The organism is Paenibacillus hamazuiensis, assembly GCF_023276405.1.
Lineage (GTDB): Bacteria > Bacillota > Bacilli > Paenibacillales > NBRC-103111 > Paenibacillus_AF > Paenibacillus_AF hamazuiensis.
In genome coordinates this window covers 7,115,762-7,231,104 of the sequence record NZ_JALRMO010000001.1, presented here as the reverse complement: position 1 = coordinate 7,231,104, position 115,343 = coordinate 7,115,762, and the positions used below count along the sequence as shown (strand labels likewise).

Annotated in this window: 101 protein-coding genes, 1 tRNA gene, 1 other RNA gene and 3 pseudogenes (2 of these 106 running past the window's edge); 34 read left to right on the top strand and 72 right to left on the bottom strand. The window is 52.7% G+C overall.

Annotated elements, in window-relative coordinates; all coding sequences use genetic code 11:
• Positions 1-773, top strand: the 3' portion of a protein-coding gene (locus tag MYS68_RS31740; RefSeq protein ID WP_248929623.1) for a glycoside hydrolase family 18 protein. Its footprint begins 511 nt before the window's first position; 773 of the gene's 1,284 nt are visible here — the last part of the coding sequence; its start codon lies off the left edge, out of view; it ends in the stop codon at positions 771-773.
• A gap of 165 nt (positions 774-938) precedes the next feature.
• Positions 939-2,591, top strand: a complete 1,653-nt coding sequence (locus MYS68_RS31735; protein ID WP_248929622.1) for a stalk domain-containing protein — start codon at positions 939-941, stop codon at positions 2,589-2,591.
• A gap of 310 nt (positions 2,592-2,901) precedes the next feature.
• Here MYS68_RS31735 and pyrH read toward each other — a convergent pair whose 3' ends face one another.
• Complete coding sequence (gene pyrH / locus MYS68_RS31730; RefSeq protein WP_248929621.1) at positions 2,902-3,633, bottom strand: UMP kinase; 732 nt, start codon at positions 3,631-3,633, stop codon at positions 2,902-2,904.
• Positions 3,634-3,925: 292 nt separating this feature from the next.
• Between pyrH and MYS68_RS31725 the strand changes: the two genes are divergently transcribed.
• Positions 3,926-4,330, top strand: coding sequence for a VOC family protein (locus MYS68_RS31725; protein WP_248929620.1), 405 nt, complete (start codon positions 3,926-3,928; stop codon positions 4,328-4,330).
• 130 nt (positions 4,331-4,460) lie between these two features.
• Here MYS68_RS31725 and MYS68_RS31720 read toward each other — a convergent pair whose 3' ends face one another.
• A complete protein-coding gene (locus tag MYS68_RS31720; RefSeq protein ID WP_338043635.1) occupies positions 4,461-5,222 on the bottom strand; it encodes an SDR family NAD(P)-dependent oxidoreductase in 762 nt (253 codons plus the stop codon).
• Positions 5,223-5,336: 114 nt separating this feature from the next.
• Between MYS68_RS31720 and MYS68_RS31715 the strand changes: the two genes are divergently transcribed.
• Positions 5,337-5,930, top strand: coding sequence for a TetR/AcrR family transcriptional regulator (locus MYS68_RS31715; RefSeq protein WP_248929619.1), 594 nt, complete (start codon positions 5,337-5,339; stop codon positions 5,928-5,930).
• 8 nt (positions 5,931-5,938) lie between these two features.
• Here the strand turns inward: MYS68_RS31715 and MYS68_RS31710 are convergent, their stop codons facing one another.
• Both MYS68_RS31710 and MYS68_RS31705 read right to left on the bottom strand, forming a co-directional pair.
• Entirely contained in the window at positions 5,939-6,514 is a 576-nt protein-coding gene (locus MYS68_RS31710; protein WP_248929618.1) for a xanthine phosphoribosyltransferase, read from the bottom strand.
• 19 nt (positions 6,515-6,533) lie between these two features.
• Positions 6,534-6,935 (bottom strand): SRPBCC family protein, encoded by a 402-nt coding sequence (locus MYS68_RS31705; protein ID WP_248929617.1) that lies wholly within the window; start codon positions 6,933-6,935, stop codon positions 6,534-6,536.
• 480 nt (positions 6,936-7,415) lie between these two features.
• Here MYS68_RS31705 and MYS68_RS31700 point away from each other — a divergent pair, with 480 nt between their 5' ends.
• The gene (locus MYS68_RS31700) at positions 7,416-7,832 is read left to right on the top strand and encodes a VOC family protein (protein ID WP_248929616.1); all 417 of its coding nucleotides are present in this window, start codon (positions 7,416-7,418) and stop codon (positions 7,830-7,832) included.
• A 162-nt stretch (positions 7,833-7,994) separates the two neighbouring features.
• Here the strand turns inward: MYS68_RS31700 and MYS68_RS31695 are convergent, their stop codons facing one another.
• The 4 genes from MYS68_RS31695 to MYS68_RS31680 all read right to left on the bottom strand — a co-directional run bounded on the left by MYS68_RS31695 (position 7,995) and on the right by MYS68_RS31680 (position 11,512).
• On the bottom strand, positions 7,995-8,951 hold the full coding sequence (locus tag MYS68_RS31695; protein WP_248929615.1) for a sigma-70 family RNA polymerase sigma factor: 957 nt from the start codon (positions 8,949-8,951) through the stop codon (positions 7,995-7,997).
• Positions 8,952-9,016: 65 nt separating this feature from the next.
• Positions 9,017-9,565 carry a glutathione peroxidase gene (locus tag MYS68_RS31690; RefSeq protein WP_248929614.1) on the bottom strand — a complete coding sequence of 183 codons (549 nt, stop codon included), beginning with the start codon at positions 9,563-9,565 and terminating at the stop codon, positions 9,017-9,019.
• Positions 9,566-9,668: 103 nt separating this feature from the next.
• The gene (locus MYS68_RS31685; protein ID WP_248929613.1) at positions 9,669-10,529 is read right to left on the bottom strand and encodes a carbohydrate ABC transporter permease; all 861 of its coding nucleotides are present in this window, start codon (positions 10,527-10,529) and stop codon (positions 9,669-9,671) included.
• Between the two features lie 20 nt (positions 10,530-10,549).
• Complete coding sequence (locus MYS68_RS31680; protein ID WP_248929612.1) at positions 10,550-11,512, bottom strand: ABC transporter permease; 963 nt, start codon at positions 11,510-11,512, stop codon at positions 10,550-10,552.
• A 228-nt stretch (positions 11,513-11,740) separates the two neighbouring features.
• Between MYS68_RS31680 and MYS68_RS31675 the strand changes: the two genes are divergently transcribed.
• The 5 genes from MYS68_RS31675 (at position 11,741) to MYS68_RS31655 (ending at position 20,774) form a co-directional block, all read left to right on the top strand.
• On the top strand, positions 11,741-13,891 hold the full coding sequence (locus MYS68_RS31675; protein ID WP_248929611.1) for a helix-turn-helix domain-containing protein: 2,151 nt from the start codon (positions 11,741-11,743) through the stop codon (positions 13,889-13,891).
• A gap of 180 nt (positions 13,892-14,071) precedes the next feature.
• Positions 14,072-15,610, top strand: coding sequence for an extracellular solute-binding protein (locus MYS68_RS31670; RefSeq protein WP_248929610.1), 1,539 nt, complete (start codon positions 14,072-14,074; stop codon positions 15,608-15,610).
• Between the two features lie 113 nt (positions 15,611-15,723).
• Positions 15,724-17,109: a hypothetical protein gene (locus tag MYS68_RS31665; RefSeq protein WP_248929609.1), complete on the top strand. Its 1,386-nt coding sequence runs from the start codon at positions 15,724-15,726 to the stop codon at positions 17,107-17,109.
• 107 nt (positions 17,110-17,216) lie between these two features.
• Positions 17,217-19,199 (top strand): rhamnogalacturonan lyase family protein, encoded by a 1,983-nt coding sequence (locus tag MYS68_RS31660; protein ID WP_248929608.1) that lies wholly within the window; start codon positions 17,217-17,219, stop codon positions 19,197-19,199.
• A 96-nt stretch (positions 19,200-19,295) separates the two neighbouring features.
• On the top strand, positions 19,296-20,774 hold the full coding sequence (locus tag MYS68_RS31655) for a copper amine oxidase N-terminal domain-containing protein (RefSeq protein ID WP_248929607.1): 1,479 nt from the start codon (positions 19,296-19,298) through the stop codon (positions 20,772-20,774).
• Between the two features lie 347 nt (positions 20,775-21,121).
• On the opposite strand, the gene ptsP (MYS68_RS31650) is transcribed toward MYS68_RS31655, so the two are convergent.
• From ptsP (MYS68_RS31650) to MYS68_RS31625, 6 genes are all read right to left on the bottom strand, one after another.
• Positions 21,122-22,855: a phosphoenolpyruvate--protein phosphotransferase gene (gene ptsP / locus MYS68_RS31650; protein WP_248929606.1), complete on the bottom strand. Its 1,734-nt coding sequence runs from the start codon at positions 22,853-22,855 to the stop codon at positions 21,122-21,124.
• Between the two features lie 47 nt (positions 22,856-22,902).
• Positions 22,903-23,181 carry an HPr family phosphocarrier protein gene (locus MYS68_RS31645; RefSeq protein WP_248929605.1) on the bottom strand — a complete coding sequence of 93 codons (279 nt, stop codon included), beginning with the start codon at positions 23,179-23,181 and terminating at the stop codon, positions 22,903-22,905.
• Between the two features lie 25 nt (positions 23,182-23,206).
• Positions 23,207-23,659, bottom strand: coding sequence for a PTS sugar transporter subunit IIA (locus tag MYS68_RS31640; RefSeq protein WP_248929604.1), 453 nt, complete (start codon positions 23,657-23,659; stop codon positions 23,207-23,209).
• Positions 23,660-23,725: 66 nt separating this feature from the next.
• Positions 23,726-25,111, bottom strand: coding sequence for a PTS fructose transporter subunit IIC (locus MYS68_RS31635; protein ID WP_248929603.1), 1,386 nt, complete (start codon positions 25,109-25,111; stop codon positions 23,726-23,728).
• A gap of 33 nt (positions 25,112-25,144) precedes the next feature.
• Positions 25,145-26,086 (bottom strand): 1-phosphofructokinase, encoded by a 942-nt coding sequence (gene pfkB, locus MYS68_RS31630; RefSeq protein WP_248929602.1) that lies wholly within the window; start codon positions 26,084-26,086, stop codon positions 25,145-25,147.
• Positions 26,083-26,868: a DeoR/GlpR family DNA-binding transcription regulator gene (locus MYS68_RS31625; protein ID WP_248929601.1), complete on the bottom strand. Its 786-nt coding sequence runs from the start codon at positions 26,866-26,868 to the stop codon at positions 26,083-26,085. Before MYS68_RS31625 ends, pfkB begins: the two co-directional genes overlap by 4 nt.
• Positions 26,869-27,203: 335 nt before the next feature.
• Here MYS68_RS31625 and MYS68_RS31620 point away from each other — a divergent pair, with 335 nt between their 5' ends.
• Genes MYS68_RS31620 through MYS68_RS31610 form a run of 3 tightly spaced genes read left to right on the top strand, consistent with a single transcriptional unit; the run spans position 27,204 to position 28,529 of the window.
• Positions 27,204-27,533 carry an ArsR/SmtB family transcription factor gene (locus MYS68_RS31620; RefSeq protein WP_248929600.1) on the top strand — a complete coding sequence of 110 codons (330 nt, stop codon included), beginning with the start codon at positions 27,204-27,206 and terminating at the stop codon, positions 27,531-27,533.
• A complete protein-coding gene (locus MYS68_RS31615) occupies positions 27,530-28,051 on the top strand; it encodes an SRPBCC domain-containing protein (protein ID WP_248929599.1) in 522 nt (173 codons plus the stop codon). Before MYS68_RS31620 ends, MYS68_RS31615 begins: the two co-directional genes overlap by 4 nt.
• 43 nt (positions 28,052-28,094) lie before the next feature.
• Complete coding sequence (locus MYS68_RS31610) at positions 28,095-28,529, top strand: SRPBCC family protein (protein ID WP_248929598.1); 435 nt, start codon at positions 28,095-28,097, stop codon at positions 28,527-28,529.
• Positions 28,530-29,045: 516 nt separating this feature from the next.
• Here the strand turns inward: MYS68_RS31610 and MYS68_RS31605 are convergent.
• From MYS68_RS31605 to MYS68_RS31590, 4 genes are all read right to left on the bottom strand, one after another.
• Complete coding sequence (locus MYS68_RS31605; RefSeq protein ID WP_248929597.1) at positions 29,046-30,449, bottom strand: YfcC family protein; 1,404 nt, start codon at positions 30,447-30,449, stop codon at positions 29,046-29,048.
• 1 nt (position 30,450) lies between these two features.
• The gene (locus MYS68_RS31600) at positions 30,451-31,659 is read right to left on the bottom strand and encodes a M20 family metallopeptidase (protein WP_248929596.1); all 1,209 of its coding nucleotides are present in this window, start codon (positions 31,657-31,659) and stop codon (positions 30,451-30,453) included.
• A gap of 299 nt (positions 31,660-31,958) precedes the next feature.
• Entirely contained in the window at positions 31,959-32,849 is an 891-nt protein-coding gene (locus tag MYS68_RS31595) for a LysR family transcriptional regulator (RefSeq protein WP_248929595.1), read from the bottom strand.
• A gap of 263 nt (positions 32,850-33,112) precedes the next feature.
• Complete coding sequence (locus tag MYS68_RS31590) at positions 33,113-33,532, bottom strand: cupin domain-containing protein (RefSeq protein WP_248929594.1); 420 nt, start codon at positions 33,530-33,532, stop codon at positions 33,113-33,115.
• A 110-nt stretch (positions 33,533-33,642) separates the two neighbouring features.
• On the opposite strand from MYS68_RS31590, the gene MYS68_RS31585 reads away from it, so the two are divergent.
• From MYS68_RS31585 to MYS68_RS31575, 3 genes are all read left to right on the top strand, one after another.
• Positions 33,643-34,053: a winged helix-turn-helix transcriptional regulator gene (locus tag MYS68_RS31585; RefSeq protein ID WP_248929593.1), complete on the top strand. Its 411-nt coding sequence runs from the start codon at positions 33,643-33,645 to the stop codon at positions 34,051-34,053.
• A gap of 220 nt (positions 34,054-34,273) precedes the next feature.
• Positions 34,274-35,059 (top strand): class I SAM-dependent methyltransferase, encoded by a 786-nt coding sequence (locus MYS68_RS31580; protein ID WP_248929592.1) that lies wholly within the window; start codon positions 34,274-34,276, stop codon positions 35,057-35,059.
• A gap of 114 nt (positions 35,060-35,173) precedes the next feature.
• Complete coding sequence (locus tag MYS68_RS31575) at positions 35,174-35,635, top strand: CBO0543 family protein (RefSeq protein WP_248929591.1); 462 nt, start codon at positions 35,174-35,176, stop codon at positions 35,633-35,635.
• 144 nt (positions 35,636-35,779) lie between these two features.
• Here the strand turns inward: MYS68_RS31575 and MYS68_RS31570 are convergent, their stop codons facing one another.
• The 3 genes from MYS68_RS31570 to desA form a co-directional block, all read right to left on the bottom strand.
• Complete coding sequence (locus MYS68_RS31570) at positions 35,780-36,295, bottom strand: hypothetical protein (RefSeq protein WP_248929590.1); 516 nt, start codon at positions 36,293-36,295, stop codon at positions 35,780-35,782.
• Positions 36,292-36,765 (bottom strand): hypothetical protein, encoded by a 474-nt coding sequence (locus tag MYS68_RS31565; RefSeq protein ID WP_248929589.1) that lies wholly within the window; start codon positions 36,763-36,765, stop codon positions 36,292-36,294. The genes MYS68_RS31570 and MYS68_RS31565 overlap by 4 nt, the downstream gene beginning before the upstream one ends.
• Positions 36,766-36,932: 167 nt before the next feature.
• Entirely contained in the window at positions 36,933-37,931 is a 999-nt protein-coding gene (desA, locus tag MYS68_RS31560; RefSeq protein WP_248929588.1) for a Delta(5) desaturase DesA, read from the bottom strand.
• Positions 37,932-38,211: 280 nt separating this feature from the next.
• On the opposite strand from desA, the gene MYS68_RS31555 reads away from it, so the two are divergent.
• The 4 genes from MYS68_RS31555 to MYS68_RS31540 all read left to right on the top strand — a co-directional run bounded on the left by MYS68_RS31555 (position 38,212) and on the right by MYS68_RS31540 (position 41,320).
• Positions 38,212-38,634 carry a hypothetical protein gene (locus MYS68_RS31555; protein ID WP_248929587.1) on the top strand — a complete coding sequence of 141 codons (423 nt, stop codon included), beginning with the start codon at positions 38,212-38,214 and terminating at the stop codon, positions 38,632-38,634.
• Between the two features lie 195 nt (positions 38,635-38,829).
• On the top strand, positions 38,830-39,642 hold the full coding sequence (locus MYS68_RS31550; RefSeq protein ID WP_248929586.1) for a coiled-coil domain-containing protein: 813 nt from the start codon (positions 38,830-38,832) through the stop codon (positions 39,640-39,642).
• Positions 39,643-39,809: 167 nt separating this feature from the next.
• Entirely contained in the window at positions 39,810-40,121 is a 312-nt protein-coding gene (locus MYS68_RS31545; RefSeq protein ID WP_248929585.1) for an antibiotic biosynthesis monooxygenase, read from the top strand.
• Positions 40,118-41,320: an iron-containing alcohol dehydrogenase gene (locus tag MYS68_RS31540; protein ID WP_248929584.1), complete on the top strand. Its 1,203-nt coding sequence runs from the start codon at positions 40,118-40,120 to the stop codon at positions 41,318-41,320. The genes MYS68_RS31545 and MYS68_RS31540 overlap by 4 nt, the downstream gene beginning before the upstream one ends.
• A 133-nt stretch (positions 41,321-41,453) precedes the next feature.
• Here the strand turns inward: MYS68_RS31540 and MYS68_RS31535 are convergent, their stop codons facing one another.
• The 5 genes from MYS68_RS31535 to MYS68_RS31515 form a co-directional block, all read right to left on the bottom strand.
• Positions 41,454-42,425 carry a DUF4097 family beta strand repeat-containing protein gene (locus MYS68_RS31535; protein WP_248929583.1) on the bottom strand — a complete coding sequence of 324 codons (972 nt, stop codon included), beginning with the start codon at positions 42,423-42,425 and terminating at the stop codon, positions 41,454-41,456.
• Between the two features lie 216 nt (positions 42,426-42,641).
• Positions 42,642-43,169 carry a DUF3231 family protein gene (locus MYS68_RS31530; RefSeq protein WP_248929582.1) on the bottom strand — a complete coding sequence of 176 codons (528 nt, stop codon included), beginning with the start codon at positions 43,167-43,169 and terminating at the stop codon, positions 42,642-42,644.
• Positions 43,170-43,217: 48 nt separating this feature from the next.
• Entirely contained in the window at positions 43,218-44,924 is a 1,707-nt protein-coding gene (locus tag MYS68_RS31525; protein WP_248929581.1) for a GMC family oxidoreductase N-terminal domain-containing protein, read from the bottom strand.
• Entirely contained in the window at positions 44,917-45,582 is a 666-nt protein-coding gene (locus tag MYS68_RS31520) for a hypothetical protein (RefSeq protein WP_248929580.1), read from the bottom strand. The genes MYS68_RS31525 and MYS68_RS31520 overlap by 8 nt, the downstream gene beginning before the upstream one ends.
• A 258-nt stretch (positions 45,583-45,840) precedes the next feature.
• Positions 45,841-47,361 carry an SWIM zinc finger family protein gene (locus tag MYS68_RS31515; RefSeq protein ID WP_248929579.1) on the bottom strand — a complete coding sequence of 507 codons (1,521 nt, stop codon included), beginning with the start codon at positions 47,359-47,361 and terminating at the stop codon, positions 45,841-45,843.
• A 263-nt stretch (positions 47,362-47,624) separates the two neighbouring features.
• On the opposite strand from MYS68_RS31515, the gene MYS68_RS31510 reads away from it, so the two are divergent.
• On the top strand, positions 47,625-48,029 hold the full coding sequence (locus MYS68_RS31510; RefSeq protein ID WP_248929578.1) for a hypothetical protein: 405 nt from the start codon (positions 47,625-47,627) through the stop codon (positions 48,027-48,029).
• A 105-nt stretch (positions 48,030-48,134) separates the two neighbouring features.
• Here the strand turns inward: MYS68_RS31510 and MYS68_RS31505 are convergent, their stop codons facing one another.
• From MYS68_RS31505 to MYS68_RS39200, 6 genes and pseudogenes are all read right to left on the bottom strand, one after another.
• Positions 48,135-48,653: a hypothetical protein gene (locus MYS68_RS31505; RefSeq protein WP_248929577.1), complete on the bottom strand. Its 519-nt coding sequence runs from the start codon at positions 48,651-48,653 to the stop codon at positions 48,135-48,137.
• A 214-nt stretch (positions 48,654-48,867) separates the two neighbouring features.
• Positions 48,868-50,175 carry a CitMHS family transporter gene (locus MYS68_RS31500; RefSeq protein WP_248929576.1) on the bottom strand — a complete coding sequence of 436 codons (1,308 nt, stop codon included), beginning with the start codon at positions 50,173-50,175 and terminating at the stop codon, positions 48,868-48,870.
• Between the two features lie 264 nt (positions 50,176-50,439).
• Positions 50,440-50,805 carry a group I truncated hemoglobin gene (locus MYS68_RS31495; protein WP_248929575.1) on the bottom strand — a complete coding sequence of 122 codons (366 nt, stop codon included), beginning with the start codon at positions 50,803-50,805 and terminating at the stop codon, positions 50,440-50,442.
• Between the two features lie 107 nt (positions 50,806-50,912).
• The gene (locus MYS68_RS31490; RefSeq protein WP_248929574.1) at positions 50,913-57,761 is read right to left on the bottom strand and encodes an S-layer homology domain-containing protein; all 6,849 of its coding nucleotides are present in this window, start codon (positions 57,759-57,761) and stop codon (positions 50,913-50,915) included.
• Positions 57,762-57,791: 30 nt separating this feature from the next.
• Positions 57,792-57,989: a HupE/UreJ family protein gene (locus MYS68_RS39205; RefSeq protein WP_420852172.1), complete on the bottom strand. Its 198-nt coding sequence runs from the start codon at positions 57,987-57,989 to the stop codon at positions 57,792-57,794.
• A 98-nt stretch (positions 57,990-58,087) separates the two neighbouring features.
• Positions 58,088-58,321 (bottom strand): annotated as a pseudogene (locus MYS68_RS39200) (HupE/UreJ family protein); the annotation flags it as partial.
• 940 nt (positions 58,322-59,261) lie between these two features.
• Between MYS68_RS39200 and MYS68_RS31480 the strand changes: the two are divergent.
• Entirely contained in the window at positions 59,262-59,741 is a 480-nt protein-coding gene (locus MYS68_RS31480; RefSeq protein WP_248929572.1) for a hypothetical protein, read from the top strand.
• A 67-nt stretch (positions 59,742-59,808) separates the two neighbouring features.
• Positions 59,809-60,864 carry a DUF3231 family protein gene (locus MYS68_RS31475; protein ID WP_248929571.1) on the top strand — a complete coding sequence of 352 codons (1,056 nt, stop codon included), beginning with the start codon at positions 59,809-59,811 and terminating at the stop codon, positions 60,862-60,864.
• Between the two features lie 61 nt (positions 60,865-60,925).
• On the opposite strand, the gene MYS68_RS31470 is transcribed toward MYS68_RS31475, so the two are convergent.
• From MYS68_RS31470 to MYS68_RS31430, 9 genes are all read right to left on the bottom strand, one after another.
• Complete coding sequence (locus MYS68_RS31470; RefSeq protein ID WP_248929570.1) at positions 60,926-61,960, bottom strand: hypothetical protein; 1,035 nt, start codon at positions 61,958-61,960, stop codon at positions 60,926-60,928.
• Between the two features lie 101 nt (positions 61,961-62,061).
• Positions 62,062-63,123: a sulfite oxidase gene (locus MYS68_RS31465; RefSeq protein ID WP_248929569.1), complete on the bottom strand. Its 1,062-nt coding sequence runs from the start codon at positions 63,121-63,123 to the stop codon at positions 62,062-62,064.
• A gap of 132 nt (positions 63,124-63,255) precedes the next feature.
• On the bottom strand, positions 63,256-63,519 hold the full coding sequence (locus MYS68_RS31460; RefSeq protein ID WP_248929568.1) for an HPr family phosphocarrier protein: 264 nt from the start codon (positions 63,517-63,519) through the stop codon (positions 63,256-63,258).
• Positions 63,516-65,255, bottom strand: coding sequence for a phosphoenolpyruvate--protein phosphotransferase (gene ptsP / locus MYS68_RS31455; protein ID WP_248929567.1), 1,740 nt, complete (start codon positions 65,253-65,255; stop codon positions 63,516-63,518). Before ptsP (MYS68_RS31455) ends, MYS68_RS31460 begins: the two co-directional genes overlap by 4 nt.
• A gap of 11 nt (positions 65,256-65,266) precedes the next feature.
• Positions 65,267-66,412 carry a mannitol-1-phosphate 5-dehydrogenase gene (locus MYS68_RS31450; RefSeq protein ID WP_248929566.1) on the bottom strand — a complete coding sequence of 382 codons (1,146 nt, stop codon included), beginning with the start codon at positions 66,410-66,412 and terminating at the stop codon, positions 65,267-65,269.
• Complete coding sequence (locus MYS68_RS31445; RefSeq protein ID WP_248929565.1) at positions 66,409-66,846, bottom strand: PTS mannitol transporter subunit IIA; 438 nt, start codon at positions 66,844-66,846, stop codon at positions 66,409-66,411. The genes MYS68_RS31450 and MYS68_RS31445 overlap by 4 nt, the downstream gene beginning before the upstream one ends.
• Before the next feature lie 25 nt (positions 66,847-66,871).
• Positions 66,872-68,911, bottom strand: coding sequence for a BglG family transcription antiterminator (locus MYS68_RS31440; RefSeq protein WP_248929564.1), 2,040 nt, complete (start codon positions 68,909-68,911; stop codon positions 66,872-66,874).
• A 67-nt stretch (positions 68,912-68,978) separates the two neighbouring features.
• The gene (locus MYS68_RS31435) at positions 68,979-70,415 is read right to left on the bottom strand and encodes a PTS mannitol transporter subunit IIBC (protein ID WP_338043682.1); all 1,437 of its coding nucleotides are present in this window, start codon (positions 70,413-70,415) and stop codon (positions 68,979-68,981) included.
• A 319-nt stretch (positions 70,416-70,734) separates the two neighbouring features.
• Complete coding sequence (locus MYS68_RS31430) at positions 70,735-73,695, bottom strand: S-layer homology domain-containing protein (protein WP_248929563.1); 2,961 nt, start codon at positions 73,693-73,695, stop codon at positions 70,735-70,737.
• A 275-nt stretch (positions 73,696-73,970) separates the two neighbouring features.
• On the opposite strand from MYS68_RS31430, the gene MYS68_RS31425 reads away from it, so the two are divergent.
• Together MYS68_RS31425 and MYS68_RS31420 are read left to right on the top strand one after the other, a co-directional pair.
• Positions 73,971-75,026 carry a hypothetical protein gene (locus MYS68_RS31425; RefSeq protein ID WP_248929562.1) on the top strand — a complete coding sequence of 352 codons (1,056 nt, stop codon included), beginning with the start codon at positions 73,971-73,973 and terminating at the stop codon, positions 75,024-75,026.
• Between the two features lie 121 nt (positions 75,027-75,147).
• Positions 75,148-76,104, top strand: a complete 957-nt coding sequence (locus MYS68_RS31420; RefSeq protein WP_248929561.1) for a bile acid:sodium symporter family protein — start codon at positions 75,148-75,150, stop codon at positions 76,102-76,104.
• Between the two features lie 85 nt (positions 76,105-76,189).
• On the opposite strand, the gene MYS68_RS31415 is transcribed toward MYS68_RS31420, so the two are convergent.
• The 10 genes from MYS68_RS31415 to MYS68_RS31370 form a co-directional block, all read right to left on the bottom strand.
• Positions 76,190-77,449 (bottom strand): enolase C-terminal domain-like protein, encoded by a 1,260-nt coding sequence (locus MYS68_RS31415; RefSeq protein ID WP_248929560.1) that lies wholly within the window; start codon positions 77,447-77,449, stop codon positions 76,190-76,192.
• A 14-nt stretch (positions 77,450-77,463) separates the two neighbouring features.
• Positions 77,464-78,717, bottom strand: coding sequence for an enolase C-terminal domain-like protein (locus tag MYS68_RS31410; RefSeq protein WP_248929559.1), 1,254 nt, complete (start codon positions 78,715-78,717; stop codon positions 77,464-77,466).
• Between the two features lie 46 nt (positions 78,718-78,763).
• Positions 78,764-79,543, bottom strand: coding sequence for an NAD-dependent epimerase/dehydratase family protein (locus tag MYS68_RS31405; RefSeq protein ID WP_248929558.1), 780 nt, complete (start codon positions 79,541-79,543; stop codon positions 78,764-78,766).
• Between the two features lie 30 nt (positions 79,544-79,573).
• Complete coding sequence (gene yiaK / locus MYS68_RS31400; RefSeq protein ID WP_248929557.1) at positions 79,574-80,572, bottom strand: 3-dehydro-L-gulonate 2-dehydrogenase; 999 nt, start codon at positions 80,570-80,572, stop codon at positions 79,574-79,576.
• A 95-nt stretch (positions 80,573-80,667) separates the two neighbouring features.
• Entirely contained in the window at positions 80,668-82,026 is a 1,359-nt protein-coding gene (locus MYS68_RS31395) for an ABC transporter substrate-binding protein (RefSeq protein ID WP_248929556.1), read from the bottom strand.
• Between the two features lie 13 nt (positions 82,027-82,039).
• Entirely contained in the window at positions 82,040-83,101 is a 1,062-nt protein-coding gene (locus MYS68_RS31390; protein WP_248929555.1) for an Ldh family oxidoreductase, read from the bottom strand.
• 129 nt (positions 83,102-83,230) lie between these two features.
• Positions 83,231-83,974 (bottom strand): response regulator transcription factor, encoded by a 744-nt coding sequence (locus tag MYS68_RS31385; RefSeq protein WP_248929554.1) that lies wholly within the window; start codon positions 83,972-83,974, stop codon positions 83,231-83,233.
• A 25-nt stretch (positions 83,975-83,999) separates the two neighbouring features.
• Entirely contained in the window at positions 84,000-84,851 is an 852-nt protein-coding gene (locus tag MYS68_RS31380) for a carbohydrate ABC transporter permease (protein ID WP_248929553.1), read from the bottom strand.
• Positions 84,848-85,741, bottom strand: a complete 894-nt coding sequence (locus tag MYS68_RS31375; RefSeq protein ID WP_248929552.1) for a carbohydrate ABC transporter permease — start codon at positions 85,739-85,741, stop codon at positions 84,848-84,850. Before MYS68_RS31375 ends, MYS68_RS31380 begins: the two co-directional genes overlap by 4 nt.
• A 157-nt stretch (positions 85,742-85,898) precedes the next feature.
• A complete protein-coding gene (locus tag MYS68_RS31370; protein ID WP_248929551.1) occupies positions 85,899-87,614 on the bottom strand; it encodes a cache domain-containing sensor histidine kinase in 1,716 nt (571 codons plus the stop codon).
• 190 nt (positions 87,615-87,804) lie between these two features.
• Here MYS68_RS31370 and MYS68_RS31365 point away from each other — a divergent pair, with 190 nt between their 5' ends.
• The 5 genes and pseudogenes from MYS68_RS31365 (at position 87,805) to MYS68_RS31345 (ending at position 90,401) form a co-directional block, all read left to right on the top strand.
• Positions 87,805-88,131 carry a PadR family transcriptional regulator gene (locus MYS68_RS31365; RefSeq protein WP_275983575.1) on the top strand — a complete coding sequence of 109 codons (327 nt, stop codon included), beginning with the start codon at positions 87,805-87,807 and terminating at the stop codon, positions 88,129-88,131.
• A complete protein-coding gene (locus MYS68_RS31360) occupies positions 88,131-88,478 on the top strand; it encodes a DUF1048 domain-containing protein (protein ID WP_248929550.1) in 348 nt (115 codons plus the stop codon). Before MYS68_RS31365 ends, MYS68_RS31360 begins: the two co-directional genes overlap by 1 nt.
• A 30-nt stretch (positions 88,479-88,508) precedes the next feature.
• Positions 88,509-88,859: a DUF1048 domain-containing protein gene (locus MYS68_RS31355; protein ID WP_248931069.1), complete on the top strand. Its 351-nt coding sequence runs from the start codon at positions 88,509-88,511 to the stop codon at positions 88,857-88,859.
• A gap of 14 nt (positions 88,860-88,873) precedes the next feature.
• Entirely contained in the window at positions 88,874-89,632 is a 759-nt protein-coding gene (locus MYS68_RS31350; RefSeq protein WP_248929549.1) for an ABC transporter ATP-binding protein, read from the top strand.
• Positions 89,633-90,401 (top strand): annotated as a pseudogene (locus MYS68_RS31345) (ABC transporter permease).
• A gap of 295 nt (positions 90,402-90,696) precedes the next feature.
• On the opposite strand, the gene MYS68_RS31340 reads toward MYS68_RS31345, so the two are convergent.
• The gene (locus MYS68_RS31340) at positions 90,697-91,923 is read right to left on the bottom strand and encodes a hypothetical protein (RefSeq protein WP_248929548.1); all 1,227 of its coding nucleotides are present in this window, start codon (positions 91,921-91,923) and stop codon (positions 90,697-90,699) included.
• 257 nt (positions 91,924-92,180) lie between these two features.
• Here MYS68_RS31340 and MYS68_RS31335 point away from each other — a divergent pair, with 257 nt between their 5' ends.
• Positions 92,181-92,444 carry an AbrB/MazE/SpoVT family DNA-binding domain-containing protein gene (locus tag MYS68_RS31335; protein WP_248929547.1) on the top strand — a complete coding sequence of 88 codons (264 nt, stop codon included), beginning with the start codon at positions 92,181-92,183 and terminating at the stop codon, positions 92,442-92,444.
• A gap of 56 nt (positions 92,445-92,500) precedes the next feature.
• Positions 92,501-92,848 (top strand): type II toxin-antitoxin system death-on-curing family toxin, encoded by a 348-nt coding sequence (locus MYS68_RS31330; protein WP_275984086.1) that lies wholly within the window; start codon positions 92,501-92,503, stop codon positions 92,846-92,848.
• Between the two features lie 35 nt (positions 92,849-92,883).
• On the opposite strand, the gene ssrA is transcribed toward MYS68_RS31330, so the two are convergent.
• From ssrA to MYS68_RS31275, 11 genes and pseudogenes are all read right to left on the bottom strand, one after another.
• Positions 92,884-93,248, bottom strand: a transfer-messenger RNA (tmRNA) gene (gene ssrA / locus MYS68_RS31325).
• A gap of 124 nt (positions 93,249-93,372) precedes the next feature.
• Positions 93,373-93,852 carry an SsrA-binding protein SmpB gene (gene smpB, locus MYS68_RS31320; protein ID WP_248929545.1) on the bottom strand — a complete coding sequence of 160 codons (480 nt, stop codon included), beginning with the start codon at positions 93,850-93,852 and terminating at the stop codon, positions 93,373-93,375.
• Between the two features lie 83 nt (positions 93,853-93,935).
• Positions 93,936-96,362: a ribonuclease R gene (rnr, locus tag MYS68_RS31315; RefSeq protein WP_248931068.1), complete on the bottom strand. Its 2,427-nt coding sequence runs from the start codon at positions 96,360-96,362 to the stop codon at positions 93,936-93,938.
• Between the two features lie 476 nt (positions 96,363-96,838).
• Positions 96,839-97,066: pseudogene (gene secG, locus MYS68_RS31310) on the bottom strand (preprotein translocase subunit SecG); the annotation flags it as partial.
• Between the two features lie 128 nt (positions 97,067-97,194).
• Complete coding sequence (locus tag MYS68_RS31305) at positions 97,195-97,902, bottom strand: M50 family metallopeptidase (RefSeq protein ID WP_248929544.1); 708 nt, start codon at positions 97,900-97,902, stop codon at positions 97,195-97,197.
• An 89-nt stretch (positions 97,903-97,991) separates the two neighbouring features.
• A complete protein-coding gene (eno, locus tag MYS68_RS31300; RefSeq protein ID WP_248929543.1) occupies positions 97,992-99,284 on the bottom strand; it encodes a phosphopyruvate hydratase in 1,293 nt (430 codons plus the stop codon).
• A gap of 34 nt (positions 99,285-99,318) precedes the next feature.
• Complete coding sequence (gpmI, locus tag MYS68_RS31295; protein WP_248929542.1) at positions 99,319-100,857, bottom strand: 2,3-bisphosphoglycerate-independent phosphoglycerate mutase; 1,539 nt, start codon at positions 100,855-100,857, stop codon at positions 99,319-99,321.
• A 1-nt stretch (position 100,858) separates the two neighbouring features.
• The gene (gene tpiA, locus MYS68_RS31290; RefSeq protein ID WP_248929541.1) at positions 100,859-101,611 is read right to left on the bottom strand and encodes a triose-phosphate isomerase; all 753 of its coding nucleotides are present in this window, start codon (positions 101,609-101,611) and stop codon (positions 100,859-100,861) included.
• A 24-nt stretch (positions 101,612-101,635) separates the two neighbouring features.
• Positions 101,636-102,817, bottom strand: a complete 1,182-nt coding sequence (locus MYS68_RS31285; RefSeq protein ID WP_248929540.1) for a phosphoglycerate kinase — start codon at positions 102,815-102,817, stop codon at positions 101,636-101,638.
• Between the two features lie 114 nt (positions 102,818-102,931).
• The gene (gene gap, locus MYS68_RS31280) at positions 102,932-103,939 is read right to left on the bottom strand and encodes a type I glyceraldehyde-3-phosphate dehydrogenase (protein WP_248929539.1); all 1,008 of its coding nucleotides are present in this window, start codon (positions 103,937-103,939) and stop codon (positions 102,932-102,934) included.
• Between the two features lie 50 nt (positions 103,940-103,989).
• Positions 103,990-105,018 carry a sugar-binding transcriptional regulator gene (locus MYS68_RS31275; protein WP_248929538.1) on the bottom strand — a complete coding sequence of 343 codons (1,029 nt, stop codon included), beginning with the start codon at positions 105,016-105,018 and terminating at the stop codon, positions 103,990-103,992.
• A gap of 267 nt (positions 105,019-105,285) precedes the next feature.
• On the opposite strand from MYS68_RS31275, the gene MYS68_RS31270 reads away from it, so the two are divergent.
• Both MYS68_RS31270 and clpP read left to right on the top strand, forming a co-directional pair.
• Positions 105,286-105,360 (top strand) — tRNA-Arg (locus MYS68_RS31270).
• Between the two features lie 100 nt (positions 105,361-105,460).
• Positions 105,461-106,069, top strand: coding sequence for an ATP-dependent Clp endopeptidase proteolytic subunit ClpP (gene clpP / locus MYS68_RS31265; protein ID WP_338043681.1), 609 nt, complete (start codon positions 105,461-105,463; stop codon positions 106,067-106,069).
• A 120-nt stretch (positions 106,070-106,189) separates the two neighbouring features.
• Here the strand turns inward: clpP and MYS68_RS31260 are convergent, their stop codons facing one another.
• From MYS68_RS31260 to MYS68_RS31220, 9 genes are all read right to left on the bottom strand, one after another.
• Positions 106,190-107,689 carry a flotillin family protein gene (locus tag MYS68_RS31260; RefSeq protein ID WP_275983573.1) on the bottom strand — a complete coding sequence of 500 codons (1,500 nt, stop codon included), beginning with the start codon at positions 107,687-107,689 and terminating at the stop codon, positions 106,190-106,192.
• Positions 107,690-107,702: 13 nt separating this feature from the next.
• On the bottom strand, positions 107,703-108,239 hold the full coding sequence (locus tag MYS68_RS31255; protein ID WP_248929536.1) for an NfeD family membrane protein: 537 nt from the start codon (positions 108,237-108,239) through the stop codon (positions 107,703-107,705).
• A gap of 125 nt (positions 108,240-108,364) precedes the next feature.
• A complete protein-coding gene (locus tag MYS68_RS31250) occupies positions 108,365-109,162 on the bottom strand; it encodes a phytanoyl-CoA dioxygenase family protein (protein WP_248929535.1) in 798 nt (265 codons plus the stop codon).
• Positions 109,159-109,446: a hypothetical protein gene (locus MYS68_RS31245; RefSeq protein WP_248929534.1), complete on the bottom strand. Its 288-nt coding sequence runs from the start codon at positions 109,444-109,446 to the stop codon at positions 109,159-109,161. Before MYS68_RS31245 ends, MYS68_RS31250 begins: the two co-directional genes overlap by 4 nt.
• A gap of 127 nt (positions 109,447-109,573) precedes the next feature.
• Positions 109,574-111,739 carry an MMPL family transporter gene (locus tag MYS68_RS31240; RefSeq protein WP_248929533.1) on the bottom strand — a complete coding sequence of 722 codons (2,166 nt, stop codon included), beginning with the start codon at positions 111,737-111,739 and terminating at the stop codon, positions 109,574-109,576.
• Between the two features lie 196 nt (positions 111,740-111,935).
• Positions 111,936-112,622, bottom strand: coding sequence for a hypothetical protein (locus tag MYS68_RS31235; protein WP_248929532.1), 687 nt, complete (start codon positions 112,620-112,622; stop codon positions 111,936-111,938).
• Positions 112,615-113,427, bottom strand: coding sequence for an ATP-binding cassette domain-containing protein (locus MYS68_RS31230; RefSeq protein WP_248929531.1), 813 nt, complete (start codon positions 113,425-113,427; stop codon positions 112,615-112,617). The genes MYS68_RS31235 and MYS68_RS31230 overlap by 8 nt, the downstream gene beginning before the upstream one ends.
• 72 nt (positions 113,428-113,499) lie before the next feature.
• A complete protein-coding gene (locus tag MYS68_RS31225) occupies positions 113,500-113,868 on the bottom strand; it encodes a GntR family transcriptional regulator (protein ID WP_248929530.1) in 369 nt (122 codons plus the stop codon).
• A gap of 180 nt (positions 113,869-114,048) precedes the next feature.
• Positions 114,049-115,343, bottom strand: partial view of a stalk domain-containing protein gene (locus MYS68_RS31220; RefSeq protein ID WP_248929529.1) — the 3' portion only. The gene runs 466 nt beyond the window's last position; 1,295 of the gene's 1,761 nt are visible here — the last part of the coding sequence; its start codon lies off the right edge, out of view; the stop codon is at positions 114,049-114,051.

Here is a 115,343-nt window from a genome sequence, read left to right as displayed (position 1 = left end):
CGAATATCGAAAACGAGCAGTTCAGCGCCGACCTCGGCGCCGCCATCCTGGGCAGCGATCAACTGCAAAACACGCTGCTGAACCATATAATCCGCACGGCCAGGGAGCTTGGATTCCGCGACATTCATTTCGACATCGAGCACCTCCGCCCACAGGACCGGGAGGAGTATAACGGCTTTCTGCGCAAAGCGGCTGACCGCCTTCATCGCGAAGGTTTCCTGATGTCCACCGCCCTGGCCCCCAAAACGAGCGCGGCGCAAACCGGCGAATGGTACACCGCGCACGATTACAAAACCCACGGCGAGGTCGCCGATTTCGTCGTGATCATGACGTACGAATGGGGCTACAGCGGCGGTCCGGCGATGCCGGTGTCCCCGATCGGCCCGGTGCGGCGGGTGCTGGAATACGCGCGGACGGAAATTCCCGCAAACAAAATCATGATGGGGCAAAATTTGTACGGCTACGATTGGACGCTGCCTTTCGTCAAAGGCACAGTGGCGAGGGCGATCAGCCCGCAAGCGGCTATAAATCTCGCCCGCCGCTACAATCAGGAAATCCTGTACGACTATACGGCACAGGCGCCGCATTTTGGCTATAGGGATGAGGAAGGGAGGGAACATACCGTCTGGTTCGAGGACGCCCGCTCCATCCAGGCCAAATTCAACCTGGTCAAGGAGCTTGATCTGCGCGGCGTCAGCTACTGGAAGCTGGGGCTTTCGTTCCCGCAAAACTGGCTGCTGATCGAGAACGATTTCACCGTTGCGAAAAGATAAAGAACGATTCGCGGGCATACGGCCCGCTTTATTTTTCCGCACATCCGGTCCAGGAAATAGATTCCTATGCGGCGAACGAAACAATCCGGAGATTTCGGACGTCTAATTTTTTTGGGGGACAACCTCTCCGCAAAAAAAGCTGCAATCTACGAAGGAGGACATCCGATGCAACGAACGAACCGACCGGGTAAAATATGGACGCTGCTTTTATTGGCGTTTCTTATAGGATCTGCCAATCTGGTATTCCCCGTCAATTACGCGCATGCGTTCTCCTACGGCTACAGGACCGCTCCGGAGAATACGGTAGGTGTCGCGAAGCCAACCATTGCGTTTTATCTCAGCACCGATGTGGTGACCGATCCGTCGAACTATGCCATGTATGTGAATGGCGAGAGCGTCCCGGTAACCTATGACCGGGAAAAAGGATTGTTCACGTACGTCCCGGCGAAAAGTCTCGCGCCAGGCTCGTACACGGTGCGAATGACGATCAATTATGCCGGCTACGTGCCGCTCGAAAAGACATGGACGTTTACCATCGCCAAGGATGCGCTGCAGCAGTTTGCACCGCCATCCTCCGACCAGACGGCCGGTCTTGCTGCAGTAAACGACTATCGGACCGTTTACGGGCTTCCTCCCGTTCAATTGAACGACCGTCTAAGCGCCAGCGCGACGGCCCATGCCCAATATTTGAACAACAATAAAATTCAGCAGGACGGCAAAAGTCAGGACAGCCTGCATGACCAAGACCCTGGCAAAGCCGGCTTCTTCGGCAAAACTCCGCTCGAACGCGCCGCTTATTTCGGCTATACGGACAACGTGGGTGAAGACGCCGCTTATTTTTCCGGGACGGTCAGCGAAGTGACCGACGCTTTATTCGATGCTCCGTATCACCGCAGCCCGCTGCTTGATCCGTACATTCGCGAAGTCGGGATCGCCAAAATCGGCGACTACACGATTATCGAATTCGGCACCGGCTCGGATGGGGAGCCGAAGCTGGTCGTGTCGCCGGCGGAAGGCGAACGTTACGTGCCGACATCGTTTGAAGGCAACGAGGAACCGGACCCGCTGCGCATCCACACCGGCTCCGTCTATCCGGTCGGGTACCCGATCATGGCGGAATTTTACGGCACCGGCATCGATAAGGTGAAGCTGGTCAGCGCCGAGCTGACGGACGGCGCTAAGCGGCCGGTCGATCTGCTCGTCAACACACCGGATACGGACGATAAGCTGAGCAAGGCCGTCATTTTAACGCCGAGCAAGCCGCTGCAGCCGGACACGGGCTACCACGCGAAGGTGAGCGTACAGGCCGTCAAGAAGGACGGCAGCACCGTCACGCAGACGAAAGAATGGGACTTCACCACCGAGCCCGCCCCGACCGTCGGCAAGCAGCTTATGCATAAAAATGCGGCCGACTACAAAAAATATTACGTCACCGTTTATCCGACCCAGCGCGTAGCAACGTTTGGTCTCGATGCCACGAGCTACCAGATCGACGGCATCAGCTTCCCGATGAAGCGCACTCCGGTTATCGTGGACGGCTTCTCGTATTTGTATATCCGCGATCTGGCCGCCGCGCTCGGAGCAAACGTCGATTGGGACGAGCAGCAGCGCGCCGCCATCTATACGAAGGGCAGCCTGAAGGTGACCCTGTTTACGACGACCAACCAGATCGCCGTAAACGGAACCATCCGGCAGACCGACACTCCCGCCAGACTGATCGGCGAGAACACGATGGTGCCGGTTCGCCTGCTCGCCGAAGTGCTCGGCGCCAAGGTCGATTACATCGACGCTACGCGTACAGTAAAAATCACTTATTAATGCTTTGAATTTTTAACGTTATTTACTATTACTATAGGAAAAACCAGCCCGGAAAGTTTTCGAGAAATTGGTGAAAAGTGAGCGAAAGCGAGACGGAATCGTGCTGGAGAAGCGTTAGCGGTCGCCTTTGTGATCGGATTTCAACGCCTTTAGAGAAATGTTTATGGTTATGGGGTCCCCACAAAGTACTAGGACTAAACTTCGAAGGTTCTCTTCACTTTGTGGGGCGGGGGACCGATCGGAAGCACGATCCGGACGCGAAGCGGACCATCTTTCACCATGCTCCAGCGCTCCGAGCTGGTTTTTCCCCTCACCCCCACTCCATGACCGAATCGCTGCTAATCACCGTACCGACGTTCTTCCCTTCGCATACTTCCTTCATCGAACCCGGTTGGTCGAAGTTAAACACATGAATCGGCAGGTTGTAATCGCGGGCCAAAATAAACGCGGACTGGTCCATGATCTTAAGGTCGCGCTGAATCACATCGTTGTAATGAAGCGACTTGAACTTCCTCGCGTCGCTCCGGTACTTCGGATCGGCATCAAGTACGCCGTCCACGCCTTGCTTGGCCACGAGCAGCGCCTGGCAGCCTACCTCGATCGCCCTTTGCACGGACGGGTAATCCGTCGTCACAAACGGCTGTCCGTTCCCTCCCGCGAAAATAACGATGTATCCTTTTTCCAAATGATGAATCGCCCTCAATCGGATGTACGGCTCGGCAACGGAAGCGATCGGAATGGCGGTCATCACACGGACTTCTTTGTCCGTTTTCGATTTCAGAACGCCTCGCAGCATCAAGCTGTTGATGACGGTGGCGAGAGTGCCGATGCTGTCCGCCTCCGCCCGTTCGATTCCCCAGCTCTCGCCCATATTGCCGCGAAAAATATTGCCGCCGCCGATGACCAGCGACACCTCCACTCCCATGTTGACAACAGACATAATCTCACCCGCGATGTGCTCCAGTCTCTCCGGATCGAATCCGAAATCGCTTTTTCCCGCCACGGCCCCGCCGCTCAGCTTGATGAGAATTCTTTTGTACATAGTCCACCGCCTCCTGACAAAAATAAAACACTAAAGCCGCAAACGCTTTAGTGTCATCGGTAAAAAGGAAATATGCAGACAAATAACCGAAACGAACCTTCCTTCCGTCCTCTCCGCATATTCCCACTCCTTCCAGTTTCTATTCAACAAATTATTGTATACCCGAACCGGCAGAAACGCAAGCGGGGTTGTTTCGCCCGGCAAATCAGCAATTTATGAGAAACCCCGGCACATTCCGAGTGCTACAATGAGATTCAATAAATCCCATTCCAAGATGAAAGGATGATGAACGGTGGCAAAATTGACGCCTTACATTGTATCGGAGAATGCGAAAGCCCAGAGCGAGTTTTACACGCAAGCGCTCGGCGGCGAGATCGTGTCCGTGATGACTCACGGGCAGCTTCCGGATGCAAAGGAAGAGCTGAAAGATAAAATCATGCATCTGAGCTTCGTTGCCGCCGGCGTGACCTTCTTCGTGACCGATTGTGTGTTTGAGCCGCTTAGCCGGGGAAACGCCGTCAATTTAAGCTTGGAATTCGCAACGGAAGCCGAAGCCCGCGAAGCGTTCGACAAACTGGCCGTAGGCGGCAAAGTGAAATACCCGCTGGCTCCGGCGTTTTGGGGCACTTTGTTCGGTCAGCTCGAGGATAAATTCGGAGTATCATGGATGATCAGCACCGAAGCGAGGGCAAGCTAGTCCGCCCCGCAAAAATGAGAAGACCGCCCGGGAGTTGTATTTCCCGACGGTCTTCAATTTGATGCAGCATTTGGGTGAGTGAACACTCATATTAAGCCGTGCCAAACTGCCGCAAGCGGCTCCTTAACGGTTACTCCATCATCATCCCGCCGTTGACCGGCGTATAAGCCCCTGTAACGAACCGGCTGGCATCGCTGGCGAAAAAGGCGATCACATCCGCAATATCTTCCGGCTGGGCAACCCGGCCGAGCGGAGTGATGCCGACGATGGCCTTCTTGATATGCTCTATCCCCTGGGTATTGGCGCTTGCCTCCGTTTCGGTCAGTCCCGGCGCTACCACGTTGGCCGTGATGCCGTGAGGACCGTATTCGCTTGCTATGAATCTCACAAATGAGTCCAACCCCGCCTTGGCAGTTCCATGAGCGATGAAATTCGGCGTCGGATGTTTGCCCGAACCGCTCGACGTATAAATAATTCGTCCGTATTTTTGTTCGGTCATCGTCGGTATGATCGCCTTCGTAGTTACGAATGCCGCCTTCAATTCATCGTTCAGCTTCTGCGCAAACTCATCCCAGGACATCTCGGCGAACGGCTTGGTGACAAAGTGCATATTGGCGTTGCAGACCAGGATATCGATGCGTCCTCCGAATGCCGACTTGGTTTGCTCCACCAGATTCGCCATCTGCCCTTCATCGCGTACGTCCGCCCGGACCGCCACCGCTTCACCGCCTGCAGATCGGATATCGGCGACAACTTGTTCGGCAGCCTCTTGATTGCTGACATAGTTAACAACGACTTTGGCGCCCTGCCGGGCCAGCGACTTTGCGGCGGCTCTGCCTATTCCTCGCGCAGCGCCCGTGACTATGGCGATTTTTCCTTGAAGCGTCATCATATCATCTCCAATTCGGTTTACTGAACATGCCTATTGACAATGAGTGTGCACTCACCCATACTAGTAAGTATAGATACAGTTCCAAATAATGTCAACGACAGTGAGGGATACACCATGGAACTTCGCGACAGAATCATGGAAGCCGCCGAACAAGCGATCCGCACGTATGGACTTTCCCGGACGACAACCAAGGAAATCGCCCGCATCGCCGATTGCTCCGAAGGGTCGCTATATAATCATTTTCAAAGCAAAGAAGATCTGTTCCTGCAAATTATGCAAAAGCATGTGGCGGGTTTTTCAGCCGTCATACTGAAGCTTCCCGAGCTCGCAGGGGCCCGAACCGTCGAGGAAAATTTGGAGGAGGTGGCGCTCGCGGCGCTGAATTACTTTTACTCCTCCATCATTATGACGGCCTCGATGTTCACCGAGCCCGGTTTTTTGACCCGCCACCGGCAAGGATTCCAGCAGCGCAACGCTGGGCCCCACCGCGCCAACGAAGTGGTTTCTTCCTATCTGCTCGCGGAGCAAAAGCTGGGCCGGGCAGATGCCGGCATAAATCCCCGAAGCGCTGCGGATATGCTGCTTGGAGCTTGCTTTCAGCATGTTTTTCATCAGAAATTTCTGGGCGCGGAGGAATCGGCCCAGGACAGACAGCAATACGTCAGGCACTTGCTGCAAGCGCTGCTGAAGGGACTGCAGCCCGGGTAACGGGCCGCTTACTCCTCGGCGAAACGCACTTCTCCACCGGTCAGAGAGGAGATCCGGGCGAGCGAATCGACGCGGTATCCCGCTTCCTTCAGCTTGGCGGCGCCGGACTGAAACGATTTTTCGATGACGATGCCGATCCCCGCCACCGCAGCGCCCGCCGCCTCGACGATCCGCGCCATCCCGAGTGCGGCTTCGCCGTGAGCGAGGAAATCGTCGATGATCAGCACCTTATCTCCGGGGGACAAAAATTTCCGCGAAACGGCGACCTCGTTCATCTGCTGCTTGGTAAACGAATGCACGGTCTCGACATAAAGATCGTCCTTCAGCGTCACCGACTTTTGCTTGCGCGCGAAGACAAGCGGCACCTTCAAGGCCAGCGCGGCCATGACGGCCGGCGCGATGCCGGACGACTCCAGCGTGAGCACCTTCGTCACCCCCGCTTCCGCATACCGTGCGGCAAATTCCTGCCCGATGAGCAACATCAGCTCCGCGTCCACCTGATGATTCAGGAACGAATCCACCTTCAGCACCTGGTCGCTTAATACGATGCCTTCGGCCCTGATTTTGTCCTCCAACGCTTTCATCGACTTTCCTCCGTTCTGCTTACGTTTCCAGCATTTTTTTCAATGAGTGCAGGTCCCTCTCCACCATCCCTGCATCTTCCGCAAATCTGTCATCCGACATCCCCGGCTGCTGATACAGCGTGAACATCAATTCGCTGCCGGAGCCGTTCGCAACGACACGCACGGGATTGTAAATCTCCTGCCCCGGAACAAGGCTTACATAATGATCGAGCACCCCGAATGCCCGGTTCTCCGCAAACCGGAAGCTCATCGGCCCATCCGGCGTTTCGACGATCCAGCCCTCATCGGTTTTCCGAACCGATTGGCTGAAGGAGGTCGCCCACTTCGGAAATTGGGTCATGTCCAAGAAATATTCGTACACTTCTTCCGGTCTGCGTTCAATCGTCACACTTAACGTTTTCGCTTTCATGACGGCTGTCATCCTGTTTGCTCCCTTCGGTTTCACAAGTATAAAATCACGCCATCATTATACCCGCGCGAGCGGTACGAGGGATTGGATAAATCGGACATGCTTTGGATGCGGCAGCCGCCAGATCGGGAAGGTTGCTTCCCGGTAAGTATAACATAAAACCATACATTTTTGCCGCGGGTTTAAAGCGCCCCGGCATTCCGTATAAGCAAAAACCGCCCCAAGAGGGCGGTCATTGGCGTTCCGAAAATCAATCAAAATTTAAACGTCTGCTTATTAAATATCGGCAAGATATTTCTCAAGGTTCTTCTCGACCTCGCGAGTCTGTATACCACGTGTATAGAACCATAATTTGCATAATGCATATCTAAGTTATTTTTCAAAATTTACGCTTCCGAATCCATGAGACCGATGAATTCCCGGATCGGCTGTCGTCTATATATACGAAGGCATAAAGAACACAAACTAATTTGACGAAGAGGTGTTTTGAAAATGGCATTAACGTCCGTATTCACGAGCTTCAACCTGCCTGTAAAAAACGTAGAACAATCGAAAGCGTTCTTCACCGGACTCGGATTCGAGCTCAACCCGCAATTCCCCGATAACGAGAATTCGGTAGCCATCGTGATCGGAGACAACCTGCAGGTCATGCTGATCAATCAAGCATTCTTTAATACGCTCACGGAGAAGGAATCCGTCGATACGAGCAAGTATGCGCAGATGACGATCGCATTGGCCTTCGAGAGCCGGGAAAAGGTCGATGAAATCGTGAATACCGCGGTCTCCTTGGGCGGGAAATTGCACGCTGAACCTGAAGATCATGGGTTCATGTATCATTGGGGCTTCGTGGACTTGGACGGCCATCTGTGGGCCATTAACTACATGAACATGGATGCGGCACAAGGTTAAGGCTAACGGAGAGCGCGTTCGTAGTAGGGTTCAAAAAGAAGACGCCGGGCATCTTCCCCGGCGTCTTCTTCGCGATGATTAGTTTTGTTCGGTATAGGCTTTGAAATTGTCCATGATCGCTTGGTTATTCTCAATGATATAGACGTAAGCCAATGGCGAAATTCATTGGTCAATTCGCTCAGGCAGCCCAAATCGCGAAAATAATGGCGTATGAATGAAGTTTTGAACGTGCAGGATTTGATTTTCTTTGGTTTCGATGACGTGGATGCCCCAGGGTACCAGGCCAGAGCCCTCTTTGCCCGGCATATACTGGGCCAACGCCGGATAACCGCCATTCACCGTAATGGGCACAAATCGCGAACCTTCGCAATGCCAGCGAGTAAGCGAATAGAAGGCGGACAAATCTTCCTTGCCGCGGATCCACATCTCGAAGGGCGGCATTGACATGCAGCCTTCCTCGTGGAACAACGCGACGAGCGCAGCAATATCGAATTGCTCGAAAGCCTCCACATACCGGGACAGCAGCTGCTGTTCCGGTTGAACGTCCATGCTGCTGAGCTCATCCGAGCGAAGCTGCGCCCGGTTCATCGTCTCTCGGGCTCTTTGCAAGGCACTGTTCACCGCTGCCGGCGACATCGCCAACGTTTCCGCGATCTGCTTGGAGGACCATTCAAATACATCCTTCAAAATGAGCACCGCGCGCTGCCGCAGAGGCAAGGTTTGCAGGAGAGCGATGAAGCACAGCTGAAGGGTATCTCTGCGGACGAGCCGATCCTCCGGATTGCCCCCAAAGTCGGGAGACGGCCAGATCCAGGCAGAGTCCGGCAGCGTGTCGCGCGGCTCGACGATGGCGACGGCCGGGTCGAACAGGTCAACGGGAAGCGCGCGGCGTTTGGATTGTCTCAGCTTGTCCAAGCACAGGTTGGAGGCAATCCGATAGACCCAAGTTTTGAACGAGGAATCCTGTCTGAACGTGCTCCAGCTCTGCCAGACCCGAATACTCGTCTCCTGAACGGCATCGTCCGCATCGTCCATGGAGCCTAGCATTCGGTAACAGAACGAGGTTAAGCCCGGCTTCAAGCTTGCAAATAATGGTTCGTCAAATGCGGTCTCGTTCATCGCGGCCTCCCTTAACGATCTCCCCGAAGGGCGGTACCTTCATCCAGGTTCATTGTTGACGGAAATCAATGAAGCTGATCTTCCAATTGCTGCCGGAGTGCGTCCAATTCATCGGCCGGCTCGAATCTCGCGATAACTTGCCCCTGCTTGCCGATAAGGAACTTGGTAAAATTCCACTTTATGGAATCCCCGACCAGCCATTCGGGATTTTTTTCGGCGATCATCATTTTGAGCAGCTTTTCGTTGATGTTCGTTTCGTCGAATCCCCGGAATGGAGCAGATTTCTTTAAGTAGTCGAATAAAGGATGAGCGTTCTCCCCGTTCACTTCGATCTTCCCAAAAATTTGAAACTTAACCCCGTAATTGATTTGGCAGAACGATTCCGCTTCCTCATCGCTGCCGGGCTCCTGCTCCCCGAATTGGTTGCATGGAAATCCGATAAACTCCACACCTTGCGGATGATACTCCTCGTAAAGGCGCTGCAGGTCGGAAAATTGCGGGGTAAATTTACATTTGCTGGCGGTATTGATGATGACAACCGGTTTTCCTTCAAATTCATATAACGGCAGACGTGTGCCGTTCGGCTTGCGTACGGTAAAATCGTAAATTGTCATACTATCACCCTTTTAATGTATTGGAAATAGTATAGACAGAATGTAGCGGTATGTAAATATGGAACAGAAAAGCGGCGCCCAGCGGCACCGCCCCTTCATATTCTTACCCCTTGACCGCCCCCACCATCATGCCCTTCACGAAAAACCGCTGAATAAACGGATACACCGCCAAAATCGGCAGCGACGCCAGGAAAATCGATGCCGTGCGGATCGATAGCGACGATACCTCGCTCATCGCCGACATATCGCCCATCAGCGCAGCCATCTCCATCTTGATCACCATATCCCGCAAAAACAGCTGCAGCACCTTCAAATCGGCCGAATTCGTATAGATCACCGCATCCATAAAGGCATTCCAATGATGCACCGCCACGAACAGCCCGATCGTCATGATCGCCGGCAGCGACAGAGGCAGGAAAATTTTTATGAAAATGGCGATGTCGTTTGCCCCATCCATTTTTGCCGATTCCTCCAGGCTGGAAGGTACATTTTCGAAAAAGGTACGCAGCAAAATGACGTTCCACGTGCTGATCGCCGACGGAATGACGAGCGCCCATATCGTATCGATCAGCCCCGTCCCCTTGACGATAAGGAACGTCGGCACGATGCCGCCGTTAAACATCATCGTGATGATGATGTAGATCATGAACATTTTGCGGCCGGGCAGGTAGGTGCGGGACAGTGCATACGCGATCGTCAGCTGCAGCAGCAGGTTGACCGCGAGGCCCAGCACGGTGCGCGTCACGGTCACCGCAAACGAATGCAAAAACTGCGCATTATCGAAAATAAGCCCGTACGCTTTCAGGTTAAAGCCCTTCGGCCAAAGCATCAGCTCGCCTTCACGGATCAGGTTCGAGTCGCTGACGGAAGCGAGCATCACGTAATAGAAAGGCAGAAAGGTCAGTATCGCAAACATGACCAGCAGCGCGCCGATCCAGACGTTGGCGGATAGTTTCACGGACATGCGTCAGTCGCTCCTTTCGGTTACCACAGCGAAACTTCGCTGAATTTTTTGGCCAGACGGTTTGTGCTCCAGATCAGGAAGAAGCCGATGACCGACTGGAACAGGCCGATCGCTGCGGTCACGCTGAACTGCGCGCTCTGCAGGCCGATCCGGTAAATGTACGTGCTGAGCACATCCCCCACGTCGTACACCGACGGGTTGTACAGGATGTAGATTTGCTCGAAGCCGACATCGAGCAGGTAGCCGACTTTGAGGATCATCATGATGACCACCGTATTGCTGATCCCCGGCAGCGTAATGTAAGCAAGCTTGTGCCAGCGGTTCGCACCATCGATCGTCGCGGCCTCGTACTGCTCCGGATCGATCGAGCTGAGCGCAGCCAAATAGATGATCGCTCCCCAGCCCGATTCCTTCAGAATCGAGGAGATCACGACGATCGGCCGAAAATATTCGGATTTGCTCATGAAAAACACCGGCTCCATCCCGAAATAGCGAAGCACGTTGTTCACGAGCCCTTCGTTCGGAGACAGCAGCTGGATGACGATGCCGCCGAAAACAACCCACGACAGGAAATGTGGGAAATAGATGACGGTTTGAATCGAACGCTTGAACAGCACGTTTTTCATTTCGTTAAGCAGCAGCGCCAAGATGACCGGCACCGGAAACGCAAAGATCAGCTCGTACAGGTTGATCAACAGCGTATTGCGGACGATGAGGAAGAAATCCTGATTGCGAAACAGAAACTCGAAATGCTTCAGCCCGACCCACGGACTGCCCCAAATCCCTTTGGAAAAATTATAGTCCTTAAACGCAATGATCACGCCGTACATCGGCAAATACCGGAAGATGAAATACCACACGATGCCCGGAAGCAGCAGCGCGTACAAATATTTGTGCTTGCCTGCCGCAGACCACGCGGCCGCAAGAGACTTCCGGCGCACCCGCTGCCCAGCGGCGCTTTGCAAATTCGTCGTCGATTCCAAAATGTTCGCCTCCCCTGCGGATGTTGAGACTAATTATAGGAGACGCCCCCGCCGCCGGAAATTTACATTATCCCGGATCGTGTACATATTTTTGACTGCGCGCTTTTCATTTTTTGGACCAAAGAAATATACCTTAACGGACATGTACAAAATGTTTATAATGGCCTTGAGAGCGCTTACCGCGGCTTCCGGGCGGAATGCGACGATAATTGCAGGGGGGAAACAAGATTGAAGCTCTGGAGAAACCGTCTTTCGATCGCAAACCTCGTGCTGACGATGTTGATTTTTTTGTTTATTGCGGCGCTGGCGTTTGCCGTCCATCTGCTCAAAACGCAATCCGACACGTCAGAGCGGTTCACGGAGTCGTTCCGGCAGACGCACGACGGCTTGTCCTCGATCTCCATGATGCTGGAGAAGCAGATTAACTCCGTCTACTTTCAGCTGACTCTGGATTACACGCTGCGGGAATGGCTCGTTCAGCCGAAACCGACCGTCTCCAATATGGCAATGCTCGGTGAAATTCAGGCGAATTCGCTGAAAATTATCAACAGCAATCCGCTTGTGCTCTCCGTTTACATTTACAGCAAAGGCAGCGGCACGGTGCTCGCCACGAACCATGAGTTTACTTCATTGGAAGAGTTCCCCGACAAGGAGCTCTTTACCGACTTTAATGAAAAAAACGGCCATTGGGTCGGCAAACGTCCGGAAAAAGCCGGCTACGGCAACAAAAAGGATATTCTTACGTTCGTCGGGCCGCTTGGCAATAACAACGGGCTCGTGGCGATCAACATCGACGAACGAAAGCTGTTCGCCGCCACGCCCGAGGCGAATTACGGCATGATGCTGCTCGGCGAGGACGGTCGCGTGCTAACGACCCGCCAAGGCACCGAGGTGAAGCTGGGCGCGGTGCAGCCGGAGCAGCTGCCGAAGGCGGCCGCACCCGCGGGCGCGGGCAAGCCACCGGCCGTAAACGGCCAGTACGTGCTCGCCTCCGGCCCCTCCGGCGGGGAATGGCAGCTCATCTCCGTCACGCCGATGATCGAGCTGAGCGCCGCATGGCGGATGCGCCAAACCGCGCTGATCGCGCTCGCCGTCCTGCTCGCCGCGATGGCGGCGGCGATTTACGCGCTTGTGCGGCGGGTTTATTTTCAGCCGATCCGCCGGTTCGAAACGCATTACAACAACAATCTCGAGGAGCTGCGGCACCACTTCACCTTAAACGTGCTGACCGGCAAGCTGAAGGAAGCCGACTTGCGCGACAAAGCCGCCGAACTCGCCTTCCGCTTCCCCGCCGACCGGTGGGCGGTCGTCGTGTTCCAGATCGACAACTTCTACAATTATTTGCTGAGCATGAAGCAGGACGAGCGTTTCTTCATGGACAAAACGATTTATAACGCGATCAAGTGGACGTTTATGACCGCCTACCCGTGTTATCCCGCGAAAGCGGAGCTGGAGAAAATCGCCATCCTCCTGTCGGTGCCGGCGGATACGGACGAGAGCTCGCTGCAGCAGCGGCTTACGGAGACGATCGTCTATTTGCAAAAGGAAATCGAAGACAACTGCGGGCTGACCGTTTGCGCCGGCATCAGCCGCATTCACGACGGCCTCGGCAGCGCGCACGCCGGCTATCATGAAGCGCTGCAGGCGCTCGGCTTCAAGGCGATTTTCGGCAAACGCAGCATCATCCGCTACACCGATATCGCCGCCCAAAAATCCGACGAGCTGATGTATCGCAGCTCCGACATCGACAAGCTGTGCAATCTCGTCAAAGACGGCAAGCAAGCTGAATTCGAGACGCAGCTTCGCTCGATGCTGCAAGGGATGCTGGGCGAGGAGCGTTTTTCGCTCGACCGGGTGAACGCCTTTTTCTCCAACGTGCTGTACGGCATCGTCAAGGTGACGCTGGAGCATCGGCTCGAGATCGCGGATATTTTGCAGGAAGACGTATTTATGAACATGTACAGCCGCGAGTTTGTGCAGGACAAAACGGACTTTGTCGTTCAGGCGGCGGGAAAAGTCGCCTCCCATATCGCGATGACCCGGCAATCGCAAAATAAAACCGTCCAGCTCATTCTCGATTACATCGAAGCCCACTACGACAAGCCGATTTCGCTGACCACGATTTCAGAATCCTTGGGCGTCAACTCTTCTTATATCAGCACGCTGATGAAACACGAGCTCGGACACGGCTTCGTCGAACACTTAAACCAGCTGCGCATCAAAAAGGCGCTGCAGCTGCTGGAAGATCCGAATCTCGCGATCAAGACGGTGTCCGAAATGTGCGGCTACGATACGGTCCATTCGTTCATTCGCAACTTCAAGAAGCTGCACCTGTTCACGCCCAGCGAATACCGCAGCAAACTGCTCGCCAAACGGTAATGTACAAAAAAATGAACACCGCGTTTTTCAAAAGTTTTTACATGAACGGAAATTTTATAAATTGCCTGAAGCGGCCTCCCCAGCCACAATGGACGTAACCGCCCGCTTGATCGGCACGGCTTCGCAGAAGATGTCCGGCGGCGGCTGGCCACAGCTTACCTACTAAAGGAGGAACGCCATATGAAAAGGGGCTATCGAACGCTGAAGTCGCTTACTGTCGTCACTGCGGCCGCCGTAACGGTTTTGGCCGGCTGCAGCGGGGGCTCCACGTCCGGCGGCGGCAGCGGTTCGGGCGCAGGCGCAGGCAATTCGGGAAAAAGCGCCGCACCGGCGAAGTTCAAGGTCATGTTCGATTACAACGTCGACCCGAAGGGCATGTCGTTGACGGACAACGAGTACATCCGTTATTTGAAGGAAAAAACCGGAGTCGAGGTCGTGCTCGATTCGCCCGGCACCGCCGGTTATATCGACAGACTGAACGTGCTGATGGCTTCCGGCAGCTACCCGGATGCATTTGCCGTCAGCGACCGCGATTTGATCATGAAATACGCCAAGGACGATCTGCTTGCCGACCTGACTCCGTACATTAACGACACGGCGAAATACCCGAACATCAAGAAGGTGATGCCGCCCGACTCCTGGCTGCCGGTAACCGAGAAAGGCAAGGTGTTCGCGTTCCCGTACAGCCGTCCGGACGGTCTCAGCCAGGTGGTGTACGTGAACAAGGTATGGCTCGACAAGCTGAATTTGCCGATTCCGAAGACGATCGACGATTTTTACAACGTCATGAAAGCGTTCACCTTCAACGATCCCGACGGCAACGGGAAAAACGACACGTTCGGCCTGCTGACGACAAACAACGTCGACAACGGCGCGCGCACGTTCAAAGCCGCGTTTAATGCGGAGGCTTACTCGATTCGCGACGGCAAAGTGACGCCGCCCGAGATTACTCCGGAGTACAAGGCGTTTTTGAAATTCATGAACAAGCTGGTCAGCGATAAAATTCTCGATCCGGAGTTTCCGACCGTCACCTCGCCGATTTTTCAGCAAAAGTTCAAATCGCTCAAATACGGCGTCATCTCCGGCTTCTGGCATTATCCGTCCGGGCTGGAAATACCGAAGGAGGTCATGAGCCAGTACATCGCGCTCCCGGTCCCGACGCAGCCGGACGGCAAACCCGCCTTTTTCTCGTATCCAAGCCTCAACCGGCATTATGTAGCGATTCCGAAGACGACGAAAAACATCGATCAGCTGATGAAGTTTCTTGATTGGGCCGTCTCACCGGAAGGGATGAAGTTTTCGTTCCTCGGCGTTCCGGATTTCAACTACAAGGAAAGCGGCGGTAAAATCGAACTCGCCCAGCAGCTCGCACCGATCCACTGGTCGTTCTCGCTGGCCCGCACGGGACAGCTTACCGACGACGTCAAAAAATATATCGGCGTTGTCTATCCGAAGGAAGCCGTGGACAATCTCGAACTTGCGGCGAAAATCGGCAAACCCGACGTGCTGCGCGCAGCGCTGCCGTATTATCCGGAACTGGCCGGCTTTAACCTCAGCAAGATCACGAGCGAATACACGACCAAAGCGATTCTCGGCAATGCCGATGTGGACAAGACGTGGGACGACTACGTCAGCCGCTACATGTCCGCCGGCGGAGAGAAAGCGATTCAGTTCTGGACCAATTGGTACAACGCGGAAGGAAAAAATATCGTGAAGTGATGGCGACTGGAGACTGCCCATTCCGCTCCGGGCCGGGATGTCCGTGCGCATGTACCAAGACTGCCCGGTTCTAACCGTCGGCAGTCTCCGTTCACACTAAGGAGGCACGTCTTATGGGAAATTCGGTTCGATCGATTCAATTGGAGAAAGTGATGGAGCTTTCGCTCGGGCAAAAGCTCGGGCAGCTGCGGGCGATTCCAGTACGGACGGGAGGCAGCGAGCGTACGTTTCTGGCGGTGTATGCCGCCGATTTTGACGTCGATCCTTCGGTGAACATGTTCTTTTACCCGACGGATACGCTGAAAATGGCCCTGTTCACCGCCGCCGGCGAAATCCTGTGGAAACGCGAGCTGGGCCGTACGGTAGTCCCCGGCATTTGGTTTTGCCCGGTGTATGCATTTGATCTGGACGGGGACGGCATCGACGAAATTTGGTACGTCAACAATTTGAACGAGCAGCACCCGTTTGCGCTGCCGTTTTACCGGCTGGAGCGGCTTGATGCGCGCACGGGCGAGACGACCGGCCAGTGGCCGTGGCCGCACGACGGCGGCAAGGAAGAGCCGCTCAGCTGCACGTTCCGCCATTTCATTATGGGCGGTTACGCGCACGGAGAGCCGGTGCTCGTCACCGCGCAGGGCACGTATTGGAGCATGCGGCTGCAGGGCTGGAAGCCGGACATGACGCCGCGCTGGGAGCGGAACATCGCGAAGGACGATCCTGGAGCCCGCGGCAGCCATATTACGCCGGTCATCGATTTGAACGGCGACGGCGTCGACGAGCTGCTGTGGGGCGAGCGGTGCATCGAGCTGGATACGGGCAAGGAGCTGTTTTGCGCCGACCGCGACGTCTACAGCGGGCACTCCGACGTGATCCAGCCGATTTTGGACAGCCGCACGGGGAAGTGGTCGATTTTCACGGTTCGCGAATCCGACCCGGCGGCCACGCCGCGCGTCGTCATGTTCGACGATCAGGGGCAGCGGCTCTGGGGTGATGTCGACCACGGGCATATGGACATCGGCTGGGCGGCCCGGCTGCAGGACGACCGGAGCCACGTGACGATGGCGATCCGCATCGGCGCGAAGACGTGCGGGCCCGACGGACGGTTCCATCAAAACATGGACGAGTTCGTGTATGACGCCGCCACCGGAAAGACCTACACGCTCCCGTTCAGCGTGTATAGGACGATTCCCGTCGATCTGAACGGCGACGGCTATCACGAGCTCGTGCGCGGGATGCCGGCCGGGGACGGCGAGGTGTTCGACCGCCGCGGCGTCTCCTTCGGCAATGTCGGCGGCACCGTCGCCATGGCGTCGAAGCTGCTCGACCTGCCGGGCGAGCAAATCCTTTCGTTCCGTCCGGACGGCACGGTGACGATGTGGGCGGATCGGAATGCCGAGGATTCGGCGGAAGCGCTGGCCCGGTACAGCCATCCGTATTACAAAGCTTGCCAGCGGCTGTATGCGATAGGGTATAATTTGTATATCGTGGCCGGATTGTAAATTTTTTCACGGGGTGGTTGATCACAGGGGAGTGCTCGTTATGGCCTTCCGCCGATCGATCACCTCCTCGTTTTTCCATTTCATCGACCATTGGAGGAGAAGCGCACATGATTCCCGTCATGCAGGACAATTTCAGCCAGTTTTCGATCGGACCTTTCCCTTACGATCCGAAGCATTCCGCCATCGGCGAATATCATTATTACCCGTCCGAAGGCCATCACGGCGGCTGGTACGATCCTGTCGTCTACTACGGCTGGATGGGACCGACCTGGATTATTACGGAGGACGCCGGCGTCAAATATATGGAGCAGACGCGCCCGCAGGCGGCGATTACCGCCCATTGGCCGCTGCTCGTCAAAGGCGACGACAGCTGGCGCGACTATACGCTGGAGGCGACGGTCCGTCCGCTGTCGACGCGCTCGCACACAGGCATCCTGTTTCGCTACCAGCACGGGCGGCGGTATTATTTTCTCGGCTTCGAAGGCGGGAAACTCGTGCTGCTGAAGCGCGATCAAACGGTCGTAGCCGAGCTCGCCTCCGTACGATTCCCGTACGATTGCGACACCTATTATCGTTTAAAGGTTGTTTGCGACGGCCCCTTCATCCGCGCTTCCGTGGATGGCGCTGAGTTCCTTCAGGTAGAGGACTCCTCTTATTCTCACGGCAAAATCGGCCTGTCTTCGCGTATGCCCGCCCAATATGCCGATGTCCGCGTGACGATGACCGAGGAGCAGCATGCGCAGTGGATCGCCTTGGTTCGCACCGCTGCGTTGGAGCTGGCGCAGCAGCGCGGCGAGTATCCGCAGCCTCGCCTGTGGAAGTCGATCGACCTGAAAAATTTCGGCACGGCGCGGCAAATCCGCTTCGGCCATCTGACCGGCGGCAGCGAGCTGCAGATCGTGCTCGCCCAGCACCAGAAGCGCGGCCATAAGGACGCTTATGCCCACATCAGCTGCCTGACCGCCATCACGATGGACGGCGACGTGCTGTGGCAGCTCGGCGAGCCTAGCACGCTTGCCGACCATGCGCTGCTCTCGGCCGACCTGCCGTTTCAAGTGTGCGATGTCGACGGCGACGGTTATGACGAAGTGGTCGTGGCGCGCAACTTCAAACTGATGATTTTGGACGGCCGCACCGGCGAGGTGAAAAAGTCGGTGCCGACGCCGCTTTCCTCGTCGTCGCCCGAGCCGCTGTACAGCGTGCCGTTCCGCGAGTACGCGTTCGACCGGATCAATGTCGATGCGATCCGGATTTGCAATTTTTCCGGCAAACCGGCACCCAGCGACATCTTGATCAAAGACCGGTACAGCCGCGTCTGGGTGTACGATAACGAGCTTAGGTTGCTCTGGTCTTTTCACGAGGGAATCACCGGGCATTTCCCCTATACGGCGGATGTGGACGGCGACGGCAAAGAGGAGATGTTCATCGGCTACCATCTCGTCGATCACGATGGCCGCTTGCTCTGGACGCTGCCGGTGGAAACCGACCATACCGACGAGATTTTAATCGGCCGCTGGGACCCGTCGCGCCCGGACCCGCTGATCGCCATCGCCTCCGGCGAAGAAGGGTTTATGATCGCCGATCTGGACGGCAAGCTCGTGCACAAGCACATGATCGGCCACGCCCAGCGCGTCAGCGTCGGCAACTACCGGCCGGAACTCGAGGGGCTGGAGCTGTGCGTGTCGACGTTCTGGGGCGAGCAGGGCATCGTCTATTTCTTCGACGGCACCGGCCGGCTGCTGCACCAGTTCGAGCCGACGTGCAACGGCAACCTGATCACGCCGGTCAACTGGACCGGCGACGGCCGCGATCTCGTGCTGCTGAACGGCAATACGCAGCACGGTGGCCTGATCGACGGCCACGGGCGGCGCGTCGTCACGTTCCCGGAGGACGGCCACCCCGACCTGTGTGCGGAGGTGCTCGACCTGACCGGCGACGGCCGCGACGAAATCGTGCTGTGGGACCCGCAGCGCATGTACATCTACACGCAGGACCGCCCCGCTGAGGTGCAGCCTGTGGCTAGGCCGGATAAATATCCGCATTATAACGCTTCGAATTATCGCGGGGAATTCAACTACCCGCGGGGGTGATATTTATTTGGAAAGGATGAGAGTCATGCAACTGGCGACATCGACTAAAATTTTGATACATCGAAGATATTAAAATTTTAAGGAGATACCAGCGTCATGAAGATGAAAGCAGCCGCTTTGAAGCTGGCGATTGCGCTAACTATATGTTCTGCCGGATGTGCCGCGCCCCGGGTATCGGCGGAAGACTACGCAACCAGCCGGACGGAATTTCGCTCGCCACCGGCTTCTTCCGCCGAAGTCATTTCCATACAAGTAAACGGCCATAATTTGGCGCTCGAGCAGCCGCCTGTCACCGCGAACGGCAGTACGCTCGTCCCGTTTCGAAGCATATTCGAGGAGCTGGGAGCGAAGGTCGAATGGGACGGAAATACCTCGACTGTAACTGCAAGCAAAGGTCTGAATCTCATTTCGTTGACAATAGGGTCCAATACGGCAACCCGCAACAGCGAGCAGATCTTACTCGATGCTCCGCCTGTAAATCTTAACGGCAGTACTTTGGTGCCCGTTCGTTTTATCGCAGAATCTCTTGGCGCAAAGGTCGAATGGTCGGCGGATACGAGAACGGTTCGGATTTCGACGCAGCCCGAGGGCGTAAGTCCGCCGGCTTCGTCAAAATCCGCGGCCGATACGGTCCTGACCGGCACATTTGCGTATCCCTGGACCAATCCGTTAAACTTCGGCACGGCCGAAGTGAGCAAATTGGAGAACAGCCGTTATCATCTGCACGTTTCGGTCGTACATGGGTTTAGCCACAGTCTGGGCGAGCTCGACTCCGACTTCACCTTCGACGGCAAGGCGTTTATTTTCTCCAATCCGGAATACAGCAAGCTTACTATGGCTTTTACTGAAAACTCCATAACCATCGATTACCCGGGTGACGGCTTTGGCGGATATAACGCTGAACCCAAAGGGACATTTTATCTGCAAAATTCAGGAATTGACGATGCTCCATTTCTGACAAAACTTTATACCGATTTGCAAATCCCCGATTCGTACCGGCACGGTTTTACCGATGTATACACTTACCATATAGGCGGGACGCAGGATGCGCTGCTCGTTCGGTCTCGCAGCAGTATCAATCGCTCGAAAATCATCAGCGAAAATCTGGCAATCTATGATACGTCTTCGCAAAGCTTTGAACCTCTAGGAGAAATAACGGGGTATACCAAACATGATCTCGGCAAAAAGCTTGAAGCTTTTTCCGGGAGCGAGGAATTGATTTATGAGCTCTTGAATAAAGAATACGCCGACCGATTCACCGGGCTGCAAATGCAAAAATTCGATGATGGCGACCGGACTGCAGGCGATCCCGAACAGTTTCGTCTGACCGATGCCGAAGCTTTTTACGTAGTTACCGGTTCTGAGAATACAACTTCTATTTCCGAAAATTTTCGCGATCAAAATAACATCGGATCCATATTTCGGACTGAGGTCGATCACTCCGATGCCGATAGCGTTACCATTCATATTTATGAGCTTGTCCGCAACGGCAAGAATGACGAGCATACCGCGACTATCGATTGGCTTGAAGTAAACCGTTCGAACGGGCGAGTGAAGAGCATATTATTCAAATAGACGAATGATCGCTGCTAATAGGCGGTTTTTCCGCCTCTCGGCTGCCGACCCGCCGCCTGCGCGGACTGCCGCCGGTCTGTCAGCCGGTTTTACCCGCTCTCAGGCTCCGGCCCGACACTCCGGCACCGCTGAGAGGCGGTTCTTCCGCCTCTCAGCTGCCGACCCGCCGCCTGCGCGGACTGCCGCCGGTCTGTTAGCCGGTTTTACCCGCTCTCAGGCTCCGGCCCGACACTCCGGCGGCGCTGAGAGGCGGTTTTTCCGTCTCTCGGTCGCAAGCGGCACCGCACAAAAAATACCGTCAAAAGCGCCGCAACGCGCTTCTGACGGTATTTTTCACACTATGCCGCTCACACCGAAACCGGCCGGCGAAACGCCTCCAACGCCTGCCGAACCTCCGCGGCCGTATCCATCTCGAGGATGCGTTCGGCCAAAGCGACGCATTCGCTGCGCTTCATGTCCGTCACGACCTTCTTCACCCTGGTCAGCGAAGACGCGGACATGCTCCACTCGTGCAGCCCGAGGCCGAGCAGCAGCGGCGCTGCCAGCGGATCGCCCGCCATGCTGCCGCACATGCCGGTCCATATGCCGTATTTGTTCGACGCATCGATGACCGTTTTGATCAAACGAATGACCGCCGGATGGAAGTAGTCGTACAGATGCGCGACCTTCTCGTTCATCCGGTCGACCGCGACCGTGTACTGCACGAGATCGTTCGTGCCGATGCTGAAAAAGTCGACTTCCTTCGCGAAGCTCGGCGCCATCAGCGCCGCGGACGGAATCTCGATCATGATGCCGAGCTCGATCGTCTCGGCGACCGCCTTCCCTTCCGCGCGAAGCTGCTCCCGCGCTTCTTCGTACAGGCTGTGGGCTTGCCGCCATTCGTCCATGCCCGAGATCATCGGGAACATGATTTTGACGGTGCCGTATACGCTCGCCCGCAAAATCGCCCGAAGCTGGGTAAGCAGCAGCTCCTTGCGGTCCAAACAAAGCCGAATCGCCCGATACCCGAGGAACGGATTCATTTCCTTCGGCAGCTCGAGATACGGCAGCTCCTTGTCCCCGCCGATGTCCAGCGTGCGAATGACGACCGGTTTGCCCTGCACCGCCTCAGCGACCGCTCGATAAGCGGCAAATTGAGTCTCCTCGTCCGGCATGCTCGACTGTCCCATGAACAGAAACTCCGTCCGATACAAGCCAATGCCTTCGGCACCAAGCTCCAGCAATCCCTGAGCTTCTTCCACCGTGCCGATGTTCGCCGCCAGCTCGACGCGGAAGCCGTCCTTCGTGACCGCTTCGCGAGCAGCGTACGCCGCCAGCTCGACCCGCTCCGCTTCTTCCCGCTCCAGCTGCTGCAAATACGAAGCTTTCGTCCCCTCGGAAGGGTTCACGAAGCAGCGTCCTGTCGTACCGTCGATCACGATCTCGTCGCCATGCCGGATCGCATCCACCGCGTCGCCCAAACCGAGCACAGCTGCAATCCCCAAGGAGTTTGCGAGAATCGCGGTATGAGATGTTTTTCCCCCGATGCGTGTGACGAAGCCGAGCACCTTGTTTTTATCGAGCTGCACCGTATCGGAAGGCGTCAAATCGTCGGCGACGAGAATGACCTGTTCCCGGATGTCGGAAAGCTCGGTCCCTTTACGTTCGGACAGCTGCGCAAACAGCCGGTTCCCCACATCGCGGACGTCCGCCGCCCGCTCCCTCATATATTCGTTAGCCATGCCTTCGAAAAGCCCGGCGATCTGCGTCACAATTTGATGAACCGCCGTTTCCGCCGTCCATCCGTCTTTTTCGATCAATTTCTCCATCGGCGGAAAGAAGGTCGGGTCCTGCAAAAAGCTGATCTGCCCTTTCAGGATGACCGCCTTTTCCTCCCCCAGTGTGCTCACGGCACGCTCAATCAAAGCCTGCAGCTCTTCCTGGCAGCGGGCTTTCGCCTGCCGGAGCCGCTCGATTTCGCGGGTGGGATCGTCGGTTTTCTTCTTCTCTATATCCGTCAATCGGACCGGCGCGTATACGAAGGCTTTCCCTATCCGGATCCCCGCCGACACCCCGAGCCCTTGCAGCTGTTTCTCCTCCATAGTTGCTCCTCCTATCCCTTTAAGCGCCGGAGGCGCCTTGCCTTGAATCAGGCTTCCCCGAAGCCGCTCTCCACCAGGGACGTCAGCGCATCCAGCGCCGCCTCCGCATCGGAGCCTTCCGTAGCGATGGTGATGACCGAGCCTTTTTCCAGCCCGAGCGTCATCAGCCCCAAAATGCTTTTGCCGTCCACTTCCGTATTGTCCGCGTCTTTGTGCACGATCACCTTCACGTCGGACTGAAAAGAAGCGGCTTTCTCGGTAAACAGCTGGGCCGGGCGAATATGGAAACCGGACTCGTTCCGGATCGTTACGTCTTTAGTTAACATGGTAAATTCATCTCCTGATTAAATGTTAAATGTTTTGCAAAATAGCGGTCAATTGCTGCGGCTCGGTTACGCTGAGCAGGCTTTCGCGGAACTGCTCGTCGATCAGCTTGCGGGACAAGGCGATCAAAATTTGCAAATGCTCGTTGCCCGCAGCCGCCTCCGGCACCGCGATCATAAAGACGATCGATACCGGATTCCCGTCGAGCGACTGCCAGTCAAGCGGCTTCGCCAGCTTGGCGAACGCGAGGCCCGGCTTCGTGACGCCGGCGGATTTGCCGTGGGGAATCGCTACCCCGAAGCCGATCCCCGTCGATCCGGTTTGCTCGCGCTTCAGAACCGCATCCAAATACGCGGCTTTGTCGCCGATGCAGCCGGCTTTCTCGAGTCCGTCGATCATCGCGCGGATGCAGCTTTCTTTATCCGATGCGTCCAGCGGTATCATAATGCTTTGTTCATGCAGAAGTCCTTGAATGTTCATGGCTAAGCTCCTCCTCAAGTAAAGGGGGAAAGCCGTCCCCGGCTTCCCCTAAAAATGTGAAATGGTTTATTCTTGTACAGCTGCGACCGGTTTTTTCAAAATGTTCAGCACGATCGCCGTAACGACGGTTCCCGCGATGATTGAGACAGCGTACATCCCGAGGTGGCCTACCGCGTTCGGAATCGGCAGTACGAAAATGCCGCCGTGCGGGGCGCGAAGCGTTGCGCCGAATACCATGGACAGCGCGCCGGTCAGTGCAGAGCCGGCTACGGTCGCCGGAATGACGCGGAACGGGTCGGCGGCCGCAAACGGGATGACGCCTTCGGTAATAAACGCGATGCCGAGAACGGATGCCGCTTTGCCGGCATCGCGCTCCTCTTTCGTGTACTTCTTCGGCGCGAGCAAAGTAGCCAGCCAAACGCCGAGCGGAGGCGTCATGCCTGCCGCCATCACGGCCGCCATCGGTCCGTACACGTCGCTCGCCAGCAAGCCGACGGCGAACGTATAGGCCGCTTTATTGACAGGGCCGCCCATATCGAACGCCATCATCGCGCCGAGCAAAATGCCGAGCAGCACGGCGTTCGTCGAACCGAGCGTTTTCAGCCAAACGGTCAATCCGTCCATAATCGCCTTAACCGGTTCCCCTATGACATAGATCATTAATAGTCCCGTTACCCCGGTGGCAATGAGCGGTATGAGCAAAATCGGCTTAAGGCCTTCCAAATTCCGCGGCAGCTTGATGTAGTCCTTCAGCCATTTTGCAACGTAACCGGCCAGAAAGCCGGCGATGATGCCGCCGAGGAAACCCGCGCCGATTTTCGAAGCGAGCATGCCGCCGACAAGCCCTGGCGCAAGCCCCGGCTTCTCTGCGATCGAGAAGGCGATAAATCCGGCCAAAATCGGCACCATCAAGGCGAAAGCCGCGCCGCCGCCGATGTCCATCAACGCAGCAGCGAGTGTGCCTTGCTGCTTAAACGCCTCGATGCCGAAGACAAAAGACAATGCGATCAAGAGACCGCCGGCTACGACGAGCGGCAGCATGTTGGATACGCCGGTCATCAAGTGCTTGTAAGGGCCCGAGCGCGTGGCGCTGCGCTGCTTCTTGGCTTGCTCGACCTGCTTCAGCAGATCGTCCGATGGAGCGGCAGCCTGCTTGCTCAGCGCTTCCTCGAGCAATCCCGCCGGATTTTTGATCGCCTGGGCTACCGGCACCTTCACGACAGGTTTGCCGGCGAAACGGTTTTCCAGTACGTCGGTATCCGCCGCTATAATAATAGCGTGAGCTTCGGCGATTTCTTGTTCGGTCAGTTCATTTTCTACGCCGACCGCGCCGCGCGTTTCCACTTTAATCGGAATTTGCTTCTCTTTGGCCGCCTTGGCCAGCGATTCAGCAGCCATATACGTATGCGCCACGCCGGTGGGACAAGCTGTCACGGCTAGAATCTGTTTCATAGTTTGCCTCCTGCAGTCATTTTGTATTTCCCGTTATCCCAAAGACCATATCTCCACGCCGCCCAGGTTCGCCTTCACCTCGGACAGCGTGCAAACCTCGGTTCCCGGCTTGGAAGCCGTCACCGTTCCTGCCGCCGATGTCCATCTGGCGATGTCCTCCGGCGTCATGCCGTGCAGCAAACAGTAGATCAGCGCGGCTACCATCGAATCGCCGGCGCCTACGGTGCTTTTCGGCGAAATCGGGAACGGCTTGGCGCGTATCGCTTCGTTGGCGCTGACAAGAATCGAGCCTTCGCCGCCAAGCGATACGATGACATAGGCGATGCCTTTATCCGTTAGCCTTCGCGCTGCAGCCACGATCTCCTCGTCCGTGAGAAACGTTTCGCCGAACAGCGCCTCCAGCTCGTGAATGTTCGGCTTCACCGCATACGGCACCGCTTCGATGCCCTGTACGAACGGCTCGCCGTCGGCATCGAGCACGGTGCGTGCCCCCGCCTCATTGGCTATCCCGATCAGCGTTTTGTAAAAATCGGCCGGTGCGCCGGGCGGCAAGCTGCCTCCCAATACGACCAGAGGAACTTCCCTTACCGCCGTTTTGAAAGCGGCAATAAACTCGTTTAACGCTTTCGCGTCCGCCGTAAAGCCGGATTCGTTAAGCTCGGTCGTTACCTTGGTACCCTCGTCGTATATTTTCAAATTCGTCCGGGTCTCCCCTTCCGTTTCGATGAACGTGTAAGGGATGCCCAGCGCGTTTAGCTTATCCGCAATCACTTTGCCTTGATGGCCTGCGGTAAGCCCGCCCGAGACGACATCGACGGCAAAATGCTTCAGCACTTTGGCGACATTGATTCCTTTGCCTCCGGCATCTGTTCTCCAGTCCTTGATCCGGTTCAGTCCGCCCGGCGTAAAATCCTCCACCGTCACGGTTTTATCCAAAGCAGGGTTGAGCGTAATCGTCAAGACGGAAGAGTTCATGGTCTAGCCCCTCCGCTGCCGGCCACCGAGACCTCGATGCCCGCTTCCTCCAGCACTTTCAGCGCGCTGTCCGAAATGCCGTCATCCGTGATGCAGTGATCGATGTCGGACAAATCGGCCACCTTCGCAAAGGAAACCCGGCCGAACTTGCTGTGATCCGCAAGCAAAATCACCTGCTTGGCGCAGCGGTAAATGCATTTCTTCGCCGAAGCCTCCAGCATGTTGGGCGTAGTCAGCCCGATCGCCGGGTCGATGCCGTTAATGGCGACGAACGCTTTATCGACAAAGACCGATTCCAGCGCTTTCTCGGTTAATGGCCCGACCATAGCCAGTGTCTCATGTCGCAGTGTCCCGCCGGTCAGCACCAGATCGATGCCTTTCTGCGCGGCAAGCTCTTGAGCGACCATCACCGAATTGGTGACCACCGTGAGCTGCTTGAATGCTTTCAGCTGTTTTGCCAAATAATAAGTCGTCGTTCCCGAATCGAGCACGAGCGTATCGCCTTCCTGGATCAGGGCCGCGGCTTCCTTGGCAATCGCCTCCTTCTGTGCGCGGTATCTATCTTCTTTTTCCACGAAAGAAGGTTCCGAGTTATCGCTTAATAACGCTACCGCTCCTCCGTGTGTGCGCCGCAGCTGGTTCGCTTCCTCCAAAATCTTCAGATCCCGGCGAACCGTCGATTCGGACACTCCAAAAAGCTGAGCCAGTTCCTGTACGGAAGCTCTTTCTTTCGACTGAACGTAATCGGCGATCTTCTGCTGGCGTTCTTCCTCAAACAGCATGGGGATCCCTCCTGTTTCCACCCGATTTCATGCTTATATGAGACCACTTACGTGATCGTTTATTCTCATTTATGATTATATGTGATTGTTAATGGATTGTAAAGCGCTTTCCAATTGAAAAATTTATGGAAATCAGTCACATATGAGCAAATACCGTCACAAGCAGCAGCCGCCAGCGATTTGTCGCTTAGTATCTCCTCCAAAACGCTTCGGAACCCTGTTATTGTCGAGTCAGCGCCTGTTTGATCCGAGTGTGCCGGGAAACCATAATATGAATTGACAGTTATATAACCCTGCGTTTATAATTGGTGTGACGTAAAAGGAGGGCGATCGCCTTGTTAGACACCTATGCCGTTATTGCCGAGCCTTCCCGCAGGCGCATCCTGGACAGGCTGCTTAAGTCCGATTCCAGCGTCACCGAGCTGGTCAGCGACCTGGGAATGTCGCAGCCCTTGATCTCCAAGCATCTGCGCACGCTCCGCGCCAGCGGCCTTGTCCGGGTCAAAGTCGAGGCGCAGCGCCGCATCTACTCTCTGGATGCCGGTCCGCTCGCGGAGATCGACGAATGGCTCAGCGCTTACCGGATGACATGGAATCGGCACGTAGACAAGCTGGCGGAGCATTTGGACCGAAGAAAAAAATTACGGGAGGAAGCCCAACAATGAATTCACACGTTTTTGAAAATCCCCGGCTGGACCGGGACGGAGACGAATGGGTGCTTGTGCTTGTCCGGACCTTGGAGCATCCTTGCGAGGAAGTATGGGATGCGCTCACCCAGGCGGAGCAAATTCCGAGCTGGGGGCCTTTTACGACGGACAGGGATTTGACCGTTCCCGGAGCGGTACAGCTGGCGCATATCGACATGCCTGAGGCGGAAGAGGTGCCGGGGTATGTCCTGGAAGCGAATGCCCCGCACCTGCTCGTCTTCAAGTGGGGCGACGATATTTTGCGCTGGGAACTGAGCCGCGATGGAGAGAAGACTATCCTGACTTTGCGCCATCGTTTCGCGGACCGCCAGCAGGCACCGTCTTATGCGGCGGGATGGCACCTTTGCCTCGACGGCCTTGCGGGTACGCTGGCCGGCAAGCAGATGCCTTCCATGGTGGGGCATAACGCGATGAATTTCGGTTGGCCGGAGCTGCATAAGCGATATGCGGAAATCCTGGGGATTCAATTGCCCTGAAGCCTGATAAGCAACTCTACCCGGACGAAAGAGGGAATGTATCGTGAACAACCTTACGAAAATGAAAATACTCCGGCCCGCCGGAGAAGTATTTGAAGCTTTCGTTGACCCGGCCAAAATCGGCGGTTTCTGGTTTTCATCCAGTTCCGAACGATGGGAGGCGGGCAAAACGATTACACTCCGTTATGACGAGTATGGCGCCCAGGGCGATATCGACATTGTGGAGATCGAGCCAAGCAGGAAAATCGTTTTCCGGTGGGGGTACGGGGAGGCCGTGCATGTTGTGACGATTAAGCTGACAGAATCGGAGGACTCGGGCACCATCGTTGAAATCAACGAAGAAGGATTTAACGAAAACGATCCCGATCTGATCGATCAATTGGTAGGCAACAAAGAAGGCTGGGTCTACATGTTAACCTGTTTAAAAGGTTATCTGGAGTTCGGCATTACCGGCCTGAGGGCGGCGCTGGTCAAGTAACTGTAAGCACCTCGGCACGTTTCGGATTGAAAGCCCCGGATTTAGTTTAAAAAACGGATATAACCGGATCCTAAGGGATACCCGTTATAATGAGTCCACATCCGTGCTGATTCAGCGCGGATTTTTTTTGCGGTTCAACATAGCAGGCGATCACCAAACATAGAGGAACTCACATTCGCTATTCTCGGGAAAATAAGCACATCCGGAAAATAGAGGAACTGAGATGCGTTAATAAACGGAATATCGCTTGATGGCTGGAAAAACAGGAAAATAACGCATCCGAGTTCCTTTATTCTTGGCGAATCCGTCTAAATGGCCATTATAGCGCACTGCAGTTCCTTTATGACCCGGGATAGACGCAGCAAGCTGTTTGGACTTAACCTGACAACATTGGGCGAAAGCCCCCGGTCAGTAGGTCCAATGCACGCTGAGCTCTAACGGAAACAAAAGCTGTTACGCAGAAGCCGCCGCGGATGAGAACCGGGCGGCCCATTAAGCTATCGGGTACTTCAACGCTTAAGCATATTTGATGATATTGGCCACGATGACGAACACGGCGCCGATCGCCAGCCACATCAGCATGAGCGGCCAGAAGAAGCGGACCCACTTCTGGTAAGTGATCCCCGACACCGCCAAGCTTCCCATCAAAGCCGAAGAGGTCGGCAAAATCATGTTCGAGATGCCGTCACCGAGCTGGAAGGCCAGCACGGAGGTCTGCCGCGTAACACCGAGCAGATCGGACAGCGGCACCATGATCGGCATCGTCGTGACCGCCATGCCTGTGCCCGATGTGATGAACACGTTCATCACGTTCTGGAAGACGTACATCCCCAGCACCTGCACCGAGCCCGGCAGCTCGCCTACGAGCGCAGCGAGGCCGTTCACGATCGTATCGATGACATTGCCGTGATCGAGCACGACCATGATCCCTCTGGCGATCCCGATGATAAACGCGCCGTACGTAATGGAGCTTGCGCCTTTTACGAATTCGCTTGCGATCCGGCTCGGCCCGAAGCCGGCACAGAAGCCGGAGATGACGCCCATCGTGAGGAAAAGAGCGCCGAGCTCCTCCATCCACCAGCCTTTTTTGGAAACGCCCCAAATGAGCAGCGCAAATCCGATTACAATCGCCGCAATGGTGAGGTAGTGCTTCAGCTGCATCGTCGGCAGCTTGGAGAAGTCGACTTTTTCCGTTACGGCGGACTGCTCCAGATCGTACACGAGTCCTTGAGCCGGGTCTTTTCTCACCCTGCCGGCATATCGGACCAAGTACAGGCTTGTCACCGTAATCAAACAGACAAGTAAAATGATTCGCAGCCATGCTCCCGAGAACATAGGTACTTGAGCGATTGCCTGCGCCAGACCGACGTTAAACGGATTCAGGATACCCGCCGTGAAGCCGCAGGAGGCCCCCAGGGAAATCATCGCCGTTCCCGTCAAGGCGTCGAAGCCGAGCGCCCGGGCGATGGCGATGCCGATCGGCACGAACACCATCACCTCGGTCGACATCCCCATCGTGAAGCCGCCGACCGAGAACAAGGTGAGGAAGACCGGAATAACCCACTTCCCTTTGTTAGCGAACGTTTTGGCCACCCTCGCAGTCACCGCTTCAATCGTGCCGGTGGACGAAATGATTTGAAACGCCCCGCCGATAATGAAGATAAAAAAGACCACATCGGCCGAATCGATCAGCCCATGAACGATCGATTTCGGAATTTCGACCGGCTGCACCGGGCTCGGATCGACATGATGATAGGAGCCGGTAACCAGCAGCGATTTGCCTGTCGCTTTATCTTTAACGCGGTCGAACTTGCCGGCCGGGACGGCATAGGTCAGCGCTGCCGCCACAAAAATCAAAATAACCAGAATGACGAACGTATGAGGCATTTTAAACCGTTTGCGTGAACCTGATGTTGCCATATTACCCAATCCTGCCGCCCTCTTTTCTTTGCTGTTTCCATTCTTCAAACTCGCTGCGTACGCGCCTCAACGCCTCCGGGTCGGCACACAGATCGAATGCGGTCATGGCGAGCGCCTTGGCCGCCCGGTTTAACTCGATCATGCCCTCTTCCGCCCCTGCAAGCCGGGCGAATTCCGGCGTATGCGTCGTTGCGTCGCCAAGACGAATGTACGGATGTATCGCCGCCGTCAGTTGGCTGACGTTGCCGATGTCGGAGGAGCCGACCCCGCCTTTTTGCGGCGGCTCGCTGACTTCGATGCCCATGCGCTCCAGATTTTTTTGGAACAGTCCGGCCATGACCTTGTTGTTGTTACGTTCCGCATAGATGAGCCCTTCCGCGATGTCAACCGTCGCCCCGACGCCTTCCGCCGCGTGCCGCACGGCCCGGTATGCTTTCTCCCGCACGGTTTCCAGCTCCTCGACATTCGCCGCTCGCAGGATGAACACCGCCTCACACAGCTCCGGCACGACGTTCGGCGCATCTCCGCCCTTGGTGATGATTCCGTGAATCCGTACGTCTTCCTTCATAAACTGCCGCAGCGCATTGATCGCCACGAAAGCGTTAATGAGCGCATCCAGCGCGCTGATGCCCTTCTCCGGCGCGGATGAAGCATGGGCCTGCTTCCCGTGGAAGGTGAAGGTCGCATCCACACAAGCGAGCGCGCCGCGCAGCACCATTGTTTTATTCTGCGGATGGCACATCATGGCCGCATCGATCCCGTCGAGCACGCCTTCGTTGCACATGACGATCTTGCCCCCGCCTTCCTCCTCCGCCGGCGTGCCCAGTACAATAATTTTGCCCGGCAGCTCAGGACAGGCATCTTTGAGAGCAAGCGCAGCGCCTACGGCGGCCGTGCCGATCAGATTGTGGCCGCAAGCGTGCCCGATCGCGGGAAGCGCATCGTACTCCGCAAGAAGGGCCACGGTCGGCCCGCCCGGCATTCCTTCCCAAGTGGCGCGAAACGACGTTTCCAGCCCGGCGATCCCCAGCTCCACATCGAAACCCGCTTCCACTAAAGGCTCCGTCAGCCAGCGCTGCGCCTGATGCTCATGGAAGCTGAGCTCCGGATGAGCATGAATTTGCAAGGCGATTCGCCGCAGCTGTTCATCCCGCGCATCCACGGCACGTTCAATCCACTGTTTCTGCCGGTTCAGCTCGTCATTATTCATTAGTTCCCCCAACCTTACACCGAATATTTATGCAACTTTATGAATCATTGTAGCGGTCCGGCAGGAATAAGTACAATTAATAGTTTTTCGCGCTTTGCCTAAAAAAATTTTATGGATCCGAGCTGAGCTGCAAGGGTCTGCCTTATCTTTCCAACCAAAAATCCGTTGCACTTGCCTGCCGAATTGCCTCTTCCATGCTGCTTATTCGTTAACTTCAGCTTCTAAATTATTGCAAGGAACATGCGGGAAAGAATATTTATGCATACCACCGTTCAAAAAAAATAAGGCCCCGAAGGACCTTATGAAGTATGTTCGGTTTTCATAAATTGAACAAAGCGGTCGACAATCGCCAGCGACAGAGAGGTTTCCTGATACAGCATCCAAGTATTCCGCTTGATCGGCTCACCGTTCTTGCGGATTAAGTCGACGGTATGCAGCCCGTCCTCCGGAGAGACAAATACGCCGGGCACGATGGAGTACCCCAGCCCGTGTTTGACCATTTCCTTACAGGTTTCATAAGCATCCACCTGCATCGTAATCGTCGGCGGAGCATCATAGCGTTCGTGCCACCAGGCTTGAATCGTTTCGCTTAAGCGGGACGGCGCCGGGCTCGCCGCTTTGATTTTCGGCTCTTTGTAATGAATTTGCGGCAGCTCCGGAAGACGTTCCAGATCAAGCGCTTCTTTGGAGATAATGCAGATCGACTCATCATGCAGGAGGCTTTTGGCGCCATGCCAGGAATACTCGCCCCGCACCACACCCACATGGATTTCTTCCTGGTGCAGCTGGTCGAGAATCTCCGGACTCAGCGCGCAGGTCACATTGATCTGTACGTCGGGGTAATGATCCTTGAACTTTTTGAGCAGCGGGGGAAGCTTGTACAAACCGAAGTAGCTGGCCACACCGAGCCGGAGGGTGCCTTTGACTTCATTGCGCATGTTCGTGATGTAATCTTTCATTTTATTCAAATCGTCGAGCGATTTTTTCGCATAGGCGGCCAGGTATTCGCCTTCCGGCGTCAGCTTGGCGCCCTTGGCATTTTTAACGATGATGGGAACGCCGAATTCTTTTTCCAGCTGATGGAGCCTGTACGTTAACGCCGGTTGGGTGATGTACAGCCGCTCCGCCGCTTTCGTCAGGCTCTGCTCCTCCATCAGGTACTGCAGCAGAACGCAATCCTTCTCGTTCAAGTTACCCGCTCCCTTTCCTCAAGAAACCCCGTCTGGCGCAGCACTCAAGCTGTCTCCGATACATAGGGTTCATGCTGCTTCTATTCTAACAGAGGAGGGGCCGGACACCAAAAGTCGCTCCTTTAACGAAACCGGAACACGCGGTTCATCTGCTCTATAACGAGTAACAGTTGCGGGTGCTTTTTTCGATATGGAGCCCTGAAGAGGGGGTATGGATAAATAGGTGTCCCCCATCCATAACATATTTAGGCTTATAACTAATCCTATTCCTGCCAGGTCACTGGTTTATCGAGTATGACGCCATCCGTCCCCACCCATTGACGGAGACTGCCCGCTTGAACTTGAATAACGATGAAAAACAAATCACCGGTACCATTATTGCGAAGCGTGCGTTCGCCTTCGGGAGAAACACGAACAGTCGTTCCTTCCTTCACATCAAAAATTTGTCCATCCACCTGAAACTGACCGTGGCCGCCAATAAAAAGATATAGCTCCTCATTCTCGCGATGTGTGTGATAGAACGGGATAGAACCTCCCTCCGGCAGTTGGTTCAGTGAAACTTCCATGCCGGTTAGTCCAAGCCTGTCCTTCAAAAAGTACTTACCCGGGATAGGGTCCTTCGACATACTCAATAGACCGCTAAAAGAACCCGCTTCTACAACGCTAAAATTATTTCCATTCATCTGTAAACTTCCTTTCAATATGAATTAATTACTCCCCAAGTATAGTTTGTGTACTTGCAAATTGCAATTACAAACTTGTAAAATGCAAGCATGAATCGTATAATCGAGTCATGAAAAAACGAACATCCACCGTTTGTCCAATTGTATATTCGCTAGACATCTGGGGCGATCCCTGGAGCCTGGTCATTCTTCGCGACGTCCTCATCCACAACAAGCGATATTACCGCGAGTTTCTTGCTTCGCGCGAGCGTATCTCAACCAATATATTGAGCGCACGGCTCCAATCGCTCGTTGAAGCGGGCCTGCTCGTCAAAATAGAAGGCGAGACGAACCGCGCACAAACGATGTACCGGCCAACACAAAAAGCACTTGATCTGTTTCCGGTTGTATTTGCCATTATGCATTGGGGCCTTAAATACAACCCGAATACCGATATGAGTATACCCATCATGAAGGAACTGGTAACCGACGAGAATGGGCTGGAGCGGCGCCTATTGCGGAATTTCGACGATCTTAAATGATATGTCGATTTTTATGGATACACCAAATAACGGTTAAAGGGGAATGTAAAAAAAGTGACCCACCACCATATGGTGAGTCATTTTTTCATGAAAGCTGCAGCTTTTATAAGTTATTTTCTTGGTTACATTACATCATCAGTCGGATGTCAATATCTAATGGTAAATAACTTAACCCTTCACCAAGTCCTCTACGATTTTTACAAATAATGATAATAAAAAGTTGCGCGAGTCGTTTGAACGAGCTGCGAATATTTATCAGCAGGCGCGTCCGGATTATCCGGAACAATTGTTCGATAATTTAATCCATGCGGCGAATTTGAATCCGGGTGATCGTTTGTTGGAAGTGGGTTGTGCCACAGGAAAGGCTACTCTCCCGTTAGCCAAGCGCGGATTTAAAATCACGTGCGTAGAGCTTGGCGCTGAGCTCGCTGCAGTTGCCCGTCAAAACCTTGCCGGAATGGACGTTGACATCGTCAACGGGAGCTTCGAAGACTGGCAGCCGGAGGCGGAGTTTGGGTTTGATCTGGTATTCGCTGCAACCGCTTGGAAATGGATTGATCCCGAAGTTCGGTACACGAAGGCATGGCAGGTTCTTCGTCCCGGCGGACATCTGGCCTTTTGGAACGCAGATCACGTTTTTCCGGATGACGGAGACCCCTTCTTTCGTAATATTCAAACCGTTTATCATGAGATCGGCGAAGGTAAACCGGTAGACAACAACGATTGGCCTCGACCAGGGGAACTTCAAGAGCAAAGAGATGAGATTGAAAAAAGCGGCCTGTTTGAGATTGTTCACATAAGACATTTCGACTGGGAGCGCATATATCGTGTTGACGAGTATATTAAACTCCTCGAAACCTTCTCGGGGCACATACTTATGGAGGAATGGAAACGCGACAAGCTCTTCAACGAAATCCGGGTTTGCCTTAATAATCGTCCGGGAAAGTCGGTTCGTCGTCACTGGGGCGCTGTTCTTCACGTTGCCCGTCGAAAAGAGTTGAAATGAACCGTTCAGTACCCCTTGCGAATGAATCCGGTTCAAATAACGGATGAAAACACCTCCGACCGCCTATATATTTACCCATTTAGGTGAAAATAAGGCGAGGTGGTGATATCGCAAATGGCTTTTTTGCTTGTTTCGGTTATTTTGTTCAATGGCATCGCGTTCTTTATGCCGAAGCGTTTGGGGCGTGCCGACATGTTTGTCATCGCTTTGTTCGGGCTCGTGTTCCAGCAGTTGGTCGATATGTTCGTTAATCTCAAATATGATTTATACGGCTTCTTCCAAACAGGAGTTGATTGGCTCTCCCTTATCCCCATGTTAGGCCTTTTCCCATCCGTGACTCTGATCTTTTTCAACTTTTATCCATGGAATAATATGAAAAGCTCCGTCCTTTACGTCGGTCTGGCGTCGGCATTTCTGGTCGGATTCGAATATTTATCGCTGCTTGCGGGTTACTTTTATTACCACGGATGGAAGCTTTGGTGGTCCGTTTTCGAATATCCGCTGCTGCTGTATATCAATGTCGCGTTCTATAAAGTATTCAAAATCTTAACGAAACCCGCCGACGGAGGCAGCTGACGGATCGGACCACATGCACTTCTTGAACGATATCTCGTCAGGCGATCCGTGGCGATATGTTCATTTCCAGCAACCTCCGCGGCGGTCCGATTACAAAGAGCCTGGCCCGCTGCCGGCCAAGCTCTCTTTTTTTCGCATAGCGATTCACTTGAGCGGTTTCCGAACATGCACCATCATAAGTTTGCTATGTTTCAAATATTCGTAAACGAGCCCGGTCGTAGTCTGCACGACGAGAAAAACAGCGAGGTTATATTCAGGCCGGAACCCTAACTGGTACTGGGTCATATGCACCCGCTCCGCCAGCCACTCGAATCCCATACCTACTGCAGACCAGCCGGCCACGTAGAGCAAAAACGTTTTTTTGCGGATATGCAGCCACTCGTAAAAATAAACAAAAAAATAACCGAACGGCGCGAACATAAAGTACGTGAGCAGATCGGTCAATTCATAGCGGTTCGAATCGTTCACCCGGTAAAAGTCCATCATACCGCCGCCGATCGTAAAATCAAACAAGGTGGAGCTGGCGAAACCCCAAACGAGGCTTACGATCGCAACGCTTCTCGGCAATCTTTTCGGCAGCAGCCAAATCGCAGCATAAGAGACGCACAGCATAATGACGACGAACCACTCGTTGGCGTCAAAACGCTCCCATAAGATCACAGCGGCTTCACCTCGACATTCATCGATTTTCTTAACAGCTTATGCGCGTAAAAAGTGATAAACAGCATCGCCAAAAAAACGACGGCATCGTAAATTAAATTCCACCTGACATAGTACAAAATTTGAAAATAACGGGCAATGGCGAAGCTCCCCAGCACCTCTCCCATGCCGAGCGCGACGGCAAGCAGCGTATGTTCGGTCGATTTTTTATCGTATATATAATTGAACATAATCGTAAAAACGATCGGGATCAGCACGCTTCTTTCCAGCATAAAAGCGGCGTACTTCAGGGGATCTCCCGATGTTTGGACGTAATAAAGCTCTTCGATCACGATCCACGAAAAGTTGATGCTCAGGATCATGACGAGCAGGAATATAAAAATGCTTTCCACAGCGGTTAAGCCTTTTCGCATGGAATACAGCACGAACACGGTCGCCCAAGTCAAAGCAAAAAACAGAACGAATCCCACGGACGATCAATCCTCCGGTCATAAGCTGGTATTACCGCTATAGTTTGCCGCTGTAACCGAAATCATATTCCTTTCGTGAATCCTCTACCCGCACAATTCCAGGCATTCGAAGCCGGCTTGGCTGCACAAAAAAAAGCACCGCCCCCGCAGGATCGGTACTTTGCTGATCACGATGATTTTTTCTCAACATCTCGGAAACCGACGAATTTTTTAAGATGCCCGTTCCACACCCTGAAGCGCACGGAGCGCAAGCTGGACAGCAGCGTTACGGTCGGCACATCCTGAAACATCGGGTTTTGTTCGTGAATCTGAGGCAAATAATAATTAGGCACTCTCGGGTTCAAATGATGAATATGATGAAACCCGATATTTCCCGTGAGCCAGCGCAGGATGCCGGGCAGCTTGTAGAAGGAGCTTCCCTGCAGGGCCGCTTTCACATAACACCAATCCTCTTCGTTTTCGTAATAGGTACCTTCGAACTGGTGCTGCACATAAAACAGCCATATCCCCGCCGCACCGGAGATGAAAAAGATCGGTCCGTGCACCAACAAAAACGACTGCCAGCCGATAGCCAAACATAATCCCGCCGCTGCGGCGGCGATTCCCGCGTTTGTGATGTACGTGTTGATGCGTTCCTTGTATCCCGCCGACTTCGCATTAAAGCGGTAATCGATCAGAAAAATATAAATCGGACCCAGTCCGAACATGACAAGCGGATTTCGGTAAAAGCGGTACGCCCAGCGCCGTAATGGAGATAATGCCGTGTATTCCTCTACAGTCAACGTCCATATATCGCCGGTCCCCCGTTTATTCAGGTTACCGCTCGTCGCATGATGAATCGCATGGCTGCTGCGCCATTGCGAATAGGGACAGCAGGTCAGGATTCCGGTGATCGTCCCGACGATAGCGTTTGCTTTTCGGCTTCTGAAAAACGACCTGTGACAGCAATCATGAAAGATAATAAATATTCGAATTAAAAAACCTGCCGCAACGACGTCAAGCGCAAGCGTCAGCCAAACCGAAACGGAAAGGCATACGTACGCTCCATACCATAAAATAAAAAAGGGGCCCAGCGTATTAATAAGCTGCCAAACACTGTGACTAAGCCGCGGTCTTTCATAAGGCGCCGTAGCTTTCCGCCATCCTCCGTGATCTTCATGCATCATACTGCTATCTTCTTCCTCTCCAATCGTTTATAGGCAAGGCCGTCATGCCGGTCGATAAATCGGTGTCTGCCATACTGACTGGAGCAAGGCGTACCCCATAACGTTATGCTCGAACGATAGTTTTGTCAACAAATAATATATTCCTCAGCCCGCGGTCCGGGAATAATCAAGCTTATTTTGCAAATAACTAAGAATGGCTTATAATTGATGACTTTTCCATGAAGATACATTCGTGTTTGTAGCGGATGATTCCATAAGAAAAAACGTAGGGGAGCATGCCATGATCAGCAACCGGGAACTTAAAGATGAAATCGAACAATTAAGCCAGCAAAATCAAAGCCTGACCCAGGAGCTTCAGCAAATCAAAGATTTGCTGCAAAAGCAGGGGCAAAGCCGGAATCAAGGGCAACATCAAAGCCAGGGCCAGAATCAAAGCCAAGGCAGCGGCGGGAGCCAAAACCAAGACAGCGGCAGTGGCGGCGGCATCTCCGATGTAGCGAACGACCTGAAGAAATTGAAAGACATGACCACCCAACTGGAAACGAAAATGCAAAATTACATTTCAAGCAACTCCTCCTCCGGAAACTCGCTCACCCAGGAAGACATCGTAAATCTCATCCTGTCCATGATGAATGGAATGATCGACTGGACGATGGATTACGTGTCCCAGCAATCCGGACAATCGGGCACTACATTGCAGTAGTGCGCCATCGGCCCCCACTACGTCAGGGTAGCTGTATCGTTGACACCGGCTTCGGCATCTTGTATAGTAAAAAATGTAATTTCATAGGAACGCTTACGACGGAAGCACCCGTAAGAGAAGGCTACAAGCCTTCCTTGCCGGTGCTTTTTTTGTTGCAAGCAGACCTGCCTATTACAGGATCAAAGGAGGATTTGCATGAAACCCCGACACATGTTCACCGCCTCGGTGGTCGCCTCGATGCTGGCCACCGCGGTCCCGGCTGCAGCCCTGGCTGCTCCGATCGAAATCGCCGCTTCCACCAAGTCGGCGCTGGACAAAACGGTCGCGCAAGCAAACCAGTCTCAAGCGGACCGAATCAGCTCGCTGTATGAAGAACTTCTCGCTCTGCAGAAAGAGCAAAAAGATTGGGACGAAAAAATCAAGTCGCTTCATGCCGCCAACCAGGACAATTTAAGTGCGCTGGGCAAACAGATCAAGCAGATCGACGCCGGCGAGTTGGACCGGCTGGAATCTGTCGTGGCCAATACGCGGAAACAATACGAGCCGCTGCTCTCCCGTTACACCACGCTCAACAAGCAGCTTGAAGCGGCACGGAATTTGAAAAGCAAAGATCTCAGCGGCCTGCTCCGCATCCAGATCAGCCTCCTGAAAGTCCCCGTGCAATTAGCGCGAGCAGACATTAAAGCGAAGGAAACGTCATTGCGAACCGCCAAAGCGGGCGCATCGCAAAAGATGAAGGACATCCGCGGTCTCCTGGAAGACAGAGATCCGCTTAACGAGCAGATCAAGACGGTGAAAAGTGCAATCAAATCGACCGAAAGCGAAGTGTCCCCCGTGCTGAGCGCGTTTAAACAGGCCGTGAAAAAAGGGGATGTGTCAGCCATATCGGACTCGCTGACGACGCTCGTCTCTTTGTCGCGCCAAATCAATGAAAAGAAGCAGGCCATCTATAACCTCGAGAGCCGAATCAGCGCCGTCCTTGCGGATGCAGAGGCGAAACTGCCCTAATGGCCGGCCATACGGCGCATTCACCTCCAGCGATGTTTTAGCCTCGGGTTTCGTTTCGTGCTGTGCCGCCGGTCCCCTATGTTTTTGCCGAAATAAGTGTGATATCATTTCCTTGGAAGAAGCATCCTAAAGCCACATAGATCCTATATCCGGGGAGATGACGATCGATGGTTGTCACTATCGTAAAAGTTTATGTCAAAGCCGAGCATGTCGATGATTTTATTGCCGCCACCGTGGAAAATCATAAAGGCTCCGTGCAGGAGCCGGGTAACCTGCGCTTTGACGTTTTGCAGCACCGGGATGAGCCGACCTGCTTTACGCTGTACGAGGCCTACGAGTCGGAGGCGGCGGCGGCGAAGCATAAAGAAACGCCGCATTATTTGAAATGGCGGGATGCGGTCGCGCCTTGGATGGACAAGCCGCGCGAAGGCACGCCCCATCGCGTGATCGCCCCGACGGAAAAGGAGCAATGGCAATGAATCCGTTTCAGTTCGCAGGAACTCCGGCGATTTCGTTCGGCAGCGGAACGGCGCCCAAGCTGGCCGAAGCGCTTCCGGAAGGAACGCGCCGCATCTTGTTTGTGATGGGCAGCTTCGAACGGACGAACGCCGAAGCCTGGAGCAAGATCGCTGCGGCGCTCGCAGCGAAAGGAATCGCATACGACATCGCGCATATTCATCAAGAACCCACCGTCGAATGGGTCGACGAAGTGGCGGTGCGATATCGCGACGCTGCCTCGCCGGGCCGTCCGCAGCCGTTCGACGCCGTTGTGGCGATCGGCGGCGGCAGCGCCATGGATGCGGGCAAAGCGGTGTCCGCGATGCTGTGCACCGAGCCGGGCGATACCGTGCTGCATTATTTCGAGGGCCAGCCGGACTATCGGCCGCACAGCGGACGCAAAGTGTTTTTCGTCGCGGTGCCGACCACGTCCGGGACCGGCAGCGAGATGACGAAAAACGCAGTGATCTCCATTTCGGGCGGCTTCAAACGGTCGATCCGGCACGACCGGTTTATCCCGGATGCGGCGGTTGTCGATCCGCAGCTGACGATCAGCTGCCCCGCGCACGTCAAAGCCGCAAGCGGCCTGGACGCCTTGACGCAGCTCATCGAATCGTACGTATCGGTCAAATCGTCGCCGCTTACCGATGCGCTGGCGCTTTCCGGCATCGAAGCTGCCGCGAAAAGCCTGATCCCGATCTGCACCGATGCGGCGGACGATGAGGCGCTGCACGCGCAAATGGCCTACGCCTCGATGATATCGGGCATTACGCTCGCGCATGCGGGGCTCGGCCTCGTGCACGGCTTCGCCGCTCCGCTTGGCGGCAGCTTCCCGATCCCGCATGGCGTCATTTGCGGGACGCTTTTGGCGGAAACGACGAAACGAGTCGTCCGCCACCTGCAAAACGGGACCGACGCGGCATCGGCGTTAGGCTTGGCCAAATACGCCAAAGTCGGTGCCGTCGTCACCGGGCATCCGGCAAGCGACGTGCCCGGCTGCTGCGACGGATTGATCGCCGCTTTGGAGGAGTGGACGGAACGCCTCCAGCTCCCGAGGCTCGACCGCTACGGCGTAAATGCCCGCAACATCGATCCTGTGCTTGCCGCCACCGACAACAAGCTGAGCCCCGCGCAGCTGGACCGCACCGTCATGCGTGAGATTTTGCTGGCCCGGATGTAGCGGCATGTGACTACCGACGCGGTCCCGTCACCGGCCGCAAAGCACCGTCCCCTGATACAGTGCGGCCAGTGCTTTGCGGCCATTCGCGGTCGAGTCCGCCGAACCGTGGATCGAGGCTGGCAGATAACCCCGGTCAGCCTTTGCCTAGCGTAAAGTTACCCGATTGAGTGCGCACCTTCAGCTGAATGTCTCCGCTTCCGAACGTTCCTTTAATAACCCGCTTGTCCTCGTCCTTCTCCGCATATCGGAAGCCGCTCCACTCGATCGTCCCGCTTCCCGAATTTCCGCGGTAATCGACAGAGAGCGAAAGCGGATCTTGATCCAAATTGACGATGACGTTCCCGCTTCCGGCCTTAAGTTCCGTATTTTTCAGCAGGGAGCTTGCTTCCAGGCGAATGTCGCCGGAGCTCGTCTCGGCCTTGATTGCCGCCTGTCCTTCGGACAATTTCACGTTTCCGCTTCCCGCGTGAAATGCCGCCTCATTGCCTTTGAACCGGCTCGCCGCAATATTGCCGGAGGTCGATTCCAGAGAAATCGCCGCCGATTCGACATCCTTCACATCGATATTTCCGCTTTTTACGCTTGCTGCGAACGATTTGGCCTGTACCCGGGACGCTCCTACATCTCCGCTGCTCGCCTTAAGCTCAACGGCGCCCCCGTTTATCTGCTTCACATCGATGTTCCCGCTGCTTGTGGCGACCTTGATCGAGCTCCACTGCTTCTCCGGGATCTCGACGGTCAAATCGATATCCAGCATATTGAAGCCAATGTTAAAATTGTCCGGTATATCGGGTTCCACTTTCAACGTATCGCCTCTCGCCTCCATCCGCAAATCGATTTTTCCTTCATAATTGGAGCTAGCATTCCCCTCAAGCGACGCTACGATCTGGTTCGAGCTTCCTTTGATCAGATGCACATTCGTGCTCGAGGTATTTACTACAATGTTCTGAAAGTCGGCGGCCGCCGTTTCCTTCCTGATATCGACCTTGCTCTTGTTAACCGCAAATACGCCGCCCGGGAATCCCGGGATCATTCCCACGCTGTGCAGCCCCCACACAATTCCTGCCATGATTAAAATAACACCAAATACCATCCGGATTTTCATCGATCATCTCTCCATTATCAAAATACTCCAAAGCGTACGCCGCTTGATGATTTACAGTGTAGCATTAAACATGCGGCCGCACATTGGTCCCGCGATGTGTTTGCGCTCCGTCTCAGGTCCAGTTGGCGCCTTTCATCGTTTCGATCCCGAAATGCAAAAAAGCCCCCGATACGGGGACTTCTACCGATTCATATGAACGGGACCAATATGATAACCCTACGCCTTATAAACCGGGGGGACTTTTAACCAACCTTTTTTTCTTAACAGATCCCTGAGCCCAATCGCATAAGCCGCTTTCTTCATCTGGAATTTGGCAAACATCGCCGCCACATCCGGCCTTACCGCCTCCGTCATCCCGCGGCAGGCATAATTGATTCCGAGCACGATGTTGAAGCTGAGAAGATTCGCCACTTCTTCGTCGGATAATTTGGAGCCCTCCGGAATATTGCGGAAGTCGCCGACCGGTTTACCCGGCATTATCTCGGGCAGCGGGACACCTTCTGCTTTAAAAAACGCGGTTAAATCCTCGAATATTGGAGTGTGCACGGTGTCGATAACCTCTCTCAGCTTCGCTTTAAGCTCGAGGTCCTGAACAATGTTGAAGGACACCTGTTCGCCGCGCATCGTCTGGTCCGTCGCCGTCAAATAAAACCATAGATTCATCACTTCTCCCACATTAAGGGGCGGCTTTTCCCCATCCAGAAAAGGCTTGATGGAATCCGCAAACAATTCCAAGACATTCATGGCGTCACACCCTTTTTTGTTACATAGGTTGCTTCATTTTTGCATTTTTTAGTTAAAATATTTTTCCGCCAGCTTTTCCGCCGTTCGGGTGGCGAGCGCCTGCGTGGTCAAAGTCGGATTCGCCCCTCCGATCGCATTGAAGTGCACGCCGTTATCCGCCAAATATAACCGCTTGACCTGGTAAGCTTCACCGTACTCATCCACGACAAACCCCATCCTCATGGTGCTTTCCATGTGGATCATCAGGGAAGCCGGCCAATCCGCCCGAAGCACCTTTTTGGCCCCGGCTTTCCATAAAATGTCCACCGCGATTTTCACGAGCTCGTCACGGTTTCTTTTTCCCCGCTCTCCCGGAACATAACTCACCTTCGGCACAGGTCCGTGCTCATCCTTATTGGCCGGATCCACCGTGACCCCGTTTCGAAAGAGTACCTCATCATCGGCGAAAATCACGATGCTTAAGGTTCTTCGATAGTTGTCCATCCAATGCCGCAGCATCGGCCCGGTGACGCGGCCTTGCGCGTATGCCGTCGTTTCCGTCAGCGGTCCGTGCAGGAAACTGAATCCCGCCTGGCTTATTCCGAAGCTCATGGATGCCGTAAGTCCGGGGCTCAGCCCGCTGACCAGGATGGATCCGAGGCCGGGATAATCCAGCCTTCCTCCCGATGTATGGCCTACAAAAGGATTGATATCCGGGCTTCCCAAAATTGCCGTTAAATCTCTTTCGTCAAACATCCCCGTGACCCAATCAAAATAATGGTTCACCAGCCCTCTTCCCACCCATCGGTTACCGGGGAGGCCCGAATTGAGCCAAAGCCGCGGACTTTCAATCGCGCCGGCTGCCATGACCACAACCTTGGCACGGATTTCCTCCGTCTCGCCCGTCCACGTATCCCGCACTACCACTCCCGCTGCTTGGACCCCTCCCCCCGGATGAGCTCCCGTCAAAATCCGGGTTGCAAACGTATTGGGCCGTATGGCAACACATCCTGTCCGCAAAGCAAGCGGAACATAGCTGACCAGGGTGGAGCGCTTCGCCATTTTATCCACGGAAGGCCCGTGCGGACATCCGTTGATGCAATGTCCGGCGAGAGTACAGCCTTCCATCCAGGACAGCAGCTCCTCCGGGTACTCCGCATTCGTAATGTTTTTGTTCGGCGGCAAAATAGCATTGGGCTGCGGCCGATATCCGGGGACGGTCACATCCAGAGCCGGAATGAGACGCCAGCCCGCTTTCTTCGCACCGTAAAAGAACAACTCCTCCTTGGCCGTCACCGGTGAAAATTGCACCGGCAGCGTCGCTTCCGCTTTTTCATAATAAGGAATCAGCTCGCGATAAGAGATCGGCCAAACATGATCTACTGTCACCGGAAAGGCTCGAGGGGAATTCGCAAGATACGATTGGGTCGTCCCTCCGACACCCGAGTTTTGCCAGATGAACCCCCGTTCCATTACATTCCTGAACCACGGAGGGCGATTTCTGTCCGCCGGTCCCCAGCGAAGGCGCCCCGAGATCAAATTATTCATCTCATCTTCAAATTTGGTATATTGCTGTTTGAATAAAAAAACGTTCAAGTCGTCCGGATGGGAGCTCATCTGCGCCCCCTTCTCTTTATTCGGCTCGGGCCACCTTGAGTTGCCGTACCAGGGGCCTGCCTCCAACACCAGGACATGAATTCCTCTTTCCCCCAGCTCTTTCGCTATAACGGCTCCGCCGCCGCCGGATCCGATTACGATAACGTCCGGGTCAGTCATGGGAATGTTCCCCTTTATGATGAGAATAAAGTAATAAAAATCCGCGAAAATCCCGGTATCCGAATGCCGGACCGGGATAGCCGATCCTGCCCCAACCCGGAGGAAAGAACTCCAACTGCCGGTAATCCGGAGGAAAAAGTCGGGTTGACCCGTATCCGACCCATTCCGAGTAATAACCGAACATCGTTAGTTGATGAAATGTTTCGATCATCGTTTGAACCATTCCCGGGCTGTTCCGAAAAGGCGGGGGCAGCAAGCGGAGCGGAAGATCCAGCCGGTCCAATACATCCATCGCGAGCAGCCGGTCCAGCCGCGATAGAGAAGAAAATAATCCTCCCCCCGAGAAGACATGCGGATGTAACGGATGCTGGACCCGCCCTCTTCGCACGAGCTGCTTTGCTCCCTCATCCAGCATTTGAGCTGCCGATCTGGAAAGCGGCATCGGTAGCTCTTTTACATCAACGGGGACAAATTGCGACTGATCGATTTGCGCGATGACGAATCGGTCCACTCCCAGCTGAATAGCCCCGGCTGCGGGTACTATCCCTAATTCTTCTTCGCATTGGATTGTATGCGGGAGGATCGCGTCGACCAGCGCTTGAAAAGTCGCTCTGGTGTATAAATCCGGCATCTCCCGGCTTTCGCCCGCTTGCAGCATCCTGCCCACCGCCCGGTTTCATTGGGATTCCAAACATACTCTATTTACATATATGGAAACCTCCCTCTCACTATGCCATCGGATAAGAGCCCTGCACAACTTCGTGATATAACGCAAAAAAGGAGCCTTCACGAAAACGGCCCCTGCTGCAAATGTTCAATTGACCCCGCATTTCTGCATCAATTCATCGCGAAAAGCAGGCTTATTGGGGTATTTGGCCAGAAGAAGCCGCGCGATTTGCATCGCCTCTTCTTGTCCTTACGCCCGACCCAGCATAAGTATGATCCGGCAAACGTCGGCATAATGCTTCCTTGTCGTAGATTGGGCAGCTTGTCCTTCAATGTGAATGTGAAACAATTTCTTGACTTCGTCAGGAAAATGCGGATTTAAATGAGGGTAAAACTGTTCGATTCTGGAAGGCTGCGCTTTGACATGATCCAAAAGCCGCGAAAACTCCTGCTCTTCCACGAGAATATCGGTATACACTTCCTTGGGCCATCGATCCTTTTCCAGTTCCTCAAGCATACTCCGATAAACCGGCTTCCATTCCTCCGGCGGATAAGTATCTTTAAGCTGCTTGTAGTACGAGAATTCGCCATCAAGCACAAACCGGACCCCAAGCTGACGCTGGAGTTCCAATTGCCCGGAACGTTGGTATGCTTCATAACGGTGTTTGCTCCAACGGTAGACCAGACCAGGAAGACCTTTCGCTTGATCCTGCGCTTCCCCTTCCTCGGCGAGACGAATCACTTCATTATAGTCGCTTTTCTGAAAAGCATCCTGAATGGCCATTTCCCGGAAATTAGAAAAATGCAAATGGCGGTTCAGAAAATCATCAACATGCTTCTTTGGCTCATTGTCCTGGATCAATCGATACTGCATCACGGCTATCCGCTCGGCAAAATAATTCCTGCCTCTGAAATCATCTGCCTGTTCGGAGACCATTCGGGAAGCTGCCTCTTCCCATGTCCTGCGCATCTCAGCCGTTTCCGCCAAGCGCGCGGCGCTGTCCAGCAAGGCTAACTGCCAGTCAGACCATCCGTCATAACCTGGACGCTCCGACTCGTCCAAAAGCAGCCCGAACAAGGTGGCCTTATCCGCTTGCGGCATCCGGTTACGCTGCTCTACAATCTCGTCTATACACTGCAAGCTTTCCTCAATAAGACATCCGGTCGTACCGCCGGAATCATCCGCTTCCTGCAGAAACTCGACCATTTCCTCCAAAATGCAAAGATAGATCCGGACGGCTCGAACCCATTCCTCTTGCTCGGCCGCTTCTTCGGCTTTCCCGGCTACGATTTTCGCACCTTCCACCGCTTGATCCGCACTGCGCCAATCAACGAATCCATGATGGTCCGAGTACGTATCAATATACGAACGGATCAGCTTTCTGCACTCCTCCAGCTCGTCGGCCCCGCCGGCTTTAGACACATGGAGTTTGATGCGCTGTCTTACGCTGCCGGAATCAGCGAGAGAAAGCAGGAGGTCGATCAAGCTTTCTTTGCTTTCCGCTTCCAGCAGCTGCCTTAAGTTTTTGCTTGTCGTCCCTTCTGCCAGAGCTGCCGTCGGCATTCCCGCACGATCCCGAAGCTCGAGCAGGACCGCGGCCTGGTGCTTGCAGAAATTCTCGTAATCGAATGGACAATCGCAATCGGAGGAAATCACGTTCCCCTCTTCGTCAAGCTCCACGTACACCTCGTATATTTCGCTGCCTTCCACCTCGGCACGGTAAACCAAATCTTCCATCTCTTCTATCGAGAGTACGCAGCCGTTCGACACATACTCCTGGCCTCTCGCCAAAATAACGGGACTTATATATTGGCTAAAATTGGCTAAATTCAACATTCTAATGATCTATACAGCTCTTGGAGATTCCATTACATTCGGTGAAAATGCCTCCTCTTTTGCAAAAGCTTATCCTCAATTGATCGTGTCTGCCGCAGGATGCCAAGTCATATGAAGATCCGGCAGATTCGCCCAGTCATAATCGCTCTAACGGCATAAAATTAAGTGACATACAGCTTCTTACAGGAGGAGATTTTTTGAGCGACATCGACATCCAAGGCTGTCCGGCCCCGCAGAATATCACTTTTGTCCAGCGACTGCAACCGCTTGTCGGACGTACCGTGACCGTTTTTCAACCGGGAATCCCCCTCACCAAAACAACCGGAAAACTATCCCACGTTACCGCAGACTCTTTTAGGGTAGGAACGAATGAAGTGGATTTTAACACATCCTTCTTTATCGTGACGAACGAACGCGTTATAACTACAAAGCCCTATGATTTGACGGCATCCGCCGAAGATATTGGATCTCTGCACGGCAAATTGATCCGTGTCGGAAGAAATTTCGTCGAGTTTGTAAAGATCCCGGGAAGAGACGTTCCAACCATCTTTCCATTGAATTTGTTTACCGAGGTCATTTGCGAACGCGAACACGAGGAATAAGCGCAAAATCAAAGAGGAGCCCGTGGCTCCTCTTTGTCTGTTACAGGGGTTCCAGGAGCCGGTTGCTCCGGCTTAACGCATCCCTTCCGCCGCCGACGGCGCATTTTATGTGAACCAATCTTTTATGTACACCAGGAGCGTCTCTACGAGTTTCAGCAGTCCGCCCAACTTTTTGCCCCATTTAATCAATTGTATAAGCCATTCCCATTTGGTCAGAAACTGAATGACTGTCACCGCCAATATAACGACCGACAGGAAAAGTCCGGCAATCTGTAATGCCTGCATTCGAAAGTAGACGACAAGCCGCTGATTCAGCAGAAATAAAGAATTTTCGTCCGAACGATTGGGCATCTCCTTCACTTGTCCGGTAAGACGGATTAATACGACAAACAAAATAATTTGAATGACGCCCACTACGGTCCCAAAGCCGAATTGGACAAAACCCAATAGCACCTGAAAAACGCCAAACCCTAAGTAAAGAAATGCCGTTACTTTCATCCAAAACGCCAACTTTACCCAGAGCGCCTGCATACCCGTTTTCAGGTTCGGCGAGATGCCGTTTGAATGATCTGCTGCCGCGGCAGCTTTGTTTTGACTCCAATCCGTTTGAACTTGACTTTCCATTCAGGTTTCCTCCTGGTCTGCAGCTTGCGGGCCTGACTTAGAAGCACTTCCGCCGTCATCATGCGATAGTTTTCTTTTCCTATGACTTTACGTGCTTCCCGGCAAAGGGGTTTCAAGTTCGTAAAAAGGATCGCTATAGCCAACGCATAAATTAAAACAAGCCGCCGATAAACGGCAGCTTGTTCGGTCGCGATGAGTGGATTATTCTCCGGCACTAAAAATGAACCACACCGATAACGATCGCCGTCGCCAGCATGACAAGCGTCGTCCCGATCGCCCATTTGAGCGTGAAGCGCTGATGATCGCCGAAATTGACTCCGGCAAGGCCCACCAGCAAATACGTTGACGGTACCAGCGGACTCAGCAAATGTACCGGTTGACCAAGGAGAGACGCCCTCCCCATCACCGCAGGATCGATACCATAGGCGGCCGCGGCTTGCGTAATTAAAGGTAGAATACCGAAATAATAAGCGTCGTTAGACATGAAAAACGTAAAAGGCATGCTCGTAATCGCCGTAATGACCGGCAAATGCGGCCCCAGGGCCTCAGGCACCATGGCAACAAGCGTTTGAGCCATCGCATCGACCATTTTCGTTCCCGACAAAATGCCGGTGAAAATACCGGCGGCAAACACCATCGCTGCGACATTCAATGCGTTGCCTGCATGAGCGGAGATTCGCTCCTTTTGCTGTTCCAGACTGGGATAATTGATCATGAGCGCCAGCGCAAAAGCAACCATAAACAGGACGGTCAGCGGCATGAACCCCGTTATCAATCCAACCATCAGCGCGATCGTCAAACCGAGATTGATCCAGATCAGCCGCGGACGTTTATAATCCAACACCTCCGTTGTCGCTGCCTGCATGGCTATCGCTTCCAGCTCGATTTCGCTGAGGGCCGCTTCATTCAGTCCAAGACGTTTTCTCTCACTGCGGCCAAGGATATAGGCGACCAGTATTACCCAAAGCGCGCCAACCGCCATCGTCGGAATCATCGGCGTAAACAGGCTGGAAGCATCCAGATGCAGCGCGCTCATCGCCCTGGCGGTCGGTCCGCCCCAAGGCGTAATATTCATCACACCGCCGGCAAGCATGGTCACGCCGGTAAGCACCAACGGGTTCATCTGTAGTTTTTTATACAGTGGGAGCATAGCCGCCACGACAATCATATAAGTGGTCGACCCATCGCCGTCCAGCGATACGACCAGCGCCAAAAGCGCGGTACCGATAACGATTTTGACCGGATCTCCTTTAACCGCTTTCATCGTGCGGCTGACCAACGGATCGAACAGCCCGGCATCGATCATAATGCCGAAATACAGAATTCCGAAAATGAGCATGATCCCCGTCTGGGCGATCGATTTCACTCCGTCCATCATCATTTTGCCGACATCGGTGCCGAATCCGGCAATCGCCGCAAATACGATGGGCACCAAAATCAGTGCAATCATCGCAGACAATCGCTTGGACATGATCAAATACATAAATGCGGCTATCATCAGAAAACCCAAGATAGAGAGCATCTGCTTAACCTCCGGTTGTTTATTGATTTCACTTACATTAACCCGTCGAACTTTTTTGAAAGCGATTGCAAACTCTTCCCTTGTTTCATTATAGGCGAAGATTACAGGAGCTGAAATAATAGGAGATTAAGTCCCATAAACGGTTTAAAAGTAATTAAAGGAATAAACATCACGAAGGGAAACCATGCGAGTTCCGGGGATAAAGAAAACATCCAATTGCCCGAATCGAGCGATTGGATGTTCCTATCGTTTCAACACTGAATTTTATTTATACAAAACGTCGTCTTTTAATGTTCCGATTTTTTTGACGACTTCCTGAATATCTTCCTGATCGACATGGAAGTGCTCCAGTGTTTGCGATAAATGCTTGACGATGGCATCGAAATGGATGGGCTGCAGATTCATCCCCTCATGGGCTTTGGCCATCGATTTGCCGGTAAATTGCACACCGCTTCCCAACGCATATCCGATAAATGCGGCTTGATGACGACGCTGCTTTTCCATGTCCGTATTTTCAAAAAAGAGGTTCACCGTCGGGTCGGCCAGCACACGCTTATAAAACTCATCAACTACCGCATCGATCGTTTTTTGCCCTCCGAGCTTGTCGAATAGGGTTTGAGCTATCGGCATTTATTAAGTGTTCCTCCTTTATGACTTACATGGCATATATGGGATTCCTCTTCATATTTCCCATTGATCCGCTTTTCCATGCTGCTAAGTCAGGAGGAATCAATCTCTTATCCATCGATGAATTGCGCGAACTTCAGCATTCGCTTTATCATGACGGCCGCTTGAGCGCGAGTCGCCTTATCGGATGGGACGAATGCCCCGCCATCCATTCCTTCAATAATTTTGGCGTTCACGGCTTCCGTTACCGCAGCTCTGGCCCATTCGCTGATCGCCGCTTTGTCCTTAAAGCTATCGAGCAGCTTATCTTCCATACCCGTCACGCCGGCTGACTTGCCGGCATAATTCAATGCGCGACCGACCATGACAGCCATCTGCTCCCGGGTAATAGGGGTGTCCGGCTTGAAGCTACCATCCTCGAACCCTTCGACCAACCCCGCTTTCACGGCTGCTCCGACCGCTCCTGCAAACCAAATCTTGTCGGATACATCCCTGAACTCAGCCGCTCCTTTATTCTCGGTAATTCCTAACGCCCGAACGATCATAGCGGCAAATTCTGCCCGGGTAATGCTCTGATCCGGACCGAACGCTTCTTCGCTGATCCCCTTCACGATCAGTTTCGAAGCCATTAGCTCAACATCCGTTTTCGCCCAATGTTTGCTCATATCAACGAACGTCTTATTCAGCTCGACAACCGCATAAATGCTGTTTCCGTTCCTCATGACGGTGGCGACCGTTTTCCCGTCCATAGCAGTAAACCTCGCGGGTACAAAGGCCATCTCCCTTGCATCGGGGTCGAACAAGAGGACCGTTGTTTTTTCCCTATCTACCGTCTGTGGGATCAGGATCGTACGCGAAACGTAAGTGCTGCCGAAATCGTTCACTTCCTGCATTTTTCCGTTTCCTTCCACGGAAACGGAGAAATCGACGGGGGAACCGAGCAGCTTGATTCCCGTTTGCTTGGCCGTATCCTCGATTTTCCGTGCAGCATCCCCACTAACTTGCTCCATCGTGATGCTTAGCTTCATATCCTTGACATCGACGCCAAGGGACTGTGCAAGAGCAGTTAGGTCAATAGCCCTTAAAGGCAAGTCGTAGCTGGCGTTTCCACTCTGGATCGAGATAACCGTCCCCGGAGCGTTTTGTTTTATATTTGCCAATGAGCTTGCCGGCAGCTCTACCTTCACATTGCCCTGCGATTCGGATTTGATGGAAATCGTCGGATTGCTTTGACCTGCGATCATCGCCAGCGATTCATTCAGTGACTCGGCGCTGACCGTTACTTTGGTAATGGTCGTACCGTCGGTACGGGTTTCGGTTGTTTCCTTGCCCTTAACCTCTACCCTATCGTGAGATACGGGATTGGCCGCCGGTGTTTCCGCAGCCGGGGATGAAGCCGCAGGGGGCGAAGACGAGCCGCCTGACGATTTCGAATCGTCCCGCGTCCGTACGGCTGCTTCCGGTCCTCCCGTGCTCCAGTTGCCGGCCGCATCACCGGCTTCCACTTTAAACGTATACCCCGTATCCCGTGTTAAGCCGGTAACTTCATACTCCGTTCCGGATACCGTCGCCAGCTCGGTGCCGTTCTTGTACAGCTTGTACTGTGTGACGGCCACATTATCTGACGCTCCTGTCCAGCTCAGCCTCAATGACGTCTTCCCTACATTCGTGGCCGCCAGGCTGCCGTTAGTCCAGATTGGCGGTGCCAAGTCCGAAATGCCATCTCCTGTCACAAACTTCCAAATATCCGACATGCTTTTGCCCGTAAATGCGTCTTCCGCAACGGCATACCATCCGTATATCTTATTTGCAGCCAAATCCCTCCAAGTGACGGACGACTGCTGTCCGCTGGACACATCGCTGTTCTTGCCGATCAGTTGGTCCGTATATACGTTGACGCTCATATAATCCGTGGCGACCCGCTTCGTTTTCGGCGTCAAATCCACATCCAGCGAGAACTCGTCCTTGCCCGGGAATTCGGCAGGATCGTAATAGTTGTAATCATCCATATAGGGTGAATACGTCTTGACATGCATTTTATTGTTGGCGATATCGAATTGAAGCAAGCGGATATAGCCTTGTCCGCCTTCCGGTCCGCCTTGATAGTCGGCGAGCATCTGGTAGACTTTGCGGTCGCCCACGCCGTCTCCGTTGTCGTCCAGTTCGTCCACCAGCAGCTCTGCGTCATGATAATGACCTGACAATACGGCAAACACATTCTTATTTTTCTTGACCACCTGCTCGAAAATTTTATCCGCAATCGGAGCCCGGTTGCCGGAAACAAGCAGGAATTCGTGGAAGTTCAGCACAGCCTTGCGGTCCGGATACTTGGCAAGCACCTCGTTCATCCAATCGATATCGGAATCGCGAATGCCCCAGCCCATGTATATGAATATAAAATCGTTGCCATCCGACGACACCAGATCATAATGGCCGCGGTTATTGTCGATCGATTCGCCGAAGGTCAGCTGGCTCTTGAACCGGTCTTCGCCGAAGTACTGCCAGTAATTGTCGTACGCCCCCTGCTTGCCTGCAACATCGTGGTTGCCGGCCAGCACGCCGTAAGGGATACCCGCATTCTCCAGCACCTTCATGTTGTCGTTGGCTCTTTGCCACTGAATCGGCTTGTCCGCTTCGTCCACGATGTCGCCCGTATGAATGACGTATTTGATTTTGTTGCTTTCTTTGTTGTCGGCAATCCACTTGACGATATCCTCATAGATATAAGGATAGCTCTCCGAATAATACTGGGTGTCCGACATCCAGACGAAGGAGAAATCGTAAGGGTTCTGCGATACCGGAAGCTCGTCCTGAACAAGCACTTGAATCATGCGGTCTTCCGCGTAGTCTCCGGCCTTGATCCATGCGCCGAGTTCGAAATCTTCCTTCCCCGCCACCTTGTCATCGACCGTCATCCACTTTTGCTTGGCCGGGCTCCACACGTACATGCTCACCTTGCGGCCTTCCAGAGAGTTCCCTTTCCATTCCAGCTCAATTAAATCGGTGTCCTTGACCGAGGCGTCCAATTGAACTTGGAACCGCTGGTACGGAAATTTCGTAACGGCGTCGTCCGTCAAGTACACACCGTCGGCCGAACGAACACGCTCGTAATCCTCGGGCGCAAACGGCGTTTCTCCGGCCGGAGCTTTCGTCTTCGGCGGCTCCACATCCACCGCATTACGGAAGCCCGAGAAAGCGCCTTGAGCCGCGGCATCGTATTTAAATCCTTGGAAGAACGACACGTTTAATTTATCGTTTAGCGGGTCGGCTACTTTAACCGCCAAAACGGCATTGCGGTTCACCCCCGTTTGACCCGATGCAGGCGTTACGAGCTCCGGTACGGCGGGATCTTCCACCGGCGTTTCGAAGTGTACGTCCTTCTGACTGACGTTGCCTACCTGATCCGTCGCGCTGATGCGCAGCGTATGGACTCCGGCTTTGATTTGCGAGGAAGATGTGCTGTAAGGCAGAGTAATTGCCTTATCATCCAGCCACGCCTCCGTCTTCAATACACCGGACAACGCATCGGTAACGGTCGCATCGATCGTGAACGCTCCTCGGTAGGATTTGCCCTCCTCCACAGTAGGTGCGATATCCGGAGCGGTATTGTCCACGCGGACCTGCGCCGTTTTCGATCCATACTGCGGATGGCTTATCGTAATGGTGTGATTGCCGTCCGCCATTTGGCGGGTATCCCACGCATAGGCTTTGGAAGCAAGCTTCTCTGCCGGAATGACAAAGTCGAAATCAATGACCGGGTACTTGCCTTCGCTGTCTCCCATCTTGATGACCGCATCCCGATTCGAGAACCGCGAGTCATAAAGCTCCGTCCCGTCCGCAAGAACTAGACGGACATTACGCACATCGAAATCGTCCTTGTTCTCCTCCTTGCGGTCATCGAACGGCGATGCTTTCGTGCCGGCCCGAATGGAAATTACATTGCTTCCGTTCTTAAGCCGATCCGCCTGAATGGGGACCGTCAAAGTCACGAAATCGTTAATCGTATCGTCGAACGTATAAAGAATTTCCTGCCCGATTGTAACGCCGTTCTTGAAATAATAGTTGACGCCGGTCACGTCGAAAGCAAAGTAAGCGTCTTGTTCAAGAGCGGTATAAACACCCGCTTCCATTACGTCCTGATCGATCGACAGCCGCAGCTCGGACGCCGGCGCGTGCTCCGAAGTTCCCTTCAGAATGCGGGTGCCGCCGAATATGTCGCCGTCCTTCACATTCAGACGCAAGTCCGAATGGTCCATCCCGCCGGTTATTTGCACACGGTATGTGCCGGTTGTAATTTCGTTTTTGCCGTCCGAGATCACAAAATAATAATCCAGATATTCTCTTCCGATTAACTCCGGAGCGTAAACTTTGTAATGATAATACGTATCGGCAAAGCTTTCCGTCAAATAACGTTTCGTAAATTCAGCCTGCTGATTGGTTTTATAGAACAGCGCAACGGTCTTTACCCGATTCTCGTCGTGAGCCTCCCCGACGATCTCCAAGTTCTCCGACTGGTCGATAGCCGTCTTGTCCGTCAAGTTGTTGAAGGTGGGGTTTACCGTATCCACAGGCAGCGTGGCCGGTACGATAGGCACCTGAACCGGCTCGACTTTGCCCGGCGTTGCCGGCAGCAAGCCGGCGCTGTATTTGATCATCTGCGACGCGCCCGTCGGCGCGTATTTGTAGAAAATCCCTTTGTTCGCAACGGTTTCCTCATCGGTATCGTAATAAGCGGCGGAAATTTCCGTGCGGGTATTGGTGGCGATGACAATCCCCCGTTTTCCTCCGTTGGCCATGCCGCCGCTGTAAATTTTCACGATATCTGTGTTTTCGACAAGGTTGGTGCCGTAAAGAGCGTTGAAGTCGGCTACCGTTTTCTCCGTATTTTGCGAGTTAATGACCCAGAATACAAGCGTTTTCCGCGACGGAATAAGGAGATCTTCCCGATCGGTCGGCCAAACGACATCCGCATCGGGACCGGAGTCGGTATAGCGGTATTGAATTTTATAATCCTTGAAATTGATCGTTTGATCCGTATTGTTGTAAATCTCGATAAATTCATAGCCGTCTGCGGAGCCGACATTCGAGGAATCCGGCACAAGTTCTGTCACCAACAGCGGCGGAATGCGGGAATAATCCACGCTTCCGGTATCCATTTGGACGTTATAGGTTACGGTCTTAAGCGTATCTTTTCCGTCGTTCACCTGCAGGAAGTATTGCAGCTCCGTGTCAGCAAAAACCTGCTTCGGAATGCTGGCCGAATATTGATGGTCGCTTCCGACCGTCATCGCCACGGACTGGAAATCCGCTGCGCTTGCGGGTTTATAATAAACCACCGCCGTTACGGTCCCGTTGTCCGGGTCGGTAATCCGGGCGCTTACCGGCAAATCCTGATCGACACTGCCTTTAGTCACCGGCGTATGCTCGATAACAGGGAGCTTGTTCAGCGGACCGGCCGGCTGCGCAGGCAGAAGAGCCGGTTCGACGCTGCCTGGGGTCGCCACATTTTTGCCCGTCGTTTGCTCCTGCAAGCTCATTCTATTGGACCCATCCACCGGGTACCGGTAAAATACCCCTTTATTGGCTACGGTTTGCTCATCGTTATCATAGTAAGCCTCCGATACTTCGACTCCTGCCTTGGAGGCGACAACGATTTTCCGTTTACCGCCGTTGGCCATGCCGCCCCCGCCGTCGATCCGGACAAGCTCCGTATTTTCCACTAGAGCGGTTCCGTAGTTCGCGTTGAAGTCTGCCGCGGTCAGCTGATTGTTGCTGCCGTTCATGATCCAAAGCACGATGGCTTTGCCAGGCGGAATGACCGCTTGCCCCGGAAGCTCCCATACTCCGTCTGCCGACGAAGAATTGGTATACCGGTATAAAATCTTGTAATCCCGCAGTTCCACGGACTGGGGTGTATTGTTGTAAATCTCGATAAATTCATAGCCGTCTGCGGAGCCGACATTCGAGGAATCCGGCACAAGTTCTGTGACCAGAAGACCGGGCACCTTGGAGTAATCGAATGAGGACAACTCGATCGCAACGCTATAAGTGCTTGTCGTAACCGTATCAGACCCGCCTTTGGCTTGAATATAATAGTTTAACTCAGGCTCGGTCAGTACGCTTTTGGCTATGGTAGCCGTATAATTCGACCCCGCTGCGGGACTCATCGGCAATGAGGTGAAAGTGGTCTGCGACGCCAGCTTGTAATAAACCGATGCCGTCACCGTATCGTCCGGATCGTATACACTTGCCGTAATGGTCAGATCTGCGTTCGCCTGTCCTTGGGTCACGGGCGTATGTTCGATAACCGGAGGCTGATTTCCCGAAGAGACGGGCAAAAGCTGCTGCGGGTCAGCTGAGCCTGGTGTAGGGGTCGAATTAGCCAGATATAATTCCGTCTGAATTCCGCTTGCCGGCAGCCTGAACTGTGCGCTTTTGCCAACGCTGATATCGCTTGCGGCATAAGTGGACTTCGAAATTTCCGTACCTTGTTTATTTTTAATGACTACGGTACGGGAAGCAGTATTGGCAAATCCGCTGAAGCCGCTCCCGCTTACTTCGACTATTTGACCTGCACTGAGATTTACGCCATACATGTTGTTGAAATCGCTAAGCGTCTTTTTCGGGCTGGCATTATTGTACCAAAATACCATGAGCTGCTGCGGACCAAGAGTCGTATTTGCGGCAAATGTAAATGTTAAATCCGGGCTTGTAGCCGGATTCGGATAGCGGTACAGAAACGTATAATCATTCAACAGAAGCGTTTGATTCGAATTGTTGTACACCTCAAAATACTCGTAATTGTCCGTTCCTACGTTATCCGGCAATATTTCCGTCACAAACAGCTCGGGTCCGGATGGACTCGAACCTTCCGCCGCTGCAAAGCTGCCCGGCGTTAGTAAGCTGAACAGCATGCACCATAATGTGACGACAGAAATCCATTTGCTCGCTTTCTTCATGTTTGCTTTCCTCTCTCTCATGTTAGTCGGTTAAAATATGACGCGCTCAACAAACCAGTACAGGCCCATGATGCCGATGAATGAAGACAAGCCATAGGTCCAAATGGGACGTGAGATCAGCTTGCGCACGGCCCAGATGGCGGGGACGGCAACCAGCAGTACGGCGATCTGGCCGATCTCGACCCCCAGGTTGAAGGAGAACAGCGGCAGCGCGATATTTCCCGCCATCGTGCCGTGGAGAATCTCCGCAAATCCGAAGCCGTGCACGAGCCCGAATAAAACGTGATCCCGATCCGTTTGTTGCCGTCATCCGATTTGCGGAATATATTCTCTGCCGCAATATAGATGATGCTTAATGCAATTAACGGCTCCACGAGGACCGGAGATAGCGACGCCAGCTCAAGCGCAGACAGGATCAACGTGATGCTGTGACCGACGGTAAACGCCGTAACCAGCTTCAGCGTCGTCCATCCGGTCTTGCCGACCATGCCGGCCGCAAGCAGCAGGCCGAGCAGAAACAGCAGATGATCGGGTCCCGACCATATATGCTTCATCCCCATATACGTGAACTCGCGAAGCTGCGTCGTCCATGATGCGTTCGATTGCGCTTGCGGTGCCCCCGGTGCTGGCGAAGACTCCGGCGCTTGTCCGACCGCCGCCTTGCCCTCGATTTGGATGATATTATTATTGCTGTTAATAACCTGAACGATGGTTTGCTCTCCCAGCTTGATTGTGGCAAAGCTTCGATGGTCGGGGTTCGTGCCGTCATAAAAGTTGTACTGGACCATATACCGCTGCACGGCATCGGGAAATTCGTACCGGACATCGATTTGGGCCATCGACATTTTCGCTTTCATCGCAAGACTTGCCGCCGTAACTTTGCCTGCAGCGAGCTTGCCGTTGCCCGTCACAACAAGCCGGTCATTGACGAGCCGGGTCAATTTCTCGGCGGAGCCGGACAAATCGCTCTCCGAAACCTTTCCGTCGCGATCCAGGTCGATATCCGGCTCAGCCTCCAGCAGCTCGCGATCCAGCAAAAATAAGCTATAGTGCAGCGTTTTCTCCCCCACCGTAATATCCGAATACCCCGTGGAGCTGAAATGGGCCTCGGCTGTTCCCATCGCGGCAAACAGCCATAAGGTTGCCAATACGATGGCTATTTTTCTGTAAAACGACATAAGGTTCTCCTCTCTAGGATGGAAGTTCTCTGCCAGGGTAAATAAAAAAGGAGACTGAAAAAACAAAGAGCAAAAACAACCGTTTCAAGGCCGTTTTCGCTCCGAGTTTTCTCCTAGTCTCCACTCTTCGCGCGAAACTTTATGATACATAAAGTATGATAGGCGAATTGTGTAAATTGGCGATCAATTTCAGATGAATTTTTTGTAAACAAAATTAACCATATTTTCCCTGTTTTTGAATGTTTACTCCCAGGGAAACCTAACTAAAAATCATCAAACAATCGCTTGGGACACTAATGTTAAAGGATAGGAAAGTGCCACTATGATAAAAAGGGCAGCGATTGAAAAAATTTTATGGAGTATTGCCCTACCCGGATTTGGACAATTTTTAAACGGAAAGATGATAAAGGGATTAACCTTTCTTATCCTCGAATTCACCGTGAATCAACAATCCGGCTTGAACAGGATAATTATTGAAAGTTTTCAAGGCGAGATTCAAAAAGCCATTCAATCGACCGATTATCAATGGCTCATGTTTTACCCGTGTGTGTACATGTTTGCCATTTATGATGCGTACCGGGACACCTTTGCGGGAAATATACCGCCCTATTCCGCCTTCCCCTTTGCTTTCGCTGCATATTTCGCAACAGTTGGCGTGATCTATTCGCCAAACTTAAGGATTTTTGGAGTGTTATTCGGCCCGGTCTGGCTGCCTATGCTGTTTTGCTTCTTCGGTATTGGCATAGGGATATGGATGAAATCCGCGTGCACAAGGAGACTGCAATCTAAGGATCATCCATAAACAGGAAACATATTTCAGGGTAAAAAAGGCGAGAATAACTGGGAAATCTATGAACGGAGGCTTCATAATGGAGACGATCAAACCAATTAAACTCCCATCGTCAAATCAACGACAGAACAATGAAAACCAAACTCATGAGAAGCTGACTTCCGCTGAGCAGGGAAAACTTTGGGCGACCTATATTGGGAACACCATGTCTATATGTGTTTTGAGTCATATGCTGAACCACGTGGAGGATCAGGAGATCAAAAAGGTATTGGAAAACGCTCTCCGTTTGTCCGAGCAGTTCGTACAATCCATCAAGCAAATATTCGAGCAAGAAAATTACCCGATTCCAAAAGGGTTTACGGAAGAGGACGTTAATCCGGGGGCGCCCAGGCTGTTTGAAGACGAATTTTATCTTCACTATTTGAAATATGTCGGTAAAGCGGGGATTAGCCTTTATGGAATTGCCGTCCCACTGGTAACCAGACCGGATATCCGATCTTTTTTTACCCAATGTGTCGATTTGACGGTTAAATTTTTCAATGAGCTGAACGAGGTCATGTTAAAGAAAGGCTTGCTGACCAAACCCAGTTATATTCCGTATCCCGATAAAGTCGATTTTATCGAGAAACAAAGTTATCTGAACGGTTTCTTTGGAGAGGTGCGGCCGCTGCAAGCCTTGGAAATAACGCATCTTTACGATAACATTGAAAACAACGCGACGAGTAAAACCGTTTTAATCGGATTCAGCCAGGTGGCACAGTCGGAACAAGCCAGGGATTACTTTCTTAGAGGCAAGGAAATCGCCACCAAACATTATGATATATTCAGTCAGATTCTTCAGCATGAAGATTTATCGGCCGCCCCTATATTGGATCCGTTGGTGACAACCTCGACTTCGGCTCCGTTTTCAGATAAATTGATGTTGTTCCACAAATTGGATATGTTTACAGTAAGGATAAGAGCCTATGCCAATGCATTGTCGATGAGTGCAAGACACGATATCGCGGAAAAATATGGACGTTTCATATTGGAAGTTGGAAATTATGTCGAAGATGGCGCAAACATTTTGATCGATCACGGGTGGTTGGAACAACCGCCCCAAGCTGTCGATCGGAAAGCGCTAATTAATAAATAACGTGCGCTAATTAGGTCCCTATGCTTTTGTAGATGGGGACATTATTCTTTATAAATCCGCATCATTTCTTTTTGAGTGAGTACGCCCCGTTTACACTAACGTTATGCCCGTAATAGGGCTTACCGTTATCCTGCAAGTAAATCTCATTATTTGAGAGTAAGGAGAAGGATAGTTCGTACCCTGAACTTGTATCGGTGAAAACCATTTCCGAATGTTGGGGAGTTGCTTCCCCATTATCGATATTGCCGATATTGACCCCTCCTCGCTGGATAGCTTCTTTATTAGTTGCATAAAAAGCGTCCAGACTGAAAGAAAGCCCCGTACCCGAAGCTTTTTTGATGGTCAAGGTAGAGCCGTGTAACTCGTTGCTTCCCTCCAATATGTACTCTCCGGGAATCACGCGCTGCCATGCTTTGGATACGCCATCTTTGGAATCGGTTTTCAGACCGGTCATAACATCCTGAACGGTCATGATCCGGTAGGGGGCACCGGCTTCGGCTTTTTCTTCAAGAGATAAATCCTCAATAAACCCGGATTCGTTCTGTTTAAAGATAAGTAACTTGGAAATCGGAATAGTTCCCATTCGCCCGGCGCCGGTAGTGTAATTTACAATCGCGATAATGTCCTTGCGCCCGTCGCCGTTCACATCCCGGAAAGATACGGCGGAGACTTCAGGATAAAGGAAACCCGAATCGGATTCATACTTCAATTCCGACAATGCATTCGCATGTTTGATGTAAAAATGAAGCCGATCCTTACCTTCTGCCTTTTCAACCGTCGTAATAAACTCGGAATCCCCTAAATTTTCGAAGTTCACCTTAAAAGATTGTTCCTTGATGGTATCCCCGACCATAGACGTTGGTTGCGCCGATTCCGATTGTTTAGAAGTGGGTGACGGCGAATTGCCGGGTGCCGGAGTTTTTGCCGTCTGGCGAGAGTCGATGTCATTCGCCGATTGATTTATTTTAGATTCAACATTGCTTTGATTTATATTTCCTGAGGTGGGCGTAACTGTTGCATTAGGGCTCGGTTGTTCTTTACATGAGGATAGCAGCAAGATGAATAAGAAAGACAATAGAAGTGACAGGAATCTCATGGGCACGCTCGCTTCGGCAAAATTTAGGAAATTTCCCAATAACCAAAATCATGACGAAATTTAATGAATCTGTCAATGGGAGCTGGGATACCATTCACAATCTACTCTACGGTTACATTCACTTGATCTGCTGCGTTATAAGAGTAGCCCTTGCGATTCCAATGGGCCGTCATCGGCTGGACTCGGCCGTATGTATCCCCGGCTCTCGAGATAATTAAATATTCCCCGGCCCGATTGACGTCCCATTCATACCCCCAGTGTACCCAAGAAGCCGGTTGAACAGGGGTTCTTCCGATTCTGGCCGTCACCCATGTATCCCCTCCATCAAAACTGAGTTCCACTTGGCGGACCTCTCCCAACCCCGTCCATGCAATCCCCTGAATATAATGCTTGCCTTTCCTCATGATTGATCGATCCAGCGGTCTTTGTATGGAGGAGTTGACATTCATTATCGTTACAGGATATTTTGCTTGTTCGTTGGCTTTATCCGGGTAGATCTGATAATCCACAGTTTGAAAAGGACCCTGAAACGGAAATTCGGTCACGATGATTTTTCTTACCCATTTAACGGACGCCATCGCATACCAATGTGGAACGATAAGTCTGACGGGAAATCCATGTCTCCACGTTAAGGGCCGGCCGTTAAATTCATAAGCAAGGATCGTATCCGATTGCATCGCTTTTTGGATCGGGATACTTCGCGCATAAGAAAAAATTCCCGGCATATCGTCGCGGCTTCCCGCATCCCAGCCTTCCACAACGACTTCCTGGGCCGACGGTTTTATACCCGCTAATTGAAGCAAATAAGATAGGGAAACACCTTTCCAGATGCCTTGGCCTACAGCTCCTCTTTCCCATTGTTCGCCGAATGTTTTCGGTTTGAAAAATGAACGCTTGTTTCCTGCACATTCCAACACGACTGCAACTGTCCTTGGTGGCAGGGACCGAATAAAATCGTAGTCAAGCGTACGCGGTCGGGCGACTTCGCCGAGAATAGATATGCGGAATGATTCCTGATGAATTGGCGGATAAGCGAAATGATTTCTTCTGTACAGCAGCTCTTCAGGTATACTCGCCAGATTTGTAAAGTGAAAGGGCGTTTCTTGATTTTCCGGCGATAGCTTTCTGGTTATCAAATAAGGTCGTACGGATTCGTCAAACAAAATACCCACCACACTTTTGAATTATTATCTAAGCGTATGTGAGTTATTGCTATTAGATTACAGGGAACCATCCATAATTTCCCAAGAAACAAAAAAGCACCAACCCCATGGTCGATGCTTTTGGCATTATTCCTATTCCTCGAATATTTTCGTAAGAAGTCCGCCCAGCTGGCTGAGTGCCTGCTCCTCCTGCTCGCCGTCCACTTCCAGCGTGACCTCGTCGTTTTTCTGAATCCCCAGCGTCAGCATGCTGAGCGAGCTTTTGCCGTTTACTTTCTTGCCACCTTTCATCACACTGACCTTGCACGGAAAAGTGCCTGCGGTTTGCACGAATTCCTTGGTCGGACGCGCGTGAAAACCGGATGGATTAAGTACCGTATAAGTTTGCGATATCATGTCAGGTCACTCCTTGTCTTTTGCTTTACGAATTGAACGATGCTGTCATTACTGCTCATAGCAAGTACTTGCTCCGAATAATCGGCCCACTCCCGACGGCTCAGCCTTTTGATAAGCGCCCTTGTCGGTAAAATCGACCCTGCGCTCATGCTGAACTCGTGGAGGCCCATGCCGAGCAAAATCGGAACCGCGTTTTCATCCCCGGCCATTTCCCCGCACATGCCTACCCATTTGCCTTCCTTCTCCGCCGCTTGAATCACCATACGGATCAATCGCAAAATCGACGGGTGGCATGGCTGATATAAATACGACACATTTTCGTTCATCCGGTCTGCAGCCATCGTATATTGAATCAAGTCATTGGTGCCGATGCTGAAAAAGTCGACTTCCTTGACCAACTGATCGGCGGCCAGCGCCGCGGCGGGAATTTCTATCATGATGCCGACTTCAATCGAATCGGATACCTGCGTTCCTTCGCGAATCAGCTTTTCCTTTTCTTCCTGCAGCAGACGCTTCGCCTCGAGAAGCTCCTCTCTTACGGCAATCATCGGAAACATGATCTTCAAGTTTCCGTAGACGCTCGCGCGAAACAGAGCTCTCAGTTGGGTGCGAAACAAGTCGGGCTTGCTGAGACATAAGCGTACGGCGCGCAGCCCGAGAAACGGGTTGCTTTCCTCCGGAAGCTTCATATACGGCAGCTCTTTATCTCCACCGATATCGAGCGTACGGATGACGACAGGTTTCCCGTTCATCCGCTCGAGCACATGCTTGTAAACCTGAAACTGCTCCTCTTCGCCGGGAAGGCTGCTGCGGCCCATGTATAAAAATTCCGTCCTGAGCAGCCCGATACCTTCCGCTCCGTTTTCAAGCACTTTCTGCAAATCTTCCACGCTGCCAATATTGGCCGCAAGCTCTACGCGATGACCGTCTTGCGATAAGGTCGGTTCATCCAGCAGCTTGCGCAGCTCGCGTCTACGTTCATCGTATTCCGCTTTGCGGGCTTGATACATCGACAGCTCCTCGGCGGTCGGATCCACGATCACCGTGCCTTCCAGCGCGTCCAGGATCACCGGGGTGCCCGTTTCGATCCGCCCCGCCTCTTGGCCCGCTCCCACTATGGCCGGCACCTCCAGGGAACGTGCCATAATCGCCGAGTGAGAGGTACGGCTGCCGATTTCGGTCACAAAACCGAGAACATAATCGAGGTTCAGCTGCGCCGTATCCGAAGGCGTTAAATCCTCCGCCACGAGCACACACGGCTCATGAATCGATGAAACGGAAGCATACGGGACTCCCCGCAAACCGCTCATGATTCGTCCGGACACATCGCGCACATCGGCTGCGCGCTCGCGCAGCAGCTCGTTATCCATCGAACTGAGCGCTTCGATGAAGCCGCTCGATACTTCGTACAGCGCAAACTCAGCGTTTGCGCCTTCATTTTCTATTTTATCGATGATGGCATCGATCAAATCCGGGTCCTCCAGCAGCATGAGGTGCGCCTCGAAAATCTCCGCTTTGGCCGCACCCATCCGGGCTTCCGTCATGCTGCGGATCTTCTCCAGCTCCTGTCTTGCCAGGTCCACCGCCCTGCGAAACCGTTCCAGTTCGTTTTGAATGTCGGCGGCCTTGCCCTCAGCGGGAACATACGGCTCCTGCTGCAGGCGGTAAGCTTTGCCGATAGCGAATCCGGGCGACGCCGCGATGCCGGACAACCGATAGGTCGTTATTTTGTCCACTGCAATCCCTCCTATCTTTTCAAAAAACCGTATTGGCGGGCGATGTCGGCATGCAGCGGGTGCTCCTTGCCGAGCGACGTATACTTGGTTATCGTTTGGCCAAGACCATCTTCGCTTAACGAACGCTGAATTTCCATCGCTTCCGGATCGGCCGCCACATCAAACAAAAGCGCCGCGGCGATCGCCATCGTCAAGTATTGCGTAGGCAGCCCCAATTCGAAAGCCTGCAGAGCAGGGCGGACAAAGCGGTCGTTGCGGGATATTTTGCGAATCGGCGAACGGCCGATCCGTTCGATGTGGTCGGTCAAATACGGATTTGCAAAACGGTCTAAAATGGTATCTATATATTGCTGATGCTCCTCGCGGTCAAAACCATATTTCTTGACGAGCAGAGCACCTGTCTCTTCCATTGTATGCCGAACGTTTGCGGCGATTTCAGAGTTCGCCATCGCTTCTTGAATCGTGCCGAAGCCCTGCAGGTAACCCATATATGCCGCGAAGCAATGTCCGGTATTGACGGTGAACAGCTTGCGTTCAATGTAAGGCTCCAGCTCGGAAACGTAATGAACGCCTTCGATGCGGTGAAAGCCCGGTATCGTTTGCGATTCGTCCACCACCCACTCGTAAAAAGGCTCGACTTTGACCTCGAGCGGGTCCTCATTCGTTTGGATCGGAACGATCCGATCGACGGCCGAATCCGGGAAAGCGGCGTTTCGGTCTGCATATTCGCGGAGCTCCGGGCTTAAATGGCCGTATATATGCTCCTTCAGCTGACTGCTGCCTCCGATCGCATTTTCGCAAGCAATAATATGGAGTGGGGCGGCGCCGCGCTGCGCACGTTTGGCTAAACCTTGGGCGATCCCTTCGGCAATATGCTTAAGTATGTTCACGCCCACGGCCGTCGTGACCAAATCCGCTTGAGCGACCGCTTCCGCGACATCCTCCGGGTTTTTCCCATTAATCGCCGTGACATTCGATACCCGGAACGTTTCCTGTGCCGCATTCGCCAAACGAACTGTATACGCCCGCTTCTCCCGCAGCAGCTCGACCAAGCTGTCGTTCACATCGGAGAAACAGACTTCATAACCCGCTTGGGATAAAACGAGCCCGATAAAACCTCTGCCGATGTTTCCTGCGCCAAAATGTAAAGCTTTCATGAGTTCATCCCGCTTTCGAAAATGCGGATCATTTCCTCGGGTGTCGACGCGTTTTGAATCCGCTCGATATTTTCGTCTTCGGAGCAAACCATGGCCACATTGGTTAAAATGTCCAAATGCTCGCCGCCAGCGGCCGCAATGCCGATGACAAGAGTTGCCTTTTCGCCGTCTCCGAAATCGACGCCCTGCGGAATTTGCACAATCGACAATCCCGTGGATTGAATGAGTGATTTGGAATCCTGCGTTCCGTGCGGAATCGCCAGCCCGTTGCCCATATAGGTGGACAGCGTTTGCTCGCGTTCGATCATTTTGTCGATGTAAGCTGCCGAGGCATGACCGGCATCGACAAGAAGCTGTCCCGCCATGCGGATCGCTTCGAATTTATCTTTAGGCTGAGCGTTCAATTTCACTTTATCTGCAGACAGTATGCTCATAGTCGGTTCTCTCCCTTGTTCCGAATTATTTTTTGTTCCCCACAAAAACAGCCAGCTCTTCCGACAAAAACTGCTTGATCTCGGCCTGACTGCCCGTTTTGAGCAGCTCGATCATCTCGGGGTTGATCAGGAACGAGCTGATTTCGCTAAGCACCTCGAGACTCTCCTTGGAAAGCTCCTTCGGTCCGAGCATGAGCAGCAATTGCCTGACCCCGGTAGGCCCCTTATCATGAATTTGCAAATCTTCTTTCAACCTGAACAATGTAAAGGAGGGGGCCTTCACCTTTTCGCTTCGAATATGAAAAAGCGCGATGCCCAAATCGGGGATGATTTGGCTGCTTTGCCTCTCCCGCTCCAGCAAAAGCTGGACAATCGGCCCCACCTCTTCGATCGTTCCGGCTCGCTGGACATACCCGCACATGGCCTCCAGCGTAGCCTGCAACCCGGTAAACGGCTGCTCCAGCTCGTAAACGGCGAATTGATCGATAATCTTGCCGATTTCGTCCATATACCGCCGGATCCGATCCATCTTGTGCGCAGCCGGCTGCTTTTCTTCCTGAACCCCGGCCTCCCTTTGATGCTGCAGCGTCACATTCTGGATAAACAACCGCAGCCGCTCCGCTTCTTCCTTCGTCAGCAGCGGGCTTAACTTCATGTACCGATGCTCCGGCAGAGGCAGGTCTATGGTGGAAATAATCAGATCGTATTCGCTTTCCGGTATGCGCGCCGCTTCAAACCATGAGGCGTGGCCGACAATCTCCACCTGCGGCAGCTCGTTGGTCAGCCGGACGGCGAGCATATTCGACGTTCCTATCCCGCTTGTGCATACGATAAACGCTCTGACGCTGCGTCCAAACTGTTTCTGCCTTTCCAGCGATGCCCCGAAATGCATAACGAGAAAGCCAATTTCCTCGTCCGGCACATCCAGATCCGGCATCGTCTCATCGACCGCCAGACGAATCGTATCGAACAACTCTTCATAATCTTTCTTGATTTGCCCCAGCAGCGGGTTGCGTATACGTGCGCCCGAACGAAGCCGCTTGATCGCGGATTCCAGATGGCGGAGCAAGCCGTCTCTGAGCGTCCGGTCCTCGCTGAAGCGGCTGCCGCTGCGCCGCTCCATATTGCGAATCAGCTTCCGCACGATTTCCATGTAATACAGCTCTTCCGCCGGAAGCAGCTCGTTGGGATCCGCGGCAGCGTTTTTAGGCTCAAGCAGCGAAGCGATATGGGCAATTTCCGCCGTTGTAAACTCGGCAGGGATCGTTTCCGTCAGCTCGCGAACGATTCGGGACACCAGCTCTTTATCCTGCATCGAGCCATGCTCTGCGTTCAGCTCCACATGCTTGCCCTGCCCCATTCGGGCGATGGCAATCGAGATACCGATCAGAAGCCGCATATACTCCGCTTCCTCCAGCTTGCTGACTCCGATCTCCTCGGCATGCCAAAGCGCAGCCTCTACCTTGGCAAAATGCTCCTTGCCGATAAGCGCCAGCAGCTTCCCTTCCGCGGATTGCGGGGACGGAGGATTTTTGCCGAACAAATCGGATTCGTCCAGGTATTGCATCGCCAGCAAGCGGATCAGTCTTCGCTTACCCGCCTCCGCTCCGGTCAGCTCCACGCCGTATCCTCTTCGCCGCACAAGGAGAAGGTTCGCCTTCAGGATCATCTCGTCCAGCTCGTTCAAGTCGTGCGTGACCGTCGGGATCGAAACGCCAAGCTCATGCGATAGCGTAAACAGCTTGACGGGCTCATCTTCAGTTAGAAGCATGCACAAAATGTAAAGCTTTCGTTCGTGGGCCGTATATTCAAGAACGGTTTCGCCGTGAATGGTCCTTCTTAACGCATCCAGCCGTTCAGGGTCTCCCTGCAGTTGAATGCCTTTACCTGTTTTTTTCTTCAGCGTCAAGCCGAGCGATTCCAAGATGGCCTCCAGCTCGGCTAGTTCCCTGTGAACGGTTCTCGTGCTGACGCCGATTTCGGAGGCGATTTCTCCGGCTGTAATTTCATCCTGACGGCTGAGCAGAAGCTCGACGATTTGCCGGCGCCGCTGATGCTGGCTCATGCCCCTTGCTCCTTGTCAATAGAATGGAGATAACGCCGGCAGTGACGCCGACGTCTGAAAGTTAGCATTATTTTAGTCTTTCCACAAGCTTGTCGTATTCCGGGCTCTTCAAAAAGTTATCGATCGAAATATGCTCGGCTTGCGGCGCCTTGGCTCGGGCACGGTCGGTGAGCGATTTATGCGTCACGACGATGTCGGCGTCGCCCGGAATTTCACTGATCGCCGTATTGGTTACCGTGACGTTGACCCCTGCATCAGTCATTTTCTTTCTGAGCAGAGATGCCCCCATGGCGCTGGATCCCATTCCCGCATCGCAGGAAAACACGATTTTGCGCACTTCGGCCGCCGGTTTTACCGCAGTTGCGGCTTCAGCCACAGCTGCCGCAGCCGCCACGGATGCGTTCGGAGCTTGCTTCATTTGCTGCACCTTGGCTTTCGCCTGCTCCAGATCGTCTTCTTCCTCGGATTGCTTGCTTGTTTTAAGCAGCAGTGCGGCAACCGCAAAAGAAACGATGGTGGCTGTAATAACCCCGGTGAATATCGACAACAGCCCGCCTTTCGGCGCCATCGCGATATAGGCGAAAATACTTCCCGGCGAAGGCGGAGCCACCAAACCTGCGTTAAACACGGAGAACGTGAATGTTCCTGTCACACCGCCGGCGATTACCGCCAAAATCAAACGCGGATTCATCAAAATGTAAGGGAAGTAGATCTCATGAATCCCTCCAAAGAAATGGATGATGGCCGCGCCCGGTGCGGACAGCTTCGCCGAACCTCTTCCGACCAGCCAGTAGGCCAGCAGGATGCCGAGTCCCGGCCCCGGGTTCGATTCCAGCATAAACAGGATCGACTTGCCGGTTTTAGCCGCCTGATCTACGGCAATCGGGCTGAGTACGCCGTGATTGATAGCGTTGTTGAGAAACAGGATTTTACCCGGTTCGATCAGCACGTTGGCGAGCGGGAGCAAGCCTGCATGAACGAGCACCTGCACACCCGCGGCCAGCGTCTTGCTGACAACCTGCACGGCCGGACCCACCACCGTATACGCGAGTACGGCCAGTATTCCGCCGATAATACCGGAGGAGAAGTTGTTGACCAGCATTTCGAAGCCGGATCTGATTTTCCCCTCAATCGATTTGTCAAACTTCTTCAAGACCCATGCAGCGAACGGTCCCACCAGCATAGCCCCGAGAAACATCGGAATGTCCGTCCCGATGACCACACCCATCGTTGTCACCGCACCGATGACGCCGCCGCGGGTGCCGTGAACCATCGATCCTCCGGTATATCCGATGAGCAGCGGGAGCAGATACGTAATCATCGGTCCGACCAGCTTGGCTAAATACTCGTTGGGAATCCAGCCGGTCGGAATAAATAAAGCCGTAATTAGACCCCAAGCAATAAAAGCGCCGATATTGGGCATGACCATGCCGCTTAGAAAACGTCCGAAACGTTGAACTTGCACTCTGACATCGGCTGACGCCGGTTGCTTTTGTTCCGCGATTGCGCTCACTTGAGTAACCTCCTGTCATTTGATATGACTTTATCGTAAAGCAAAAGCGCTTTCACCTTCAACAAAATGAAAATCACCTTTCGTCATGATCGATGTTGACAACATTTTCAGTTCATTGTTTTGGATGGGATTCCAGTCGATTCCGCACCGGGTTGCACAGGCTTCCATGTTAGGATTAATATTGCCTTTGGGGGCTTGTTTTATTTGTATTTTATTAGGTTGGCGTGTGAGTGCCGTGGCTAAGCCGACAAAATAAAAAAAAGGAAAAAACACCGGCCTCTTCAGCCGGTGCTCCTTATATACCTATCTTTTATTCTAAAACAACATGATCGATCAGCACAGCCGTATCATAGATACTGTCTCCCTGATCCCAAACGTGGAAGCGAAGGACGATCGGCTCTTTGCCGGCGAATTGGCTTACGTCAAATTTTACATGTTTCCAATTCGTCATGTAGGTCGTGCTGTCCCCGCCGTAGAAATCAATCGCCACTTTGTTATCGTTGGTCCAGTATATTGTGGAATCGTTGATCGATTCGCCGCCAATGGTGACAAAGCCGTTTCCGTAGACACTGGACGTTACAGTTCTTCCATAAACATCGGAGGTCACGACGGAAGCGGTATTGATGTATACGCTGGAAGTAACTGTTGTTTTAAAAGTATCATTGAAAATAGAACCTACAAATTCCTTCGGTTCCTCGGAAATGAAGTTGTAATCGAACGAAAGAGTCGCTACTCCTGCCGGAATAATGAAATTTTGCTCAATATAACTATCCGAGTTGTAGTCGTAACCGTGGTAATCGTTGTTTTCAAAACCAAGGCCCGTACTGATTATGGCCATATAGTTGCCCTCTGTCGGCTTGAGCGGCCCGAGCTGGGAAATAACCCGAACATCCCCGTTTCCGTTCCACCCGTTCCAAGTTCCGTTTTCAAACGTTCCGTTGATCAAGCCTTCCGTCTTAGCCCCGATGTTGCTTCCTTTCATTGCGAAAGCGGCCAAACCGTCGTTGGCGCCATTGGCAGCAACTGCCGCCTTGAACGCTTCTTCGGTCGTTTTGTTCTCATCGAGCAGAGCTGTGAATACAGATTGAACAATAGCTTGGTCATAAGTAAGCTTTACATAATCGGTATATCCGTAATAAGTACCGGCGCCGTTATTGATGAACGCATCCGCCATGGAATTGTTGTACAAGCTCCGGCAGCTTCCGTTAAATACGATCGTATCCGGCATCAAATCGTTATAACGTGTAATAAAGGACGGAGTAATAGCATAATAACCGGAAATAATAGCCAGTCTTCCTTTTTTCAAATCGAGCTCATACGTTTTTTTATTCTCGGTTGTTGCCTTTTCTCCGGTCAAAAATATCGCTTGCGGCCCGGCATAAGGAAAATCAATGCCAAACTTGTTGTGGAGCGCTTCGAGTACTTTTTCATCATAGAAAGTATCTCCATGGGTATCTAAAACCACGACTCCATAATTCTTCAATCCTTTAAAGAAATTAACGCCCGCCGCGGAATCTTTTATTCTTTCCGCCACGAATGGGTAACTCGACTGAACGAACTTATCGTACACCGCGTCATAAACGGTCGAAGACGCAAGCTTGCCGGCAAACGGGGAAATGACGGCAACCCGCTTGCTTCCTACCGATGCGGCTGTTTGATTTTTAGCAGTAAGCGAAAATGCATTCGCTGCCATCAATTGAACTGCAGCGGCATCTGGCTCAGTGCTTCCCAATGCTTTCGTGTTCTCGGGAGCTGAAGAAATCCCTCCCAAAATTCCGCTGTTCAATACGTACCAGATGCTTCCGCCGGTTCCGGAAATACCGGCGCTTTGCACTTCAGCTTGCGTTTGCAGCCAAGTGACCGTTTCTTCTTTCGCTTTTTGCGAATCTCCGTATTGGCCGATCATTTGGTCCAGCTTGGCCTGCGTATCGTTTGCAATGCTTTCAGCCTTTGCAAGCTGCTCATCCGTAAAATGACTGATTACAGACAGCTTAAAGACCGCACTGCTCGGAACGTCGCCCGTAAATGCCCGCAGACGGATGTAACCCTCCGCACTTTCGTTCAGCGTCGCTTTTCCGCTGTAGATTCCGTCCTCTTTGAGGCTGTCTCCATGAGCGATCGAACCATCGTCATACAGACTGGTAATCATCGAAATTGCATTGCCGTTGTCGTCAACTTTATAGACGCTTGCATTTACCGTTTCGGCACCGTCGAGCGTCACGCGGAAAATGACATCAGACTCCTCAGCCGCATAGATGGAATCCACGCTCTCGCCATTCACCACAACTTGAAGACCGTTGATCGGTGTCGGAATTGGCGTTGGTCCCGGTGTCGGCGTCGGTTCCGGCGTTGGTCCCGGTGTCGGTGTTGGTTCCGGCGTCGGCCCCGGTGTCGGTGTTGGTTCCGGCGTCGGCGTTGGCGTTGCTCCCTCCGTCGGTGTTTCCGGTGTCGGAGTTTGAGTCGACCGGTCCTTTTTATGACGGCTGCGGGTGGCAACTGTGCTGCTCGTCGTATCCGCCGTTGTCTCCTGGGTAACTGAAGGGGTTTCCGCAGGCGTAGCTACAGGCGTTTCGCTCTTGTTAACCTCTTTCGCCAGCTCCATGGATTTGTCTATGTATACGGACTTGTTAGTTTTAAACTCGTAAGCCAGACGGGCTAAAGCCTGTCGCTCCGCGTTATCTTTCGGATTGAACCGCAGCTTGCCGTCATTGCCCTGGACCCCATTGATGAAGCCATTCTTGAAGGCCAACGAGACACTTGGCTTCGCCCACTCGGACACGTCCGATATATCCGACAGCTTCGCGTCAATCGGAAGTTTCTTCGCCGTATCCTCCAAGCCGAATGCACGAATGAAAAATACGACCAATTCTTCGCGCGTTACCTTCGACTCGGGGCTGAAGGATGTGGCCGACGTCCCTTCAGTGATCCCGGACTCCACCAATGCTCCTACATACCCGCGGTACCAGCTCTTCGGATCAACGTCCTTGAACGCCGCCGCTTTATCGCCATTTTCCTTCAGTCCGAGGGACAGGACGATGATTTTCGCAAGCTCGGCACGTGTCATAGGTTTCTTCGGTTGAAAAGTGTTATCTTCATATCCGGAGATTACACCCGCTTCGACTAACGATTGAATCTCCTTCTGCGCATAAGAATCAGCGATGTCTTTGAACTGCTTGGTTTCCCCAAATACCGTGAGCGGCATAAGAGTACTTACGAGCAGGGCAAAAACAAGAACTACGCTGATTTTACGGCGTACTACATGTAATAGCATTGCCTTCTCTCCTTCTTCTGTCATTTTGTCAATGAGCATTATCCGATAATGGTCCTATATATAGGGTACATTAGACCTATATCGGACGACATTTTTTAATATACTACAAATTATTGAAACTGAACATTGGTTTTCTACATTTTTCTACATTTTTTTTAACAACGCTCCAGTCGGTAAACGCAAGGTTCAGTGGAAGGTCGACAGAAGTATAACAATGCCATAAAGACTTTCCGATAAGTGTAATAAGAGACAGCCACCTTAAATAGGAGCCAAGCATGAATAAAATTGGTTTTACAGCCAAACAACGCCCCAATAAATACTATAAACGCCGTAAATGGTTAAAGAACACATTTTTGCTGCTATCACCTATTGCCATAACAATTGTATTAATATACTGCATTTTCATAGTTCTCCCTCATAAAGCGTGGATCTATGCAAATGGATCACCAAGAGAAATTAATATAACCCATTTTGAAGGCAGGATTGATAGCAAGGCATCGACAATGATGTCGTCCGATAGCACATTGAAAGGGATTATTATAAATCAGCAATCACTTATTATGAATCTTGACGGAGAAGACTTTAATCTGCAACCGGGTGATTTGCAAATACAATATGGATATTCGATGAATCACCCAAAGCACTTCACTGCTATTTCTTCAAATGTACCCGTTCAATTCGACATGCTCGACATGAATTTAAGTCAACTTAATCTGAAAAAGGAATATTTTCTTCAAAGATTTGGCAGTCTTCCAACTACATATTTATTAAGCATCGACAATAAAAAAACTGATTTATCTTTTTCCGCAACTATATATGAAAAAAATTTCAAACTTATACTTCAGGGAAACTTAGAAGTTTTCATCAAGGGAAAGAAATATCCGTCCAATTTCCCCTACTATGAGATGAATTTTGTTAATCCCGATGAAAAAAGTCATATTTCATATTTTCAGTTTGAGAATTTTGATCATTTTAATTTATTAATACCTGCGGAAAAGGGAGAGCTTTTATTTACTGGGCGCGGCGAGACATCCAACTTATTTTTTGAAAAGGGAGACCTCAAATTCAATCAAACTACCAATGAGAAGCAATTTAGCTTAAGTGGAAAACGATTAATAACCTCATCTATAAATGGGGAAAAACTAGACATTGCTTATTCATTAAATCGCGATTCCCAAATGGAGATATATGGTACCATCGGGGATGGTACATTAACGGGCAACAGTCTATTTTTGAATTTCACCCAGTGGTTGATTGAAAACATCACCACAGTTCTTGGGATGCTAATTTCCATACTGTTAGGCCTGATTATCGTTAAGAAAAATAAATAATGAATGGTTTACGGAAAATAGATTAGCTTGTTAAGAATAAACATAGCAATAGATTTTTTAATAAATTTGGCGTACAATAGATTAGCTCTATTAAACTACATCATAAGTGAGGTTTGACACAATGAGCGCTATTGCAAAAATAAGCCGCTTTGTAGGGGGAACCTTTTCTCTCTGGGTCATTGTATTTGCTTGTCTGGGATTTTTTATGCCCGGGGTCTTTACGCCGTTAAAGGGCTACATTTCCGTTTTTCTTGGCATCGTCATGTTCGGGATGGGGCTTACGCTGTCCTCCGCCGACTTCCGAGAAGTTTTCCGTCGTCCGCTGGAGGTGTTGATCGGCGTTGTCGGCCACTATATTATTATGCCGCTGCTCGCCTATGTTCTGGCACTTGTGTTGAACCTTCCGCCCGATATCGCGGTTGGCGTCATTCTGGTCGGCTGCTGCCCGAGCGGGACTTCCTCCAATGTAATGGCGCTGCTTGCAAAAGGTGACGTCGCGCTTGGCGTTTCCATCGCTTCCGTTTCCACATTGATCGCACCGCTGGCTACACCGGCTTTAATCAGCGTGCTTGCAGGCCGCTGGATGCCGATCGATGGCGGAGCGCTCATTAAGGACATTCTGATGGTTGTTATTTTCCCGATTATTCTTGGGGTTATCGTCAAGAGTCTGTTTAAAAAACAAGCCGAAGCCAGCATTCAGGCGCTTCCGCTCGTATCCACTCTGGCGATTGTCACTATTGTGGCCATTGTGGTAGCCGGCAGCAAAGCCAAAATCGTCGATAGCGGCTTGCTCATTTTTGCAGTCGTCATTCTGCACAACGGTCTCGGCTATTTGCTCGGGTACTGGTTCGCCAAGCTGTTCCGGATGAATTATAGCAAGCGTAAAGCCGTTTTGTTCGAAACGGGAATGCAGAACTCCGGTCTCGGGGCTGCCTTGGCATCGGCTCATTTCAATCCGATCGCAGCTGTTCCGAGTGCCATCTTCAGCGTATGGCATAACATCTCCGGCTCCCTGCTGGCCACCTGGTTTGCGCGTCGTGCCGAAAAAGAGGGCTTGAAAACAATTCACGCCGATTGATAGGGCTTCGCCCCCACCTCGCGTCTCCATAAAAAAAGAAAGCACTGCCCATTATCGGCTGGTGCTTTCTGTGCTTTTAAGAAGCTTACTCCTCAATAATCCGCTGCCGCTCAATGTAGTCATAGTTGATGTCCACACCGAGGCCCGGCCCCTGAGGAACGGAGATGAAGCCCTCTTCATCCATCGGGTCGACCATCTCGTTCAGCCAAGGAGGCGTGACGTCGTAATTCAGGAAGGGATGCAGCAGCCCGCGTTCATAGTATTCGCCGGGGATGCTCATCGAGGCGATAGCATGCAGCGTTCCGACGCCGGGACTGTGCGCCTCAAGCGGAATGCCGAAGGCTTCGGCCAAATGGACGATTTTCATAAACGGAGTCAAGCCGCCGACGCCCATTACGCCCGCCCGCAAAATATCGGCCGCTTTGTGGATCACCCATTCGGTTCGGGCATAAATTTTGCCCGCATGGGATTCCGGCCCGATGACCGGGATGTCCAGCTGCTCGCTGAGCCATGCGTAAGACGACACGGAATATTCGTTCATCGGCTCCTCAAGCCAGTAATAGTTCAGCTTCTCAAGCTCTCTCCCGATGGTCAGCGCCTGCTGGCGGGAGTAGGTGTGGTACGGATCAAGCATCAGCACGATATCGCCGCCTACACGTTCCCTCACCGCACGGCAAGCCTCGACATCGCGAAGGGGATCCGGAGTCGCCATGATCGTGGAAGGCGTCCAGACCTCGTCCATCCATGTATGCAGCTTAAACGCCTTATATCCCTGTTTCTTGCACGCCTCGGCAAAATCCGCATATTCTTCCGGCGTGCTGAGGCCGCCCTTATAATGATCCCCTACCATCGTGCTGGCATAGGCCTTTACCTTTTCCCGATGACCGCCCAGCAGCTTATAGACCGGCAGCTTGCTGACCTTGCCCGCCAAATCCCAAAGCGTCAAATCAATCATCGCTAAAATCCGGTCGGTCAGCTTCGGAAACGACCGCTGCAGCCCGGAGAGCTTCCGCCATATGCGTTCCCGGCAGAAAGGATCCTCTCCGATCAGATGCGGCCGCACCGTCTTGAGCAGAACATCCCACGAGCTCGAGTTCACCTGAAAGCTGCCCTCCCGACCGCCACCCGCTGACAAATCCGGCAAACGTTCAAACGGGAATTTATCCGTGGGCTCAAAATGACGCTGCGAGCTGACATACACGCCCTCCGCACCTTCATCCGTCACGATGCGAATCAACGCTTCCTCGGACCAGCGTCCGGATACCGGATGCTGATGGCCGGCCACGTTAAAGCCGTTATATGCCGGAACTCGAAACCGCACCACCTGCAGGTCGACGATTTTCAAACGCAGCCCTCCTTTTATAACTTATGCTCGCGAATATAATCAAAGTTAATATCCCAGCCAAGACCCGGTTTGTCGGGCACATGCACGTAGCCTTCCTCATCCATATGCTCGACCGATGAATTCAGCCATACAGGCACATGATCATAGTTAAGGAAAGGATGCAGCATGCCGCGTTCATAATACTCACCCGGAATCGTCATCGCCGCCATCGCATGCAGGTTGCCTGGCCCAGGGGAATGAAGCTCCAAGCGGACGCCAAACGCTTCGCATAAGCCGACGACTTTCATCAGCGGCGTCAGACCGCCGACATTCATCACGCCGGCCCGGCAAATATCGCTGGCTTTACGTACAATCCATTCCGCCCGCGAAGCGAGCTTGCCTTTATGCACCTCAGGTCCGATCACCGGAATATCGAGCCGCTCAGCCAGCCAAATATAAGATGACAACGAGTATTCATCCATGGGCTCCTCCAGCCAGACGAAGTTCAGCTTCTCCAGCTCCTTGCCCAAATAAAGCGCCTGCTCCCGGTTATAGTAGTGATAAGGGTCCAGCATCAGATCCATGCCGTCGCCGACCCGCTCCCTGACCGCGCGGCATGCCGCAATATCCCGCTTCGGATCGGGCGATGCGTTAATCGTCGACTCTGTCCACTTGCGCTCGGCCCATGTGTGCAGCTTGAATGCTTGGTAGCCCCTCTGTTTGCACTCTTCGGCATAATCGGCGAACGCCTCCGGCGTATTCAAGCCGCCTTCCAGCGTGTCCCCGATCATCGTGCTCGCGTACGCCTTCACCTTCGTACGATGACCGCCGAGCAGCTTATACACCGGCTGCTTGAATGCGCGGCCGGCCAAATCCCACAATGCCAAGTCGATAAAGCAGACCAATCTGTCGGTCAAACGCTTGCTGCTCCGCTGCATGACCCACAATTTATTATGTATTTTTTCCCGCGCCATCGGGTCTTCTCCGATGAGCAGCGGCTTGATCACTTTATCAACGACTCCTTGAATCGGATCGTGCTTCGGGTCCGACACAGGCTTGCCCGCAGAGTTCTCGGGCTTCCTCGCCTCCGCCCCAAGCAGCTCATACTTCTCATTTGGAATCAGCTGCTGGTATGGGATATGATACCCTTCCGCTCCATCGTCCGCTATGATGCGAATCATCGGATGAGCGATATCGTGCTCCCGGCCGGGACCTTGATGGCCGTCTTTATTGCTTCCTAACCACGACTTCGCGCGAAACGTCACCACTTCAACGTCAACGATTTTCATTAGCACCCCTCCTGTTTGGCTAAATGGTTAACCTAATCGCGTCGAACTAATAAACAGCGGGACGGAAAGCGCCGATGCCGCCTTGGTAGACAAGTTCGTCCGGATTGAACTTATCCGGCGGGATGCTTCCTTCATAGGCGGCGCCATCGTCCTGCGGGTCATAACCGATTAAGTCCTTCAAATAAGAAATATCCCAATACTTGTCCCGGTTGTTGGAGATGCCGAACAAGTTCAGGAACTTCAAATCAGCATCCGCATCAATACAGCATTTCATCAGATGAACCAAATCTCTGCTGCTGATCCATGTGCGTAGGTCCCTTTTCGATCTCGGAGGCAGTCCGAAGAAGGTGCCGATCCGTACATTGATCGATGAGATACCGCACTTGTCCGAATACAGCCTCCCCATTAACTCTCCGTGGCATTTCGACAGCCCGTATAAATTACTTGGGCGATAAAGCGAATGCTCATCGACCGCGTCATCTGCGAGATAACGGCCTACAGTATGATTGGAGCTGCCGAAGATCACTCTGCCGACCCCGCTCTCTCTGGCCGCCTCATAAACATGGTACACGCCCAAATAATTAACCTGAAACGCTTCGGCAAGGCTCGGATGCTTCATGCGGAAAGCCATATGAATGACCGTATCGACGCCTTCCATCCAGCGCAGGCAGCTTTCGTAATCCGTAACATCCATCGTTTCGATGCCGAGGCTGGGGTCTGCCAAAATATCGGTGCCGATCACCGCGTAATCGGGATCATCCCGCAAGCCCAGGTAGATACATTTGCCGACTGTTCCGGCAGCTCCGGTAATCAGTACTTTTTTCAACCCAATCCCCTCCACAAAGCCGAAGCCTTCTTAAGCGTCAAGCACCGTTTGCCAAATTTGCGGATCGACAGGAATTCCATTGCGCATATGATCGTCCCGTCTGCGCAGCGTGTCTTCTCCCGGATACCGGACGTCGCGGTGTCCTTGAGCCGGCATGGAGCGATGAAGATCGTCGATAACATGCTCAAGCTTCTCCTTCAGCATGTTCCGGTCCGAAAGCGCCGTCGTGTCAAACGCCAAAAACACTTGTGAAACCGCCTGCTCGCCCTCGTCCAAGCCGACCTCATATGTAGAGCGTCCACCGGACAGCATCATGGCAATAAGATCCAGCAAGATGGAAAGCCCCGAGCCCTTCCAATAGCCGATCGGCAGCAGCTTCCCGCTTGCCAATATTTGATCCGGGTCGTTCGTCAACCGGCCTTCCCCGTCATACCCGCCCGCAACCGGCAGCGCTTCCCCACGTGACGAATAAGCGTTCAGATTACCATATGAAAATTGAGACATCGCAATATCGAGAATAACCGGTCCTTCTTCCCGCGGCACAGCCAGCACAATCGGGTTGTTGCCGATCTTGCGTTCTTCCGCTCCCCAAGGCACCAGGTTCGGCAGCGTATTCGTCCAGCATATGCCGATACAGCCCGCCTCCGCTGCCTGCCAGCCATAGCTGCCCGCTCTCATCCAATGGTTCGTGTTTTTGATGGCGACACAGCCCATACCGTACGTACGCGAAAGCTCGATCGCACGTCTCATGCTCAGATAGGCATTGATATTGCCCGGGCCTCTGCGTCCATCCCACCGCTCCACAGCTCCCATACCCTCGACTTTTTCCGGAACCGCATGGATATCGATAAAGCCTTTGCGAATGTATTCAAGATAGGTCGGAAAACGGTTGAGCCCATGAGTATAAAACCCGTCCCTGCTGGCCTCGGCAAATAATCTTGCGGAAAGCTCCGCTCTGTCTTCGGTAAAGCCTTCCTTCAACAGCACCCTTCGGAGTTCCCCATACAACTGTTCAAAAGGTACTCTCATCCTCAGAAACCTCCCGCTGCACATGGTTGATGTACTCTTGCTCGAAAGCAGCCCGGGCCAAGGCTGCCCTTGACCCTATGGCGACGATCATTCAATCATTTTTTCATTGTTTTCACGATATCATTGATCAGCTTCATCGAGTCATCCGTCACTTTATTGATATTGGCGTTCGGATACGCTACGATCTCAACCGCATTTTCCAATACTTCAATAATCTCGCCGTTTGTCGTAGGTCCGTTATCGCCGAGGCCCATATTTTTCATGCCGTATTCATGGCCCTTCAATACGACAGGATCGTACAGCTTATCGGCGCCTACAGCGTCAGCTACAGGCTTAACGGCGGAAATGGAACGGGTGTCCTTCAAAATTTTATTTGCTTCAATATCGTTCAAGAAGAAGTTAACGAATTTCACCGCTTCGTCGATATGTTTGCTCCTATTGGAGACTGCAACCACTTGCGGCGGTTTGACGATCAAAGCCGTGTTCTTAGCGCCTTCGCGGACCGGTAGAGCGATCGGTACGAATTCGCCTTTAACCCCGTTTGTATAAGGCGATACGGTCGATGTCCAGGAGAACACCATAACCGCCTTGCCGTTGATCCACTTCGGATTCGTCTGTGCGGCATCGTTAAACACCTGTGCATCGGATGCCGGAATCGCGACTTTATCCGTATACAGCTTGTTGATGTAGGTCAACGCTTCCGCCAGATCGTCTCTTGTAAAGCCCAGCGAGTAATCGTCGCCGATCATATGTTTGCCCGTCTTTTGCACAATGTAACGCTTGAGGACAAACTCAACCATACTGCCGATATCCATGTTCAGCATATACGATTCGGGGTCCTTCTGATTAACCGTTTTCCCGTATTTGTAGAAGTCGTCCCATGTCCATTTGGTATCGAGCGAGGATGGGATGCCGAACTTGTCAGCCACCGTTTTATTCATGATCCCGATCGTCGCGTTGACGCCCATCGGAAGTCCGACCAGCTTGTTGTTAAATACACCGTTTTCTTTCAAAAATTGCGGGTCAATGCCGGACAAATCGATCAGATTTTTCTTCGTGTTGAAATCGACGAAAAAGTCGGAGTTTCTTGTAAAATCCTCCATCCACGGCGGGTTCAGCTGCACGATGTCGGCAATACTGCCGCCGGCAAGACCGGTAGCGATCAACTCCCGTTCAGACTTGCCGCGATATTCCGCCTTAATGGTGACGTTCGGGTTCTTCTTCATGTACAAGTTGATCACGTCTATCGTTGCTTTATGGCGAACCTCGTTCCCCCACCAGGAAAAGCGGAGCGTAACATTTTCTTTCGAAGCTGACGATGCCGCCGGTTGAGCCGCTTCGCTTTTCCTCGCATCTTTAGCGCCGCCAGAACCGGAACCGGATCCGGCGCATCCCGACGCAACCGCCAGCGACAAAACACATGACAATAAGGTAATCTTTCTTTTCGATATCATGGAATTTTCCCCCTTAAGATCTGTCATTGATGAGCGGTGCAATTCCCAGCCTGGCGGCCGCTTCCGCTAATTTCTCCACCAGACCGCTTTCCAAATCGATCGTTCCTTTGCTTAACATACCTGCTTTTCTTCGGTAGGAGCCGTGCCCCGGGATATGCACACCGGGTGCAAGCTTGTCGGCGCGGTCAAGTAAAGTCGACGTCCGCTGCTTAAACTTGGCCATATCGAGCATCGTATCCGGCTTAATCACGAGCGCCGTATGCCCCCAATGATTGTCCACAGCGTCTTCGTCCGGTGCCTGATCCATAATCCAACCGCCGGTAAACACGCCGCTTAACACTTCTCCCAGCATCGAGAGCGCATACCCTTTGTGTCCGCCGATGGGCATTCTCGTACCCTCCAGCACTTTAGCCGGATCCGTCGTCGGCTGTCCGTCCGTATCGACGCCCCACCAAGGCTCGATCGGAATACCTTTGGCCGCACGTGCGCGAAGTTCCCCATGCGATGCGTAGGCGAGGCAAGCGTCGAATACAACAGGAGGAGCATCGGAGCCTGCGCTAAAGCCGAAGCCGAGCGGAAGCGAGCCCATGCAGTTTTCTGTGCGTCCTATCGTTCCCATGTTCATGCCGCCCTTGCACAGCAGCAGGGAAATGTAGCCTTCCTCAGCAGCACGCTCGACATAAGGAGCCGCCGCAAGAAAGTGATTGGAATTCCGGATAATGCACATGCCGATGCCATACTCGTCAGCCAGCCTTTTCGCCCGCTCCATGGCAAAGCAGCATACAACCTCGCCGAGCCCGCGATCGACGTCCCATGCTTCCATCGTCTTAAACGCGCTGAGCTGCTTATACTGCGGCTTCGCATTAATTTCACCGCTGAGCAGCCGCGAAATCCGGGACGGCAAATCGTAAATATCGTGATGCCCCACTCCCCGCAGCGTCGCCCGCATAAACACGTCAACGGCTTTCGCGCAGTCCTCCTCAGGTACTCCGCATGCCGCAACCGCATCATGAATGAACCTCTCCAGCTCGACGAGTCCGACCGTTCTCATGTCTGGGATCATAGCCTCTCGCATGCCGACCTCCTTTGTGTTGCCTCGAATATAAAGCGCTTTCTTTTCAAAGAATAGCATCCCTTTTTCCGAATAAACAGGCGCTCATCTTATGAAAAGGTATCAGTTTCTACCCCTTTTTAAGGCGCAAATTCACCTGTACTCCCGCGGAGAAATGCCGTGGTATTGCTTAAACGCTCTGGAAAAATTTTTCGGATTGTTGTAGCCGATCTCCGAAGAAATGTGGTAAATTTTGAGGTTGATATCGGCCATCAGTTCCTTGGACTTGATCATCTTCATCTCGAACAAGTAATCGGAGAAGTTTTTGCCGGTCTTTTCTTTGAATATTTTCGACAAATAATTCGGGCTCATATTGACCTGCTGGGCGGCTCCTTCAAGCGAAGCGTCCTTTAAATGCACAGCCACGTAAGATTCCACGATGTCAATAATTTTATCGTAATATCCGCCGAACGCATCGGCGGAATGATCCGTACGCCGGGCTGCTTCCGGCTTGCTTCGTTCCATCAGCTCCTGCTTGATCAAGGAGAAAACGGATACGATTTCGTCGAATTTGACCGGCTTCAATATATAATTTCGAACGCCGTGAACGAGCGCTTGCCGGGCATATTCAAAATCGGCATAACCGCTCAGGAAGACAACGAGCGGGCTTAATCGCTGCTCACGAATGCACTGAGCCAGCTCCGTTCCCGTGAGCACCGGCATTCGGACATCGGAGAGAACAACATCGACAGGATGATCGTGTAAATAATCCAAAGCCACCTGACCGTTCGGGAAGCTTCCTACGACTTCAAACCCCAATTCCGCCCAAGGGTAATGCTTCTCCAGCCCCGATCTGATTTTCGACTCGTCGTCCACGATAATTAACTTGTACATCATGCCGACCTCCTTGCACCGGATATAGTTAGCCTTTGAGCCCTGTGGTCGCGATCCCTTCGACGAAATATCTTTGCGCGAAGAAGAAGATCAGCACAAGCGGCAGCACGGAAAGCAGACCCATGGCCATAACCACATTCCACTGCACGTCTGACGCGGTATCCATCGAAATACGCAAGCCTAGCGCGAGCGGATATTTTTCCACACTGTTGACATAGATCAATACATCGAAAAATTCGTTCCACGTCCACATAAACTGAAACAGCCCCGCCGAGAAAAGTGCCGGCTTCATGACAGGCAAAAGCACTTTGAACAGTATGCCTCCGGCTGTGCAGCCGTCCATCTTGGCGGATTCATCCAGCTCACGCGGAATCCCTCTGATGAATTGTACGAGCATGAAGATGAAGAACGGAAAGCAGGCGAACAGTGCCGGAACAATAAAGGGCAAGTATGTGTTCAGCCAGCCGAGCTTATTGAACAGCAGATAACGGGGGATGACAATGACCGCATTAGGCAGCATCAAGGTCGACAGCATGACGGCGAACCACAGCTTTTTGGACGGAAAGCTAAATCTTGCAAAGCCGTAGGCAACGAGCGAACAAGAGATGATCGTAAACAGAACCGTAGGCACCGTCATCACAATCGTGTTCCAATAAAAATCGCTGAACCCGATTTCCGTAAGCCCGTTCCACCCCGCTTTATAAGCGGCAAACGGGTTATCGAAAGGAAACTTCTCCGGCAAAATGTTGCTGGAGCCGAAAATTTCGGCATTTTGCTTGAAGGTTGCAAATAGCATCCACAAGAGAGGGTAGATCATGACCAGACTGCCGAAAACAAGGACGGCATGACTAACCCACCCGGTGACGGCTCTTCCTTTCATCGTGCGCCCTCCTCCTTATCGTTATAATGTACCCAAGCGTCGGAAGATTTAAAGATCAAGAGGGTAATCAGCAAAATGATGGCGAACAATACCCATGAAATGGCCGAAGCATAGCCCATCTTAAAATTGTTGAAGCCTTCGTTGTACAGCTTCATCCCTACCAGATAGGTCGACTTGAGCGGTCCTCCGCCCGTGATGACGAATGCGGACGTAAACGCTTGCAAAGCATGGAGCGTTTGCATGATCAAATTGAAGAAAATAATAGGCGTAATAAGCGGAATCGTAATTTTGAAGAAACCTGACCCCCACGAAGCTCCGTCTACCTTGGCCGCTTCATACAGCTCCTGCGGAATTTGCTTTAATGCCGCCAGGAACAGCACCATCGACGATCCGAACTGCCATACCTCCAGCGAGCTGATGGTGAACAGCGCAATATGCGGATCTCCCAGCCAGTCGGGCGTAGGAATGCCGACGCCTTTGAGCATATTGTTGACGATACCGTCCTTCATGAACATAAGCCGCCAAAGTGCGGACAACGCGACGCTGCCTCCGAGAATGGAAGGCAAGTAAAACAGCGTCCGGTAAAAGCTCATCCCCTTAATTTTGATATTAAGCAGCAAAGCGACGATGAGAGCGAAGATAAGTTTTCCCGGCACCGCCATCAGCGCGTAGGAAAAAGTGACCTTAAGCGAATGTAAAAAATCTTTATCGATCATAAACATTCGGATGTAATTGTCAAACATAACGAATTTCGCCGACCGGAGAACGCTGTAATCGGTAAACGAGTATGCAAAAGAAGCAACGAGCGGATACAGCTGGAAAGACAAAAACCCGATCAGCCAGGGCGAAATGAAGAGCAGCCCTATGTACTTGGTGTTTAGTTTAGCCAAAGAAACGAAACCTCCCTGCAGATTGATTTTATCATTCCGCCGGCGGAATGTAAGCGGATTCTTCGGCTTCATTATAGCATTTTGCACCAATTCGTTTGTATGTACCGGACTTATGAAGAGGTATCATTACTTACGATTCTGACGAGCAGCGGTCTTTCTAGCCCTTTATTCTAAACGTGACGGTTACTCCTTCGCCCGGGGCGCTCCGGATGGACAGCTTGTACTCGTCGCCGTATTTTAATCTTAATCGTGAACTGATATTCCGCAGGCCGATATGCTCGGAGATGCCATAGTCGGGTTCGGACTCAAGCGAAGCAACCACCTCGTCAAGCCGCTGCTCCGACATGCCGGGTCCGTTGTCCGTAATCTCAAACTCGATGTCATCGCCGTCCCTTTGGATCGTAATATGGCAGCAGCCGCCTTCCTTACATACTCCGTAATGGACGGAATTCTCAATAATTGGCTGCAGCAAAAGCCGGATCGTGCTGCATTCCAGTACGTCCTGCTCATACGTCCAGGTAACCTTGAACGTGTTGTCGAAGCGATAGCGCTGGATGTCGATATATTTCTTGGTGATCTCGATTTCTTCCCGGATGGTTACCATTTGAATCGGACTGTCGAGCGAATAACGGAGAATCTCGGACAATTGCTCGATCATCGTGTTAGCGAAGGTAGGCCTCTGAGTCACATTCAACACCTCAAAATTGATCGATTGCAGCGTATTGAACAGAAAATGAGGATTGATCTGGTATTGGAGCGCCGTCAGCTCGGCCAGTACCTGCCGGTACTTCCTTTCGGACAATTGCAGATTCATATGGCTCTGATTGACGAAGGAATTGATCGTATCGTTCAGAATCAGCGAATAAACGTCGTTTTTCTTCTTCTCTACGACGTTCGGCAGCGTCATGCCCGCTTTGGCCAGCTTGAAAATCTTCAATATTCTCGCGATTTGCCTGTAATTGCGGATGGAAAAATAATAAGCCAGCAGTGAACTGATCAGGAGCGAGACAATCGCCGAATACAGTGTCAGCTTAATGATCAGGATCGCCGAGCTGTAGATCGTGATGGTCGGAATGACGGAAACATATTTGAAACTATAATGCTCCGAGGACATTTCCACTACGCGGTATCGGTCGCTTCGGAGCAAATCGGCGAAACGTGCAGTTTCGCCGGCCTGGTCCCCGCCGTCCCCCCGTTCCAGCAGCTGCTCCATATCTTTATTCGAAAACAGCAGCTCCCCCTTCTCGTTCAGCACCGCCATATATTGGTCATCGTATGTCGTTATGGAGTCCAGCATTTTATTGAAGTACTCCTGCCGCACATTGATGACAATGACACCGTCCAGCTTGGTTCGTTGGTAGATGCTGACCACGTCCAGATCGCTGATCCGCCGCTTTTCCGTCCACAGCATCGTATCCCTGCTTTGCTTCTTAAAGCTGTCATACCAGGCGGTGTCATAATAGTCAGTGATCGATTCCTTATCCCCGTTCGCCAAAAAGTATTTGCTGTCGCCCACTTTAACGTAGATCGAGTTGATATACATTCTCGAATAGCTGGACGATTTGAGTGAAGGCCGGATGAGCTTCAGCGCCGTCGTATCCTCATGGGTCACTACATCCGTGCTTAAAACCCTCAATAAAGGCAAGCTTATTTGAGGGTTGTAGTCAATCAGTATTTTCATACTGTTCATATCTGAGAAAATGAGCTCGATCGTCTCCTTGGACGTATTTAACGCTTTATGCGTATTGGTGTCTATTTCTTCTTTTAACGAAGCTTGAAATACGTTCATCACCATCAAGCTGAAAATCAACACAGGAATGGAGACCGCAATAATAAAGGTCATGAAGTTTTTAATAAAAAATTTTGTAAGCATGCCCTGACTCCCCTTTAATCCGCCTTTCCTACATATTACGCTCGGCCGATGGCTACATCCAGTATAAAATGGAACAGCTCCGTTTTATTATCAAAGCAAATGCAGTTGACAAAGCCGCTACTGCGTGTTACTATGTAGTAGTAGTAAGTAATACTTCATACCAGTCATACAGAATAGCAGGGAGGTGATTATGCTGGAAAACCTGACGGAAATGCTTAAAGGCGTGCTTGAGGGCTGTGTCCTTGAAATTATCAGCCACAAAGAAACCTACGGCTACGAAATCACGCGGCAGCTGAACGCCCTCGGCTTCACCGACGTTGTGGAGGGAACGGTGTACACCATTTTGGTACGGCTGGAGAAGAATAAACTCGTGGACATAGAAAAAAAACCATCCGATATGGGACCGCCGCGCAAGTTTTTCATGCTCAACGACGCGGGGCGCAAGGAACTACAGAAGTTCTGGGAAAAATGGGAGTTCGTATCATCAAAAATAAATGAGCTAAAGGAGAAAAAATAATGAACTTTTGGGAAAAAATCACCGGCAGCGACATGACTAAGGAAATGAAAGCTTTCGAATCGCGAGTCCGAAAGCTGCCGGCTGATTATCAAGCAGCATGGGAGCAAATCAATGTTAATCTTTGGCCGCACGCAGATTTCACCGGTCGCAACCTCATGCCCATTCTTGACGGCGTGCTTGGCCTGCTGGAAGAATCGGCGGCGGACGGTCAGAGCATCCAAGAGGTGTTGGGTGACGATATCAAAGGCTTCTGTTCAGCACTGGTCGGCGAAGAAGGGGCAAAGTCTTTTCGCGACAAGTGGCGCAAGCAACTCAACAACAATATCGCTAAAAAATTAGGTAAGTAGGAGGATAATATGAAAATACAAGATATCAAAATGAAAATTCAAGATATCATCGAGGGCAAAAAAGAGTGGCGAGCGCACGTGGCGCGTGTCAAAGCGCTCCCGCAAGATTATCAGATTGTTTATAAGGAGATTCAAAAATATCTCTTTAAGGTCGGCCCTGTTGAGCTAACCGAGGGGACGGGTTTGCTCTCGGGGATTGTCGATCTTTTTGAAGAGGGCGCTGCCTTGGGGAAAGGCGTGCTCGAAGTAACGGGCAGCGACGTAGCGGCTTTCTGCGACGATCTGATCAAAGATTCAAAAACTTACGCTGACATCTATCAAGAATCTGTCGACCAAGCAGTTAACAAGGCCATAAAAAAAGCTACGGATAAACCAAAGTAAAAGGGGGATATCGGATGGAAAAAGCAATTGAAGTGAAAGGTCTGCGAAAGTCTTTCAAGGACATAGAAATCCTAAAGGGCGTCGATTTTGAAGTGAAGCGAGGTGAGATTTTCGCCCTACTCGGCTCCAACGGCGCGGGCAAGACGACGATTGTTAAAATCCTCACCACGCTCATTAAACAGGACGGAGGCACCGCCGTCATAAATGGCTTTGACGTCGCGTCAAAGCCCGACCATGTACGGCAGGCGATCAGCCTGACCGGACAATTTGCCGCCGTGGACGAGGTGTTGACCGGAAGGGAAAATCTCATCATGATCGCCAAGCTGCGGCACCTTAAGAATCCGCGTCAGGCAGCGGATACTATGCTGAAACGATTCGGCCTGGCCGACGCCGCTGACCGCAAGCCGTCTACTTATTCGGGCGGTATACGCCGCAGGCTTGACATCGCCTTGAGCCTTGTGGGAAATCCGCAGATCATTTTCCTCGACGAGCCGACTACCGGGCTTGACCCCGAGGCGCGCATAGAGGTTTGGAAGATTGTCAAAGAGCTTGCGGACGGAGGCACGACGATACTCCTGACCACACAGTATTTGGAGGAGGCTGAGCAGCTTGCCGATCAAATTGCCATTTTGCATGAGGGCAGGATTATTGCGGGCGGCACACTCAATGAACTGAAAAAGCTATTCCCGCCCGCAGAGGTAGAGTATGTGGAAAAACAGCCGACACTGGAGGAGATCTTCCTCGCTATCGTCGGCAACAAGGGGGAGAAGTAAATGGAGACGGCAAAAAGCCACTTTTTCAGCGATATGGGCGTTATGCTCGGTCGTTCCATGCGCCATGTTTTCCGCAGCATGGATACCATCCTCACGGTCTGCATCACTCCGATTGCGATGATGCTGCTGTTCGTCTATGTGTTTGGCGGAGCAATCCAGACCGGTACGGATAACTATGTGAACTACCTGTTGCCCGGGATACTCCTTATGGCGATTGCAAGCGGGATATCCTATACAGCTTACCGCCTGTTTTTGGATAAGCAGCGGGGTATCATTGAGCGGTTCCACTCCATGCCGATTGCGCGTTCCGCCGTGCTCTGGGGGCACGTACTGACCTCGGTGGTTTCCAACGCCATATCGCTTGTCGTCATCATTCTCGTAGCGCTCGTTATGGGCTTTCGCTCGTCGGCGGGGATCCTGCCGTGTCTTGCCGTCGCCGGCATACTCGCGCTGTTTACGCTGGCACTAACCTGGGTCGCGGCGATTGCCGGACCTGTCCGCAAGATCGGTGGAAGGTGCAAGCGCGTTTTCCTATCCGCTGATCTTCCTGCCGTTTATCAGCTCGGCGTTTGTGCCGACCGAGTCGATGCCGCCGGTTGTCCGCGTCTTTGCCGAAAATCAGCCGGTGACCTCGATCGTCGATGCGATACGTTCTCTGCTTGCCGGGCAGCCTGTCGGTCATGACATTTGGATTGCGCTCGCATGGTGCCTGGGTATTCTGATTGTTGCGTATATTTTCGCAATGAGGGCGTACAAAAAGCGGGTGTGAAATCATTAAAGATGGAAGTAGCTATCTAAAACTATATTATCCGGAAGTTGGTGCTTTTTTATTCCAATGGTCAGCCTAAAGCTTAGGTATTGTTTAAAGGAAAACGCCAAGCCGAGAGAAAAATCATAGGCTTGGCGTATATTTTCGTTAATTTGAGATTCCGAGAGCGTTCTAAATCGATTTCAAATGGTTTTTCGAGGGGAGTCAAACCCCTGTCTGAAGATAACGCCACACAGGCTTCTACGGGTGTAGTCACAGTTTTGAAGTCACCCGAGCTTCGCCCTCAAACCACAAACTACTTCTGCAAGCTATTACTTAACGCTTGAAGCTCGTCTACCATAGCCACCCGACGAGGGTAATTCTCGATCAATTGCCGAATGATGCCTTTCGCTTGTTCTTTGGCACCAGCCCTGAAATAACTTTTAATCAGCCTACAAACTCCCTTGTACTTTCTTCGATCTGTTGCGGCCGCCGCTTCACTAAAAATATATTCCTCATAGATCGAATAAGCCTCCTCGGGGTAGTCTTGTGCCAACTGCTTTCCATAATGCTCTACGTAAATAGGATGGGCTCGTACCACTTCCAGCAATTTTGCGGTTTCGCCTTCCTGCGACAACAACGCAGCAAAATCGTGTGGCATGAGATTTTCAAGAAGTTCGTGCAGGAGTACGCCCCGTGTTTCCTCCCAAGTGCCTTCAAGCTGGCAAAGCTCCTTCAATTTCTGAAAATACGATGTATCTCCTCTTAGCAGGATGAGACGAATCATCTCGACCTGCTTCTCTGTAATGCGAAGCTCCGAATAGATTCGTTCCAGATGATAGGCCCACACAGGGGGTCTGTGGTAATTGCCCTTATCCTCTTGGAGCGCTTCAACGCATAATTGTTCTGCCAAGGAATACTGCTGGTTTCCAATGGCTCGTTCAACCATGATCTTTCTCATTTCGGGAACATCCAAATGCTCCATCACATACTGATCCGCCGCAGCAACACCGTTCAACCGTTCAATGATTCCTTGAGTAATGACGAATCGATCAGGGTATTCCCTTCTTCCATACATCGTTCCGAGCATTGGGAAAATGCTGTATACACTCTCGGCATCCTTATGATCCCGAACCAAATAGACAGCGTTGCTCAGCAAACCGTACCCATGCTCCGCCCATTCGATACAAGCTTTATTCTTCGATGTTTTAATGATCCCACCAAGCATGTGGCTTCGATTCTCAAGGGTTGCCGATCTACTAAGCTCCTCTACTCCGGAAAGGCAATAGTGAATGGCGTCGGTAGCGGCACCCGAGGATGTATCTGCATGGGAGACGAGCTTAAGAATCTCAACAAATATAAATAAATGAATGTCGAAGGATAACTTGCGATCTTCAAGCAGTCTGCTATTTTCCAGCATGTCTATCAATGCATGGCACACCCGATTACAACCGCTATACGGCAAAAAGCCTCGTTCCTTGTTTTGCCGAATGACCGTTCTGACTTCATTCTTGATTTCGGATAACGTTAACAAATTGGTCATTTGGCTCACCCCTCGATAACATGGCGATATCATCATACCGAACATAAGATCAGTTTCTATTATACACCTCAATAGACACAAACCCAAAAGAGCACCTTCACGGATTGGTATTTCGTCCTATGGGGACGAGAATAAGTCAAATCCAGTCCTAAGATGACCTACTTTAGCTGCGTTTTGCAATGATCCTATATTTTAATGGCCATTTTATTGTATAATTGTTATAACAGTTGAATAGTATAAATAAGGAGTGAAATAGGGTGACTAAGGTGATCGATATGGAGCGAAAAGTATCTAAGTTTGGAAACAGCCTAGGAATTACAATGACAGATGCGCTTAAGCAGCTTGGCCTCGAAGCAGGAGATTCAGTGCAAATTGATGTAAGAGAGAAAGATGGCGAGATCGTTATTAGAAAGCTAACCAAGGTGAATTTACCTACTGGACTTAGTCCTGATTTCCTTGAAACTCTTAACGAAGTGATCCATGTCTATGATGATACATTGAAAGGCCTCAAGGATCGATAAAGGTGACCACCATTCAATATCTTACTGTTCAAGAAGTCATCGCTGTTAACGTTGCAATGATTCAAAGATACAGCCCAGGAGAATTTATAGGTGTAAAAAGCGGTGACATGCTAGAGTCTGCGATTCATCGTCCCATGTCATCCGCCTTTGGTGAGGATGCCTATCCAACGATCTTTGAGAAGGCCGCGGCATTGTTTGAATCCTTGGGACAAAATCATCCATTTCAAAATGCCAACAAACGAACAGCCTTTACCGCATTGGTCATTTTTCTAAGATACAATGGTTACTTATTTATCATGGACACAAAAGCAGCTGAAGATTTCACCGTAGACATGGTCAATCATAAATATACGCTTTCAGAGTTAGCAGAAGTCATTCAAAGGCATTCACAAAAGAGTGCATGAAAAAACACCATCTCATTGGATGGTGTTTCTTGTCTTTATGGAGACGAGGGGAGTCGAACCCCTGTCCGAAGATAACGCCACATAGGCTTCTACGGGTGTAGCCACGGTTTTGATGTCACCCGAGCGCCGCCCCGTAACCGGCTGCGCGTTGGGTCAGCCTGATTGTCTTCTTCAGCTAGCCCCAGGCGGAGACTAGACAGCGTATCCCACTAAAGGTTGAGCCCCTATCCCGCCACATGGGCGATGGAAGGTAGGAGCGCTCCAGCAGTTTCTTAGGCTGCTAAAAGAGCAGGTTGTTGTTGTTTGCCATTTAATTGGCTTTAGCGTTGATGAAGTGGCCGCGTCCCCACTACCCGCTACCCATGCTCGAACTACCCCCGTCGAATCCAAAAACGTCCCCGAGATAGAAAGAGCATCGTAGGTAACTATTCTGCCGAAAAAGCAGGTTACTCGTTGATGCTTAATCATTATAACATAAGTTCGTGCCTTGTGTAGCATCGATTGCTGGCAAGGAAGCCAATAAACTACCGCGCCACCTTCTGCTTCTCCCGCAAAACCCGCTGAATGTCGCGCTGAGCGTCGCGTTTGGCAGCCGATTCGCGCTTGTCGTATTGCTTCTTCCCTTTGCCGAGTCCGATCAGCAGCTTGGCAAATCCGTTGCGCACATAAATCTTGAGCGGCACCAGCGTGTAACCTTCCTGCTTGGCGAGACCGAGCAGCTTGTTGATTTCCGCCTTCTTCAAAAGCAGCTTGCGCGCCCGCGTCGGGTCGCTCGGATTATGCCGGTTACCCTGCTCGAACGGGCTGATGTGCATGTTATGGATAAACGCTTCTCCGTTGCGGATCAGCGCGAAAGCATCCCCGATATTCGCTTTGCCCATACGCAGCGACTTGATTTCCGTACCGGTTAATACGAGACCGCATTCGTACGTATCCTCGATGAAATAGTCATGGGAAGCTTTTTTATTCTGGGCGAGCACCTTGCCGTCCGCCTTCTTGCCCATGAAAATCACCTCAACAGTCAAATTGGATTGGAGCTAATTGTATCAACTCCAATCCAATAAATCAAGCGCATTGACGCTTATAACTATCTTTTCTTCTTACGCACAAACGCGCCGATCAGATCCTTCTTGCCGCCGTTTCCGCCTCCGGTACGCCGGCTTCCATTTTTGCTGCCCGACGCAGTCCCGGACCGGCCGCCGGCTTTCCCCGAGCGCGCTGCCGAGGCCCCTCGGCCGTTCTTCGCACTGCCGCCGCGGCCTTTAAACTCGCCCGCCGCGACCGCACCGCCGCCGCGCCGGCCCTTGCCGCGTTCGCCTTTGCCCTGCTGGCTCGTCTCGCGCACCTGCTTGAGCCCGTCGACGAGGTTGAACTTCTTCTCGCGCGGCTTCATATCGACCATTTCAAAATCGATCGTATGCTCGTCAATGTTCACACGCGCGACGCGCACCTTCACTTCATCGCCGAGACGGTAAATCCGCGACGATCTCTCGCCGATCAGCGCGTGCTGCGCCTCGTGGTAATGATAGTAATCGTCGGTCAAATCGCTCAAACGGATAAGCCCTTCAACCGTATTGTGCAGCTCGACGAAAATCCCGAAGCTCGTCACGCTGCTGATGATACCCTCGAATTCCTCGCCGACTTTATCGAGCATATACTCGGCTTTCTTCAGCGCCTCCGTCTCCCGCTCGGCGTCCACCGCGGTGCGTTCGCGTTCCGACGATTGCCGCGCATAGTCGTCCATGCGGCCGGACAAATAATCGTGACGCTGCTCCGGCAGCGTGCCGTTTTCGAGCACCTCGCGCATCACGCGATGAATGATCAGGTCCGGGTAACGGCGGATCGGCGACGTAAAGTGCGAGTAAAACTCGGCCGCAAGTCCGAAATGCCCCGTGCTCTGCGCATCGTATTTCGCCTGCTTCATCGAACGCAGCATTACGGTGCTGATGACCGTCTCTTCCTTCGTACCCTTGATCTCTTCAAGAAGCGTCTGCAGCGCGCGCGGATGCACCGTGTTTCCTTTGCCGCGGACCACGTATCCGAAGTTCGTAATGAACTCCATGAAATGCATCAGCTTTTCCGCATCCGGGTCTTCGTGAATCCGGTACAGGAACGGCACCTTCATCCAGTGAAAATGCTCCGCGACCGTCTCATTCGCCGCCAGCATGAATTCCTCGATAATCATCTCGGCGATGGACCGTTCTCTTTTCACAATATCCGTCGGTTTGCCGTTCTCATCGACCAAAATTTTCGACTCCTGGAAGTCGAAATCGATCGCGCCGCGCTTCATCCGTTTGTTCCGCAGCATCATCGCCAGCTCTTCCATGAGCCGGAAATCGTCGATCAGATAATCGTAACGCTCCATCAATTCCGGGTCTTCTTCGGTCAAAATTTTCCGGACGTTCGTATACGTCATCCGTTCGCTCGTCTTGATCACACTTGTAAAAATATCGTGACGAACCACGTTCGCGCTTGCGTCGAACTCCATTTCGCACGACATCGTCAGCCGGTCGACCTGCGGATTCAGCGAGCAAATCCCGTTCGACAGCCGGTGCGGCAGCATCGGAATGACGCGGTCGACCAAATACACGCTGCAGCCCCGGTTGTACGCTTCACGGTCGAGTGCGGAATTTTCGCGCACATAATAGCTTACATCGGCAATATGTACGCCAAGTAAATAGTTGCCGTTCGGCAGGCGCTCGACATTCACCGCATCATCGAGGTCTTTGGCATCCTCGCCGTCGATCGTGACGATACGTTTGTGGCGCAGATCGCGACGACCGGCCAAATCTTTTTCGCTGATCGTATCGGGTACCGATTCCGCTTCGAGCATGACTTCCTCCGGGAAAGCTTCCGGCAGCCCGTATTTGCGGATGATCGAGATGATGTCGACGCCGGGGTCGTTTTTATGACCGAGAATCTCGATCACTGCGCCTTCCGCCGCCGCCCGGCCTTCCGGGTAATTCAGAATTTGCACAACGACCTTGTGCCCGTCCATCGCGCCGTTGAAGTTTTCCTTCGTGACAAAAATATCCCGAACAATCCGCTTATCGTCCGGAATGACAAACGCATACGTTTCATGGTTTTGGAACGTGCCGACGATTTGCGTAATCGCCCGGTTCACGACGCGTACGACTTCGCCTTCCATCCGGCCGCCGGCCTGGCTTTTCGACGTGACCCGTACGAGAACCGTATCGCCGTTCATCGCCCCGCCCATATCGTTCGCATGAATGTATACGTCGGGCAAATCTTTATCGTCCGGCAGCAAAAAGCCGAACCCTTTGGCATGTGCCTGCAGCTTGCCCCGCAGCAGGTTCATCCGCTCCGGCACTCCGTACCGTTCGTTGCGGGTTCTTAAAATAAGACCTTCGTTTTCCAGCTGGTTCAGCAGCTTCAAAAATTGTTTGAACTCGTCGGCACTTTCTATGTTAAATTGCTTTTCGAGCTCCTGATACGTCATCGGCTTATATGCCGTTTCTTTCATAAAATCAAGCAGTTCCTCTGCCGTAATCATCATAAGTTCACCGTCCTTTAGTATGGCCTACATGTAGTTTCCCGTTCGTTATACGGGTGTAATATGATATGTGCAAGCTTCTTGAATAATGTGGGCAGGCCCTGCAAGCTTGCTCTGCAAATAACTCGGGAAAAATGCAGCATTAACAGTATATCCGTTTCTGTCCGTTCATATAGCAGCGCCCGTCCGTACCTTGTGGAAACGGCATGAAAAAACAGCAGGAGTATACCCCCTGCTGTCAGTGGATGCTATTACTTTGCAGCCGGCGTCGTGGCCGGTGCCGGTGTGGTCGTCCCTGCGGCCGGAGCCGGCGATGTCGTTCCAGCCGCCGGTGCGGGAGAAGCCGTACCCGCTCCAGGAGCCGGTGTGGTCGTTCCTGCTGCCGGTGCCGGAGAAGCCGGAGTTGCGCCCGTAGCCGGAGCCGTGTTGCCCGCAGGCGGTGTCAGCTCAAGAGGCGGCGTCGAACTCGTACCGTTCACAAAAAATGCAACGACAACCGAAAGTATGAAAAATGCGGCGGCAAGCCCCATAGTCAGACGGGACAAAAACAGCTCGAGGCCGCGTGCTTTTTGTTTACCGAATAAATGCTCGGCACCACCGGAGATGGCACCGGATAAGCCTGCGCTTTTGCCCTTTTGCAGCAAAACGGCGGCGATGAGGCCTAACGATGCTATGATAAGTAATACCTTCAATGCGATTTCCATGTTTTATTTTTCCTCCCGTTGCGAAAAACTGCTGAGAACAGACAATATTTGTATTGTACCATAACAGCAGGATAAACACAACTTGTCCGCACGGACCAATCTTATGAAAATCTCGTAAATGCGCTGCGTCATTCGTAGCGCGTCACCGCAGGCTGACGCGGCTTGCTCCGCTTTCTGCGGCCGAAAGCGAACGCCTGAATCGCCCGCTTGGCGCACCACAGCGCGAACAATGAGAAGAGCGCTCCCCATGCGATCGCAGGGATCCCGGTCGTCCGAGCCAGGTTCGTGGCATCCCCCGCCTTGGACGGATCGAGATAGGCGGACACAGCGAGCGTCAGCGGTCCGAAAACCGACTCCTCCAGCGACAAAAACGCCAGCAGCAAATAATAAAAATGCAGCAGCCATCTCGGTGCTAACGCCAGCATTACAATATTAAGCGCAATGAAACCGATCAGCCAAAAGATGCCGAACTGATTGCGTACGAATAACAGGAGGCATACCACAGCGATGAGCGTAATGAGCTGAAGACCGAGCCGCTGCCGCCCTTCCGCATATGAGATGAACAGAAACATCGCAAACAAGGAGGCGGTCGCATAGCCGGCCAGCGAGATCGGTATGAGGCTCCAGCTCTTCGTCACCATCGAATAAGTGACCCCGCTATGGTCGACGAACAGCTCGATATACATCACTTTCCCCGATAAAGCCAAAGTGACGAGCGCGTGTCCGAACTCGTGAATCATCGTATCCAGATTGCGGAAAAACGACGAAAACGGGAGCAGATGCGTCAAAAAGGCGGATACCAGCAGAAAAAGAATCGTTTTCAACCAATTGCCCATCACCATCAACCCCCAGTGCCATCATACGTCCATCATATACAAAAAGAGAGAGGAAATATACATCCTCTCTCTCATAAATTCGGCAAATCTTATTTAAAATTTTTCAAGTTGTAAAATGCCGTTTTGCCGCCGTATTGGGCGACTTTCGCCAGTTGGTCTTCAATGCGCAGCAATTGGTTGTACTTCGCCACGCGGTCCGTACGGGACGGAGCGCCGGTTTTGATTTGGCCGGCATTGGTCGCAACGGCGATGTCGGCAATAGTGCTGTCTTCGCTTTCGCCGGAACGGTGGGAGATAACCGCCGTGTAGCCGGCGCGCTTCGCCATTTCGATCGCGTCGAACGTTTCAGTCAGTGTGCCGATTTGGTTCACCTTGACGAGGATCGAGTTGCCGATGCCTTTTTCGATGCCTTGAGACAGGCGCTCCGTGTTCGTTACGAACAGGTCGTCGCCGACGAGCTGAACCTTGCTGCCGAGCTTGTCGGTAAGCAGCTTCCAGCCGTCCCAATCGTCTTCGGAGCAGCCGTCTTCGATCGTGATGATCGGGTACTTGTCCACCCATGCCGCGAGGAAGTCAACCCACTCGGCGGAAGTGTAAGACTTGCCTTCGCCTTCGAGATGGTATTTGCCGTCTTTGAAAAACTCCGTGGAAGCGACGTCCATGCCGAGGAATACGTCTACGCCCGGCTTGTAGCCTGCGCGCTCGATAGCGGCGATGATCGTTTGGATCGCTTCTTCGTTGGAGCCGAGGTTCGGAGCGAAGCCGCCTTCGTCGCCTACCGCGGTGTTCAAACCTTTATCTTTCAAAACCGCCTTCAGGCTGTGGAAAATTTCCGCGCCTGTACGGAGAGCTTCCTTGAAGGAAGGAGCGCCAACCGGCAGTACCATGAATTCCTGCACGTCGACGTTGTTGTCGGCGTGAGCGCCGCCGTTGATGATGTTCATCATCGGAACCGGCAATGTTTTGGCGTTGAATCCGCCGAGGTATACGTACAAAGGAATGTCCAGAGCTTCTGCAGCCGCGCGTGCGGTTGCCATCGACACGGCGAGGATCGCGTTAGCGCCGAGGTTTCCTTTGTTCTTCGTACCGTCGAGCTCGATCATGCGCTTGTCGATGCCGACTTGGTCGAGCGCGTCCATGCCGATGATTTCCGGGGCGATCACGTCGTTGACGTTGGAAACGGCTTTCAGAACGCCTTTGCCGAGGTAACGCGATTTGTCGCCGTCGCGAAGCTCAACGGCTTCGTATGCGCCTGTGGAAGCGCCGGAAGGAACGATAGCGCGGCCGATAGCGCCGGACTCAAGATAAACTTCTACTTCTACGGTCGGATTGCCGCGGGAGTCAAGCACTTCGCGGGCGTAAACTTTAGAAATGATCGTCATCGAATGATACACTCCTTTTTTAATATTGGTAAAATTACTTGCCGAGCAGAGAGCTTCCGGTCATTTCAGCCGGCTGGGCGACACCCAGCAACTCCAGCATCGTAGGGGCAATATCTGCCAAAATACCATCGTTTCTTAGTGTAGCATCTTTTTTCGTCAGAATGAAGGGCACCGGATTCGTCGTATGTGCCGTGTTGCGCGAGCCGTCCGGATTGGTCACCACATCGGCGTTGCCGTGGTCCGCGGTTATCAGCGCCACACCGCCCTTGGCCACAATCGCGTCGACGACTTTGCCGAGGCACTCGTCGGTGGCCTCAATCGCCTTGACGGTCGGCTCCAGCAGGCCGGAGTGACCGACCATGTCCGGATTTGCGAAGTTCAGGATGATCACATCCTGGCGCTCCGCTTCGATTTCCTTTACGGCCGCTTCGGCGACTTCGTAAGCGCTCATCTCCGGCTGCAGGTCGTAAGTCGCAACCTTCGGCGAGTTGATGAGAATACGTGTCTCGCCAGGCAGCTCGACGTCGCGGCCGCCGCTGAAGAAAAACGTCACGTGCGGATATTTCTCGGTTTCGGCAATGCGCAGCTGCTTCAGGTTGTTCTGTACGAGCACTTCGCCGAGCGTGTTGTCGAGATCCTTAGGCTTGTAGGCGACGTAACCGTCCACCGACTCACTGAACAGCGTGAGGCAGACATAGTAGAGGCCGGTCGGCGCCTTGTCGCCGCGATCGAAGCCGCGGAAATCGGCGTTCGTGAACACCTGCGACAGCTGAATGGCGCGGTCCGGGCGGAAGTTGAAGAAGATGACGGCATCGCCCGATTCGACGAGGCCTACCGGCTGGTCGTTCGCATCTACGATAACCGTCGGCATGACGAATTCGTCGAATACCGACTTCTCATACGATTCGATGATCGCTTTCATCGGATCGGAATAATGCGGGCCTTCGCCGTATACCATCGCGCGGTAGGACTTTTCGGTCCGCTCCCAACGCTTGTCGCGATCCATCGCGTAGTAGCGGCCCTGCACGGTGGCGATGCGGCCTACGCCGAGCTCGGCGATTTTGTCCAGCAGCTGCTCCATGTATTTCTTCGCGCTGTCCGGCGCCACGTCGCGGCCATCGAGAAACGCGTGAATATACACGTTGTCGAACTGCTCCTTCTTGCACGCCTCGAGCAAGGCAAACAGGTGAGCGATATGGCTGTGTACGCCGCCGTCGGACAACAGGCCGTACAGGTGCAGCTTTTTGCCGTTGTTCTTGGCGTGGCGAATCGCGCCGAGAATCGTCTCATTTTCGAAAAATTCGCCTTCGCGGATCGACTTCGAGATCCTGGTCAAATCCTGGTACACGATCCGGCCGGCGCCGATGTTCAGGTGGCCGACCTCGGAGTTGCCCATCTGGCCTTCCGGCAAACCGACCGCTTCGCCGCACGCCGTCAGCGTCGTATGCGGGTACGATGCCCAGTAGCGGTCGAAGTTAGGTTTTTTTGCCTGTGCGACGGCATTGCCGAAAGTTTCGCTTCTTAGAGCGAATCCGTCCAAAATAATCAGTGCTACCGGTTTCGGTCTCGCCATGTTACTTGGCCCCCTCGACCAATTGGATGTACGAAGCCGGCTCCAGGCTGGCGCCGCCAACCAAAGCTCCGTCGATATCCGGCTGCTGCATATACTCGCGAATGTTGCCCGGCTTCACGCTGCCGCCGTATTGAATGCGAACCGCATTGCCCACGGAAGCGCCGTATTTGCCGGTAATCAGCTCGCGGATGTAGCTGATCACTTCGTTCGCGTCTTCTGCCGTAGACGATTTGCCCGTACCGATCGCCCAGATCGGCTCGTATGCGACAACCACTTCAGCCGCCTGCTCGGCGGAAATGCCCTCGAATGCGGCCAGCGTCTGTACGCGGCAAACGTCCTTCGTTTGCCCCGCTTCGCGCTCTTCCAGCTTCTCGCCGACGCAAACGATCGGAGTCAGGCCATGCTTGAACGCAGCGTGAACCTTTTTGTTCACGATTTCATCGGTCTCGGCGAAGTAAGCGCGGCGCTCGGAGTGGCCGATGATAACGTACTCAACGCCGAGGTCCTTCAGCATTACGCCGCTGATTTCGCCGGTAAATGCGCCGTTGTCTTCGAAGTGCAGGTTTTGCGCGCCCACCTTGATGGAAGTGCCTTTCAGCGCTTCAACCAATGCCGGAAGGTTCGTGAAAGGAGCGCAGATGACGCTTTCCACGCCGTCCACTTCCGCTTTGCCCTTGACTTCCTGAGCGAATGCGACCGCTTCGGATACGGTTTTGAACATTTTCCAGTTGCCCGCGATAATCGGTTTTCTCATTGTTTTTTTCACCTCACCATAAAATTACTTATCGTTCAAAGCAACGACGCCCGGAAGCGCCTTGCCTTCCATAAATTCCAGCGATGCGCCGCCGCCTGTCGAGATGTGATCCATTTTATCGGCAAGATGGAACTTCTCCACTGCTGCCGCGGAATCTCCGCCGCCGATAACGGTGTAGCCGTTTGTAGCCGCACAAGCTTCGGCAACGGCCTTCGTGCCGTGCATGTAAGGCTCAAGCTCGAACACGCCCATAGGCCCGTTCCATACGACCAGCTTCGATTTGGCGATCGTGTCGGCATAAATTTCGCGAGTCTTCGGTCCAATGTCGAACGCTTCCCAGTCAGCCGGGATTTGATCGACCGGAACGACCTTCGTGTTCGCCGATGCGCTGAACGCGTCGCCGACGACAACGTCTACCGGTAGCAGGAAGTTAACGCCTTTTTCCTTCGCCTTGCGCTCGAATTCTTGGACAAGCTCCAGACGGTCGTTGTCGACAAGCGATTTGCCGATCTCAAAGCCTCTTGCCTTGAAGAACGTGTAGGACAAGCCGCCGCCGATGATGATGTTGTCCGCGATATTGATCAGGTTCTCGATCACCGCGATTTTATCTTTTACCTTCGCTCCGCCTACGATAGCCGTGAAAGGACGCTCCGGATTGTTCAGCGCTTTGCCGAGCACATCCAGCTCCTTCTCCATCAGCAGACCGGATACGGCCGGCAAATAATGCGCGATGCCTTCCGTCGAAGCGTGCGCGCGGTGAGCGGCGCCGAACGCGTCGTTCACATACAAATCAGCCAGCTCCGCGAAAGCTTTCGCAAGCTCCGGATCGTTTTTCTCTTCGCCCGGGTAGAAACGGACGTTTTCGAGCAGCAGCACGTCGCCGTCTTTCATTTGCGCGATCTGCGCTTTTACGGCGTCGCCGATCGCTTCGTCAGCTTTGGCTATCGGTTTGCCGAGCAGCTCGGACAAGCGGGCTGCCGCCGGCGTAAGGCGCAGCTCATCCACGAATTCGCCCTTCGGTCGGCCAAGGTGGCTCGCCAGGATCACTTTCGCGCCTCTTTCGGCCAAATATTTGATCGTCGGAACCGTCTCCCGAATCCGGGTATCGTCGGTGATTTTACCGTTTTCGAGCGGCACGTTGAAATCGACGCGGACAAACACGCGTTTGCCGGCTACTTCTACGTCGCGAACGCTTTTTTTGTTCATGAAAGTCGCCTCCTGTTTTTTTATATGTAATCCCCCACAGACAAACTCGTATACCCTGTCACAGGGCAAAGAGGAGAATTGCTTCTCCCCTTTACCATGGATGTTATGCGTTTATTACAGGCCTTTTTTCGCGATGAAGGAAGCCAGATCAACCACGCGGTTGGAGTAGCCCCACTCGTTGTCATACCAGGAAACGACCTTCACCATGTTGTCGCCGACCACCATCGTGGACAATGAGTCGATGGTCGAGGAAGCAGGATCGCCGTTGTAGTCGCTGGATACGAGCGGCTCGTCGGAGTAGTTCAAGATGCCTTTCAACGGGCCTTCGGAAGCTTCTTTCAAAGCTGCGTTGACTTCGTCTACCGTTACGTTCACTTTCAGCTCGACCACGAGGTCGGTTACGGAAACGTTCGGAGTCGGTACGCGGAAGGAACCCCCGTTCAGAAGACCTTTCAGTTCAGGCAGAACCAATGCAACAGCTTTAGCTGCGCCTGTAGTGGAAGGAATGATGTTTTCCGCAGCAGCGCGTGCACGGCGCAGGTCTTTATGCGGCAGGTCAAGCACTTGCTGGTCGTTCGTATAGGAGTGGATCGTCGACATCATGCCCTTCGCGATACCGAATTTCTCGTGCAATACTTTGGCGAAAGGAGCCAAGCAGTTGGTCGTACAGGAAGCGTTGGAGATGATCGTATGCTTCGCCGGATCGTATTTGTCTTCGTTAACGCCCATAACGATCGTGATGTCTTCGTTTGTAGCCGGAGCGGAGATGATAACTTTCTTCGCGCCGCCTTTGAGGTGAAGCTCGGCTTTTTCTTTTGCGGTGAAAATACCTGTGGATTCTACGACGATTTCAACGCCGTATTGAGCCCAGGGAATCGCTCCAGGATCGCGCTCGGCGAATACTTTGATGTTCTTGCCGTTTACGACGAGTGCGCCTTCGGTAGCTTCTACAGTTGCCTTAAGACGGCCGTGAGTCGTGTCGTACTTGAGCAAGTGAGCCAGCGTGTTAACGTCCGTCAGGTCGTTAACTGCCACGATTTCAACTTCCGGGTTGTTCAGCGCTGCGCGGAACACGTTGCGGCCGATACGGCCAAAACCGTTAATACCAACTTTTACTGCCATGATGGTTTCCTCCTAATAATTAATTTATACTCAAGACGGGGGTTAACCCGTCAAGATGAACCGTATTTCACGATTTCCTGCGCCGCCGCCTCATCGGTGATCAGCACATCCTCGTGTCCGAACTTCAGCACGCAGGCGATTGCTTCGCCTTTGCTGCGCCCTCCGGCAATGCCGATAACGAGGTCCATTTCGACAATATCTTCAATTCGCAGGCCTACGGTGGGCATCTTATGAATAATGCGTCCTTGCCGGTCAAAATAATACCCGAACGCTTCACCCAGCGCGCCCTCCTGCTGCAAGCTCGCTTTGGTGGAGGAGTCGACATTCCGCCGCCTTGCCATCACCATAGCTTCCCCGATCCCGTGAACGACGATACGGGCTTTGCGGGTAAATTCAAGAATTTCCTGGATGTTGCGGTCCTGAATCAGCGATTGGTATGCCTCTTCGCCCAGATGGTCGGGAACGTGCAGCAGCCGGTACTGGCCCCCTGTCTTCTTGGCCATCGTGGAGGCGATCGTGTTCGCCTGCAGCTCCACACTTTCGCCGAGTCCGCCCCGTGCAGGCACGAACCAGCAGCCCTTCATCGACGTGGACGATGCCATATGTTCGGCAACCTGGGCAAGTGTCGAACCGCCGGTTACGGCGACGATCTCGTCCTTGGTGACGTATTTGCGCAAAATCGACGCGCCTACGCGGCCAAGCTCCTTCTTCGTGTGCATGGACAAATCCGAATCCCCAGGCACGACGACGACCTGCTTCAGCCCGAACAAGTCGCGGATGCGCTCCTCAAGTTCGCTGAGGCCGAACAAATCCTTCACGAGCGGTTCGATCTTCTCCAGCAGCTGCCGACCGGATTCGCTGATGCGCATGCCCGACGTTTCGATTTCAATCAGGCCGTGATCCTTCAAAAAATCGACCTCGCTGCGCAACACGCGCTCGGTAATGTCCAAAGCGCCAGCCAGCGTCCGCCTGCCGATCAAACCGGATATCATGATGTGATGCAAAATGGTGTGCCGCTTCTTCATCACTTCGGTCAAATCGGGCACAAGCTGCTTTTGAATATCGAGGATTTCTCTCATGACACACTCCGCAGGAATAAATCGGGCGAAATCGATTGGGACTCATTTCGTCCCGGTACATCATTTTCAGTCCCACTTAGGGTAAAAAATAAGCGCTAGTTAACTTAGCATTTTTATTATAGCGACTCTTTGAATAAAATGTCAACAAAAGTTCAATTTTTCACAATATTCGGGCGCCCTCATAAAGGATGAAAGTTCCTTTCGTCGGGTGCTTGCATTTTCGAACGGATTATCCTATAATTACTTTTGCTGTCACTCAAAAAATATGCGCCCGTGGTCCAATGGATATGACGTAGGCCTCCGGAGCCTGAGATTAAGGTTCGATTCCTTACGGGCGCGCCACTTATTTAACAACGAATCAGCTTCTGCTGATTTTTTTAATAAATTGACTTTGACCTTTCTTGACCTTTCTATCAAATTTGGTTATGATAGGTTTATTCCGATAGACAAATCAAAGGAGGACGCCGCTATGAATTTCGTTCCTATGGTAGTTGAACAGGATGGAAGAGGAGAACGCGCTTACGATATTTACTCCCGCCTGCTGAAGGACCGCATCATTTTCCTGGGCAGCCCGGTTAACGATGTTGTCGCCAATAGCATTATTGCGCAAATGCTGTTCCTCGCGGCGCAAGACCCGGAGAAAGACATTCATCTGTACATCAACAGCCCGGGCGGTTCGATTACGGCCGGCATGGCGATTTACGATACGATGCAATTTATCAAGCCGGACGTGTCCACGATCTGCGTCGGCATGGCCGCTTCGATGGGCGCTTTCCTGCTGAATGCAGGCGCCAAGGGCAAGCGTTTCGCGCTGCCGAACAGCGAAGTGATGATTCACCAGCCGCTCGGCGGAGCCGAAGGTCAAGCGAGCGACATCGAGATCCGTGCGAAGCGCATTCTGAAAATGCGCGACAATTTGAATCGCATTTTGGCGGAGCGTACCGGTCAACCGATCGAGCGCATCGAGAAGGATACCGACCGCGACAACTTCATGTCCGCAGAAGAAGCGATGGCATACGGCTTGATCGATAAGGTTATCGAAAAAGTTTAAGTTCTGTGCGGTAAAAAAAGCCCGGGTGAACCATTAACGAAATGGGTTCACCCGGGCTTTTTGCGCTGGCGCATCGCAGAGCGGCTTGCCTCTACCGGCTGCCCTGCCGCTGCGCTCTGCTTATTTGCTCGTCTCGGCCTCTCCCGTGCCCGCCAAGGCAGGCGCCGGCGCGTCCGGCAGCTTTGCCAGCCGCTTCATCAGCTTCTCGACGTCGATGCCGCTGACGCTTTTCAGCATTTCCGGGGCGGTCGCCATCAGCGACGTCACGTAATTGCTGACGCGCGCCGCCCCTTCGCCGTGACCGGTATCGACGACGGTCAGCTTGTCGATCGATTTGATCGGCTCCGCGACGCGTCCGGCCAGCTCAGGCAGCATCTTCACGATGATGTCGAGCACCGCCGCCTCGCCGAACTTCTCGAATGCCTCGGCGAGCTTCTGCTTCGCCTCCGCTTCGGCCAAACCTCGCAGCCGGATGACCTCGGCTTCCGCGGTCCCTTTGGCTCGCTCGGCCTCGGCGATCGCGAGCCCCTCGAGCCGCTTCTGCTCGGCGTTCGCTTTCGCCTCCGCCTCGATGCGGTATTGGTGCGCATCCGCTTCGCGCAGCCGTCTCATCTTCTCCGCCTCAGCCGCTTGCTCGACCGCATAGCGGTCCGCGTCGGCCTTCTTTTTCACCTCGGCATCGTATTGCTTCTCGCGGCGCAAAATTTCCTTCGCCTCGAGATCGATTTCGCGCTCTTTGCGCACGAGTTCCACCTTCATCTGCTCTTCGACGACGCTTTGCTTCGAACGCGCTTCCTGAATGTGGTACGCCTGGTCTGCTTCGGCTTTCGCCATATCCTGATCTTTCTTGAAGGAGGCGATCTTCAGCTCCTTCTCCTTCGTCGCCTCGGCGATGTTCGTATCGCGCAGCAGCTCGGCCTTCTGGCCTTCCTCCTCGGCCCGCGCCTTCTGGATCCGCGCGTCCCGCACCGCCTCGGCCTGCGCGATTTCCGCATCGCGCTTGACCGCGGCGATTCGCGGCTTGCCGAGCGAATCGAGGTAGCCGTTTTTGTCGCGCAAATCCTTGATGGTGAACGAGACGATCTGCAGCCCCATTTTTTTCAAATCCTTGGCGGCTACGCCCTGCACCTCTTGCGCGAACTTGTCGCGGTTGCGGTACACTTCCTCCACGGTCATCGTGCCGAGTATCGCGCGCAGATGCCCCTCGAGCACCTCCTGCGCTTCGCCCTTCAGCGCCTCGGTAGGCTTGCCCATGAACTGCTCGGCCGCCGTAGCGACGTCTTCGACGGAGCCGCCGATTTTGATGATCGCCACGCCGTCGGCCATGACGGGAACGCCTTGCTCGGTGTACACCTCGGGCGTCGACACGTCGAGTTTATGCGAAAGCAGCGACAAAAATTGCGATTGCTGAAATATCGGAATAATGAAAGCGCCGCCGCCGCGGACGATTTTGATTTTGCGGCCCGACTCGTCGGTGAGCACATTTTTCGAGCCCAGGAAAGAACCCGTGACAATCATCGCTTCGTCGGGGCTTACGGTTTTATACCTGGCCCAAAACGCGAGTCCCAGTACAATGATCACTCCGACGACAAGGCTTGGCACTACCAAAAAATCCGGCATCGATCCATCTCCTTTAAGGTTCTTTTATATCCAAACGGGAAACATACAGCGTATGGTCCTTCACCTCGACGGTGACGACCTTGGCCCCCGCTTCGATCTCCACCCCGTCAAAGCTGGCGGCGATCTGGTTGCTTAAGCCTCCGCCCACTCTGACCACAACTTCTCCGTAGCCATGTGCCGGAATCGGCACCGTCACCTCGGCGATGCCTCCGACCAGCTCCTTCATGGAAAACCCGATCGAATTTTCCGAGTTCTCCATCGGCCTCACATACAGCATGTAGGTTAGAGCCGACACAACAACGGCACACAATATCGAGATCACGAGCACCGCGCCGGTGTGAAGCCCCGTGTATTTCTCGAGCAAAATCCCCGCGCCCCCGAATACGGCCACCGCCCCGAACAGCACCATCGGCTGCAGCTTCTGCAGATGCTCCCCGGATAAGAAATCCAGAGCGCCTCCCAGCAGGTTGCTGAGTATGTCGCCGAATATGACCGTCACCACAGCGATGAGCACGCCAACCATCAGACAGCCCCAATACAGATCGAGCATCGTGATCCCCCGCTTTCTCATTATTGTATACGGCATTTTTCTGGTAAAAGTTGCACATCGCTCCAAAAAAAGAACAAGCCGGCATTCGGCGAAACGCCGATACCAGCTTGTTTTTGCGATTATACTTATAATCCCATCCGGGTCAAAGCGCCTTCAAACGACACATCCACCCGGTTATCCCCGGTCAAATACCGCCAAAACTTGGCGATGTTCACCTGGTTGACGCGTCCTTCGTCTCCGCACCACGTGTGGTGGCCCGCTTTGCGGATATAGTCGGCAACTTCCGGACTGTCGTAGCCTTCCGTGTTGAACAGAGCGCGCTGCTCCTGTCCCGGTCTCATCCGCAGCTTGAACACGTACCGCGTCGTATCGGTAAAGTTCGGCTGCGCGCAGTGCCAAATCGCATGGTGCAAAAAAGCGATCGTGCCCGCCTTGGAAACGAGACGGCGCTGCCCGACGATGTTTTTGTAACGGCCGATGCTGCCGTTGCTGACTTTGCGCAGATGCGAGCCGGGCAGCACGAGCGTCGGTCCCATTTCGTCGGGCGCATCGTGCGAGAAGTAAAACGCCTGGATGTCGTAGCCGAACGGCCGTGTGTCGATGATCGAGTCGGCATGGTACACCTGTCCCTTGTGATGCTGCGCTTTGACGACATGCAGGAACGAATGATCGTATACCGGATTGGTGCCTACGAAGCTTTGCATAGCCCCTTTTACCTGCGGCAGGTTGAAAATGTCCCGGATGACCTCGGATTCGTTCCAATACCGGCCGCCGTGACCGGCATATTCGCGCATTTCCTTGGCGGCCCGCTCATTGTACTCCTCGGGAACCACTTCGCTCAGCACTAAATATCCGTTAACCGCAAAATCGGCCATCTGCTTTGCCGTAAGCAGATGCTGTTTTTCCACCGAACCGCCGCTCATCGAATCTCCACCTTTCTTTCGAGCACATATTCGTAAGGCAGATGCCCTTGTTCGAACTCATGACCGCTTATGAATATCGGCATCGTCGGCAATTGAATGACGTTCCACCCGTCTCTCATCGCATCAAGCACCGATTCGTACGGAGGCTCGTTCGAATCCCCCGTCTGCATTTGCAGTTCATCCTTGGATTTGCTTCCGTCGTACAGTGCCCATGCCACCGTTTTCGACTCGAGATCCGGCAAAGCCAAATGCAGGATCATAATTTGCTGGCGCGTTACGCTCATCCGCATTTCATCCTCTCTTAGATCTTCAACTGGCCGGCCGGCCGTTTAAGATCATTTTACGCAGCGGACGAGCCGTTATGGATGCCAAATGATAACCAAAGTTTGCACAAAAGTAAGGTGCTTACCGCTAACCCGCTTTTGTCTGCGCGGACATTCGCTTTCCGATTTGGCTTGAGGGCCACCAATTCGCATAACCCAGAAGCGTCATGACGGACGGAAGAATCAATATACGTACGATGACGGCGTCAAGCAGGACAGCAATCGCAAGACCGAAGCCCATTTCTTTCAGCTCCAAATACGGTACAAACATAAAGCTTAAAAATACCGATATCATTAAAACCGCCGCGCTGGTGACAACCGTGGCCGAGCCGGTAATGCCGCGAAACACGGCCTCCCGAGTAGTCAAGCCGCTGAGAGCCTCCTCCCTGATTCGGCTGACGACGAATACTTGATAGTCCATCGAAAGTCCAAACAAAATAACGAATAAAATGAGCGGAATTCTTGAACTGACGAACCCCCCGCCGGATAAGCCAAGCGACTCCAGCCAGTTGTATTGGAAAACGATGACCAGCGCTCCCAGTGTGGAAGCGGCGGAAAGCACATTAAGCGTAATCCCGATGAACCCGATAACTACGGAACGGAACGCAAAAAGCATGACGATAAAGCTCAGCAACAGCACAAAGCCGGCGACTAACGGAAGATTTCGAATCAGATGATCGACGGTGTCCGCAGATCTAGCCGTCTCGCCGGATACGGCATACTCAGCTCCGGGTATTTGACCAATCGCTTTCGGCACAAGCTCGTTACGAAGCTTCTCCAACGATGCGGTTGCTTCCTTGGAGCTGGCATTGTATGGAATGGGCAGTTCCAACAAACTCACTCCGCCCCCTTCCGATGTTCTGATCTTGAGATGGCCGCTTTCGGCGAACAGAGGATCGTACCGAACCTGCTCAGCCAAGCCGTTTAATGCGGCAACGACCTTGTCGGAATAAGCCGGATTGCTTTGCACAGCGACCCAATGGGAGACTCCTTCCGCCGGAAAGGTCCTCGTCAGTTTATCGTACGTCGCCATGGCCGGTATCGACCGTGGGAACGTTTCTTTCCCTTCCACCTTGAGCTCAATATTGAATGCCGGCAGCGAAAGGATAACCATCGCGGATGTTGCTGCCAGGAAGGTAAGCAGCGGACGGCGCATTACAGGCTTCAAGACTATAGGCAGCAGCGGAACCGATGCCGACGACCGGGTTTTCCCCCGGAACTTGATACCGCTGCGACCAGCCACCCTTCGGCCAAGTTTCACCAGAAGTGCGGGGAGAACCGTAAGTGAACTGATCATCGCAACCATCACAACCAGGATGGAACCGGTCGCAATCGAGGAGAAAATAACATCGTCCGCAACATACAAACCTACCAAAGATACGAGCACCGCGAAACCGGAAACCAGAATCGCTTTGCCCGAGGTCGCCGCAGCGATCTCTACCGCAGCAGCGTGACTGATTCGGCCGCCTGCGCGCTCATGCTCTTCACGCACCCTTTTGACAAAAAATAACGAATAATCCACCCCTACGGCCAAACCTATCATCAGTACCATGTTGGTGACGGCGCCCCCGGCATCCGGAAATACATAAGAAGCCGCTCCATACAGCCCCATCGATGCGACAATTGAAGTGAGAGCCAGTACTAACGGCACTCCTGCCACAAGGAGCGAACCGAATACAACGAACAAAATGATTAGCGTTATTGGCAACGTAATCATTTCCGCGCGCTTAAGGCCTCCACCCAGTGCCTTTTCGTTTCCCTGCGATATGGATCCATCGCCGGTTTGGTCGATGTACAGATCAGGGTAAGCTGCCTGAACTGCTTCGGTTTGATCCTGCAGCGCATGGACGTGATCCTTGGCCCTGTACTCCTTTTTCAACGTGACAGCCACCATAATCGCATTCTCATCGGCAGACCGAATAGGTGTTTCCACTTTCTCCACGACAGGCAGATCTTTCATTCGACGGGAAATTTCCTCCGCGGCAGCCGATGCCGATGGCGCGTTAGGTGCACCATCCCGAGAGGTTATGAGGATCTTTTCAACGGAGGGCGGCATAAGATCACCAGATGTCAGAATCGATTCCGCACGTCCCGCTTCACCCACCCAGAAATCCTTCGGCTCGGTCATGTTCGTCCCGGTCATTTTGCCTGCCGCTACACACAGCGCTATGAAAAGAATCCAACCGAATATGGCGAGCCATGGGTGATGGGCGCTCCATTTAGCGACTTTTACCGTTAAAGATCGTTTGCTCATTTCAAATATCCCCTTTCATTCATAACACGAAAAGGAGTGCGACACGGAAACCGATGACTGCCTTTGTATTATGGTATGTTGGTATTGTAATATTCCATAATACATAGTCGATTAAACTGTCAACACATTTTCCACCCCCGTTTTAGGCACAAAAAGAGACACCCCCTATGGGAGTGTCCGATTGGAGAAAATGAAGTTATAACGTCCTCCGTTTTGTAAACCACCAGCCGCCGGCCAGAAATAAACAGCTTGAAAAGAACGTAAGCCCGAATCCTTGCAGAAGCGAGTCGTTAAAGAGCAGCTTCAGAAAGGCGTCAGCCACCAGGGACCGAATCGACGGGAGCGATGAACCTATCGGAATAGCTGCAATGATGACTCCGCAGATGACCCAACCGGCTTTATGCCTGAGCCCGGAAAACAACAGATTGAATATCGAAATAAGCAGCATATAGGCTCCAAATTGATAAACGAGCATGCCTGCTGAACCGAATTGATCCCAATGAAAAACTTCAAGAAGATATATGATGTGGTTACCGTACATTCCGCTAAAGATCGTCTCCACCTTCATCCACACGATGTACAGCACAGCAACCGCCATCGAGGCTATCACATACGTCATGAGAATTCCGATATAATATTCTTTGCGGGTGGCGCCCAGATGAATAATCCGCTTGAAGAAGCTGAGCGGAAGGACTATCGCTATGAGAACAGGAAGAACCACAAGCGTACTGCCGAAGGATATGTGGGAATTTTCGCCGTAGCCAAGTGTCAGGTTAAGGACCACGTCCGTTAGAACGGATACCGCGGTATAGCCCAAAAGACTCAAGACATACATTCGAAGCTGCAGAAATGCCGCTTTGACCAGGATCCATATCCTATTCAACGTACCCGCCTCCTTCGATGAGCAAAGAGAAAAACTTCTGAAGCGGCAGCCCGTCAATCGAGACTCCCAGCCTCTTCGCCTCGGCTCTGTCTTTTTCATCCATCGTTTCGTACACCGCTGCAAGCGTACTATGACCGTAGGAATCTTGATAAATCACGCGCTTTCCGCTCGTGAACATCCGAATGGCGTCGCTGCTGCCTTTGATCAAATGGGAATGGGTGCGTATATTGTCTACGTCGTCATGCAGCAAAATACTCCCTTTCTCGATGATATAAATCCGCTCGACCACCTTGGCGATTTCGTCGATCAAATGTGTGGACAGAAGAATCGTTCGCGGATTTTCCGCGTAATCCTCCATCAGCAATCGGTAAAACTTTTCCCGCATCAGCACATCGAGTCCAACAACCGGTTCATCAAAGACGGTAATCGGTTCGCGGCTCGCCAACCCGATGATGTTGCCGACGATCGATTCCATCCCTCTCGACAACTGCCGCATTTTCTTATTTGGATCGAGCTGGAAGGCATCGATCAACTTCTGCACAAAATGCCAGTCCCAACTCTTGTGGAAAGCAGCTGCAAGCTTCAAAATCTCTATGATTTTGGCTCCGCCGAAATAGGACCTGCCCTGCCTTACATAACACATGTCCTTGGGAGTTTCCCCTTTCCTCAGAGGCAATCCTCCGACTTCGATCTCCCCTTCATCCGGGAAAACGTTTCCAGCGATCATGTCGAGCAAAGTCGTCTTTCCCGATCCGTTTCGCCCGAACAATCCGTAGATGGTATTATTTTCTAACTCTATATTCAAACCGTGAACCGCTTTTATTTTACTGTAGTTCTTAGTCAAATTCGCACATTGCAGAATGGGCGGCATCTTCAATCAGCTCCTTCCGTCCTCGTTGATCATCTTTACGACATCCTCTTTCGTCAGCTGCAGTTTATTCGCCTCATCGAGCATTTTCATCACATAGTCGGTATAGAACCGTTTCCGTCTTTTGTTCATAATCCGCTCTTTCGCTTCCTTGGCGACAAACATGCCCAGCCCTCTCTTTTTATATAAAATTCCCTCCATCACCAGCAGATTGATCCCTTTCACGACCGTTGCCGGATTAATTTCGAACGTTTTGACAAATTGGCTGACGGACATGACTTGATCCTCTTCCTTGTACGTTTCGCTCAGGATATCGTCCTCAATCATTTCGGCCACTTGTTGAAAGATCGGCTGCCCTTCATCAAAATTAATTTTCACGCAACCACCCTCTAAAGCTTATTTGCGTCCAAAACACTGTCTTCTGGCATGTTAGTATTGCAATATACCATAGGACAATTGCGAAAAGTTGTCAACCACGACTCCTAAGCAAAAAAATCCGAACACCCTGCATAGGCAGAGCATTCGGATTTTATGGCCAGCGCGCATGCGCGTCGCTGCTTATTTATCTTCCAGCGGGTAGAAGATCAGATCGATCGGGAAGGCCGAACCGGCCGGCGGCGAGAATTCGATATCGAGCGAATCCTCTTTCCCGGTCGTTCTGGCAAGGATTTGCATGCCGTCAAAGGCGGTCAGTACGCCGGATTCCGGCACGAGGCGAATCTCCCCGTTTATTTTGAACGGCCCTTTGAAGATGCCGCCTTTGGCCAAAACCATAATTGCCATTTTGCGCGGCTTCGGCGAGTGGATCTTATAGACGACGCCGTAGTTCCCTTCGTTGGTGACCGACAGGTTCCGCATCGGGTCGAAGCCCGGCTGGAACGGATCGGATGTCTTGCCGTCGCCTATAACAAGCCGTGACGGCTGGGTAAACGAGCTGGCATCAATATCCCACTTCACCTCGGACACCGGGAACGTACCTCTGACATGACCGTTGAATTCAAGCTTCGGCAGCGTCTGCAGCGTCGTCTGCGATACCGCATCCGTGGCGACGAACGAGAACTGAACCTCCCCGTCGGTCTCGACATCGTAGAACAGGTTCACGCCCTGACCCGGGTAAAAGTCCGGAAACTGCTTGTAGATAAACGTTTGCTTCGGAGGTACCGTGAGCGAATCGTTCAGCGGGTCGTACATCAAAAAGTCGACCGTCGCTTCATTGCCGATCAGATTTGCATATACGGAAGGCCACACTTCGCCTTTGTTCGTCGTCTTGATCGTCACCGGCTTATCCTTGGTATTGGTGGCCAAAATCGCCAGCGTCAGCTTGTCCTTCGTCGCGTTGATGTGGTCGGCGTAAAGGCGCGCCTTTCCGTTCACCTTATCCTGGTACAGAATGCCCTTCCGCTCGATATCCTCCGGACTGTCGCTGACGAGCACCGGACGGCTGGCGTCGGTGGTTACTTTCTTCGGCAGCTCCGGCAAGTCCCAGAAATGCCCCCACAGCGTGCTCCAGTCGGTCTTGATGTAGCTGCCCGGAGGTTTCATATAGATCGGGTATTCGATCGCGCTGAGGAATACCTTGTCTTCGATCACGATATTGCGGGTGTACGTGTCGCTTTTATTGCCTTGAGCGTCCCATACCGTCAGCGTGACCGGATAAGTCCCCGCCTGGAAAAAGGCCTCCTGGTTCCCGGTCCACTCCGCCTTGGCAATGCCCTCCGCATCCGGGTCGTAGCTCAAATCGACATATTTGACCGGCTCTCCGATTTGGTAGCTCGGCTTCGCCGTCGTAAACTTCGCCACCGGCTTGGAATTGCCGGTTTTGGTATTCACGATGCCTACCGGGGGCTTCGTAT

Bases quoted from the DNA above. Each gene is read 5' to 3' on its own strand.
- MYS68_RS31645 (WP_248929605.1), bottom strand. From the start codon at position 23,181: ATGTTAACTAAAGACGTAACGATCCGGAACGAGTCCGGTTTCCATATT.
- MYS68_RS31410 (WP_248929559.1), bottom strand. From the start codon at position 78,717: ATGAAAATCGTTGACGTTGAAGTGGTGACGTTTCGCGCGAAGTCGTGG.
- MYS68_RS31640 (WP_248929604.1), bottom strand. From the start codon at position 23,659: ATGAACATTCAAGGACTTCTGCATGAACAAAGCATTATGATACCGCTG.
- MYS68_RS31665 (WP_248929609.1), top strand. From the start codon at position 15,724: ATGGGAAATTCGGTTCGATCGATTCAATTGGAGAAAGTGATGGAGCTT.
- MYS68_RS31445 (WP_248929565.1), bottom strand. From the start codon at position 66,846: ATGAGCATACTGTCTGCAGATAAAGTGAAATTGAACGCTCAGCCTAAA.
- MYS68_RS31605 (WP_248929597.1), bottom strand. From the start codon at position 30,449: ATGGCAACATCAGGTTCACGCAAACGGTTTAAAATGCCTCATACGTTC.
- MYS68_RS31460 (WP_248929568.1), bottom strand. From the start codon at position 63,519: ATGATATCGCAAACTTATACGGTACTTAATCCATCCGGTTTTCACGCG.
- MYS68_RS31690 (WP_248929614.1), bottom strand. From the start codon at position 9,565: ATGACAATTTACGATTTTACCGTACGCAAGCCGAACGGCACACGTCTG.
- MYS68_RS31530 (WP_248929582.1), bottom strand. From the start codon at position 43,169: ATGAATGTCTTGGAATTGTTTGCGGATTCCATCAAGCCTTTTCTGGAT.
- MYS68_RS31365 (WP_275983575.1), top strand. From the start codon at position 87,805: ATGCTGGAAAACCTGACGGAAATGCTTAAAGGCGTGCTTGAGGGCTGT.
- MYS68_RS31705 (WP_248929617.1), bottom strand. From the start codon at position 6,935: ATGACAGCCGTCATGAAAGCGAAAACGTTAAGTGTGACGATTGAACGC.
- MYS68_RS31500 (WP_248929576.1), bottom strand. From the start codon at position 50,175: ATGCTCTCTATCTTGGGTTTTCTGATGATAGCCGCATTTATGTATTTG.
- MYS68_RS31715 (WP_248929619.1), top strand. From the start codon at position 5,337: ATGGAACTTCGCGACAGAATCATGGAAGCCGCCGAACAAGCGATCCGC.
- MYS68_RS39205 (WP_420852172.1), bottom strand. From the start codon at position 57,989: ATGGCGGGAAATATCGCGCTGCCGCTGTTCTCCTTCAACCTGGGGGTC.
- MYS68_RS31700 (WP_248929616.1), top strand. From the start codon at position 7,416: ATGGCATTAACGTCCGTATTCACGAGCTTCAACCTGCCTGTAAAAAAC.
- MYS68_RS31670 (WP_248929610.1), top strand. From the start codon at position 14,072: ATGAAAAGGGGCTATCGAACGCTGAAGTCGCTTACTGTCGTCACTGCG.
- MYS68_RS31330 (WP_275984086.1), top strand. From the start codon at position 92,501: ATGATTCAAAGATACAGCCCAGGAGAATTTATAGGTGTAAAAAGCGGT.
- MYS68_RS31490 (WP_248929574.1), bottom strand. From the start codon at position 57,761: ATGAAGAAAGCGAGCAAATGGATTTCTGTCGTCACATTATGGTGCATG.
- yiaK (WP_248929557.1), bottom strand. From the start codon at position 80,572: ATGAGAGTACCTTTTGAACAGTTGTATGGGGAACTCCGAAGGGTGCTG.
- MYS68_RS31660 (WP_248929608.1), top strand. From the start codon at position 17,217: ATGATTCCCGTCATGCAGGACAATTTCAGCCAGTTTTCGATCGGACCT.
- MYS68_RS31525 (WP_248929581.1), bottom strand. From the start codon at position 44,924: ATGACTGACCCGGACGTTATCGTAATCGGATCCGGCGGCGGCGGAGCC.
- MYS68_RS31520 (WP_248929580.1), bottom strand. From the start codon at position 45,582: ATGCTGCAAGCGGGCGAAAGCCGGGAGATGCCGGATTTATACACCAGA.
- MYS68_RS31440 (WP_248929564.1), bottom strand. From the start codon at position 68,911: ATGAGCCAGCATCAGCGGCGCCGGCAAATCGTCGAGCTTCTGCTCAGC.
- rnr (WP_248931068.1), bottom strand. From the start codon at position 96,362: ATGATTACGGCAGAGGAACTGCTTGATTTTATGAAAGAAACGGCATAT.
- MYS68_RS31475 (WP_248929571.1), top strand. From the start codon at position 59,809: ATGGAGACGATCAAACCAATTAAACTCCCATCGTCAAATCAACGACAG.
- ptsP (WP_248929606.1), bottom strand. From the start codon at position 22,855: ATGGAGGAGAAACAGCTGCAAGGGCTCGGGGTGTCGGCGGGGATCCGG.
- MYS68_RS31710 (WP_248929618.1), bottom strand. From the start codon at position 6,514: ATGAAAGCGTTGGAGGACAAAATCAGGGCCGAAGGCATCGTATTAAGC.
- MYS68_RS31735 (WP_248929622.1), top strand. From the start codon at position 939: ATGCAACGAACGAACCGACCGGGTAAAATATGGACGCTGCTTTTATTG.
- MYS68_RS31480 (WP_248929572.1), top strand. From the start codon at position 59,262: ATGATAAAAAGGGCAGCGATTGAAAAAATTTTATGGAGTATTGCCCTA.
- MYS68_RS31555 (WP_248929587.1), top strand. From the start codon at position 38,212: ATGATCAGCAACCGGGAACTTAAAGATGAAATCGAACAATTAAGCCAG.
- tpiA (WP_248929541.1), bottom strand. From the start codon at position 101,611: ATGAGAAAACCGATTATCGCGGGCAACTGGAAAATGTTCAAAACCGTA.
- MYS68_RS31275 (WP_248929538.1), bottom strand. From the start codon at position 105,018: ATGAGAGAAATCCTCGATATTCAAAAGCAGCTTGTGCCCGATTTGACC.
- MYS68_RS31505 (WP_248929577.1), bottom strand. From the start codon at position 48,653: ATGGAAAGTCAAGTTCAAACGGATTGGAGTCAAAACAAAGCTGCCGCG.
- MYS68_RS31420 (WP_248929561.1), top strand. From the start codon at position 75,148: ATGAGCGCTATTGCAAAAATAAGCCGCTTTGTAGGGGGAACCTTTTCT.
- MYS68_RS31240 (WP_248929533.1), bottom strand. From the start codon at position 111,739: ATGAGCAAACGATCTTTAACGGTAAAAGTCGCTAAATGGAGCGCCCAT.
- MYS68_RS31655 (WP_248929607.1), top strand. From the start codon at position 19,296: ATGAAGATGAAAGCAGCCGCTTTGAAGCTGGCGATTGCGCTAACTATA.
- MYS68_RS31695 (WP_248929615.1), bottom strand. From the start codon at position 8,951: ATGAACGAGACCGCATTTGACGAACCATTATTTGCAAGCTTGAAGCCG.
- gap (WP_248929539.1), bottom strand. From the start codon at position 103,939: ATGGCAGTAAAAGTTGGTATTAACGGTTTTGGCCGTATCGGCCGCAAC.
- MYS68_RS31615 (WP_248929599.1), top strand. From the start codon at position 27,530: ATGAATTCACACGTTTTTGAAAATCCCCGGCTGGACCGGGACGGAGAC.
- pyrH (WP_248929621.1), bottom strand. From the start codon at position 3,633: ATGTACAAAAGAATTCTCATCAAGCTGAGCGGCGGGGCCGTGGCGGGA.
- MYS68_RS31350 (WP_248929549.1), top strand. From the start codon at position 88,874: ATGGAAAAAGCAATTGAAGTGAAAGGTCTGCGAAAGTCTTTCAAGGAC.
- eno (WP_248929543.1), bottom strand. From the start codon at position 99,284: ATGACGATCATTTCTAAAGTTTACGCCCGCGAAGTGCTTGACTCCCGC.
- MYS68_RS31590 (WP_248929594.1), bottom strand. From the start codon at position 33,532: ATGAATGGAAATAATTTTAGCGTTGTAGAAGCGGGTTCTTTTAGCGGT.
- MYS68_RS31575 (WP_248929591.1), top strand. From the start codon at position 35,174: ATGGCTTTTTTGCTTGTTTCGGTTATTTTGTTCAATGGCATCGCGTTC.
- MYS68_RS31425 (WP_248929562.1), top strand. From the start codon at position 73,971: ATGAATAAAATTGGTTTTACAGCCAAACAACGCCCCAATAAATACTAT.
- MYS68_RS31245 (WP_248929534.1), bottom strand. From the start codon at position 109,446: ATGAGCGTAACGCGCCAGCAAATTATGATCCTGCATTTGGCTTTGCCG.
- MYS68_RS31380 (WP_248929553.1), bottom strand. From the start codon at position 84,851: ATGAAAGGAAGAGCCGTCACCGGGTGGGTTAGTCATGCCGTCCTTGTT.
- MYS68_RS31360 (WP_248929550.1), top strand. From the start codon at position 88,131: ATGAACTTTTGGGAAAAAATCACCGGCAGCGACATGACTAAGGAAATG.
- MYS68_RS31535 (WP_248929583.1), bottom strand. From the start codon at position 42,425: ATGAAAATCCGGATGGTATTTGGTGTTATTTTAATCATGGCAGGAATT.
- MYS68_RS31585 (WP_248929593.1), top strand. From the start codon at position 33,643: ATGAAAAAACGAACATCCACCGTTTGTCCAATTGTATATTCGCTAGAC.
- MYS68_RS31385 (WP_248929554.1), bottom strand. From the start codon at position 83,974: ATGATGTACAAGTTAATTATCGTGGACGACGAGTCGAAAATCAGATCG.
- MYS68_RS31395 (WP_248929556.1), bottom strand. From the start codon at position 82,026: ATGATATCGAAAAGAAAGATTACCTTATTGTCATGTGTTTTGTCGCTG.
- smpB (WP_248929545.1), bottom strand. From the start codon at position 93,852: ATGGGCAAGAAGGCGGACGGCAAGGTGCTCGCCCAGAATAAAAAAGCT.
- MYS68_RS31540 (WP_248929584.1), top strand. From the start codon at position 40,118: ATGAATCCGTTTCAGTTCGCAGGAACTCCGGCGATTTCGTTCGGCAGC.
- MYS68_RS31355 (WP_248931069.1), top strand. From the start codon at position 88,509: ATGAAAATTCAAGATATCATCGAGGGCAAAAAAGAGTGGCGAGCGCAC.
- MYS68_RS31450 (WP_248929566.1), bottom strand. From the start codon at position 66,412: ATGAAAGCTTTACATTTTGGCGCAGGAAACATCGGCAGAGGTTTTATC.
- MYS68_RS31545 (WP_248929585.1), top strand. From the start codon at position 39,810: ATGGTTGTCACTATCGTAAAAGTTTATGTCAAAGCCGAGCATGTCGAT.
- pfkB (WP_248929602.1), bottom strand. From the start codon at position 26,086: ATGAACTCTTCCGTCTTGACGATTACGCTCAACCCTGCTTTGGATAAA.
- MYS68_RS31260 (WP_275983573.1), bottom strand. From the start codon at position 107,689: ATGCCGGATTTTTTGGTAGTGCCAAGCCTTGTCGTCGGAGTGATCATT.
- MYS68_RS31470 (WP_248929570.1), bottom strand. From the start codon at position 61,960: ATGAGATTCCTGTCACTTCTATTGTCTTTCTTATTCATCTTGCTGCTA.
- MYS68_RS31550 (WP_248929586.1), top strand. From the start codon at position 38,830: ATGAAACCCCGACACATGTTCACCGCCTCGGTGGTCGCCTCGATGCTG.
- MYS68_RS31635 (WP_248929603.1), bottom strand. From the start codon at position 25,111: ATGAAACAGATTCTAGCCGTGACAGCTTGTCCCACCGGCGTGGCGCAT.
- MYS68_RS31600 (WP_248929596.1), bottom strand. From the start codon at position 31,659: ATGAATAATGACGAGCTGAACCGGCAGAAACAGTGGATTGAACGTGCC.
- MYS68_RS31685 (WP_248929613.1), bottom strand. From the start codon at position 10,529: ATGTCCGTGAAACTATCCGCCAACGTCTGGATCGGCGCGCTGCTGGTC.
- MYS68_RS31390 (WP_248929555.1), bottom strand. From the start codon at position 83,101: ATGCGAGAGGCTATGATCCCAGACATGAGAACGGTCGGACTCGTCGAG.
- MYS68_RS31495 (WP_248929575.1), bottom strand. From the start codon at position 50,805: ATGCCGATAGCTCAAACCCTATTCGACAAGCTCGGAGGGCAAAAAACG.
- MYS68_RS31720 (WP_338043635.1), bottom strand. From the start codon at position 5,222: ATGATGACGCTTCAAGGAAAAATCGCCATAGTCACGGGCGCTGCGCGA.
- desA (WP_248929588.1), bottom strand. From the start codon at position 37,931: ATGATGCATGAAGATCACGGAGGATGGCGGAAAGCTACGGCGCCTTAT.
- MYS68_RS31305 (WP_248929544.1), bottom strand. From the start codon at position 97,902: ATGGGCAATTGGTTGAAAACGATTCTTTTTCTGCTGGTATCCGCCTTT.
- MYS68_RS31255 (WP_248929536.1), bottom strand. From the start codon at position 108,239: ATGCTCGATCTGTATTGGGGCTGTCTGATGGTTGGCGTGCTCATCGCT.
- MYS68_RS31370 (WP_248929551.1), bottom strand. From the start codon at position 87,614: ATGCTTACAAAATTTTTTATTAAAAACTTCATGACCTTTATTATTGCG.
- gpmI (WP_248929542.1), bottom strand. From the start codon at position 100,857: ATGGCGAGACCGAAACCGGTAGCACTGATTATTTTGGACGGATTCGCT.
- MYS68_RS31430 (WP_248929563.1), bottom strand. From the start codon at position 73,695: ATGCTATTACATGTAGTACGCCGTAAAATCAGCGTAGTTCTTGTTTTT.
- MYS68_RS31285 (WP_248929540.1), bottom strand. From the start codon at position 102,817: ATGAACAAAAAAAGCGTTCGCGACGTAGAAGTAGCCGGCAAACGCGTG.
- MYS68_RS31250 (WP_248929535.1), bottom strand. From the start codon at position 109,162: ATGAGCGGCGGTTCGGTGGAAAAACAGCATCTGCTTACGGCAAAGCAG.
- MYS68_RS31625 (WP_248929601.1), bottom strand. From the start codon at position 26,868: ATGCTGTTTGAGGAAGAACGCCAGCAGAAGATCGCCGATTACGTTCAG.
- MYS68_RS31340 (WP_248929548.1), bottom strand. From the start codon at position 91,923: ATGACCAATTTGTTAACGTTATCCGAAATCAAGAATGAAGTCAGAACG.